Here is a 113,928-nt window from a genome sequence, read left to right as displayed (position 1 = left end):
ATGGCGACCCTGGGCTATGTCCGGGGCAGCAATCTGTCCCCTGGGCATCACTTTTACCGCCGGGATGTCGAGGGCGTGCGCACCCATAAAGTGCATGTCTGCATCTGTGGTCATGAGCAGATCGGGCGCATGCTGGTTTTTCGCGATCTGCTGCGGCAAGACAGCGATCTGCGCCAGCAATACCAGGATCTGAAGCTGGCGCTTGAAGCCGACAATCGCGGGGGGATTGGCGAGTATCTGGCGCAGAAGGCTCCCTTCATCGATGCCGTGATGGCGCGCCAGGGCTAGATCGCGGCTCGCAACTCTCGGGGCGAGAGCCCGTAGTGCTTGCGAAAGCGCACGGCAAAGCGTGAGGCCGAGGCGTAGCCGCTGGCGGCGGCGATTTCGCCGATCGGGCGTGGTGTGGTTTGCAGCCATTGCAGGGCCATGCCCAGCCTGACGTTTTCGAGGATGTTGCTGAAGCTGTCGTTCTCGTTCGCCAGCTGGCGGCGCAATGTCGAAGCCCCGAGGTTCAGGCGCTCGGCGACGCAGGCGACGGTCCAGTCCCGCGCCGGATTGCTCATGAGGATCTGCTGCACCCGTTCGCACAGCGGGTCGTGACGATCCAGCAACAAAGGGCCGGCCCAGCCGCCAAGGGCCAGGGCCAGCAGCACCGCCTCGCCGTAGTGGTTGCGCAGGGCATCCGGCGCATCGCTGGCGATGCATTGCAGGAGGTGGTCCCAGGCCAGGGCCGTGTGTCGCTCCAGGGGGATGCACAGGTCTGCGCCGCTGCGTCCGGGGCGGGCGACGATCTGCGGCTGGTAGCGCAGGCTGAACGCGCGCAAGGCCGGGGCGGGGAAGGTCACGACATCGGCGATGTAGTGGCCTTGCGCCCCTGGTGCGTTGCTGATGCCCACTTCGCGCCCGGCCGGCAGTAGGATCAGGTGCTGGCCGCCCACGCGCATTTCGCGATCGTCCCAGGCCATGCGTTTTTCGCCCTGACGCACCCGGCACAGGGCGCTGACGAAAATCGGTACTCGTTGCAGGGCGTGGGCCTGCCTGGCACGGATGACGCAGGCGTCGATACGGCTTTGGTGGTGCTGCAGGCCAGCCGGTGCGTTCATCGTCAGCGTCCGTAGGTAGCGGTCAGTGTGGTCTTGGCCAGGGCGTTGGCGTTGAGCATGTAGCCCACCATCGCTCCGCTGGCCTGGGCGTCGAGGGGCAGTTTATCCACCTTCAGTGCCCAGACGGTGAACTGGTAGCGATGAGGTTTGTCGCCCGTGGGCGGGCAAGCGCCGCCAAAGCCGGGTTGGCCGTAATCGGTGCGTCCCTGCGCGGCTCCCGGCGGCAGCTGTTCGCCACTGGGGCTGCCCGCGCCCCTGGGCAGGCCCTGGGTGGTGCTGGGGAGGTTGAACAGGGTCCAGTGCCACCAGCCGCTGCCGGTGGGAGCGTCCGGATCGTAGACGGTGACGGCGAAGCTGCGGGTGCCCGGCGGGGCATTTTTCCAGGACAGTTGAGGAGAGGTGTTGTCGCCTTCGCAGCCGAAGCCGCGGAAGACTTCCCGCTGACTCAAGGGCTGGCCATCGCGGATGTCGTCACTGCTGACGCTGAACTCGGCGGCGTGGGCGCCAAGGCTCAGGCCTAGGGAAAGTGCGCCAAGAAGAAATCGGTTGTTCATGGTGGGCTCGTCCGGCGGGTGGGGATGAGAGGCCAGTCTATGGGCGGACGGAGCCGGGTACTGTGCCGTGGCGCTCGTGAATTGTGCCGAAACGCTCGCTGGCTCGACGAGGCGGTCGTCATGCCCTCAGATGCTCCTGCAGCAGTCGGGCAAACGCATCCCGCGCGTTGTGTCGCTGTACGTCCTGATGCCAGACGAAGCGGTTGTCCACGGGGAGCAGGTCACTGAAACGTTGGATGTTCAGGGTCGCCGACTGTGCATAGCGTTCCAGCACGCCTTCCGGAATCAGCGACACGCCGGCCCCGACACTGACACAGCCGATGATCGTGCCCCAACTGGCGTACCCGGTAATGGGCAGGTTCAGGCCGTGCCTGGCCAGCCAGTTTTCCAGGGCGTGGCGATAGGGGCAGCCCTGCGGCCACATGAACAGGTGCTGCCCCTGCAGATCGCTGGCGCTGTGGATCGGAGCGCTGCCGGCGCTGGAGATCAGCACCAGGGGCTCATGGTAGAGCACCGTCTGCTTGAGCCTGGGTGGCAAGGTGTCGACGGCCACCAAGGCGCCGTCGATGCGCTGCTGTTGCAGCTGCGTAAAGAGCTGCGACCAGGTGCCGGTCACCAGTTCCACGCTCACTTTGGGGTAGCGTCGATGATATTGCGCCAGCAGCGGTGGCAGGCGCCCGCCCGCGCAGGACTCGATGGCGCCCAGGCGCAGCAGGCCGCTGGGTTCCGCCTGGTCGTCCAGCGCACGCTTGGCCTCATCGACCAGCGCCAGAATGCGTTCGCTGTAGCCGAGGAATATTTCTCCAGCAGCGCTGATCTTCAGGCCGCGCCCGACCCGGGTGAACAGCGGGGTGCCGAGTTCGCACTCCAGCTGCTTGAGGCGGTTGGTGATGTTGGAGGGCACGCAATGCAGTTGTTCGGCGGCGCGGGCGATGCTGCCGGTGCGGGCCACGGCGTTCACCATTTTCAGTTGGCTCAGCTCCATTGCTCGGTTCCATTGCTCATTTTCAGTGATGAATGGCCTCAGTATCGGTTAGTTGTGGTGAGTTGTGGAGGGCGAGAGACTGGGTTTCCTCTCTCTCTGTCTGGGCGCCTGTGCCGTGAAACATTCACCAGGATTCAAGCTGTTGCTGGCTACCGCTGCGGTGATTCTGTGCTGGGCCTATTCGCCGGTGGGCATTCACATTGGCCTTGAGGGCTACAGTCCCGGGCATCTGGCGTTGTTGCGTTTCCTGGTTGCCTCGCTGTTGATGGCCGCGATGGCTGTGGTGCTGAAAATATCCCTGCCGCGTTGGCGCGATTTGCCCGGGCTGCTGGTGCTGGGGTTCTTTGCCATCGCCCTGCATCACGTCAGTCTCAATTATGGTCAGCAGGGCTTGAGTGCCGGTGCTTCCAGCGTGCTGGCACAGACGGCGCCGCTATTTGGCACGCTGATCGCCTTCTTCTGGCTCAGGGAGGCGGTCAGTGCCTGGCGCTGGGGCTGTGTGGTACTGGGGGTGTTTGGTGCGGTGCTGGTGGTTGTGGCCGACAAGGGGGTGGGAACGATCGAGCCTCGCGGGTTGCTGGTGTTGCTGGCGGCTTTTTCCTGGGGGCTGTACTTCGTCTTGCAGCGGCGTCTGTCCGGACGTTACGGGGTGCTGACCACCGTTTGCTACATGGTCTGGGGCGGCACCTTGCTGTTGTCGGTTTATGCACCGGGATTGGCGCGGGAGGTCGTCCAGGCGCCGTGGCGGGTGAATCTGGCGGTGCTGCTGTTGGGGTTGTTCCCCAGTGCGCTGGCGTATCTGGCCTGGGCCTATGTGTTGGCGCGGGTGGAAGTCAGTCGGGCGTCGATGGCCATGTACCTGATACCGCCAGTGGCGATGCTGCTGGCGGCAACTGTGTTGGGTGAGGAGGTGCAATCTGCCGTGCTGCTGGGGGCGACGGTGGTGCTGGGTAGCGTGATGGCGATGCAGTTGGAGGGGCGCTGGCGGCAATGGCGTCTCGGGCGACCGAGGATCCTGCCTGGGCTGAAGCGGGGTGGGCGGGTGAAGCTGGGTGATTCGTGAGGTGCAACGCCCCGTCAGGCAGGGGCGTTGCGCTTGGGAATCAGCCTTTTTTCTTGAACAGCCGGCCGACAAATGCGGCCAGGGCGAGGACGCCGATGACAATGAACTTCTTGCCGGCCAGCAGCAGTACCCCCAGCTTGGCAAACAACCCGGCCTTGCTGGCCAGGCCGCCGGCTACCAGCGCGGCCAGCCCGTAGGAAGCCAGCTTGTCGGTGCTTGGGTTGTAGTCGGCGTAGCGGTTGCCGTCGGTGAAGTTGGTGAAGGCCAGCACCTTGGGGATCTCGCGCTTGATGGTGGCCAGGTCGTCCATGGAGGCGACCGCGTTGAGCTCCAGCACACCTTCGCGACCCAGCACGCGGATGCTGTAGTTCAGGGTGTTGCTTTCGGCGCCTTCGGCCTTGAGTTCGCGGGCCCAGTACATTTTGTGGGTCTGTGCGTCGTAGCTGGGCTGCTCGGCCCAGCCCAGCAGGTGGATGGCGCCATAGCCCTGTTCCTTGCGCTGCTTGTTGTCTTGCTCGTCGGCTTCCTGCATTTGCTTGAGCAGGTCCTGATAGTCGATCTTCGCCGCGTCGTCGTCGGAGATGTGCCCATCATTCTTGTAGCTGATGATCACGCCCCAGCCTTCGGCGGACAGCGGGCTGACGGCGCTGGGCACGATCATGCCCAGGGTGGTGAAGCCGGGCGGGTTGCCCCAGCCTTCGGTGAGCAGCTTCTCGGTGTCCTTGGGGTTGAGGTAGTAAAACTCCTGGCTCAGGTCGAGGCTGGCGATATCCCCGGGCAGCTTGACCTGGCCATGGCGTGGCGAGAGCGAGGCGAGAAACTGTTCGGCGGTCTGGGGTTCGCTGTCCTTGCCTTGGCTCGGTGTGGCGGCGCAGGCAAAGAGTGGCGTGGCACAGAGGATGGCCATCGCCAGTAATAGACGCAGGTACTTCATCGTATTCCCTTACAAATTGTGACAAGTCGGCGGGGAGGATAGCGATGAGTGTCCGGGGGCTCAATGAGACGTTTCTATTTATTTCAATGCAGGAGCGAGGAGGGCGCTGGTGGCAGCGCCTCTCTCTCTGTGGAGTGGTGCCGGAGGTAGCTCAGTCGACGCTGAGATAGAGCACGCGCAGGCGGTGTCCGTCCGGATCGAGAGCGAGCAGGGTGTAGCCGAAATCCATCTGGGTGGGTGGCTGGGCGATGGTCAAGCCCAGGCTCTGCCAGTGGCGGTGCAGGTCGTCCACGGCTTCGCGGCTGTCCAGGGCCCAGCCCAGTTCACCGCCACCGCCGGTTGCCTGGGCGCTGGGCTCGACCGTGTGGCGTGACCACAGGCCGAGTTTGATCCCCGAATCGAGGATGAACAGTGCGAAGGTGGGGGAGGATTCTACCGGTTGCTTGTCCAGCAGGCGGCTGTAGAACTGCGCGCTGATAGCCGGGCTGTCTACATAAAGCAGGAAGTAGGTGTTGCTGGTCATGACGACTCCAAGGGGCTGTGTGCTGTGGGGCACAAGCTTATGTGCCGGGTCTGTCAGATCCTGTCAGGAGTCGTTAATGGACGAAGAAGCCTGTTTGTCGGATTCGATAGACAGGCCTCTTTCGATTGATTTGTTGCGGGGCTCAAGGCTTGGACAAGGCCTGGTCTACCGCTGCTATCAGCTTTCCCAGATCCTTAGGGGTGGCTTTGTGAATGACACCGAACAAATAAGCCCGCTGTTCCTCTTCATCGCCCAGATCGGCGAAGAAGGCTTTCAGCTTCACTCCCAGTACTTCGGCTAGCAGAAATAGAGCTTCAACGCTGGGGGTGTAGGTGCCGGTTTCGAAGCGGCTGATGGTTTTTGGGTCAAAACCGGTTTTTTCACCTAGTTCAGCCTGAGTAAGCCCCGCTACCTTTCGATAACGCTTGATGGCTGCACCCAAACTTGAAATTTGCATCGCTCAATTCCCATTTAGAATCAAGAACTTAACGATAAATATTGGCATTAGACAACACCATGGTTCATCACCTTGCTTTGCAAAATGTGATGCATTTCGTAGAATCGGCGCTTCGGACAGGTATTTGGTGATCTAGTTTCAGCAGGCAGGTTTATGAAACAAGAAATCATTGCATTTCCCTTGTTCACCTAAACCGAGGGCTTGGCAGAGGCTCGAACGTCTCGTAAATCCCGCCAACGCTCCGTCCGCCGTCCCCACCTGACGCCTTATCTGATCCTAGTTGATCCTCGTCGAATCGACGGTCATCTGCCGCGCAAACCGCTGTACGGCTGCAATCAGGGCGAACCTTCCGATTGAGTCGTACCGCCAGGAAAGTACATCGCGAATCAGCCTGCAGCCGGCCTCCCGGTATGGTTGATCGCAGGCTGTCTATGGAGTTCTAAAGTGCGTCTCAATTTGCCGGTCAACTCTGTTGAGCAGACCTTTCCCGACCAGCAGCGGCTCATATCCGCCACCGATACCAGCAGCCATATCACCTATTGCAATGCCGAGTTCGCTGCAATGAGCGGTTTCAGCCAGGCCGAACTGATTGGCAGCACCCACAACCTGGTGCGCCACCCGGACATGCCTGCGGCGGTGTTCGAGTCGATGTGGAGGTATCTGAAGGCCGGTCAGAGCTGGATGGGGGTGGTGAAAAACCGCTGCAAGAACGGCAATTTCTATTGGGTCAGCGCCTATGTCACGCCGATTCTAGAGGACGGGCGACTGGTGGGCTACGAGTCGGTCCGGGTCAAGCCGACCCGGGAGCAGGTCAATCGTGCCGAAGCCTTGTATGCCCGTATGCGCGCCAACAAGTCACCGGTCAGCGCTTGGCGTCGACTGGAGGCTGGAGCCCGGCCATTGCTGTTGCCGGCGGCCCTGGCCGTGGCGTGCCTGGGGGCGTTCAGCTGGTTGCCGACTTTGGCGGCCCAGGGTCTGACCGTTGCCGGTTTCATTGCCGTCGGACTGTCCGCCCAGCGCCGTTTGCGACAGCAGCTCAAGCACATCCTCAGCAGCACCCCGAATACCTTCGCCGATCCGATCTGTGCCCTGGCCTACAGCGAAGCGCTGGGGCCGGCAGGGCAATTGCAGATGATCCTGATCAGCGAGGAGGCGCGGCTGAAAACTGCCCTGACGCGCCTCAGCGATCTGGCCCGGCAGATGGCCACGGCTGCCGCCGACTCCAGCCAACTGTCCAGCCACACCGAGACGGCACTGCTGGAGCAAAGGGCCGAGACCGACATGACGGCAGCCGCCATGACCCAGATGGCCGCCTCGATCACCGAGGTTGCCGAGCACGTGCAGCACACCGCCAGCGAGGCTCACACCGCCAATCTCCTGGCTCGGGAGGGCAGCCAGGTGGCGGGCTCTTCCCGTGACGCCATCCAGTTGCTGGCCCGCACGGTCACCCAGATCAACCAGGCGGTGGGCGACCTGGCCGGGCAGACCCAGGACATCATGGTGGCGGCGAGCATGATCCAGGCGATTGCCGACCAGACCAACCTGCTGGCCCTGAACGCTGCCATCGAAGCCGCCCGAGCCGGTGAGCAGGGGCGCGGGTTCGCCGTGGTTGCCGATGAAGTGCGGGCCCTGGCGGGCAAGACCCGGCAATCGACCCAGCAGATCCAGGGCATCATCCAGAGCCTGCGGGCCGGTGCCGATGAGGCGGTGCAGATCGCCAACCTCGGTATCGAAGAGGCGGAGCAGGGGGTGCAGCAGGTATTGCAGGCGCAACAGGCTCTGCATGGCATCGGCGCCGCGGTGGAGCGCATCACCGATATGAGCCAGCAAATGGCCGCGGCCTCCCAGGAGCAATCCCATGTGGCCGAGTCGGTGTCCGAACAGATCAATCGTGTCGCCGCCACGGTACAGCGCACCGCCAGTAACGCCAGCGCCGGGGTGGTCCGCGGCACCGAGCTGGAAAACATCTCTTCCGGGCTGCGTGCCCTGGTCGAGCGGTTCAACCGCTAGCGACAGTGATCTCGACTCATGGATGAGAAATACCGCAGGGCCGTCGATGCCGCCGCCATCTTCTCCGAGACTGATCTCGGCGGCTGTATCACCTATGTCAACGACCTGTTTTGCCAGATTTCGGGCTACAGCCGGGATGAGCTGATCGGGGCCAACCACCGGATGCTCAGCTCGGGGCTGCACCCGCCGGAATTCTTCAGCGAGCTGTGGCAGACCATTTCCCAGGGCCGGGTGTGGAAGGGCGAGATCTGTAACCGGACCAAGGATGGCAGCCTGTACTGGGTCGACAGCACCATGGTGCCCCTGATCGACCAGCGTTCCGGCAAGGTGATGCGCTACGTGTCGATTCGCTTCGATGTCAGCGAAAAGCGCCAGTTGCTGCATTCGCTGCAATGGCGGGTCGGGCATGACGTGCTCACCGGTCTGCCCAACCGGGCCTTTCTTTCCGACTTGCTGCATCAGGCCCTGGAGTTCTCCCGCCGAGAGGACATCCCCCTGGCGGTGTGCATGCTCGACCTCGACGGCTTCAAGGCCGTCAACGATGGCTACGGCCACGCCTGTGGCGACTTGCTGCTGGTGGAAGTGGCGGCGCGGCTGCGTTCGATCATTCGCGGTGAGGATGTGGTGGCGCGCCTGGCCGGCGACGAGTTCGTGCTGATCCTGCGCTATGTGCGCGACATGCTGGAGCTGCGTGCAGCGCTGCAACGGGTGCTGGCCACCATCTCCCAGCCCTATTCGATCCAGGGCAAGGACATCAATGTCTTTGCCAGCATCGGCGTGACCCTGTTCCCCACCGATAACCACGACGCCGACACCCTGCTGCGCCATGCCGATCAGGCCATGTACGTGGCCAAGCAGAGCGGGCGCAACCGTTTCCATCTGTTCGATGTGTTGCGTGATCGTGAGGTCATGGTCACCTACCAGACCGTGGAACAGGTGCGTCAGGCGCTGAACGCCGGTGAGTTGCAGCTGTACTTCCAGCCCAAGGTCAACCTGCGCAGCGGTGCGGTGCTGGGCTTCGAGGCGATGCTGCGCTGGCAGCACCCGCAACGGGGCATGCTCGGCTCCCAGGAGTTTCTGCCGCAGGTGGAGGAAACCGACCTGATCGTCGACATCGGCGAATGGGTCATGGACCAGGTGATGATGCGCCTGCAGGACTGGCAGGCGGCGGGCCATGGCTGGTCGGTGAGCCTGAACGTCGCGGCCCGGCATTTCCAGCGCCCGGATTTTGTCGAGCGGCTCAAGGAGATGCTCGAACGCTACCCGCAGGTTTCGCCGGCGTTGCTGGAGCTGGAGATCGTCGAGTCGGCGGCAATCGAGAACATCCAGCGGGTCAGCGATTGCCTCGATGCCTGCCAGGCGCTGGGCGTGCAGTTCTCCCTGGGGCACTTCGGCACCGGGCATTCGTCCCTCAGTTACCTCAAGCGCCTGCGCACCCAGACCATCAAGATCGATCGGCTGTTTGTCCGCGACATGCTGCATGACCAGGATGATCAGGCGCTGATCCAGGCCCTGATAGGGCTGGCCCGGGCCTTTGGTCGGCAAGTGGTGGCCGAGGGCCTGGAAAGCCTGGCCCACGCCGAGCGCTTGATGGCTCTGGGCTGCGAGGTGGCTCAGGGTGACTTCATCGCCGTGCCCATGCCGGCTGACGCGGTGCTGCAGTGGGGATGCGCTTTCCAGCCACCGCAGGCATGGCGCCACGGCGAAATTCAGGGGCCGGCGGCGTCGGAGGTGCTGGCACTGGACATCGGTTCGACGTAGCGCTGGACGATGGCATCGATTTCGCCGGACATTTTCATCTGCAGCAGGGCGCGCAGGATGCGCCGGGCCGGCACTGCCGGGTCGTTACGCACGTAGCAGCTCACGGCCTGCTCCTGCAGCAGCGCGACGCGGTGCAGCGGTTTGCCGGAGGCCTGGGTCTTGTTGAACCAGTCCAGGGTCCATTGGCTGGCGATTGCGTAGTGATAGCGCCCGACCTGGAGTTTTTGCAGGACCTGCTCCTCGTTGCGCGCATCGTCACGAATCAGCCGGGCACTGTCGAACAGCGGTTGCAGGGCGGTGTAGGTGTAGCTCAGCACGGTGCCGATGTGCTGCGTCGGCAAGTCCTGGGGATTGAGCGGAGCCTGATGCGGGTGGTCGCTTACCAGCAGGTTGCGTTGCACGAACAGCGGCACGCTCCACAGATAGTCCCCGGACAGGTTCGGCAGCCAGGCCTGGGCGGCGAAGCAGCGTATGTCGACCTCGCCCTGGGCCATGGCGTTCTGCACCCGGGCCCGGGCCAGGACGTGAAACTCGGGGCGGGTGCCCAGGTGGCGGGCCAGGCTGTTCATGGTGTCGTAAAGGATGCCTGAGGTGGGTTGCTCGCCTTCGATCTCGATGCTCGGCATGGCCCAGCTGTCGGCAATCACAAAGCGTAAAGGCGCCTCGGCGGCTTCCAGGCTGGCGCTCAACAGCAGCAGGGCGCTCCAGGTCAAACGCATAGGGTCTCCCACGGTTAAAACGGCCGAGCCATCCTTGGCAAAATGCAGCTTAGACAGATTAGACAAGCGCGCCGGATGCAATTTCGCCCTTGCTCCGCTAGCATTACCGGCTTCCGCTTTCCAGTTGCGACGGTTTTCGATGAGTTATCAGGTTCTTGCACGTAAATGGCGTCCGCGCTCGTTCCGCGAAATGGTCGGCCAGACCCATGTGCTCAAGGCTCTGATCAATGCCTTGGACAGCCAGCGGCTGCACCACGCCTACCTGTTTACCGGCACCCGCGGGGTGGGCAAGACCACCATCGCGCGGATCATTGCCAAATGCCTGAACTGTGAAACAGGCATCACTTCCACGCCGTGCGGCACCTGCTCGGTGTGCTGCGAGATCGATGAGGGGCGTTTCGTCGACCTGATCGAGATCGACGCCGCGAGCCGGACCAAGGTCGAGGACACCCGTGAACTGCTGGACAACGTGCAGTACGCACCGAGCCGCGGGCGCTTCAAGGTCTATCTGATCGACGAAGTGCACATGCTTTCCAGTCACTCGTTCAACGCATTGCTCAAGACCCTTGAAGAGCCGCCGCCCTACGTCAAGTTCATCCTGGCGACCACCGATCCACAGAAGCTGCCGGCGACCATCCTGTCGCGTTGCCTGCAGTTTTCCCTGAAAAACATGACCCCCGAGCGCGTGGTGGAGCACCTCAGCCATGTGCTGGGCGTGGAGAACGTGCCGTTCGAGGACGATGCGCTGTGGCTGCTGGGCCGCGCCGCCGACGGCTCGATGCGCGATGCCATGAGCCTGACCGACCAGGCCATCGCCTTCGGTGAGGGCAAGGTCATGGCCGCCGATGTGCGGGCCATGCTCGGCACCCTCGATCATGGCCAGGTCTACGACGTGCTGCATGCTTTGATCAATGGCGACGCCAAGGCGCTGCTGGAAGCGGTGCGTCATCTGGCGGAGCAAGGCCCGGACTGGAACGGCGTACTCTCGGAAATTCTCAACGTGCTGCATCGGGTAGCGATCGCCCAGGCCCTGCCGGAAGGGGTCGACAACGGTCATGGCGACCGTGATCGGGTGCTGGCCCTGGCCCAGGCGCTGCCGGCCGAAGACGTACAGTTCTATTACCAGATGGGCCTGATCGGCCGCCGCGACCTGCCCTTGGCGCCGGACCCGCGAGGGGGCTTCGAGATGGTCCTGCTGCGGATGCTGGCCTTCCGCCCGGCGGATACCGCGGATGCGCCGAGACAGCCGCTAAAGCCAGTGGGGATCAGCCAGGCCACAGTTGATTCCGCCCAAGCCGTGGCGGCACCCGCTCCTGCGGTGCCTGTGGCTGCCGTTGCTCCGATTGCCAGCGCGCCGGTCGCGGCTGCCGCGTCCATTCCAGTGCCAGTGCCAGTGGCCGCTCCCGTGCCTGTCGTGCCGGAGGTGACTCAAGCGCTGGTCGTTGAACCAGAGCCGGCGGTCGCTGAAGAAGTGATCGACCTGCCTTGGAATGATCCGGTAGAACCGCCGGCCGAGCAGCAGGCTGCTGTGGAGCCGCTGCTGGATGTGGTGGCCGAACAGCCCGAGCTGACGCCGATGCCGACTCCTGCACCGGACAGCGTGGTGCCGGACGCGCCGGAGTGGGTCAGTGCGCCGGTGCCCGAGCCGAGCGTGGCCGAAGTCGATGCCGCCACACCGGGAATCGACCTGGACGACGAACCGCCCCTGGACGAGGACTACATCGAGCCGGACATGGATTCGGCCTACAGCTACCTCGACGAGCTGGCCAGTGAGCACGCCGCCGAACCGGCCCCGGAACCCGAGCCGGAGCCCGCCGCCAAGCCGGCCACCGGCCTGGCCCTGGAGTGGCTGGAACTGTTTCCGAAGCTGCCGATTTCCGGCATGACCGGTAGCATCGCTGCCAACTGCACCTTGATGGCTGTGGATGGCGACAATTGGCTGCTGCACCTGGACCCGGCCCATAGCGCGCTGTTCAACGCCACTCAGCAGCGGCGCCTCAACGATGCGTTGAACCAGTACCATGGCCGCACCCTGAACTTGGCCATCGAGCTGATCAAGCCCGAGCAGGAAACCCCGGCCCAGGCGGCTTCACGGCGCCGCGCCGACCGTCAGCGCGAGGCGGAGGATTCGATCCACGGCGATCCGTTCATCCAGCAGATGGTCCAGGAGTTCGGCGCCTTGGTGCGCCACGATACTATTGAACCTGTCGAGGCCCCGGCCGCGCAGGGTTGATTGCTTAAAGGGCGTCGGGCCGCGAGCCGGGCGCTGTTTCCATCCCCGTACTTTGAGGTAATTCCCATGATGAAAGGTGGCATGGCCGGCCTGATGAAGCAGGCACAGCAGATGCAGGAAAAAATGGCCAAGATGCAGGAAGAACTGGCCAACGCTGAAGTCACCGGCAAGGCCGGCGGCGACATGGTCACTGTGGTCATGACCGGTCGTCACGACATCAAGCGCGTAAGCATCGACCCGAGCCTGCTCGAAGGCGTCAGCGAAGATGACCGTGAAGTGCTGGAAGACCTGTTTGCTGCGGCGGTCAACGATGCCGTGCGCAAGATCGAGTCCAACAGCCAGGAAAAAATGTCCGGCATGACCGCCGGCATGCAACTGCCTCCAGGCATGAAGCTGCCGTTCTGATTCGCCCCGGCGCTTCGGATGGATGCACACAAGCCAGGCTTCGAGCCTGGCTTTTTTGTGCCGTCGAACAACCCCGCTTGGAAGGAGTGAACCTCATTGTCCCTTTGGGGAGGCTGCGCCCTATACCGTCCTCGCCAATCCTTGAAGCCAGATCGCCTGCCGCTGTTGCAGTGCGTCTTGTTGGCCAAGCGGGTACGGCGACCGTCATCCGCAATTCATCAGGGCCATGGCGCCCCGGGGGCGCGAAGCCTTCATCGGTCTGTTGGAGGGCGGCAACTTCGGCAAGCTGATGGTCAAGGTTGCGCCGGACGCGAGCATTTGACGCTATGCCGAGGCGCGGGTATAAACCGCGTCTCGTCGTTTTGTCGGACCTTTGCCCATGAGCTTCAGCCCCCTGATTCGCCAACTGATCGACGCCCTGCGCACTTTGCCAGGCGTGGGTCAGAAAACCGCCCAGCGCATGGCCTTGCAACTGCTTGAGCGTGATCGCAGCGGCGGCTTGCGTCTGGCCCAGGCCCTGAGCCAGGCCATGGAGGGGGTCGGGCACTGCCGTCAATGCCGGACCCTGACCGAAGACGAACTGTGCCCGCAATGTGCCGATCCGCGCCGTGATGACACGCTGCTGTGCGTGGTGGAAGGTCCTATGGATGTCTATGCGGTGGAGCAGACCGGCTATCGCGGTCGTTACTTCGTGCTCAAGGGCCATTTGTCGCCTCTGGATGGCCTGGGCCCGGAAGCCATCGGCATTCCGCAGTTGTTGGCGCGGATTGAGGAGCAGGGCAGCTTTACCGAGGTCATCCTGGCCACCAACCCGACGGTAGAGGGCGAAGCCACGGCCCACTACATTGCCCAACTGCTGACCAACAAAGGCCTGATCACCTCGCGCATCGCCCATGGCGTGCCGCTGGGTGGCGAGCTGGAGCTGGTGGACGGCGGCACCCTGGCCCACTCCTTTGCCGGTCGCAAACCCATAGCCCTGTAGCCTTCGTTGGCCAGAGCCGGCTTACCGGCTGGCGCGGAGATACGGATCGTCTTGAAAACCAAGCAAGCGCTTGGTAAGTTCCCTCGACCCTTCAGAGGAGCTTGCCGATGTCTGCCTGCCAGGAATACTTCGATCCCAGCCACCAGTTGGTCCGCGACAGCGTGCGACGTTTCGTCGAGCGCGAAATTCTCCCCGAGATCCAGCAGTGGGAGGAGGCCGAAAGCTTTCCCCGTGAGCTGTATCTCAAGGCCGGTGCCGCCGGGATTCTCGGTATCGGCTATCCCGAAGCCCTGGGCGGCAGTCACGAAGGTGATCTGTTCGCCAAGATCGCCGCCAGCGAAGAGTTGATGCGCTGCGGCTCCGGCGGCTTGGTGGCAGGACTGGGGTCACTGGATATCGGCCTGCCGCCCATCGTCAAATGGGCCCGTCCCGAAGTGCGCCAGCGGGTTGTGCCCCAGGTGCTGTCCGGAGAGAAGACCTGCGCGCTGGCGGTGACCGAGCCCAGTGGCGGATCGGATGTGGCCAACCTGCAGACCCGTGCCGTGCGCGACGGTGATCATTATCGGGTCAGCGGCAGCAAGACCTTCATTACCAGCGGCGTGCGCGCCGATTACTACACCGTCGCGGTGCGCACCGGAGAACCGGGCTATGGCGGCATCAGCCTGCTGCTGATCGAGAAGGGCAGTCCCGGCTTCACGGTGGGCCGGCAGCTGAAAAAGATGGGCTGGTGGGCCTCGGATACCGCCGAGCTGTTCTTCGACGATTGTCGGGTGCCGGTGGGCAACCTGATCGGTGCCCAGGACATGGGCTTTGCCTGCATCATGGGCAACTTTCAGAGCGAGCGCCTGGCCCTGGCGCTGATGGCCAACATGACCGCGCAGATGGCACTGGAGGAGAGCCTGAAGTGGGCCCGGGAGCGCGAGGCGTTCGGCAAGCCCATCGCCAAGTTCCAGGTGCTCAAGCATCGTCTGGCGGAGATGGCCACGGCCCTTGAGGTGTCCCGGGAATTCACCTATCGCCAGGCAGCGCAGATGGCTGCTGGCAAAAGCGTGATCAAGGAGATTTCCATGGCCAAGAACTTCGCCACCGACACCGCCGACCGTATCACCCACGATGCGGTGCAGATACTCGGCGGCATGGGCTACATGCGCGATAGTCTGGTGGAACGCCTGTATCGGGATAACCGCATCCTCTCCATTGGCGGCGGCACCCGCGAAGTGATGAACGAAATCATCAGCAAGCAGATGGGGCTCTAGTCGCACGCTGGAATCAGTAGCAGTTTGTCGTTCTTCTACTCAGACAAGCAGGTTGAGCAATCGGGCCGGCACCGGCAGGCAGCAGGGGGCGACTGTCGGTGTTGGCTTCAGCGTTCGCTCAGAGAGAACTGGGTCAGGCAAAAAGTCGGGATGCCCATGTCTTCCAGCTTCTGCGAGCCTCCCAGTTCCGGCAGGTCGATAATGGCGGCGGCCTCGTAGATCTTCGCGCCCATGCGGCGTACCAGGTTGGCGGCGGCGATCAGGGTGCCGCCGGTGGCGATCAGGTCATCGAACATCAACACCGAGTCGCCTTCGCACAGGCTGTCGGCATGCACCTCCAAGAAGGCTTCGCCGTACTCGGTCTGGTAACCCTCGGCCAGCACATCGGCCGGCAGCTTGCCCTGTTTGCGGAACAGAATCAGTGGTTTGTTCAACTGGTAGGCGATGATCGAGCCGATCAGGAAGCCTCGGGCATCCATGGCGCCGATGTGGCTGAAGTCTGCTTCGACATAACGCTGGGCGAAACTGTCGGCCACCAGGCGTAGGGCCCGGGGAGACTGGAACAAGGGAGTGATGTCACGGAAGATCACCCCGGGTTTCGGGAAGTCGACGACGGGGCGGATTAGGGATTTGATGTCAAAGGAATCGAAGGCCATCTGCAGGTGTCCTGGCGGGCAATTTGGGCCGCGCCAGTATAGCCGCGACCGAGCGGCTTGGCTCAGTCGCGAGTGCCGTGGATCAGCCTTCCACCGAGCCCCCGGCCAGGGCGCACAGCTGGATCGGATCGAGGATGTGCACTTCCTTGCCTTCGGCGGCAATCAGTTCGTTCTGCTGGAAGCGGGTGAACACCCGGGATACGGTTTCCACCGCCAGGCCCAGGTAGTTGCCGATTTCGTTGCGCGACATGCTCAGGCGGAACTGGTTGGCCGAGAAGCCGCGGGCGCGGAACCGGGCCGACAGGTTGACCAGGAAGGTGGCAATGCGTTCGTCGGCGGTCTTTTTCGACAGCAGCAGCATCATTTGCTGGTCATCGCGGATTTCCCGGCTCATGACACGCATCAGTTGGCGACGCAGTTGCGGCAGTTGCAGGGCCAGTTCGTCGAGACGTTCGAAGGGGATTTCACATACCGAAGTGGTTTCCAGGGCCTGGGCCGAAACCGGATGGCTTTCAGTGTCCATGCCGGACAGCCCCACCAGCTCGCTGGGCAGGTGGAAACCGGTGATCTGCTCTTCGCCGCCGTCGCTGAGGCTGAAGGTTTTCAGGGCGCCGGAACGCACGGCATACACCGAATCGAAGCCGTCACCCTGACGGAACAGAAATTCGCCTTTTTTCAATGGGCGGCCACGTTTGACGATTTCGTCCAGCGCGTCCATGTCTTCCAAATTCAAGGAAAGTGGCAGGCACAGAGGGGCCAGGCTGCAATCCTTGCAATGGGCCTGGTTATGAGCGCGCAGTTTAACTGGCTCGGACATTCTAGAATCCTTGTGGGAAAACACACATAAGCCGTAAGGGTAACTCACGGGAGGAGGTTCCGGCCAGTCCGTGCCGTATTGACTGTGAGTCGTAAAGCAATCCTTTTGTGGGTCGATAACCTGTTAACGAAAACAACTTGGAGCGCCGCAACTATGTCCTTTGTTGGCGGTATTACTAATGGCAGCAATAACTTGCAGCTACTTTCTGAATCTTCGAAAAGCAACGAGGCCGATGAACTAAGAGGTTCGTCATTAGTTGCAGAGCCGGTGCTCGGAGAGGGCGTCAAAGTGTCGCTGTCGGGGGCCGGACTGCAGAAATCCTCCCGTGCTGCGGGCGATGACAGTGACATCGAGGAAAGCGGCCTGCCCGAAAATATTCAAAAGCTCCTCAAAATGATCAGAAAATTGCAACAACAGATTGCTGAAAAGCTGGCCCAGCTTCAGGCCGTCATGGCCGACAAGCGCCTGAGCCCGGATGAGGTCAAGGCCAGGATCGGCAGCCTGCAAACGGCCCTGGCGGCCCTCAACAGCGGATTACTGACCGCCAACGCCTCATTGGCCAAGGCGATGAGGGATGCCGGCTTGAGCCCCGAGCAGGTGGTGAAGGCCTCTGCTTTGCTCATGAAATCCTAGATAACCCGAGAAAAACGCTGGCGATTCTGCTGCCCCAAGTAAGCATCGAAGATCATGCATACCGAACGCACCAACAGGCGTCCCGCCGGAAGTACGGTGATGGCCTCGGGGCTTAGTTGAATCAGCCCATCGTCGTCCATCTCCTGCAAGTCCGGCCATAGTTCATTGAAGTAGCCGCGAAAGTCGATATTGAAGGCTTTCTCTATATCTTCGAACTTAAGACTAAAGTTGCAGATCAGTTGTTGAATAACTTCACGGCGCAGACGGTCGTCGGCATTGCAGACCAGGCCGCGACTAGTGGCCAGTTGTGCGCCCGCCAAGGCATTTTGATAGTGCGTCAGATCGCTGCTGTTCTGGCAATAGAGATCACCGATCTGGCTGATCGCGGAAACGCCCAAGCCGATCAGGTCGCAATGGCCATGAGTGGTGTAGCCCTGGAAGTTGCGCTGTAGGGTCGATTCTTCTTGGGCGATCGCCAACTCGTCATCGGGAAGGGCGAAATGGTCCATGCCGATGTAGCGATAACCGGCAGCGGTCAGCTGTTCGATGGTGCGTTGCAGCATTTCCAGTTTCTCTGCCGGGGCCGGCAGTTCACTGCCGTTGATCCGTCGTTGCGGCATGAAGCGCTCGGGCAGGTGGGCGTAGTTGAACACCGAGAGCCGGTCGGGCTGCAGGCTGATGACTTCTTCCACGGTGCGGGCAAAGTGTTCCGCAGTCTGTTTGGGCAGGCCGTAGATCAGGTCGATGTTGATGGAGCGAAATTGCAGGGTGCGAGCCGCCTCGATCACCGCTCGGGTTTCCTCCAGGCTCTGCAGGCGGTTGACTGCGCGCTGCACGGCCGGGTCCAGGTCTTGTAGACCGATGCTGACCCGGTTGAAGCCCAGCTCTCGCAGCAGACCCATAGTCGACCAGTCGGCTTCGCGAGGGTCGATCTCGATACCGTAGTCGCCGGAGTCATCTTCGAGCAGGTTGAAATGCTTGCGCAGCAAGGCCATCAGCTGGCGCAACTCGTCGTGATTGAGAAAGGTCGGAGTGCCGCCGCCGAAGTGCAACTGCTCGACCCGCTGGTTGGGCGCCAGGTGGCAGGCGATCAGTTGCATCTCCTGTTCCAGGCGTTGCAGGTAGGGCAGGGCACGGCTGCGATCCTTGGTGATGACCTTGTTGCAGGCGCAGTAGTAGCAGATGTTGGCGCAGAACGGGATGTGCACGTACAGCGACAGCGGGCGCTGGGCCTTGCGGCTGTCACGCAGGGCGTGCAGCAGATCGAAGGCGCCGACCTGGCTGTTGAATTGCACGGCGGTCGGGTACGAGGTGTAGCGCGGTCCCGCCAGGTCATAGCGGCGGATCAGATCTGTGTCCCAACGAATGGCGTCGAGCATGCGGGAATTCCCCCGGATAGGCTGGCAGTGTTCGCGAGTCTAGGAGGTTAGGGGCGCGGCCATCTTGACTTGTATCAAGGGTGTTCGGGAGCTGCCGGGGTAGCGCCGGCGGGGCGTGCGAGCCCGGTTGCCGGGCTCGGTCCCGGGGTCAGTGGCCCATCAGCCAGTGCTGGTGAGGACCGGGCAGGGTCCAGAGGCCGAAGAGAATGACCAACAGGCCACCGGCCAGGCGCACGCTGCGCCGCCGCAACAGGGCCGTGACCCGCTCCGCCGCCAGGCCGGTGGCCAGCAGGACCGGCCAGGTGCCGAGGCCGAAGGCCAGCATCAACAGGGCGCTGTCGAGGGCATTGCCCTGGCTCGCCGACCACAGCAGGGTGCTGTACACCAGGCCGCAGGGCAGCCAGCCCCAGAGCGCCCCGAGGAGCAATGCGCGAGGCAGGCTGGACACCGGCAACAGACGATTGGCCACTGGCTGGATATGCCGCCACAGGCCCTTGCCCAACCCTTCGATGCGGGTCAGGCCGCTCCACCACCCGGCGAGGTACAGGCCCATGGCAATCAAAAGCAGTCCGGCCAGTATCCGCATGAACAGCGCGACCGGGCTGTTGGCCACCGCCCAGCCGGCCAGGCCCAGCAACAGGCCGGCCAGGGCATAGCTGAGGATGCGACCCAGGTTGTAGGCCAGCAACAGGCGAAACCGCCGGCTGCGCTGTTCCCGGGGGATCGCCAGGGTCAGGGCGCCCATCAGGCCGCCGCACATGCCCAGGCAGTGACCGCCGCCCAGCAGGCCGAGTATCACCGCAGAAACCAGCAGGGGCGCCAGTTCAAGCATGGGGTGGTTCCGTTTTGCGGGTGGCTTCGGTCGGGGCGTCGGGCTGGCCCTTGGCTTCGTCCACCGCGGCGGTGTGGCTTGGGTCCTGGTCGTCGAACAGGATGCTGTGGGCCGGACCGTCGAGGTCGTCGTACTGACCGCTGTCCACGGCCCAGAAGAAGATGTAGATGGCGATGGCCACGATCAGCAGAGCGGCCGGGATCATCACATAAAGAGCTGGCATCTGGACTCCAGGCCCGGCGGCTCAGGCCGGCAACGGGCGGGGTTCGGGGGTACTGGCACTGGCGGCCGGCCGCGGCATGCGGGTCAGGCGCAGGGCATTGAGCACCACGGTCAGGGAACTGATGGACATGCCGACCGCGGCCCACACCGGGGTGATCCAGCCGAGGGCGGCGAACGGCAGCATCAGGCCATTGTACAGTCCGGCCCAGAGCAGGTTCTCGATAATCACCCGACGGGTCCGGCGCGCCAGGCTGAAGGCCTGCACCAGTGCGTCCAGGCGATTGGACAGGAGCACCGCATCGGCGCTGGTCTTGGCCAGGTCGGTGGCTGAACCCATGGCGACACTGATATCGGCGGCGGCCAGCACCGGGACGTCGTTGACGCCATCGCCAAGCATCAACACTTTACGGCCCTGTTGATGCAGTTGTTGCAATACCTGCAGTTTGTCGTCCGGACGCAGGCCGCCCCGGGCCTCGTCGATCTGCAGCTCGGCCGCGACGCTGGCGACCATCGGCGAGCTGTCTCCGGACAGCAGCAGGGTATGCCAGCCGCGAGCCTTGCAGGCGGCCAGGAGCGCGGGGGCGTCGCTGCGCAGCCGGTCATCGAGCACCAGCCAGGCGAGGGCGCCCTGGCTATCCCCCAGCAACAGCCACTGCCCGGCTTCGTCGGGCATGCTCGGTACCGGGCAGCCGCTGAGTTCGCAGACGAACGTTGGCTGGCCGATGCGCAGGCGCTGTTCACCCACCAGGCCTTCCAGGCCCAGGCCTGGGCTGCTGGTGACGTCTTGCGCGGCTACCGGGGCCCGGCCGAAGGCTCGTGCGATCGGGTGTTCGGAGCGGTTCTCCAGGGCGGCGGCGAGACTCAGGCAGGCATCGCTGGACAAGCTCCCCAGGGGGCGGATGGCGCGCAAAGCCAGGCGCCCTTCGGTCAGGGTGCCGGTCTTGTCGAAAATCACTGTGTCGATCTGGTTCAAGCCTTCCAACACATGGCCACGGGTCAGCAGCAGACCAAGCTTGTGCAAGGTGCCGGTGGCGGCGGTCAGGGCGGTGGGGGTGGCCAGGGACAGCGCGCAAGGGCAGGTGGCGACCAGCATGGCCAGGACGATCCAGAAGGCTCGCGAAGCGTCCAGTTGCCACCACAGCAGGCCGATGGCTGCAGCTGCGATCAGCGAGAACAACAGGAACCACTGGGCCGCACGGTCGGCCACTTCGGCCAGTCGGGGTTTTTCCGCCTGGGCACGGTCCAGCAGGCGGACGATGGCGGACAGTCGGGTGTCCTGGCCCAGGGCCTGAACTTCCACCGTCAGCGCGCCTTCGACGTTCAGGGTGCCGGCAGTGACGCTGTCTCCCAGGCTGCGTGGCTGTGGCAGGTACTCGCCGGTGAGCAGGGATTCGTCGATGCTCGACTGGCCATCGAGGATCTTGCCATCGGCCGGCAGCACCGCGCCGGGGTGTACCAGCACCCGGTCGCCCAGGCGCAGTTCGGTGAGCAGGATACGTTCACTCTGACCGTCCTGGCCCAGGCGCAGGCAGGAGGCAGGCAACAGGTTGACCAACTGCGCGGTGGCTGCTGCGGTGCGTTCCCGGGCCCGACGTTCCAGGTAACGGCCGGCGAGGAGGAACAGGGCGAACATGCCTACAGCGTCGAAGTACAGTTCGCCGACACCGCTGATGGCGGTCCAGATGCCCGCCAGGTAGGCCCCGCCTATGGCCAGGGATACCGAGACATCCATGGTCAGGTGACGGGTACGCAAGTCACGCATGGCGCCTTTGAAGAAGGGCGCGCAGCTGTAGAAGACGATCGGGGTGGTGAGGAACAGCGCGACCCAGCGCAGGATGGTGTGCAGTTCCGGGCTCAGGTCGATATTGAATTCCGGCCAGGTGGCCATGGTTGCCATCATTGCCTGGAACCACAGCAGTCCGGCGACCCCCAGCTGGCGCAGGGCCAGGCGGTTCTCGCTGGCCAGTTGCTCGGAGGCACGGTCCGGCTGGTAGGGGTGGGCCGCGTAGCCGATGTGGCGCAGTTCGCTGAGCACCTGGCTCAGCGGCAGTTGGCTGTCGGCCCAGCGTACGTGCAGGCGGTGGTTGGACAGGTTGAGTCGGGCCTCGGCCACTGCCGGCAGGCTGCGCAGGTGTTTTTCGATCAGCCAGCCGCAAGCGGCGCAACTGATGCCCTCCATGAGCAGGGTGGTTTCCGCCAGTTCGCCCTGGTGACGGACGAAAGGCTGCTGCACGTCGGCACGGTCATACAGTGCCAGCTCGTCGACCAACTGCACGGGCAGGGCTTCGGGATTGGCCGAGGCTTCGCTGCGATGGCTGTAGTAGTGCTCCAGACCGCCGGCGACTATGGCCTCGGCCACTGCCTGGCAACCCGGACAGCAGAACTCCCGGGATTGGCCGAGCACGACGGCGGTGAACCGGCTGCCGGCGGGAACCGGCAGGGCGCAGTGGTAGCAGGGCAGTGGCGTGGTCATCGGCGATCTTTGTGGTCGGGGAAAAACTCATCGCCGGCCGCTCGACTCCAGTCCCGAAAGGGAGGTAGGCGGCGGACCGGCGATGGATGACGGGGGTGGATCAGTTCAGGTCTTCCGCTCCTTGCAGCGGCTCGTCACCCAGCAGCAGGTCCTTGTCGTGGCTGACCTGTTCCTCTTCGAACATGCGCCAGGTCTTGTCGCCTTCGACGCCCAGCAACTCGACGAAGCGTCGGCCTTCGACCTGATCGTTCAGCTGGCCGATGTAGCGGCCGTGTTCGGTTTCGCTGCGGGCCAGGGTGATCTTGCGGTCTTTTTCCGGCTGGGTCGGCGAAATCAGGTTCAGCTCCAGGGTCTTGGGCTGGCTGTCGCCGCTCAGGCGCAGCTCCACTTCGCCGGTCAGCTCGTCCAGATGCACGCTGGCGCGCATCTTCAGGGTCTGGGCCAGCAGTTCGCGATCCAGGGAGCGGTTGATGCCCTTGCCGGCCTCGTAGTAGTTGTCATTGACCAGGTTGTCCGGGTTGTTCACGGCAATGGTCACCATGGACAGGGTCAGGGTCACCGAACAGGCGAGAATGCCAATGATGATCCAGGGCCAGAGGTGTTTGTACCAGGGGCTGGTGGCGGTAGCTGCGGGCATGATCACTTCTCTTGGCTCTTAACGGATTTGTGGGCCGATGAATCGGCTCTTGGCTTCAACGTGGACGCTGCTGTCGTCAGCATCCTCAAGGATGAACTTCACCTCGTTGGTGGTCGAGGGCAGGTGCTCAGGAGCAATCGACAGCTCCACCGGCATGCTGACGATATCGCCGGCCACCACGTGGATTTCGCGTTTGCCCTGCAGCTTCAGATCCGGCAGGCCCGCGGCGTCCAGCACATAAGTGTGATCGCGCTGGTCCTTGTTCATGATCTTCAGGCTGTAGACGTTCTCGATCCGCCCTTCGGCGTTTTCGCGGTACAGCACGCGGTCCTTGCTGACGTCGAAACCCACCAGCGAGCGCATGAAGAATGCGCTGATCAGCAGGCTGATCATGGCCAGCAGCACCAGCGCGTAGCCAATCAGGCGAGGGCGCAGTTTATGGGTTTTCTGTCCGGAGAGGTTGTGCTCGGTGGTGTAGCTGATGAGCCCGCGGGGGTAGTCCATCTTGTCCATGATGCTGTCGCAGGCGTCGATGCAGGCGGCGCAGCCGATGCATTCGATCTGCAGGCCGTCGCGGATGTCGATGCCGGTTGGGCAGACCTGGACGCACATGGTGCAGTCGATGCAGTCGCCCAGGCCCTGGGCCTTGTAGTCGGCGCCTTTCTTGCGTGGACCACGGCTTTCGCCACGGCGTGGGTCGTAGGAGACGATCAGCGTGTCCTTGTCGAACATCACGCTCTGGAAGCGCGCGTAGGGGCACATGTAGATGCACACTTGTTCGCGCAGCCAGCCGGCGTTGCCGTAGGTGGCCAGGGTGAAGAAACCGACCCAGAAATACGACCAGCCATCGGCCTGGCCGGTGAAGAAGTCGATGACCAGTTCGCGGATCGGCGAGAAGTAGCCGACGAAGGTCATGCCGGTGACGAAACCGATCAGCAGCCAGAGGCTGTGCTTGCTCAGCTTGCGCAGGAACTTGTTGGCGCTCATGGGCGCCTTGTCCAGCTTGATACGCTGGTTGCGGTCGCCTTCGGTGACCTTTTCGCACCACATGAAGATCCAGGTCCAGACGCTCTGTGGGCAGGTGTAGCCGCACCAGATACGTCCCGCATAGACGGTGATGAAGAACAGGCCGAAGGCGGCAATGATCAACAGGCCCGAGAGCAGAATGAAGTCCTGGGGCCAGAATGTTGCGCCGAAAATGAAGAACTTGCGCTCTGGCAGGTTCCACCAGACGGCCTGGTGGCCACCCCAGTTGAGCCAGACGGTGCCGAAGTACAGGAGGAACAAACCAGCGCCGCCGAGCATGCGCAGGTTGCGGAACAGGCCAGTGAAGGCGCGGGTGTAGATTTTTTCCCTGGAGGCGTAGAGATCGACGCTGTTGGTCGCGTTTTTGGCAGGCGGGGTAACGTCTTGTACGGGAATCTGGTTGCTCATCATTGCATCCCACGGCAGTGGAAAAATGCCTCGGTCAGTACGTGCCGACCGCGGTCAAAAGGGGTGTTGCAGTGGCGCAATGATACGCCTGTAGCTCTAGCGCAAGGGTGCGACCTTTGGTCGCGTTGGGAGAAATCAACTGATGGTGTAATGACTTGAATCAATTGACTTGTGGATTATGGACCCTTTTGCCCGTCGCGCCGTTCAATTCTTCCAGGGGGGCGGGCAGGTGAGCGCCGCAGGTTTTGAAGTCCGCCATATTTTAGAAACCTGGCTACCGGGGTGCCGGAAAGGTTGATCTGCCGTCGCGCATCAGCCGATGCCAGGCGCAAACAAAACGGCCCCGCCAATGTTGATTGGCGGGGCCGTCGGGTGTTGCTTTCAGGCGTCGGTCTTACTCGGCGTCGGCCTGCTTGTCACCGTGGGACAGGCTGTAGACATAAGCCGCCAGCAGGTGAACCTTGTCGTTGCCTTGCAGTTGTTCCTGCGCAGGCATCACGCCCTGGCGGCCGTAACGAATGGTCTGCTGCAGTTGCGCAAAGCTCGAACCGTAGATGAAGGCTGCCGGGTGAGTCAGGTTGGGCGCGCCCATGGCTGGGGTGCCTTTGCCTTCCGGACCGTGGCAGACCGCGCAGTTGGCGGCGAACAGCTTCTGGCCATTGACCGGATCGGCCTTGATGCCTTCCGGCAGCTTGCGGCCGTCGAGGTTGGTCAGGACATAAGCGGCAACGTCGCTGACGCCTTGTTCCTTGATCACGTCCAGCCAGGCCGGCATCACCGCGTGGCGACCGCCCATGATGGTGGCCTTGATGGTTTCCGGCTCGCCGCCCCAGCGCCAGTCGGCGTCGGTCAGGTTGGGGAAGCCGTAGGCGCCCTTGGCGTCGGAGCCGTGGCAGACCGAGCAGTTGGAAGCGAACAGGCGACCGCCCATTTTCAGGGCTTGCGGGTCCTTGGCGACTTCCTCGATCGGCATGGCAGCGTACTTGGCGAAGATCGGACCGAACTTGGCGTCCGACTTGGCCATTTCCTTTTCCCACTCGTGCACGCCGGTCCAGCCGGACTGGCCATTGGCGAATGGGGTCTGCTTCTCGTTATCGAGGTAGTTGTAGCCCGGCAGTACGCCTTTCCAGTTGCCCAGGCCGGGATACAGCACCAGGTAGCCCAAGGCGAAGACGATGGTGCCGACGAACAGCATGAACCACCATTTCGGCAGCGGGTTGTCGTACTCCTCGATCCCGTCGAAGGAGTGGCCGACCGTCTCGTCGGTCTGCTCGGCGCGCTGGCCCTTGCGGGTCGACAGCAGCAGCCAGGTCAGGGCGAAGATGGTACCCAGACTGAGGACTGTGACGTACAGACTCCAGAACGTAGTCATTCTTTGTTACTCCTAGAAGCTTGCTCGACGTGCTTGATGGCGTCGGGATCATCCGCGAACGGCAGCAAGGTTGCGTCTTCAAACTCGGACTTGCGCTTGGGGCTGAACACCCAGAGTGCCAAACCGATGAAGGCCACCATCACAACAAGGGTGCCCAGGCCACGAATCATCCCGATATCCATCTAGATCACCGTTTGCTTTTGATGATGGTGCCCAGGCCTTGCAGATAGGCCACCAGCGCGTCCATTTCGGTTTTGCCCTTCACAGCATCCTTGGCGCCGGCGATGTCTTCGTCGGTGTAAGGGACGCCGAGCGTGCGCAAGACTTCCATTTTCTTCGCGGTGTCTTTGCCGTCGAGCTTGTTTTCTACGAGGAACGGATAAGCCGGCATCTTCGACTCGGGGACGACGTTGCGCGGGTTGTACAGGTGCGCACGCTGCCAGTCATCGGAGTAACGGCCGCCCACTCGGGCCAGGTCCGGACCGGTACGCTTGGAACCCCACAGGAACGGGTGGTCCCAGACGCTTTCGCCGGCCACCGAGTAGTGGCCATAACGTTCGGTTTCGGCGCGGAACGGACGGATCATCTGCGAATGGCAGCCGACACAGCCGTTGGCGATGTACACGTCGCGGCCTTCCAGTTCCAGCGCGGTGCGCGGCTTCATGCCTTCCACCGGCTTGTTGGTGACGTCCTGGAAGAACAGCGGGACGATCTGGGTCAGGCCGCCGATGCTGACGGCGATGACCATGAAGAAGGCCAGCAGGCCAATGTTCTTCTCGACTACTTCGTGCTTCATCAGTGAGCTCCAACTACAGCGATCTGAGCGGCGGCTTCAGCTTCAGCCGGGTTCGAGGCGCGAACGGTGCGGAACACGTTGTACGCCATGATCAGCATGCCGGCGGCGAAGAACGCACCGCCCAGAGCGCGGACGATGAAGCCCGGGTGACTGGCTTGCAGCGCTTCGACGAAGGAGTAGGTGAGGGTGCCGTCGTCGTTGATGGCGCGCCACATCAGGCCCTGGGTGATGCCGTTGACCCACATCGAGGCGATGTACAGCACGGTACCGATGGTAGCCAGCCAGAAGTGGGTGTTGATCAGGCCGATGCTGTGCATCTGCTGACGGCCGAAGACTTTCGGGATCAGGTGGTACAGGGCGCCGATGGAGATCATCGCTACCCAGCCCAGAGCGCCGGCGTGTACGTGGCCGATGGTCCAGTCGGTGTAGTGGGACAGCGAGTTGACGGTCTTGATCGCCATCATCGGACCTTCGAAGGTCGACATGCCGTAGAACGCCAGGGACACCACCAGGAACCGCAGGATCGGGTCGGTGCGCAGCTTATGCCAGGCGCCCGACAGGGTCATCATGCCGTTGATCATGCCGCCCCAGCTCGGAGCCAGCAGGATGATCGACATGGCCATGCCCAGGGACTGGGCCCAGTCCGGCAGCGCGGTGTAGTGCAGGTGGTGCGGACCGGCCCAGATGTACAGGGTGATCAGCGCCCAGAAGTGCACGATGGACAGGCGATACGAGTAGATCGGACGCTCGGCCTGCTTGGGTACGAAGTAGTACATCATCCCCAGGAAACCGGTGGTCAGGAAGAAGCCCACGGCGTTGTGCCCGTACCACCACTGGATCATCGCGTCAGTCGCACCGGCGTAGGCCGAGTAGGACTTGAAGAAGCTGACCGGCAGGGAGGCGTGGTTGACGATGTGCAGCATCGCGGTCACCACGATGAAGGCACCGTAGAACCAGTTGCCGACATAGATGTGCTTGGTCTTGCGCTTGGTGATGGTGCCAAAGAACACCAGGCCGTAGGTGACCCAGACGATCGCCAGCAGGATAGCCAGGGGCCATTCCAGTTCGGCGTATTCCTTGGTGGTGGTGTAACCCAGTGGCAGGGTCACGATCGCGCCGACGATCACCGCTTGCCAACCCCAGAAGGTGAAGGCCGCGAGGCTGTCGGAAATCAGTCGCGTCTGGCAGGTTCGCTGCACGACATAGTAAGAGGTGGCAAACAATGCACATCCACCGAAGGCGAAGATCACCAGGTTGGTGTGCAGCGGGCGCAAGCGTCCAAAGGTCGTCCATGGCAGACCGAAGTTCAACTCCGGCCAGACCAGTTGCGACGCGATGAAGACACCGAGCCCCATGCCAAGGATCCCCCAGACCACCGTCATGATGGCGAACTGGCGGACTACCTTATAGTTATAAGCAGTCGGACTGATTGCTGTGCTCATTCTAAGGTTCCACGGTTTGGGTGTTTTATTAGGGATAAAAATCGGCCGCAAGTATGGAGAAAGCAGGGGGTCATTGCAACGCGCCATGACCTGGGTCAATGCGTTCCATGCCTGATTCTGCGGCCTTTCCCTATGCCGAGTAGGGACAAAAAAATGCCCTCGGACAGACTGTCGCAGTGGACAGGATTCGGGGGGTGTCAGGTTGGTTGTAACCGGGTGTGTGGAAGCTGATGGATCAGCTGACAGGCGGTAAGCGAGTCGACAGCCGGTATAAACCAGCCTTTGCGGCCTGTCATCGAGCGGAAGCTTCGAACGTCACGGATACCGTTGGCCTGTGACCAGCCCTTGCCAGTCCCCATCGGGGCAAGCTTAGACCTGAATCGGATGAGTGCAAACGAAGGGGGGAGAGAGGGTGCGACACTTGGTCGCAAAGAGGCAGGAGGGAAAGCTTCAAGCGGCAAGCTGCAAGTGAAATCTCGCAGCTTGCCGTTGATCCCTTACTTGGCGCTTTCAGCTTGTGGCTTGTTGCTGCTGTTGTGGGACAGGCTGTACACGTAGGCGGCCAGCAGTTGCACCTTGTCATTGCCGAGCAGTTCGCTCTGCGCTGGCATGTGGCCCTGGCGACCATGACGGATGGTCTGTTGCAGTTGCGCCAGGCTGGTGCCGTAGATGAAGCCGGCCGGCTGGGTCAGGTCGGGCGCGCCCATGATCTGGGTGCCCTTGCCGTTGGCGCCGTGGCAGGCTACGCAGGTGGTGCTGAACGCTTGCTGTCCGGCCACCAGGTCGGCGTCGCTGTCGGCAGGCAGGGGCAGGCCGGCCAGTTCGTGACGGACATAAGCCGCTACGTTCTTCACGCCTGCTTCCTTGAGCACTTCACCCCAGGCCGGCATGGCCGCCATGCGGCCGCCCATGATGGTGGCCTTGATGGTGTCGGCACTGCCACCCCAGCGCCAGTTGTCGTCCGCCAGGTTGGGGAAGCCGAAGGCACCCTTGGCGTCAGAGCCGTGGCACACCGAGCAGTTGGAGGCGAACAGGCGTCCGCCCATCTTCAGTGCCTGCGGGTCCTTGGCTACCTCTTCCACGGGCATGGCTGCGAATTTGGCGAAGATCGGCCCAAATTTCACGTCGGCCTTGGCCATTTCCTTTTCCCATTCCTTGGTCTGGGTCCAACCGTCTTCATAGCCCGGCAGGACGCCTTTCCAGTTGCCCAGGCCCGGGTAGAGGATCAGGTAGCCCACGGAAAACACCAGGGTCCCGGCGAACAGCAGGAACCACCATTGCGGCAGGGGGTTGTCGTACTCCTCGATGCCATCGAAGGCGTGGCCCATGGTCTGGTCCACGCTGCCCTTGGTTTCACCCTTGCGGGTGCCGACCAGTAGCCAGGTCAGGCCGATCAGGCTGCCGATGGTCAGTACGCAGATCCACGTACTCCAGAAGGTGGTCATGGCCGAATGCTCCTTGTTGCAGGCTCTTGAGGTTGAGCGTCATCAGTTGTGTTGCCGGCCGGTGCCGCACCCGGCATCGGGTCGTCGGCGAAGGGCAGCAGGCGTGCCTGGGCAAACTCGGGATTGCGTTTTGAGTTGAACACCCAGATCGACAGGCCGACGAAGGCGATCATCACCACCAGGGTCCCGAGCCCGCGGATCATGCCGCTATCGAGTTCAAAACCCATGGCTCACCTCTTGCTCTTGATCGCAGTGCCAAGCACTTGCAGGTAGGACACCAGGGCGTCCATCTCGGTCTTGCCCTTGAGCGTGGCGGTAGCGCCGGCGATGTCTTCGTCGGTGTACGGCACACCCAGGGTGCGCATGACCTTGAGCTTGGTTTCGGTATGGCTGCTATCCACCGGTGCGTTCACCAGCCACGGATAGGCCGGCATCTTCGACTCGGGCACGACGTTGCGCGGGTTGTACAAGTGCGCGCGGTGCCAGTCATCGGAGTAGCGGCCGCCAACCCGGGCCAGGTCCGGACCGGTACGCTTGGAGCCCCACAGGAACGGATGGTCCCAGACGCTCTCACCGGCTACCGAGTAGTGGCCATAGCGTTCGGTTTCGGCGCGGAACGGACGGATCATCTGCGAGTGGCACTGTACGCAGCCTTCGCGGATGTAGATGTCGCGGCCTTCCAGTTGCAGCGCGGTGTAGGGCTTCATGCCTTCCACCGGCTTGTTGGTGACGTCCTGGAAGAACAGCGGGACGATCTGGGTCAGACCGCCGATGCTCACCGCGAAGACCATCAGCAGCATCAGCAGGCCGACGTTTTTTTCAATCGTTTCGTGTTTCATGGCGGACTCCTCAGGCCATCTGCGCAGCGGCGTTGACTTCGGCTGGCACTGCGGCACGCACGGTGCGCCAGGTGTTGTATGCCATCAGGAACATGCCGCTGAGGAAGATCGCACCACCGACCAGTCGCACGATGAAGCCTGGGTGGCTGGCCACCAGGGTTTCGACGAAGGAGTAGGTGAGGGTGCCGTCTTCGTTGACCGCGCGCCACATCAGGCCCTGAGCGATACCGTTGACCCACATCGAGGCGATGTAGAGCACGGTGCCGATGGTGGCGAGCCAGAAGTGGGTGTTGATCAGGCCAGTGCTGTACATCTGCTCGCGGCCGAAGACTTTCGGGATGAGGTGGTACAGGGCGCCGATGGAGATCATCGCTACCCAGCCCAGAGCGCCGGCGTGTACGTGGCCGATGGTCCAGTCGGTGTAGTGCGAGAGAGCGTTGACGGTCTTGATCGCCATCATCGGACCTTCGAAGGTCGACATGCCGTAGAACGCCAGGGACACCACCAAGAAGCGCAGGATCGGGTCGCTGCGCAGCTTATGCCAGGCACCCGAGAGGGTCATCATGCCGTTGATCATGCCGCCCCAGCTTGGCGCCAGCAGTACCAGCGACATCACCATCCCTAAGGACTGAGCCCAGTCCGGCAGCGCGGTGTAGTGCAAGTGGTGAGGACCGGCCCAGATGTACAGGGTGATCAGTGCCCAGAAATGCACGATGGACAAGCGGTAGGAGTACACCGGACGCTCGGCCTGCTTGGGTACGAAGTAGTACATCATCCCCAGGAAGCCCGCGGTCAGGAAGAAGCCCACGGCGTTGTGGCCGTACCACCATTGCACCATCGCATCGGTTGCACCGGCATACACCGAGTAGGACTTGGTGAAGCTGACCGGCAGTTCCAGGTTGTTGACGATGTGCAGGATGGCCACGGTGATGATGAAGGCGCCGAAGAACCAGTTGCCCACATAGATGTGCTTGGTCTTGCGCTGCATCAGGGTGCCGAAGAACACGATGGCGTAGGCCACCCAGACAATGGTGATCAGGATATCGATCGGCCATTCCAGTTCGGCGTATTCCTTGGAGCTGGTGTAGCCCAATGGCAGGCTGATGGCCGCCAGGAGGATCACCAGTTGCCAGCCCCAGAAGCAGAACGCGGCGATTTTCGGCGCGAACAGCTGAGTCTGGCAGGTGCGTTGCACCGAGTAGAACGAGCTGGCAAACAGCGCGCAGCCACCAAAGGCGAAGATCACGGCGTTGGTGTGCAAAGGACGTAGACGGCCGAAGCTGGTCCACGGTAGGTCGAAGTTGAGTTCAGGCCAGACCAACTGGGCAGCGAGAAAAACCCCGAGCCCCATGCCGACGATGCCCCACACCACCGTCATAATGGCGAATTGGCGGACCACCTTGTAGTTGTAGGCGGTACTGATAGAAGTGTTCATGGTTCCCCATCCACGGTTCAGCTGAAGTGAAAGCGACTGCGCACGGCAAGGCGCGCTCACTTCGTCTGGAGTTATAGGCAGACTAAAAGCGAGGCAAGCATGAGCAATGAGCACAAGGCCAGTATTGACGGGGATCAATGGGCGCAGTGCGTGCAGGAACGCGGCTGGTTATGGGAGGTCGCCGCTGTTGCCGACCCGTTGCAGGCACCAACGCTGATCCTGGCCCACGGTGCCGGCGCGCCGATGGACAGCGGGTTCATGAACGACATCGCTGTACGCCTTGCCGGGCATGGGGTGAACGTCTTGCGCTTCGAGTTTCCCTACATGGCCCAGCGGCGCCTGGACGGCGGCAAGCGGCCGCCCAACCCGGCTCCCAAGCTCCTGGAATGCTGGCGTGAGGTGCATGCTCTGGTGCGACCTTATGTCACTGGGGTCCTGGCGCTGGGTGGCAAATCCATGGGCGGGCGCATGGCCAGCCTGCTGGTCGACGAGCTGGCGGCCGATGCCCTGGTGTGCCTGGGTTATCCCTTCTATGCGGCGGGCAAGCCGGAGAAGCCGCGGGTGGCGCACCTGGCCGAACTGGCGACGCCGAGCCTGATCGTGCAGGGCGAGCGTGACGCCCTGGGCAACCGCCAGGCGGTCGAGGCCTACTCACTGGCACCGAGTATCGAGCTGTATTGGCTGGTGGCCGCTGATCACGATCTCAAGCCGCTGAAGGCCTCCGGCTGCACCCATGAGCAGCACCTGGAGTCTGCGGCGGCCAAGGTCGCGGCGTTCCTGCAAACACTGGCCTGATCCTGTAGGAGCGAGCTTGCTCGCGAAGCGTTCACTCGGCCCTCGAATGTGTATCGCGGTGAAGATTTTTCGCGAGCGAGCTCGCTCCTACAGTTGTTCGGCGGGTTTGCGGGCATAAAAAAACCGTAAGCCGATGCTTGCGGTTTTTTATCGCCAGCCCGAGGGCTTAGCGGTTGAAGCGCTCCACCAGCGAGTACTGGGTGTGCGCGGTGCGGGTCAGGGCTTCGCTGAGCTCGGCCGAGTGCTGGGCCTGCTCCGAGGTCTGGTCCGCCAGTTGCGCGATGGTGCTGATGTTGCGGCTGATCTCTTCGGCCACCGAGCTTTGCTCTTCGGTAGCAGCAGCGATCTGGGTGGTCATGTCGGTGATATTGGCTACCGCTTCGCTGATGCCCACCAGCGCCTGGTCGGCTTCCAGTACCCGCGCGACGCCTTCTTCGGCCTGGCGATGACCGGCGTCCATGGTCTGCACGGCCGTGGCGGCGGTTTGCTGCAGCTTGGCGATCAGGGTGTGGATCTGCCCGGTGGACTCGCTGGTGCGTTGCGCCAACTGGCGCACTTCATCGGCGACCACGGCAAAGCCGCGACCCATTTCTCCGGCGCGGGCCGCTTCGATGGCCGCGTTCAAGGCCAGCAGGTTGGTCTGGTCGGCGATGCCCTTGATCACATCGACCACGCCGCCGATCTCGTCGCTGTCCTTGGCCAGCTGGGTCACGGTCAGGCCGGTTTCGCCCACCACCACCGACAGGCGCTGGATGGCTTCGCGGGTTTCCCCGGCGATGTCCCGGCCACGGCCGGTGAGGCGATTGGCTTCCTGGGTGGCGTCGGCGGTGCGTTGTACGTGGCTGGCCACTTCCTGGGTGGTGGCGGCCATCTGGTTGACCGCGGTGGCCACCTGCTCGGTCTCGACCCGCTGACGCTCCAGGCCGCTGGAGCTGTTGTGGGCCAGGGTGTCGGACTGGCGGGCCTGCTCGTTGAGGTGCTCGGCGGTGTCCTGCAGGCGAGTCAGACAGGTCTTCAGGCGCGCTTCCTGGCTCAGGATCGACATTTCCAGACGTGCCTGGGCGCCGCGGCTGTCGGTATACATCTGGGCGATCAGCGGGTCGGAGGTGGTCTGCTCGGCCAGGCGCAACAGGCGCTTGAGGCCTCGTTGCTGCCAGCCCAGGCCCAGCAGGCCCAGCGGCACCGAGAGCGCCGCCGCCAGGGCAAAGCCCCAATGGGAGTTGAGCCAGGCACCGATCATGAAGCTCAGTTGGCTGACCAGGATGAACGGCAGCCAGTCCTGCAACACCGGTAACCACTTGTCACGCTTGGGAATGGCCGACTTGCCGGTGTTGATGCGTTGGTAGAGGGCTTCGGCGCGGCGCACCTGCTCGGCGGTAGGCTTGACCCGTACCGATTCGTAGCCCACCACCTGGTTGCCTTCGAACACCGGCGTCACATAGGCGTTGACCCAGTAGTGGTCGCCGGTCTTGCAGCGGTTCTTGACGATGCCCATCCATGGCAAGCCTTGTTTCAAGGTGCCCCACATGTGCGCGAACACTGCCGCCGGCACATCGGGGTGACGGACCAGGTTGTGCGGTGCGCGAACCAGTTCTTCACGGGAGAACCCACTGATCTCGACGAAGGCGTCGTTGCAGTAGGTGATCACGCCTTTGGCGTCGGTGGTGGAAATCAACCGTTGTTGAGCCGGGAAGGTACGTTCGCGCTGAGTGACAGGCTGGTTATTACGCATGGTTTTTCAATCCGCAAGGCTTTGATGGGTTGTCGGCCGCTTCAAACGATTATTGAAATTATTTTTCAATAATCGGCGCTGGGTCTTATTGGCAGAATGTGTCGCTTGCAAAAAACGCCTGCGGGTTTCAGCAGGCGTTGGCGAGGGGTAATCATTGACCTTCTTCCTTGGCAGTCAATACGTCTGAAGTACTGGTTTGGCTAAATGACTGGCCGCTTATCCGGCCAGCATCGGATAGGTGAACAAGCCGAAATGCAGCAGGTTAAGACCGAAGTGAGTGGCAATCGCCGCGCTCAGGCCGCCAAAACGATAGGCCAGACCGTAGCCGACCCCGGCGATGCCCGCCAGTAGGGTCCATTGCCACCCTGCGCCCAGGTGCACCAGGCCGAACAGCAGGGCCGCGCACAGCAGCGCCAGGTTCTCACCGTAGGGCAGCGCCTTGAAGCGTCGGCTCAGGCCACCCTGGATGTAGCCTCGGAACAGCGCTTCCTCCACCAGGGTCACTAGCAGCAGGTTGTTGAGCACCCACAGCCAGGCTTGATCCGGCCACTTCGGGGCCCAGCTGATGATCCCCAGCAACAGAGCACCGCCCAATGCGGCCACCGCGCACAGCGTCAGGGCCAGGACCGTCGCGTAGAGCGACAGGCGCAACGAGCGCCGGCCAACGATCCATGGGCACGCCAGCAGCAACCAGAAACCGATCAGCGGCTTGTCCTGGTTCAGGTACATGGAAAACGGCACGGCATCATCGGTAAAACGTTGCGGGTCGATTGCCCGGCCGTTGTAGAAGCCAGGCAGCCAGTGCATGGCCAGGGCCAGGGCGAGCACCACGAACAGGCCGTGCCCCAGATACTGACCGACCCGACTGCGTTGCTGGCGCACGGCCAGGCCGGCACACAGCAGGAGGAGGATCGAAAGGGCGGCCAGCAGGCCCAGTTGGCCATAGCTCAGGGCCAGTGCGTAGCCAATAGAAAGGAGTGCCAGATACATCCATGGCAGAGCGGTCATGTGGAATCCTTGTTGCGAAGAATGGGTATTGCAGAGACGTGGTACAGCGCCGGATCTGTAGTCGTTTTTGCGACCGGTCGGTCAGTTCCGGCGGGCGGCAAGTATAACCAGCTGAGTTTTGTTCGACAGCCCGACGAAAAACACCGCCCGCAGGCGGTGTCTGTTTTCGTGGCGGATCAGGATGCAATCAATTGCCGCAGCACGTAGTGCAGGATCCCGCCGGACTTGAAGTACTCCACTTCATTCAAGGTATCGATGCGGCACAACACCTCGATTCTTTCCTGGCTGCCATCTTCGCGGGTGATGACCAGGGGCAGGTTCATTCGCGGTGTCAGTTCCACATCGCTCAGGCCGAGGATGTCCAGGGTTTCCTTGCCGGTGAGCGTCAGGCTCTTGCGGTTCTGGTCGAGCTTGAACTGCAAGGGCAAGACCCCCATGCCCACCAGGTTGGAGCGGTGTATCCGTTCGAAACTTTCGGCGATCACCGCCTTGACCCCCAGCAGGTTGGTGCCCTTGGCGGCCCAGTCGCGGCTGGAGCCGGTGCCGTACTCCTGGCCGGCAATCACCACCAGCGGCGTGCCGTCGGCCTGGTAGCGCATGGCCGCGTCATAGATCGCCAGCTTCTCGCCGGTGGGGATGTACAGCGTGTTGCCACCTTCCTCGCCGCCGAGCATTTCGTTGCGGATGCGGATATTGGCGAAGGTGCCGCGCATCATCACCTGGTGGTTGCCACGCCTTGAGCCGTAGGAGTTGAAGTCCCGTGGCTCCACACCCTTGTCCCGCAGGTAGCGGCCGGCCGGGCTGTCGGCCTTGATATTGCCGGCGGGGGAGATGTGGTCGGTGGTCACCGAGTCTCCCAGCAGGGCCAGTATCCGCGCGCCGCTGACATCCTTGATGGACGGCAGCGGGCCGGCGATGTCCTCGAAGAACGGCGGGTGCTGGATATAGGTCGAGTCGTCCTGCCAGACGTAGGTGGCGGCCTGGGGCACTTCGATGGCTTGCCACTGGGCATCACCGGCAAACACTTCGGCGTATTCCTTGTGGAACATCCGGGTGTTGACCTGGGCCACGGCGTCGGCGATTTCCTGGCTGCTGGGCCAGATGTCCCGCAGGTATACCGGCTGGCCGTCCTTGCCGTGCCCCAGGGGTTCGCTGCTGAGGTCGATGCGCACCGTACCGGCCAGGGCATAGGCCACCACCAGCGGTGGCGAGGCCAGCCAGTTGGTTTTTACCAGAGGATGTACCCGGCCCTCGAAGTTGCGGTTGCCCGACAGCACCGAAGCCACGGTGAGATCGGCCTGCTGAATGGCTTTTTCGATCGGCTCCTGCAGCGGTCCGGAGTTGCCGATACAGGTGGTGCAGCCATAACCCACCAGGTCGAAGCCCAACTGATCCAGGTAGTGCGTCAGGCCCGCGGCCTTGTAGTAGTCGGTCACCACTTTGGAGCCGGGAGCCAGTGAACTCTTGACCCAGGGCTTGCGTTGCAGGCCCTTTTCCACGGCTTTCTTGGCCACCAGTCCGGCGGCCATCATCACGCTGGGGTTGGAGGTGTTGGTGCAGGAGGTGATGGCGGCAATCACCACCGCACCGTTTTTCAGGCGATAGGTCTGGCCTGCATCCAGGTAGTCGGCTTCGCCCACCAGATCGGCATTGCCCACCGCCACACCGCCGCCACCCTCGCTTTCCAGGCGGCCTTCTTCCTTGCTGGCGGGTTTGAACTGCAGGTCGAGAAAGTCGCTGAAAGCCTGGGCCACGTTGGGCAGCGCCACCCGGTCCTGTGGCCGTTTCGGTCCGGCGAGGCTGGCTTCGACGCTGCCCATGTCCAGGGCCAGGCTGTCGGTGAATACCGGCTCCTTGCCCGGCAGGCGCCACAGGCCCTGGGCCTTGCTGTAGGCCTCCACCAGCTTGACCAGTTCGCTCGGGCGCCCGGACAGGCGCAGGTAATCCAGGGTGATGTCGTCCACCGGGAAGAAACCGCAGGTGGCGCCGTATTCCGGTGCCATGTTGGCGATGGTGGCGCGGTCCGCCAGGGGCAGGTCGGCCAGGCCATCGCCATAGAACTCAACGAATTTGCCCACTACACCCTTCTTGCGCAGCATCTGGGTCACCGTCAGCACCAGGTCGGTGGCGGTGATGCCTTCCTTGAGCTTGCCGGTGAGCTTGAAGCCGATGACTTCCGGAATCAGCATCGACACCGGCTGGCCGAGCATCGCCGCTTCCGCCTCGATGCCGCCGACGCCCCAGCCCAGTATCCCGAGGCCATTGATCATGGTGGTGTGCGAGTCGGTACCCACCAGGGTGTCGGGGAAGGCGTAGGTGCGGCCGTCCTCGTCCTTGGTCCAGACCGTGCGCCCCAGGTATTCCAGATTGACCTGGTGGCAGATGCCGGTGCCCGGCGGTACCACGCTGAAATTGTCGAAGGCGTTCTGGCCCCAGCGCAGGAAGGCATAGCGTTCTCCGTTGCGCTGCATCTCGATATCGACGTTCTGTTCGAAGGCGCTGCTGCTGGCGAACTTGTCCACCATCACCGAGTGGTCGATCACCAGGTCCACCGGCGACAGCGGATTGATCCGCTGCGGATCGCCGCCGGCCTTGGCCATGGCGGCACGCATGGCCGCCAGGTCGACCACGGCGGGCACGCCGGTAAAGTCCTGCATCAGCACCCGGGCCGGGCGGTACTGGATCTCGCGGTCGGAGCGGCGCTCCTTGAGCCAGGCGGCGAGGGCCTTGAGGTCGGCGCCGGTGACGGTCTTGTCGTCTTCCCAGCGCAGCAGGTTTTCCAGCAGGACTTTCAGCGACATGGGCAGGGCATCGATATCGCCCAGGCTTTTGGCGGCGTCCGGCAGGCTGAAATAGTGGTAGGTCTTGTCGTCGACCTTCAGGGTTTTAAGGGTTTTCAGGCTATCGAGGGATGGCATTGAATGACTCCTTTTGGCCCGCACGGCTACGGGCCTGTGATACGGACAGAGAGTTAACCTAGCTCTGTTTGCGGCTTATGGCTAATCACTGGACTGCTGGCGCAAGTCCAAGGTTCCGAACTCGGTTATGATGCGCCGGTTTTCGTGACAGGCTTTGCTACAGGGCAGGTTTGCGCATCGATTCGTCGCCATTTGCCCAGGAGATTCAATGAACACCCTGTTTATCCATTGCCGGCCCGGTTTCGAGGGCGAAGTCTGCTCCGAGATCGCCGATCACGCTGCCCGCTTGAATGTCGCCGGCTACGCCAAGGCCAAACCCAGCAGCGCCTGCGCCGAGTTCATCTGCACCGAGGACGACGGCGCCCAGCGCCTGATGCAGGGCTTGCGCTTCTCGCAGCTGATCTTTCCCCGGCAGTGGGCCCGTGGCGGCTTCATCGAGTTGCCGGAAACCGATCGCATCAGCGTGATCCTGGCCTATCTGGCCGATTTCCCCCAGTGCGGCAGCCTGTGGCTGGAGGTGGTCGATACCAATGACGGCAAGGAATTGTCGAACTTCTGCAAGAAGTTCGAAGCTCCGCTGCGCAAGGCCTTGAGCGCCGCTGGCAAGCTGGTGGAGGATGCCGCCAAGCCGCGCTTGCTACTGACCTTCAAGAGCGGCCGTGAGGTCTTTGTCGGTCTGGCGGAGGCCGGCAATTCGGCCATGTGGCCGATGGGCATTCCGCGGCTGAAATTCCCCCGGGAAGCGCCGAGCCGCTCGACCCTGAAACTGGAAGAGGCCTGGCACCACTTCATCCCCCGTGATCAATGGGACGAGCGCCTGCACAGCGACATGACCGGGGTTGACCTGGGGGCGGCGCCGGGAGGCTGGACCTGGCAACTGGTCAATCGCGGCATGCTGGTGACCGCCGTCGACAATGGCCCGATGGCCGAAAGCCTGATGGATACCGGCCTGGTGCAGCACTTGATGGCGGACGGCTTCACCTTCAAGCCACGGCAGCCGGTGGACTGGATGGTCTGCGACATCGTCGAGAAGCCGGCACGCAACGCGGCGCTGCTGGAAACCTGGATCGGCGAGGGCCATTGCCGCGAAGCGGTGGTCAACCTGAAGCTGCCGATGAAGCAGCGTTACGCCGAAGTGAAGCGTTTGCTGGAACGCATCGAAGAAGGCTTCAAGGCCCGGGGGATTCGTGTGGCGATTGGCTGCAAGCAGCTGTATCACGACCGTGAGGAAGTGACCTGCCACCTGCGGCGCCTGGATGTGAAAAAGCCCAAGTCGGCGTAGTACCCGCAACACCGCCCGCTTCCTGGCAGGAGCCGGCTTGCCGGCGAAAAAAGGCCCCACACCTGTACAAGGCTGGAGGGCGCTTTCGCTGGCAAGCCAGCTCCTACGGGAGGGCGGGGGGCGTGGAGCGACGGCAACAGATGACCCGATGGCGCCATTGCGTGACAATGCCCGCCTGTTTCAGGAGTGAACCATGAGTCAAATCATCGATACGCCGGTCGACGGCACCCTTGACGCCACCGGCCTCAACTGCCCCGAGCCGGTGATGATGCTGCACCAGCACATCCGTGACCTGCCGGCAGGCGGGCTGTTGAAAGTGATCGCCACCGACCCGTCCACCCGCCGCGACATTCCCAAGTTCTGTGTGTTTCTCGACCACGAACTGGTGGCGCAGCAGGAAGAGGCCGGGACCTATCTCTACTGGATTCGCAAGAAGCTCGATTAACCGGCCGAACGGTTGATGCGGATCTGCTTGCGCGCGCTGCGGGTCAGGCGGATCAGCAGCATCAGCGCGGCGCAGGTCAAGCCGGCAATCAAGCCTTCCCACAGGCCGCTCGGGCCACGCGCCGGGCCGAACCAGTCGGTCAGGCCCAGGGCGTAGCCGACCGGCAAGCCGATGCCCCAATAAGCGAACAGGGTCAGGATCATGGTCACCCGGGTGTCCTGATAACCCCGTAGCGCGCCGGCGGCGGTGACCTGGATGCCGTCGGAGAACTGGAACAATGCCGAGTAGACGATGAGCATCGAGGCGACCTGGATCACCAGCGGGTCGTTGGTGTAGATCGAGGCGATGGGTTCGCGCAGCAGGTACATCAGGCTTGCCGACAGGCAGGCGTAGGCCAGTGCCGCGCCCATGCCGACCCCGGCGCTGAAGCGTGCGTCGCGCGGTTGCTGACGGCCCAGAGACTGGCCGACCCGCACCGTTACGGCCATGGCCAGGGAGTAGGGGATCATGAACATCAGGGCGCTGACGTTGAGGGCGATCTGGTGTCCGGCCACTACCGTGGCACCCAGGCTGCCGATCAACAGGGCGATCACCGCGAAGATGCTCGACTCGGCGAATACCGCAATACCGATGGGCAGGCCGACGCTGAGCAGGCGACCGATCACTGCCCCTTGCGGCCAGTCGAACTGGCTGAACAGCTGGATCTTGCGATAGGCCTTCGCCCAGCCAATCCAGCCGGCCATGCCCAGCATCATGGCCCACATGACGATGGCCGTGGCCCAGCCACAGCCCACGCCACCCATGGCCGGCACGCCGAAGTGGCCATAGATGAAGATGTAGTTGATGGGGATGTTCAGGGCCAGGCCACCCAGGCCGATGACCATGCTCGGCACCGTGCGTCCCAGGCCGTCGCTCAGGCAGCGCAGCACGTAGTACAGCGCCACCGCCGGCAGGCCGCTGGCGATGCCGTGCAGATAGCCCATGCAGGGCTTGATCAGTTCGGGGTCGACGTTCATCAGGTGCAGGATCGGTTCGGCGCTGACCAGCATCAGTGTCGCCGAGATCCCGGCCACCACGGCCAGCCACAGGGCCTGGCGCACCACCGGGCCGATCTCGTGCAGCTTGCCGGCGCCAAAGCGCTGGGCCACCTTGGGCGTGGTGGCCAGCAGGGTGCCGGTCATCAGCAGGAACACCGGAATCCAGATCGAGTTGCCTAGGGCCACGGCCGCCAGGTCCCGCGAGCTGACCCGGCCGGCCATCACCGCGTCGACAAAGCCCATGGCAGTGGTGGCCACCTGGGCAATCATGATGGGCAGGGCCAGGACCAGCAGGTCGTGCAGTTCGCGACCAACCCGTGCAGGGCGGCTGATGGTAGTGGCGGTGGGAGTGTCGGTCACGGAATTCACGGGGCGTTGCGTCCATAGGTGGTGTTGCGCAGGACGCAGCATTCTACGCGCTGGCACCGTGGTCAGGAAAAAATCCAGTGTTGTGGATTTGTAAGGGTGCCAGCGCTGCAAACGGGCGCTGGACTTCAAGCGGTGCTGGCTCGCCCTGGCATCTGCGCCTAAACTGCGGCTCCGCACGAGGAGCCTGCCATGTTGATTGTTGCCGATGAAAATATTCCCCTGATCGAAGAGTTCTTTGCCGAATTTGGCGAGATTCGGCGTTTTCCCGGGCGCGCCATCGATCGGGCTGCCGTGGAGCAGGCTGACGTGCTGCTGGTGCGCTCGGTGACCCAGGTCGATCGTCAACTGCTGGAAGGCACTCCGGTGCGGTTTGTCGGCACCTGCACCATTGGCACCGATCACCTGGACCTGGATTACTTCCAACAGGCCGGTATCACCTGGTCCAGTGCCCCGGGCTGCAATGCCCGGGGCGTGGTGGACTATGTGCTGGGCAGCCTGTTGACCCTGGCCGAGATCGAAGGCGCGGACCTGGCGCAACGCTGTTATGGCGTAGTGGGGGCCGGTGAAGTTGGCGGGCGCCTGATCAAGGTCCTGCGCGGCCTGGGTTGGCAGGTGCTGGTCTGTGATCCGCAACGTCAGGCGGCAGAAGGCGGTGACTATGTCAGCCTGGAGCAACTGATCGAACGATGCGACGTCATCAGCTTGCATACCCCGCTGACCCGCCACGGCGAGCATGCCACCTGGCACCTGCTGGATCGGCAACGCCTCGACCGGCTCAAGCAGGGCACCTGGCTGATCAATGCCGCCCGCGGTCCGGTGGTGGATAACCGGGCGCTGCGTGAAGTACTGCTGCAGCGTGAGGATTTGCAGGCGGTGCTGGATGTCTGGGAGGAGGAGCCGACCGTGGATCGCGAACTGGCGGACCTGTGCGTGCTGGCCACGCCGCACATCGCCGGTTACAGCCTGGACGGCAAGCAGCGTGGCACGGCGCAGATCTACCAGGCCTATTGCCGTTTCCTGGGGCAGGCCGAGCAGGTCAGCCTGGCCAGCTTGCTGCCGGCGCCCTGGGTGCCGCAAGTGAGCCTCAATACCAATGCTGACCCGGCCTGGGCCCTGGCGATGATCTGCCGGGCGGTGTACGACCCGCGCCGTGATGATGCGGATTTTCGCCGCAGCCTGGTGGACGATGTCGCCCGGCAGCGCACTGCCTTCGATGGCCTGCGCAAGCATTACCCGGAGCGCCGCGAAATTGATGGCCTGCAAGTGCGGATTCAAGGGGAGTCGCCGATGCTGAGCCGGATCGTCCGGGCCCTGGGCGCCGATCCGGTCTGAGCCCGTTCGCAGCCTGAAGCGCGGGCATAAAAAACCCGGCCACAAGGCCGGGTCAAGAGGACGTGAGGCTATGTGTCAATCTTGCCGAGCAGGCTTGACCAGTCGCTTTTCCAGTTCGCGGCAGGCGTTCTGGATCATGTCTTCAGTAATAGGTACTTCGCGACCCTGAGCGTCGATGATGGCACACCCTAGAGACTGGTTTGGCTGGGTACGGATCACTTGAATCTTGTCATTGCTGCTGTGTTGCAAGGACATGGCCTGTCTCCTCATCAGGTTGTGTGCTTACTTTAGAATCGCCGGGTGACCAAGCTGTTACAGACCGCCACGAGGACTGACCCGGCCACTTCACTCCACCAGAAATGCCCAGGGAGTGCCAGCCACAGATTAGACCGATAATCTCTAGGCTCTAGTGTCAGCGGTCATAATCAACCTGACTCATTGTGATTTAGCAAAGTTCCTGCGAATTCATCTCGTTGCCGCCGCTGCAGCGGATCAGTCGCCGGTGCGTCAATGGATGAACTGCATGCTCTCTTCTCGTCACCGCCGGGCGCTGCATCTGGCCAGCCGCTTTATCGCTCCCTACCGTTGGCAGGCGCTGGGCGCCTTGCTGGCCTTGATTGTCACTGCCGGCATCACCCTGTCCATGGGGCAGGGCATCCGTCTGCTGGTGGACCAGGGCTTCATGACCCAGTCGCCGCATTTGCTGAATCAATCCATTGGCTTGTTCCTGCTGCTGGTCCTGGCCCTGGCGGTAGGCACCTTTGTGCGTTTCTACCTGGTGTCGTGGATCGGCGAGCGCTGTGTGGCGGACATCCGGCGCCAGGTGTTCAATCACCTGATCTACCTGCACCCCGGGTTTTACGAGAACAATCGCAGCTCGGAGATCCAGTCGCGACTGACGGCTGACACCACCTTGCTGCAGTCGGTGATCGGCTCCTCGCTGTCGTTGTTCCTGCGCAATGCGCTGATGGTGCTGGGGGGCATTGTCTTGCTGTTTGTCACCAACCCCAAGCTCACCAGTATCGTGGTGGTGGCCTTGCCGCTGGTGCTGGCGCCGATTCTGATTTTCGGTCGCCGGGTCCGCAGTCTGTCGCGCCTGAGCCAGGACCGGATCGCCGATGTTGGCAGCTACGTCTCGGAAACCCTGGGCCAGATCAAGACGGTCCAGGCCTATAACCACCAGATCCAGGACGAACAGCGTTTCGCCGTGACGGTGGAGGAGGCCTTCGATACGGCGCGCAAGCGCATCGTCCAGCGCGCCTGGCTGATTACCCTGGTGATTGTCCTGGTCCTGGGGGCGGTGGGAGTGATGCTCTGGGTCGGTGGCATGGATGTCATTGCCGGGCGCATTTCCGGCGGTGAACTGGCGGCGTTCGTCTTCTACAGCCTGATCGTCGGCAGTGCCTTCGGCACCTTGAGTGAAGTGATTGGCGAGTTGCAGCGGGCCGCGGGGGCGGCGGAACGCATTGCCGAATTGCTGCGCGCGGACAGCAGCATCCAGCCGCCCGACAGCGGACTGGTGAGCCTGCCGGCGCAGGTGCGCGGTGATCTGCAACTGGAGGACCTGGGGTTCGCCTACCCGTCGCGGCCTGATCGCTATGCTGTCGACGGTTTGACGCTGACGGTGCGCGCCGGGGAAACCCTGGCACTGGTAGGACCTTCGGGAGCGGGCAAATCCACGCTCTATGACCTGTTGCTGCGTTTCTACGATCCACAGCGGGGGCGGATACTGCTGGACGGCGTCCCCCTGACCCAGCTCGACCCGCAGGATCTGCGCCGCTGTTTTGCCCTGGTGTCGCAGAACCCGGCGCTGTTCTACGGCAGCATCGAAGAGAACATCCGCTACGGCATGCCTGGCGCGACCCTGGCTGAGGTTCAGGAGGCGGCGAGGATCGCCTATGCCCACGAGTTCATCGAGCAGATGCCCGATGGTTACCGAACCCATCTGGGAGATGGCGGCATGGGGCTCTCCGGCGGCCAGCGGCAACGCCTGGCCATAGCCCGGGCGCTGTTGGTGGACGCGCCGATCCTGTTGCTGGATGAGGCCACCAGCGCCCTGGATGCGCAGAGCGAGCATCTGATCCAGCAGGCTTTGCCCAGCCTGATGAAGGACCGCACCACTCTGGTGATCGCCCATCGCCTGGCCACGGTGAAGAATGCCGACCGCATTGCAGTGATGGAACAGGGCAAGCTGGTGGCGGTGGGGACTCATCAGCAACTGATCGCCAACAGTCCGCTGTATGCGCGACTGGCGGCCCTGCAATTCAGCGATGGCCCGCCGGTCTCTGTGTAGGAGCCGGCTTGCCGGCGAAAGTGCCCATCAGCCTGGCGCCGAGCGCGAAGGCTTCGTCGCTGGCAAGCCAGCTGCTGCGGTAGGTGAGGGCCCAATAAAAAGCCCGCATCGCTGCGGGCTTGTGGAGTGCCGGGTTTCACTGGTCGTCGAAGTAGCGCTCATGCCAGTCCACCAGCGGCTGCGGTGAGTTGAGCTTCTGGCCATAGATCACCGAGTACGACAGCACGTTCTGGACGTACTGGCGGGTTTCGTCGAAGGGGATGCTTTCCACCCACACATCGAAACTCAGGTGATCGGCGCCCTTGAGCCATTGGCGTACCCGCCCGGGACCGGCGTTGTAGGCCGCCGAGGCCAGCACCCGGTTGCCGTTGAACTGGCTGTGCACCTGGCTCAGGTAGGCGGCGCCCAGTTGGATGTTCTTGTCCGGGTCGAGCACCTGCTGGGGCGAGGCCAGGGGGATGCTGAACTTGCGCGCGGTTTCCTTGGCGGTGCCGGGCATCAGTTGCATCAGGCCGCTGGCGCCGACGTGGGAGCGGGCGTCGTCCATGAAGGCGCTTTCCTGGCGGGTGATGGCGAACACCCAGCTGGAATGCAGGCCGCGGACCTTGGCTTCGCGCACCAGGGTGTCGCGGTGGGCCATTGGGAAACGGATGTCCAGGTCATCCCAGTATTGGGCCTGGCTGATGGTGCGGATGGCCGGGAAGTACCATTTCAGGTCGTAGGCTAGTCTGGCCTGGGCCACCATCTCGTCGCGGTTGAAGTGCCGACTGACGTGGTACCACTCGCGGCGTCCGTCGACGATCTGGCCTCGGGCATGAAACTCCAGGGCGCGGCGCACGCCCGGGGTATTGCGGACTTTGTTGATGATCGCCTGGCTCAGCATCAGCGGTTGGTTGTTCAACTGATAGGGAGCCTTGGCGTGATCGGCGGCAAGGAAGCCATAGAAGTCCCGCTCCCGGGCCAGCCCCTTGAACAGCACCTGGGCCTGAGGGTTTTGCGGTTGGGCCAGTTCCAGGCTGCGAGCCTGCCAGTAGCGCCAGCGGTTGGTGGTGGCCAGGTCCTGAGGCAGCTTGCGGGTCAACTGATAGGCATCCTCCCAGCGTGCCAGGCGCAACAGCAGGCGCAGGCGCCATTCGGACACGGTGTTGTCGCGCAGCTCCGGGTCGTACTTGGTCATCACGTCCAGGGCGCGGCTGTCGAAGCGCCGGGCCAGGGTCAGGCCGATTTCACGGGCAATCGCCACTTTTTCGTCACGGGAGAAGTGCATGCTGCTGGCATAGCCGTCCAGCAGGGCCATGGCCTTGTCCGGGTCCTGGCGTGCCAGCCGGCGCAGGCCTAGGCCGACCACATCGGACATGGCCTCATCGGTCGGCTGGAAGCGCGAGGGCTGGCTCAGCAGTTCGGGTTTTTGCGCCACATCGACCAGCAGGCGACCCTGAGGCGCAAGTGTGGTCATGCTTTTCACCAGGCTGTTGGCCAGTGGATAGTTGCGCGCCTCGGCGGCCAGTTTGGCCCGTTGCCAGCGTTTTTGTTCGGTCAGTTGGCCTTCGGCGGCCCATTGCGCGAACAAGGCGTCACAAGCGGCCGGTTGGGATTTGCCGGTCAGCCAGAGCTTTTCGGTGGCGGCGTAGCCTTCTGCCTTGAGATTGTGGCCCAGCTGGTACTGGCCGTTGAGGCAGTCCAGCTCGGTGAAATTCAGTTTAGGGTCGTAGTACTTGGTGAAGGTCGCCCAATCGCCGCGTTCGGCCAGCCAGCGCAACCAGCGCAGTTTCATCCAGTTGGCCTGGGGCAGGTCGCCATGTTCGGCGAGGAACTTCTCGATCTCGGCGTTGCTGGCGGATTTCAGCCGGGCGGTCAGCTCGTCATAGGCCAGGTAGGGTTCCAGCGGGTAGTCGCGCAGCGCATCGGCGTAACGGAAGTAGGGGCCGGAATCACCCTTGGCCAGGGCGCGCTTGGCTTCATCGTAATACTGGCGTTGTAGAGTCAGGTCTGCCGCCTGGGCGGATTGGACGGCTGCGGCGGTGAGAAGCAGGCAAGATAAAACACTGAAAAGGCGACTGCGCATGAGACATCCGGGCAGAGAAATCATGACAAGTGCCGACAAGGCCAACACTGATTGCTCACTAGCTTAGCCTTTTGCCAGCAACCGGTGAAAGCTTTGCCGAACCCTCGGCATCAGTTGGCAACAAAAGTGTCTCGGCGGTGGCCGGCGGCGAAATAGCCGGCCTTATGCGGGCTCAAGTCAGGTAGAATGCGCGCCCGGTTTTTGGAGAAGAACATGACCCTGCTCAAATTCAGCGATGTGTCCCTTGCTTTCGGCGCCATGCCGTTGTTGGACAAGGTGTCCTGGCAGATCGCCCGTGGTGAGCGGGTGTGCATCATCGGCCGTAACGGTACTGGCAAATCCAGCATGATGAAGCTGGTCAAGGGCGATCAGAAGCCCGACGACGGCTCCGTATGGCGCACACCCGGTCTGAAGATCGGCGAGTTGCCCCAGGAATTGCCGGTGGCCGACGAGCGGACCGTATTCGACGTGGTTGCCCAGGGCCTGGACGGTGTCGGCGAGCTGCTGGCCCAGTACCACCACCTGAGCCAGAACATCGTCACCGACGCTGATCTGGAAAAACTGATGCACGTCCAGCACGACCTCGAAGCCCGTGACGGCTGGCGCCTGCAGCAATTGGTGGATAGCACCCTGAGCCGTTTGCAGTTGCCGGCCGACAAGACCCTCGCCGAGTTGTCCGGTGGCTGGCGTCGTCGCGTGCTGCTGGCCCAGGCCCTGGTGTCCGAGCCGGACCTGCTGCTGCTCGACGAGCCGACCAACCACCTGGACATCGGCGCCATTGCCTGGCTGGAAGAGGCGCTGAAGGATTTCCAGGGCGCCGTCCTCTTTATTACCCACGACCGTTCCTTCCTGCAGAACCTGGCCACCCGCATCCTCGAACTGGATCGTGGCGGCCTGATCGACTGGAACGGCGACTACGCCAGCTTCCTGGTGCACAAGGAAGCCATGCTGGCGGCGGAAGAAACCGCCAACGCGCTGTTCGACAAGCGTCTGGCCCAGGAAGAAGTGTGGATTCGCCAGGGCATCAAGGCCCGGCGTACCCGTAACGAAGGCCGCGTGCGTGCGCTCAAGGCGCTGCGCGTGGAGCGCAGTGAGCGCCGCGAGCGTACCGGCAAGGCCAATATCCAGCTGGAAACCGCAGACAAATCCGGTAAGCAGGTGATGGTGCTGGAGAACGTCAGCTTCGCTCACCCGGATGGTCCGTTCCTGGTCAAGGACTTCTCCATGGTCCTGCAGCGCGGCGACCGAATCGGTCTTCTGGGCGCCAACGGCACCGGCAAGACCACCTTGCTCAAGCTGATGCTTGGTGGCCTGGTGCCCAGCAGCGGCAAGGTGGAAGAGGGGACGCGGATCGACGTGGCCTACTTCGACCAGTTGCGCCACCAGTTGGACCTGGAAAAGACCGTGATCGACAACGTTGCCGAAGGTCGCGACTTCATCGAGATCGATGGCCAGAGCCGTCACGTGCTGAGCTATCTCGGTGATTTCCTGTTCAGTCCGCAACGTGCTCGTACGCCAGTCAAGGCCCTGTCCGGTGGTGAGCGTGCCCGCCTGTTGCTGGCCAAGTTGTTCAGCAAGCCGGCCAACCTGCTGGTGCTCGACGAACCGACCAACGACCTGGATGTGGAAACCCTCGAACTGCTGGAGGAAGTGCTGCTGACCTTCCAGGGCACGGTGCTGATGGTCAGCCACGACCGGGCATTCCTCGATAACGTGGTGACCAGCACCCTGGTCTTTGAAGGCGAAGGCAAGGTTCGCGAGTACGTGGGCGGTTATCAGGATTGGCTGCGTCAGGGCGGTTCGCCACGGTTGCTGGGCGTGACCGAGAACAAGTCCGGCAAGGCCGAGCTGAATTCTGCCGTGGTTGCGCCGGTGCAAGCCGCGGCGCCGGCCCCTGCTCAGGAGGCTCCGGCGGCGAAGAAGAAGCTCAGCTACAAGCTGCAGCGCGAGCTTGAGGCGTTGCCGGGGCAGATCGAAGCGATGGAGCAGCAGATTGCCGGGGTCGAGGCGGAAATGGCCGATGCCGGTTTCTATCAGCGCCCGGTGGCGGAAACCGCTGCGGTCATCGCCCGGTTGGAGCAGTTGAATGCCGAGCTGGAGCAGATGGTCGAGCGCTGGGCCGAGCTGGATGCCTGAATGACCGCTGAGTAACAAAAAAGCCCGACTTCAGAGTCGGGCTTTTTGTCGAGGCTGCAGGCGTGTCGGCGGTGGTGTTCAGCGCTTGGCCAGGTGCACTGCCAGCACGTCACAAGGCGCGCCGTGGAGAACGTCATTGGCGGTGGAACCCAGTAACAGCGCCAGGCCGTGGCGGCCATGGCTGCCGACCACGATCAGGTCGCATGCCTGTTCCTTGGCCAGATGGTGAATCTCCTGGCGCGGCTGTCCATAAGTCAGGTGGCTGTATTCCTTGGTCAGCTCCGGGTACTTGTGGATCAGCCGGTCCAGGCGCTCCCTGGCCTGGTCGAACTGTTGCTGCTGCAGCTGCGAGAGGTCCATGGGCACATCGCCGCCGAAGGCCATGGCCATGGGTTCGACGATATGCACCAGGGACAGCTTGGCACCACTGCTCACCGACAGCTCGCGAGCGCGGTGGATAACAGGATCGCACTCTTCGGTTAGATCTACGGCGACCAGAATATGGTGGTAGGACATGAGGTGCTCCTCCTGAGGATTGCAATAGCTTCAAGTATGGCTGCTTTCAAGCGGGTTGGTTTCGCCCAGGCCCCGCTCATCAAAAAATCGAGAGTACTGATATGACGGTCTGGATAGTGGTGTCAATCCTTGCGGTGGTTCTGAGTCCGCTGGCGTGGTTGCGTCCCTCGCGTCGCCAGAGCGGCCTGATCGCCTTGCGCATGGAGGCGCGGCGTATGGGCCTGGCCATGCAGCTGGCGCCTCAGGAGTGGCCGCACTGGCTGGGGCAGGAGCCCCCCAATCCGTGCCCGCAGTACCACCGCCCGCGGCGCAGCGCGCAATCGGCCTGCTGGAGTTACTGGCAGACAGCCCCCGGTTGCTGGGTCAATCAATGGCGTGAGCCTTGTGTCGACGAGTTGTTGCTCCAGCACCTGCAAGCGTTGCCATCCGGAGTGTTCAAGGTTGAAGCGGACAAGCAACTGATTGCCCTGTACTGGAACGAGCGTGGCGAGGTCAGTGTGCTGGAGAGCATCGCCTCGGTGCTCAAGGCCTTGGCCTGAGGCCTTCGAGGAGCGCGTCCAGTGCTGGGCGCCGGGCAATAAAAAGCCCGACTCAACATCGGGCGGGATGGCCAGGCAGGCCGGTAATCGAGTTGGAGCCACCTTCGGGTGGCTTTTTGCTGTCTGGGCAGTGGCTTTATTCGATAAATGTTTTCTGGTCATTTCTTCAGATATATCCCCAGCTTAGTCGCACTTGCTCCTGGAGGCCGGGGGATTTAGGGAGATTTTTCTAAATATTGATCCTATGAATGGCCTTGAATGCGGGGCCGTGTTGAAGGTCCGGGGAACGATGAAGTGACCGCAAAGTCGCGTTTCAAACAGTGTTTTGTACGATTGACAATTGTCGGATTTTCCCTGAATGTGGCGTACCCAAATCAAACGGGCGTATGAAATGAGCGTTTGCATCGCAGGCAGCTCTGTACAGAATCCCGACTATCGCGTTGGCGGGTGTGCCTGGCGGAATGGCGTTAGCATCGACGGTGACGTTAGTGCCAAGCCAGAAGTCAGCGTCCGACGTGTACTGTTCAGCTTCCATATCGTGGAGATCAGTTGATGATTTACGAAGGTAAAGCCATCACGGTTAAGGCTCTTGAAAGTGGCATCGTCGAATTGAATTTCGACCTCAAGGGTGAGTCCGTCAACAAGTTCAACCGTCTAACCCTGAACGAACTGCGTCAGGCTGTTGACACCATCAAGGCAGATGCTTCGATCAAAGGCGTGATCGTCAGCAGTGGCAAGGACGTGTTCATCGTCGGCGCCGACATCACCGAGTTTGTCGATAACTTCAAGCTGCCGGATGCCGAGCTGGTGGCTGGCAACCTCGAAGCCAACAAGATCTTCAGCGATTTCGAAGACCTCAACGTGCCAACCGTTGCCGCGATCAATGGCATCGCCCTGGGCGGTGGCCTGGAAATGTGCCTGGCAGCGGATTACCGCGTCATGGCCGCCAGCGCCAAGATCGGCCTGCCGGAAGTCAAGCTGGGCATCTACCCGGGCTTCGGCGGCACTGTGCGCCTGCCGCGCCTGATCGGTGCCGACAACGCCATCGAGTGGATCGCCGCCGGCAAGGAAAACCGTGCCGAAGACGCGCTGAAAGTCGGTGCCGTTGACGCTGTGGTTGCCCCCGAGAAACTCAAGGATGCCGCTCTGGCCCTGGTCAAGCGCGCCATTTCCGGCGAGTTCGACTACAAGGCCAAGCGTCAGCCGAAGCTGGAAAAACTCAAGCTCAACGCCATTGAGCAGATGATGGCGTTCGAAACCGCCAAGGGTTTCGTGGCTGGCCAGGCCGGCCCGAACTACCCGGCACCGGTCGAAGCGATCAAGACCATCCAGAAAGCGGCCAACTTCGGTCGCGACAAAGCCCTGGAAGTGGAAGCTGCCGGTTTCGTCAAGCTGGCCAAGACTTCGGCCGCACAAAGCCTGATCGGCTTGTTCCTGAACGATCAGGAACTGAAGAGAAAGGCCAAGGCCTACGACGAGATCGCCAAGGACGTGAAGCAGGCCGCCGTACTCGGCGCCGGCATCATGGGTGGCGGTATCGCCTACCAATCGGCGTCCAAAGGCACGCCGATCCTGATGAAGGACATCAACGAGCACGGTATCGAGCAGGGGCTGGCGGAAGCCGCGAAACTGCTGGTAGGCCGCGTTGATAAAGGTCGCATGACCGCCGCGAAGATGGCTGAAGTGCTCAACGGCATTCGTCCGACCCTGTCCTACGGTGATTTCGGCAACGTCGACCTGGTGGTCGAAGCCGTGGTCGAGAACCCCAAGGTCAAGCAGATCGTGCTGGCCGAAGTGGAAGCTCAGGTCAAGGAAGACACCATCTTGGCGTCCAACACTTCGACCATCTCCATCAGCCTGCTGGCCAAGGCCCTCAAGCGTCCGGAAAACTTCGTCGGCATGCACTTCTTCAACCCGGTACACATGATGCCGCTGGTGGAAGTGATCCGTGGCGAGAAGTCCAGCGAGCTGGCCGTTGCCACCACCGTTGCCTACGCCAAGAAAATGGGCAAGAACCCGATCGTGGTCAACGACTGCCCGGGCTTCTTGGTCAACCGCGTGCTGTTCCCGTATTTCGGCGGCTTCGCCAAGCTGGTCAGTGCCGGTGTGGATTTCGTGCGCATCGACAAGATCATGGAAAAGTTCGGCTGGCCAATGGGCCCGGCGTACCTGATGGACGTGGTCGGCATCGACACCGGCCACCACGGTCGTGACGTCATGGCCGAAGGTTTCCCGGATCGTATGAAGGACGACCGTCGTTCGGCGGTGGACGTGCTTTACGAAGCCAAGCGCCTGGGCCAGAAGAACGGCAAGGGCTTCTACGCCTACGAAACCGACAAGAAGGGCAAGCAGAAGAAGGTCGCCGATCCATCGGTGCTGGAAGTGCTCAAGCCGATCGTCTACGAGCAGCGTGAAGTCACCGACGAAGACATCATCAACTGGATGATGGTCCCGCTGTGCCTGGAAACCGTTCGTTGCCTGGAAGACGGCATCGTCGAAACCGCTGCCGAAGCTGACATGGGCCTGGTCTACGGTATTGGTTTCCCTCCATTCCGTGGCGGTGCGCTGCGCTACATCGATTCCATCGGTGTTGCCGAGTTCGTTGCCCTGGCCGACCAGTACGCCGATCTGGGCGCGCTGTACCACCCCACCGCGAAGCTGCGTGAAATGGCCAAGAACGGCCAGAGCTTCTTCGGTTAAGCGCCCACACTAGAGCGAGAGTGAACATATGAGCTTGAATCCTAGAGACGTCGTGATTGTCGACTTCGGTCGTACTCCGATGGGCCGCTCCAAGGGCGGCATGCACCGCAACACCCGCGCCGAAGACATGTCGGCGCACCTGATCAGCAAACTGCTGGAGCGCAACACCAAGGTCGACCCGGCGGAAGTCGAGGACGTGATCTGGGGCTGCGTCAACCAGACCCTGGAACAAGGTTGGAACATCGCGCGCATGGCGTCGCTGATGACCCAGATCCCCCACACTTCGGCCGGCCAGACCGTCAGCCGTCTGTGCGGTTCGTCCATGAGTGCGCTGCACACCGCAGCGCAGGCGATCATGACCGGCAACGGTGACGTATTCGTTGTGGGCGGCGTCGAGCACATGGGTCACGTGAGCATGATGCACGGTGTCGATCCGAACCCGCACATGTCCCTGTACGCGGCGAAAGCCTCGGGCATGATGGGCCTGACTGCCGAAATGCTGGGCAAGATGCATGGCATCACCCGCGAACAGCAGGACGCCTTTGGCTTGCGTTCCCATCAGCTCGCCCACAAGGCGACCGTGGAAGGCAAGTTCAAGGATGAAATCATCCCGATGCAGGGCTATGACGAGAACGGTTTCCTGAAACTGTTCGACTACGACGAAACCATTCGTCCCGAAACCACCCTGGAAAGCCTGGCGGCCTTGAAGCCGGCGTTCAACCCCAAGGGCGGCACCGTGACGGCCGGTACTTCGTCGCAGATCACCGACGGTGCCTCGTGCATGATCGTGATGTCGGCCCAGCGGGCCCAGGACCTGGGCATTCAGCCGATGGCGGTGATCCGTTCCATGGCCGTGGCGGGTGTGGATCCGGCGATCATGGGCTATGGTCCAGTACCGGCCACGCAGAAAGCCCTGAAGCGCGCTGGCCTGGGCATTAACGACATCGACTTCTTCGAGCTCAACGAAGCTTTCGCCGCACAGGCCCTGCCAGTGCTGAAAGATCTGAAAGTGCTCGACAAGATGAACGAGAAGGTTAACCTGCACGGCGGCGCGATCGCCCTGGGTCATCCGTTCGGTTGCTCCGGCGCGCGTATCTCCGGGACCCTGCTCAACGTCATGAAGCAGAATGGCGGCACCTTCGGTGTGTCCACCATGTGCATCGGCCTTGGCCAGGGCATCTCGACCGTCTTCGAACGCGTTTAAGCGTTGGGTGGATGGAAGCCGGGGCCCTGTGCCCCGGTTTTTGTTTTTCTGCGGGTTTATTTGTTTTTATTTTGCAAAGAATTGCACGAGGGCCAGAGCATGCAGTTACAACCCGGGCTCTATCAGCATTACAAGGGGCCGCAGTATCGCGTTTTCAGCGTGGCGCGGCACTCGGAAACGGAAGAAGAAGTGGTGTTCTATCAAGCCCTGTATGGGGATTACGGTTTTTGGGTGCGACCCTTGAGCATGTTCCTGGAGTCGGTCGAAGTTGACGGCGAGCAGGTCCCACGCTTTGCTTTGGTGCAGGCCGAACCCAGTCTTTTTTCACCGGCATAAGTGCCGGTCGCGCAGCACCCTGCGCTTGACCTCACCTTGTTGCCACTATATATAGCGGGGCCGCGTCAGGCGCCAACCGCCTTTCTCTTCTCGAATTCAGGAATTTTCCGATCCATGGGCAAATCGCTGGTCATTGTGGAATCCCCGGCTAAGGCCAAGACCATCAACAAGTACTTGGGCAACCAATACGTGGTGAAGTCGAGTATCGGCCATATCCGAGACCTGCCCACCAGCGGTTCGGCCAGTGCCGCCAAGGAACCTGCCGCCAAGCGTGGCAAGGCCGCTGCGGGCGAAGCCCCGGCCCTGTCGCCGAAGGAAAAAGCGCGCAAGCAGCTGGTGTCGCGCATGGGCGTGGACCCCGAGCACGGCTGGAAAGCCAAGTACGAAATCCTTCCTGGCAAGGAAAAGGTCATCGAAGAGCTGCGCCGCCTTGCCAAGGATGCCGACACCATCTATCTCGCAACGGACTTGGACCGCGAAGGGGAAGCCATCGCCTGGCACCTGCGGGAAGCCATCGGCGGTGATGACAGCCGCTACAAGCGCGTGGTGTTCAACGAAATCACCAAGAAGGCCATCCAGGAAGCCTTCTCCCAGCCGGGCGAGCTGGACATTCATCGGGTCAACGCTCAGCAGGCCCGTCGCTTTCTTGACCGTGTGGTGGGCTACATGGTCTCGCCGCTGCTGTGGGCGAAGATTGCCCGAGGCCTGTCCGCCGGTCGTGTGCAGTCGGTAGCCGTGAAGCTGGTGGTGGAGCGCGAGCGTGAGATTCGCGCCTTCATTCCGGAAGAGTACTGGGAAGTTCACGCCGACCTGGGCACCGCCAAGGGCTCGAAGGTGCGCTTTGAGGTGGCTCGCGAGAACGGTGAAGCCTTCAAGCCGCTCAACGAAACCCAGGCCATGGCTGCTCTGGAGAAGCTCAAGGCCTCGGCCTACAGCGTCGCCAAGCGTGAAGACAAGCCCACCAGCAGCAAGCCGTCGGCGCCGTTCATCACTTCCACCCTGCAGCAGGCCGCGAGCAACCGCCTGGGCTTCGGGGTGAAGAAGACCATGATGATGGCCCAGCGTCTGTATGAAGCCGGCTACATCACCTACATGCGTACCGACTCCACCAACCTCTCGGCTGATGCCGTGGCGATGGCGCGGACCTATATCGAAGACGAGTTCGGCAACAAGTACCTGCCGGCCTCGCCCAACGTCTACAGCAGCAAGGAAGGGGCCCAGGAGGCGCACGAAGCGATTCGTCCGTCCGACGTCAACACCCATCCGAGCAAGCTGTCGGGCATGGAACGTGATGCCGAGCGGCTCTACGAGCTGATCTGGCGCCAGTTCGTCGCCTGCCAGATGTTGCCGGCGCAATACCTCTCCACCACCGTCAGTGTTGCCGCTGGCGACTTCGAGCTGCGTGCCAAGGGCCGTATCCTCAAGTTCGACGGTTACACCCGTGTGATGCCGCAAATGGCCAAGCCGGGCGACGACGATGTACTGCCGGAAATGGCCCAGGGCGAAGTACTGAAGCTGATCAAGCTCGATCCGAGCCAGCACTTCACCAAGCCGCCGGCGCGTTACTCCGAAGCCAGCCTGGTGAAGGAAATGGAAAAACGCGGCATCGGTCGTCCTTCGACCTATGCGGCGATCATTTCGACCATTCAGGACCGTGGCTACGTCACCCTGCACAACCGTCGGTTCTATTCGGAAAAGATGGGTGACATCGTCACCGAGCGTCTCTCTGAAAGTTTCTCCAACCTGATGGACTACGGCTTCACCGCCGGCATGGAAGAGAACCTCGATGACGTGGCCCAGGGCGAGCGCGACTGGAAGAACGTCCTTGACGAGTTCTACGGCGACTTCAAGAAGAAACTCGAAGTGGCCGAGGGCGCCGAAAGCGGCATGCGCGCCAACCAGCCGGTAATGACCGATATTCCCTGCCAGACCTGTGGCCGGCCGATGCAGATTCGTACCGCGTCCACCGGTGTGTTCCTCGGTTGCTCGGGCTACAGCCTGCCGCCCAAGGAGCGTTGCAAGGCCACCGTCAACCTGGTGCCGGGTGACGAGATTGCCGCCGACGACGAGGGTGAATCGGAATCCCTGGTTTTGCGCGGCAAGCACCGTTGCCCGATCTGCAGCACGGCGATGGACGCTTACCTGCTGGATGAAAAGCGCAAGCTGCACATCTGCGGCAACAACCCGGATTGCGCCGGCTACGAGATCGAAGAGGGCAGCTACCGGATCAAGGGCTATGAAGGCCCGAGCCTGGAATGCGACAAGTGCGGCAGCGAGATGCAGCTCAAGACCGGTCGTTTCGGCAAGTTCTTCGGTTGCACCAACGCCACTTGCAAGAACACCCGCAAGCTGCTGAAAAGCGGTGACGCGGCGCCGCCGAAGATGGATCCGGTGAAGATGCCTGAGCTGAAATGCGAGAAGGTCAACGACACCTACATCCTGCGCGACGGTGCTTCGGGGTTGTTCCTGGCTGCCAGCCAGTTCCCGAAAAACCGTGAAACCCGAGCGCCGTTGGTGCTGGAGTTGATCCCGCACAAGGACGAAATTGATCCGAAGTACCACTTCCTCTGCGAAGCACCGAAGAAGGATCCCGAGGGACGCCCTGCGGTGGTGCGCTATAGCCGCAAGACCAAGGAGCAGTACGTGCAGACCGAGGTTGATGGCAAGCCTACCGGCTGGCGCGCGTTCTACGACGGTGGCACCTGGAAGGTCGAAGACAAGCGCTAAGCGCAGTTTGTGTCGAGGGGCTTGCCCCTCGATGCAGTGTCGTACAGGGCCGCATGATTCCGTTGGGAGTCATGCGGCCTTTCTTTTGCCTTGCGGTGCGCGGGAGTGTTCCTTGAAACTGTACCGTCCGCATCCGGTTCTCTTCTTGTAGTGGAGGCTGCCTACATGGCCCACGAGCTCTATACCCGTACCAATCAGAAAATCTACTTTGCCGGCCTGGCGCTCGAAGCCCTGGCCCGGGTTGAAGAGGGGCGGGCGATGAATGCCCAGGCGCTGCTCCAGGCGGGGCGCGAGTCGGTGCTGTTCCATCTCTACGGTGCTTTGTTGGGGCTGTGCCACGAGATCGCCGGGTTCTACCGGCTGCCACAGGCCGGTGCTGCCCGGGTCGAGCAGATCCTTAATCGTGAAGTGCTGCAAAGCATTGCCATTCCCGAACTGGCTGAACTGCTGGAGCTGGCGCAGAGTCCACAGACCTGGCTGGCGCAACTCTTGTGCGCTTACAACGAACTGTTTCAACCGCCGAGAGCGCCGCACAAGCCCAAGGGTGACGTGACCCAGCCGCTGATTGTGGCGGTCAATCTGGACGAGCAAGAGCCGGAGCCGGAACTGAGTCGGGAAGAATTGGAGAGCTGGCGGCAGAATCTCAAGGCCCTGGCCATTCGTTTTCGAGATGGCTTGAACGAGTGTTGAGCCTGAGCGTCGCTTGATGGGCGGCGCGTTCAATTGATCAAGGAAGATGGATGTTGTTCTTCTTGCGTGACCAGGCGCTGGTGCGCCTGCTGAGCGATTGCCAGAGGCGAGTCATCAATGCTCAGTCCAGGGCGGACCTGCTTGAGGTGCTCGATCGGCTGGAGGTATTCCCTGGCGGCCTGGAGTTCGATCATGTGCAGTCAATAACGCTTCTGGTGCTGGCTTTTGCTTCGCTCGCGGCGGCGTTGTTGATGGATGGCATGGGCGGGATGTTCTGGGTGTTTGTGGCTCTGTGCTTCTTCAGCTATCGGGTCAGCAAAGGTATCTCTGGGGTATCGACTGATCTGGCGGCGAGCATTGCCCGCAAGTGCATGATGCTTGGCAACGGCTTGAGCGAATTCGACAGTAGCGCCGACTGGCGCCTGAAGAGACTGGACAATGAGTTCACCGATTATCGGCGGGGCAGCGAGCGTGAGCGGCGCCGTATCCTGGACTCGCTCCAGGGGGTGTATCGAGGAGAGCGACATTCGCTGGCATTCGAGTATCACCAGTTGCGATATGTGATCTCCAGTTGCGAGCGCGGGGCCGGCGGGGATCTCAAGACGGTTTACACGAACTACCAGCGCTACAGTCTGGTGGTGGATTTTCCCTGGGTGAGAGAGATTGCGCTTCGATCCAGCCCCTTGGAAATACAGCTGTCGGGACAGCCCTTCAAGACCGATCGCGAGGATTTCAATCAGGCCTTTGTGCTGCGCGGCAATGACCCAGCCTCTTGTGAACACTTCGCCACGCCTGCAACGCTGGATCTGCTGCTAGAGCTTTCGCGTCAGCTTCATGGGGCCAATCTGGAGTTCTCTGGCCAGGGACGGCTCTGCCTGAGCTTCAACAATGAAGACATCATGGTCCATGCCGATCCGGGGCCGCTGAGTGATCTGGCGGTCTTTCGTGAGCGGATCGAGGCGGGCATCGAGTTGCCGAAGCTGTATCCGCTGTTGGGGTTGATAGAGCAGTTGGCCCGGCTGCACGACGGTCATGTTGCTCCTGCTGTCGCTCCACAGGCGCCTGAATCCCTCGAATTGATCAAGGAAGCGTGATGCAGTTTTTCAAGCATGATGCCGAGCTGGTGCGGTTGTTGGCCACTTGCGACGCCGAGGTGGCGCGGGCCAGGACCAACGACGACCTATTGCAGGTCATCGGCAGGCTCCAATCCTTCAAGGGTGGATTGAAGTTCGATCATGCCCAGCCCCTAGTGCTGGTGATGCTGGCGATTGTTTCAGCGATCCCGGCCATGGCAGGCGTGGTGGTGATGTGGTTCATTGCGGCGTGCTTCGGCGTTGCCAGTCTGATCATCTGGATGAGTCGTAAAGCCGCTTTCGATGAGTTGCCTGAGAGAATCGCTCGTAAATGTTCATTCCTCAGTAATGGCCTTTGGGATCCGGGTGGAACGGCCGAAGAGCGTTTCACCCAACTGAGCGGTGAGTTCGAGGACTATGAGCGCGGTAACGATAGCCGTCGCATCGTGGACTCCGCCGGGGGAACCTACCAGGGCTCGCGGCATCAGTTGCCCTTTGTTTTTCACCACTTGCGTTATGTGAACGCCCACTACAAATCCAAATCCGATGGCGAAAGTGAACGGGTTTACGAGAGCTTTGATCGTTTCAGTCTGGTGGTGGATTTTCCTTGGGTCACTGGTGTGATGGTGTGCAGTGATCTGCCGAGGAAAAAGCGTACAAGACCTAGAGTCTTCGAGACCACCTCTGATGACTTCAACAGAAACTTCATTTTCACCGGTGATGACCTGGCCTGTGCCAAGTTTGCGACCCCCACCACCCTGGCTTTTCTGCTCAGGCTTTGCCGGCAGTTGAAGAAGGTGAACCTGGAATTTTCCAGCGAGGGGCGTCTGTGCCTGAGTTTCGACGACGCAGAGGTCATGGCCTACAAGGATCCGGGAACCTTTGAGGACTTAGCGGGCTTCTACGCCAATATCAAACGTGGACTGGAGTTGCCTGGCCTGTTTCCGGTGCTGGCCCTGGTGCATGAACTGGCGGAGTTGCATGACAACAATTTCGACCTTCCGATGAAGGTCGCTGATGAAATGGAGCAATAGGGTATGGAGTTGTTGTTGGTCATTGCGATTGCCTTGGGCGTTCTGGCTTATGTGCACTACAACAAGATTGTCAGTGCATACAACCGCGCCCAGCGAGCCTGGTCGGACGTGCTGACCTACCAGCGGCAGCGAATCAAGGTGCTGGATCTGCTGGAACCGCAAGTGGCGGGTTTTCAGGCTTATGAGAGCCAACTGCTGGAAAAGATCGTTGGCTTGCGTAGCGCCATTGACAGCTTGCCATCTGCCGCCGATGGCGATGCCCTGAAATCGGTCGACGAGGGTGGCAAAGCCCTGTTGGGGGGCTTGAACCTGGCGTTTGAGGCCTATCCGGACCTCAAGTCCGTCACGCTGTTGAGCAACCTGATGCGTGAGGTTGCAGAGCAGGAAGGCAATATCGGCGGAGCCATTACCCTGTTCAACCTGAATGTGGAGCATTTCAACAACTCCATTCAGATGTTTCCCGGTTCCTTGGTTAATCGGTTGAGCTTGAACAAGTCGCCGATCACACCATTTTCCGACAGCCAGGCTTCGGCGGGTTTTGAATACAAGCCGAATTTTTGAGGTGGACTGGCATGGTGCGGATTTCGGTGAACGTGACCGAGCGTTTCGCTAATACGTGACCGGTGCTTCCACCCCGGTTGCGCGGGTTCTGGATTGTAATCGCATCGGTCACGATGCGGCTTGTTCCTCGGCTTTTTTTCGGCGCAGCGACTCGCCTTTCATCGTCAGTCGGTAGGCGTTGTGCACCAGGCGGTCGAGGATGGCATCGGCCAGGGTCGGGTCGTTGATCCAGCCGTGCCAGTGCTCGATGGGCAGTTGGCTCGTCAGGATGGTGGAGCGGCTGCCAGCGCGGTCGTCGATCACCTCCAGCAGGTCATGCCGGGCTCCTTCCTCCAGCGGGGCTAGCGCCCAGTCGTCCAGCACCAGGACGTCGACCTTTGCCAGCTGTTGCAGGGTACGGCCGAAGCTGCCGTCGCCATGAGCGATGCGCAGTTGTTCCAGCAGGCGCGGGGTGCGCAGGTACAGGGTGCTATAGCCCTGGCGGCAGGCCTGGTTGCCCAGGGCGCAGGCCAGCCAGGTTTTGCCGGCACCGGTCGGGCCGGTCAGCAGCAGGTTGTGCTGCTGGCGGATCCAGTCGCCACTGGCCAGGGTGGCGATCAGACGCTCGTCCAGGGCGCGTCCGGTGCGGCGGTCGAGATCTTCCAGGCAGGCGTTGGCGTACTTGAGCTTGGCCTTCTTGCGCAGCCGTACCAGGCGCTGGTTGTCACGCCAGGCCAGTTCGCGGTCGAGCAGTAGGCCGAGGCGTTCATCGAAGCTCAGGCTGTGGCTGGCCGGCAGCGTCCATTGCTCTTCCAGGGCGCGGGCCATGCCGTCCAGGCGTAGCTGGTGCAGTTGATTCAGGGTGTGTTGCGGCATCATCGAACAGCTCCTGTTGCGGGGGTTGGTAGTAGTCGGCGCCACGGACGTTCTCGTGGTCGCCGGGTAAGGTCGTTTCGGCGGCACGCTGGGGCAGCGGCTGTTGATCCAGGCCTTGCTGGAGCAGGTTGCGCACGCTGCGCCCGGTGAAGGCGCGCAGGTGTACGGCACGTTCGGCAGCGGCTTCCAGGCGTGCATTGCCATAGCGCCGGGCCAGCGAGAGCAGGCCGAGGCAGGCGCGGTAGCCCATCTCCGGGTGCGGCTTGTGGGTCAGTTGGTGATCGATCAGTTGGCGCGTGTAGGGGCCGATCCGCGCGCCCCAGTCGAGCAGGCGTTGTGGCGTCCATTCGCGATGCGCCTGGTGCGCCGCGGGCATGTGCTCGCGCTGGGTACTGTAAGCGCCGCGTCGCCCCAGCAGCAGGTGGCTGGCCACCCGCCGGTTGCCATGCAGCACTTCCAGGGTGTGTGCCGTCAGTCGCACGTCCACGTTCTGCCGGGCCAGGGCGGAGGGCACGCTGTAGAAGCTGCCATTGACCTCGATGTGGTAGTCGATGCTGACCTTGCAGCGCTTGAAGGTGGCGACCTCGTAGGGATGCACCGGCAGCGCTCGCAAGGCCGGGCGATCCAGGCGCTCGAACCAGTCGCGCCGGCAGCCATCGAGCCGCTTGAACGGGCGCCGATTCAGATCCTCCAGCAGCTCGGCGATGGCCTGGTTAAGCGCATGCAGGCTGAAGAACTGCCGATGGCGCAGCCGCGCCATGATCCAGCGCTCGACCACCTGCACCGCCACCTCGGCCTTGGCCTTGTCCTGAGGCTTGCGTGGCCGTGCCGGCAGGATCACCGTCTGGTAATGACGCGCGCACTCCAGCGTGGCCCGGTTCAGGCCCGGCTCGTAGCGATCCGGCTGGGCGACCAGGGCGCGCGGATTGTCCGGCACAACCATTTCCGGCACGCCGCCAAAGTAGGTCAGAGCCTGGCCCAGCGAGGTCAGCCAGTCCACCTGGGTTTCGCCTGGCGTCGCGCAGGCATAGGTGTAATTCGAGGCGCCCAGGGCGGCGACGAAGATGTGCGCCCGGCGCACTTCGCCGGTGGCCGGGTCGACCACCGGCAGCGTCGGCCCGGCATAGTCGATGAATAGCTTCTCGCCCGCACGGTGCAGCTGACGCATCGAACGTTTGAGCGTCTGGGCGTAGCGCCGGTAGTGCTCGACGAACTGGGTGTAGCGGTAGGTCGGCTGGCCCGCATGCGCGGCGAGATATTCCTCCCACAGCAGCTGCAAGGTCACGCCCTTGCGTCGCAACTCGCGGTGGATGCTCAGCACATCGGGCAGCACTCGCTCACCGCGCGGCTTGTTCGTCGACGTCGGTGCAAACAAGGCGGCCGCCAGCGCGGCCTCGTCCATGGCCACCAGCGCCGGCCAGTCCAGCCCGGCCACCCGCGCCGCCGCGATGTACTTGCTAACCACGCCCTTGGACAGCTGCAAGGCACGGGCAATCTTCTCGTGGGACAAGCCGGCCTCAAACTTGAGGCGCAGACATTCTTTGATGTTTCGCATGGCTACTCGCGGCGCCGCCATCTTCCTCTCCCGAAATCGGTCGAGGATGGCGGCGCATCAGGTCATGCGCAACGAAGGGGAAGGCTTTCGCTAAGTCGTGACCGGCGATTTCGGTAAGCCGTGACCACCTGTTTCGGAACAGGCGGAAAATCGGTCACGTTGCTACCGAAATGAGCGGTCACGCGTTAGCGAAATGACCGGTCACGATCAACCGAAACGGCCGGTCACGGTGCTCCGAAATCCGCAGGCATGGAGTTTCGAGAGCTGGAGCGCCGCATTTCTTGAGCGGGGCAGGGGCTCACATCTGTTGAGGGGTACTACGTCTGGTGCAAGATCCTGAGCGAGGCGGGGGCGATGACTGATATAATCCCCGCCTTTCGTGGAGACCAGACCTTTATGCCAACGTCCTTTCTAGAAATTGTCGAGTTGCCAGACGGCCGTATTGAGCTGCGCAGAGCTGAGGACGAGGGTTCTCTGGTTACTTTGGATTTCTCCGAGGATGCCAAAGCCTTTTTGCAAGGTCAGCATGTTGAGGTGGCCAAGGCCATGTTGAGCGTCGGTGTGCAGATGGCCGGACGCCTGGTAGAGGGTGAAATCGACAAGGAAGACGGTCCGAGGGTTCTTCACTAAGCCCGTTTATCGGTTTTCTTCCGGTTGTTCGTCATATTTATCTCGGCTTCTCAATCCTGGAGAAGCCTCGTGCTTTTCAAGCGCATTGTGTAGTGGCTTCCCGGTGTTTATCCCAGGCGAATATTCAGGCTTTGCGCATCTCCCGTGCGTGCGGCGCCGATCAGCTGTTGCCGTGCGCTGGCACTCAGTGGATTCAGCCAACTGACCACCGTGTGGCTACGCCCCAGGCGCAGGGCTTCGCACGCCAGTTGCTGTGGGCTTTGAGAGCCCCGGGGGTGAAGCAGCAGGATGCGTTCGCGATTCAGGCCGGCATCCCGCAGCCAGCTTTGGGTCAGGCTTGAGGGCGGGGCGATCAGGGTCAGCCATCGTGCGTCCTGCTCCTGGCTCAACTCCCTGAGAATGGGGGCCAGGAGGTTCAGGCAGTTCCCGGCGGCGCCGCGTAACGACAGTTCGCTGAAAGCCTCTGGATCTTTATTCCAGGGCGACTCGACCACTTCTTTGAGTGCAGGCGCCAAGGGCTGGGCCAGGAACGCTTCAAACAGCGGCAGTTGGGCTTGCTGTGGTGTATGGGGGAACTGCATGGAGCCTCCTTTAGCGGCGAATGACGCCGACACTCAAGCCTTCGATCACCAGTTCCTGATCTTTCAGGTTGACTTCGATAGGGGCGAAATCAGGGTTTTCGGCAATCAGCCAGACTTTGCTGCCTTCGCGCTTGAAGCGCTTGACCGTGACTTCATCGCCGATGCGTGCCACCACCACCTGGCCGTTACGGGCCTCGCGGGTGGTATGCACTGCCAGCAGGTCGCCGTCGAAGATGCCGATGTCCTTCATGCTCATGCCGTTGACCCGAAGCAGATAGTCGGCACGAGGATGGAAGAAGGTCGGGTTGATGTTGCAGGACTCTTCAATGTGCTGCTGGGCCAGGATGGGGGCGCCAGCGGCAACGCGGCCGATGATGGGCAGCGAGTCGTCGGTCTTGGCCTCGAAGCCAGGGATGCGGATGCCGCGAGAGGCCCCTGGGGTCATCTCGATGGCGCCTTTGCGGGCCAGGGCCTTGAGGTGTTCTTCGGCGGCGTTGGGCGACTTGAAACCCAGCTCCTGGGCGATCTCGGCGCGTGTTGGCGGATAGCCGTTGTCTTCAAGGCAGCGTTTGATAAAAGCCAGAATCTCAGCTTGGCGTGGCGTCAGTTTTAGCATGTCGATCGCTCTGTCTTTTTATACAGTGACTGGGATTATATACAGTGAACGTTGCTTGGCAATCCTCCATTTGCCGTGGTCGGCCGGGTGGTTGTCATTCCGGGGTAGCCATCCACTGCTCAAGGCTGGCTACAGACCGCGGCAGGTATGATTAAATAGCGCCCCGGACGGCCTTCGCAGAGGCTGGCAGGCTTGACATTGATAAGCCTGAAACGTATGTTTCAAACAAGTGTTTGTCAGGCGGAGTAGCCATGGCCCAGTCGGAAACCGTTGAACGCATTCTCGATGCTGCCGAGCAGTTGTTCGCGGAAAAAGGTTTTGCCGAAACCTCGTTGCGGCTGATTACCAGCAAGGCCGGGGTCAACCTGGCAGCGGTCAACTATCATTTCGGTTCCAAAAAGGCCCTGATCCAGGCGGTGTTCTCGCGCTTCCTCGGGCCTTTCTGCATCAGTCTCGATCGTGAGCTGGAGCGGCGTCAGGCTAGGCCGGACAGTAAGCCGAGCCTGGAAGAACTACTGGAAATCCTTGTCGAGCAGGCGCTGGTGGTGCAGCCACGCAGTGGCAACGACCTGTCAATCTTCATGCGCCTGCTGGGGCTTGCCTTCAGCCAGAGTCAGGGGCATTTGCGGCGTTATCTGGAAGACATGTACGGCAAGGTGTTCCGCCGTTACATGCTGCTGGTCAATGAGGCGGCGCCACGTATTCCACCCATCGAGCTGTTCTGGCGCGTGCATTTCATGCTCGGTGCAGCGGCGTTCAGCATGTCCGGAATCAAGGCGTTGCGGGCTATCGCCGAAACCGATTTCGGGGTCAACACCTCCATTGAGCAAGTGATGCGACTGATGGTGCCGTTCCTCGCTGCCGGCATGCGTGCCGAAACCGGGGTCACCGATGAAGTCATGGCCAGCGCCCAGCTCAAGCCGCGCAGCAAATCAGCCCCGGCAGTCGCCAAGGCTTGACCTCACGGGTGGGCGTGACAGCTTGCATCCGCTAAGCTAGCCGCCCATGCCGACTCTGTTTTTTTACCCCTGTGCCTTCCCCTTATCGATGTTGATTGGCCCGCTTGCGTCCGTCGCGGATGAGGCTTGGTCCTGCGTCATGCGGGAGCCATCGTCGATGGCGTGCGCATTCGTATCTAAGGAAATGTTATGACCGCTGGCCTGCAAGGCTCCTTGATGGTGGACGTCGCCGGTACCTGGCTGACGGCTGAAGATCGCCAACTCCTGCGTCAGCCGCAGGTGGGCGGGCTGATCATTTTTGCGCGGAATATCGAGCACCCACGCCAGGTGCGCGAGCTGAGCGCGGCGATCCGGGCGATCCGCCCGGACCTGCTGCTGGCGGTGGATCAGGAAGGTGGCCGGGTGCAGCGATTGCGTCAGGGCTTTGTCCGTCTGCCGGCGATGCGCGCCTTGGCCGACAACCCGAATGCCGAGTACCTGGCCGAGCAGTGCGGCTGGATCATGGCCACCGAGGTCCTGGCGGTGGGGCTGGACCTGAGCTTTGCCCCGGTCCTGGATCTCGATCACCAGCGCAGTGCGGTGGTGGGCAGCCGGTCTTTCGAGGGCGATCCGCAGCGCGCGGCACTGTTGGCCGGTGCCTTTATCCGCGGCATGAACAGCGCCGGGATGGCGGCCACCGGCAAGCATTTCCCCGGACATGGCTGGGCCGAGGCCGACTCCCATGTAGCGATTCCCAATGACGAGCGCAGCCTGGACGAAATCCGCGCCAAGGACCTGCTGCCGTTCGCCCGCTTGAGCAAGCAGTTGGCGGCAGTGATGCCGGCCCATGTCATCTATCCGCAGGTCGACCCGCAGCCGGCCGGTTTCTCCCGACGCTGGCTGCAGGACATTCTGCGTGGCGAGTTGCAGTTCGACGGGGTCATCTTCAGTGACGACCTGTCCATGGCCGGCGCCCATGTCGTCGGCGATGCGGCAAGCCGGATCGAGGCGGCCCTGACGGCCGGTTGTGACATGGGGCTGGTGTGCAACGATCGCGCCGCAGCCGAGTTGGCCCTGAGCGCCGCCCAGCGCTTGAAGGTGCAGCCGTCGCCACGTCTTGCCCGAATGCGCGGTCAGGCGTTCGCCCATCTGGAATACAAGCAGGACCCGCGCTGGCTTGCGGCTCTTGAGGCTCTAAAGGCCGCGCAGTTGATCGATTGAGGTGGTTCGGCGCGGCACCGCGAATCGCCCGGTGCCCGCAGATTGACCGGCCTCAGCGGCCGGTTTTCTTGTCCGGCAACGGAGCGAACAGGGCTTCGATGTCTTCGCTCTGCAGCTTCCAGTCGCCGGCCTTGCGCCCGTCCAGCACACCTGCCGCCAGGTCCGATTTCTCCTGTTGCAGGTGCTGGATCTTCTCTTCCACAGTGCCGCGGGCGATCAGCTTGTAGACGAATACCGGCTTTTCCTGGCCAATACGGTAGGCGCGGTCGGTGGCCTGGCTCTCGGTTGCCGGGTTCCACCACGGATCGTAGTGGATCACGGTGTCGGCCTCGGTCAGATTCAGGCCTACGCCGCCGGCCTTGAGGCTGATCAGGAAGATCTGCAGCTTGCCGCTCTGGAAATCCCGTACCGGCGTGCGCCGATCCCGGGTCTGGCCGGTGAGCAGGGCATAGGCAATGTTGCGTCGTTTCAGCTCGGCCTCGATCAGGCTCAGCATCGAGGTGAACTGGGAAAACAGCAGAATGCGTCGGCCTTCCTCAAACAGCTCCTCAAGCATCTCCATCAGGCTGTCCAGCTTGCCCGAGGAGCTGCCGCGCGCCGGGGGCGAGTCATTGACCAGGCGCAGGTCGCAGCACACCTGGCGCAGTTTGAGCAGGGCTTCAAGGATGATGATCTGGCTGCGGGCCACGCCCTTGCGGGTGATTTCGTCGCGGACTTTCTTGTCCATGGCCAGGCGCATGGTTTCGTAGACGTCCCGTTGCGCCTCGTTGAGTTCGACCCAGTGGATGATCTCGGTCTTGGGCGGCAGCTCTGTGGCCACTTGCTCCTTGGTGCGGCGCAGCAGGAAGGGTTTGATCCGGCCGTTGAGGTGTTGCAGGCGCACTTCGCTGGCGTGCTTTTCGATCGGCACCCGGTAGTCGCGGTTGAAGCTCTTGGCATCGCCAAGCCAGCCCGGCAACAGGAAGTGGAACAGTGACCAGAGCTCCCCCAGATGGTTTTCCAAAGGCGTGCCGGACAGGCACAGGCGCTGTCGGGCGTTGAGTTCGCGTGCGGCCTGGGCGGCCTTGCTCGACGGGTTCTTGATGTACTGCGCCTCATCGAGAATCAGCACATGCAAGGGTTGCGCGGCCAGCTGTTCGACATCCTTGGGCAACAGCGCGTAGGTGGTCAGCAGCAGGTCGTAGTCGGCCAGTTGCGCGAAGTGTTTCTTGCGTCCCGCGCCATACAGCGCCAGAACCTTGAGTTGCGGGGTAAAGTGCGCCGCCTCGTCCAGCCAGTTGGGAATCAGGCTGGTGGGCATCACCACCATGCACGGCCGGTCCAGGCGCCCGGCATTCTTCTCGCTGAGGATGTGCGCCAGGGTCTGCAGGGTCTTGCCCAGGCCCATGTCGTCGGCCAGGATGCCGCCCACTTCCAGCTGGCGCAGGGACTGCATCCAGCTCAGGCCCTCCAGCTGGTAGGGGCGCAGGGTGGCATTCAGGCCTTGCGGCGCTGGCGCTGAGTAGTCGCGGATGTCCCGCAGGCGTTGGGCGAAGGTGCGAATGTGTTCGCCGCCTTCCCACAGCAGCGGCAGGTCCTGCAGCGGGTTGAGGCGGGTAGCGTCGGCGCTGCTCAGGCGCAGGGTGGTTTCGCCGGGCTCCTGCAGGTAGAACTCCCCCAGAGTGGCCAGCACCGGCTTCAGGCGCCCATAGGGCAGGGCCACTTGCAGCGGGCCGTGCAAGGAGTTGGGGCGGTGGGGAATGTTCACCAGGATCAGTTCGTCGTCGCGGCGCTTGGCCAGGCGTTCCGGGTTGAGGATCTCGGTGTGGGAGCGCATCAGGTTGAGCAGGATCGGTAGCAGGCTCAGGCGCTCGCCGTTGACGATGATCCCCAGTTCCAGATCGAACCAGTCGCGGCCCGGAGCCTCGTCGACGCTGGCATACCAATCGTCCACCGCGGTCAGGTCGAAGCCGAAGCCTTCATCGATCTGCAGTTCCCACCCCAGGCTGCGCAGTTTGGGCAGCTCATTGAGGGTGAAGGTCAGCCAGGCGCTGTCATTGACCATCTCGAACAGTTCGCCGGCGCTTTCCGGCAGGGCCTTGCTCTGCCGGGTGGCGATCTTGAAACCCAGGTTGCGCAATTGTTCGCGCCAGCCTTGCTCCAGCTCTGGCTGGCGCTTGATGCGCAGGCTCTGATGTTCCTGGCGGATGATCACATCGGCATTCTTCTGGCCGCTGACGTACTCGCCCTTGTAGTTGAACGACAGCGCGGCGCGGTGCTGGATGTAGCGCTGCATCTTGCCGTTGCGCGGCTCGAAGGCGCTGAACTCGATGCTGGCCAGCCACAGGCGCGGCACGGGGCGCACATCCTCCAGCAGCACCTGGGGCAGGGCGGCAGGGCGGCGACTGTCGAGCACGGCAGAGAGTTTCTCCAGCAGTTCGGCGTCCTTGGCCGCCGCCGGGAAGGCCAGGGTTTCTTCCACTTGCAGCAGGACGGCGACCACATGTTTGCAGTTGCTGCGTACCGGGCAGCTGCAATGGGTGTCGATCAGCAACAGGCTGCCCTTGCTCGACTCGCGCAGGTTGATGCTCTGCCGGTAGACATTGCCATTGGAGCCTTCGCAACTGGCGGTGATAGCGCTGTCTGCGGCGCTGACGATGCGCACGCGTTTTTCCAGGGCATAACGCCGGCCGCGTTCCAGGGTTTGTTCCTTGAAGCGGTTGACCCAGGACGGGGCCAGGGGTTTGGTCAGGGGCGGGTTCATAGGGACTTCGATCAGTCCGGTATTTCAGTTGGAGCGGGGCGCGGCGCCGGTGCGGTGAGCGAGGTGATCTTGATCAGCAGGGCCAGATGGCCGTTGTCCAGGTAGTTGAGCTGACCGTTCTTGGTGTGGCTTTGCTGTTTCAGGCGTTCGCTGCGGGTGACCAGGCCATTGCTGTCGATCTGATTGATCCAGAAGTCCGCGTCGACATCGGTGAAACGCCCGAGCTTGAGGTTCAGGGTGCCTTCGATGGGGAACTGGCCGAACTGTTCCGGCCCGTCGCTGAGGGCGACCTTGACTGGGGTTTCCCCCAGGGTCTGCTGCCAGGCCTTGTGCAGCAGCACGCTGTAGTTGCCGCTGGCGTTGAGCTTCTCGACGATTGCACCCAGAGAGGGGGTGCGCTGGCTGTCCGGGCTCAGGTGTTGAGCGCCGGCGGCCCAGTCTTCCGGGGCGGCACGGCTGAGGATCTGCGGCTCGGCATTCTGCCGGACGAGGATCATTTCCACCTGGTACAGGTCGTCGGCAAACGCCATGGGCGCGACCAGGGTCAGGAGCAGGGTCAGGGAGCGGAACAGGCGCATGGGGCGTCCTTCAAGCAGTTTTCGGGGTGAGGCGTTCAAACAGTGCCTCCAATGTATTAAAGCGCTCTTCCGGGCGCTCCATCGGCACCATGAACTTGAACAGGGTTGCGCCTTCGAATTTGTAGCGTTTGGGCTGGCCCTGGATCAGTTTGATCAGTGCCAGCGGGTCCACCGGAGTGTCCGCGGCGAACTCGATACGCCCGCCTTGCGGGCCGCCATCGACCTTCTTGATCCCCAGGGTTTCGGCCTGGAGTTTGAGCAGGGTCAGGCGGATCAGGTTCTTGGTCGGCTCGGGCAGCAGGCCGAAGCGGTCGATCATTTCCACCTGCAGGTCCTTCAGGCCGTCTTCGTCGGCGGCCGAGGCGATGCGCTTGTAGAGAATCAGGCGTGCATGCACATCCGGCAGGTAGTCCTCGGGAATCAGTGCCGGCAGGCGCAGGTTGATTTCCGGGCCGCCACCCAGGGGCTGGTCGAGGTTCGGCTGTTCGCCCTTGCGGATGGCTTTCACCGCGCGCTCGAGCATCTCCATATAAAGGGTGAAGCCTACCGCCTGGATCTGCCCGCTCTGGCCGTCGCCCAGCAGTTCGCCGGCGCCACGGATCTCCAGGTCGTTGGTGGCCAGGACGAAACCGGCCCCCAGGTCCTGGGTGTTGGCGATGGCCTCCAGGCGCTTCTCCGCGTCTGGGGTGATCTGCTGGCGCGGTGGCGTCAACAGATACGCATAGGCCTGGTGGTGGCTACGGCCGACCCGGCCGCGCAACTGGTGCAACTGGGCCAGGCCGAACTTGTCGGCGCGCTCGATGATGATGGTGTTGGCGCTGGGCACGTCGATACCGGTCTCGATGATGGTCGAGGCGATCAGCACGTTGAAGCGCTTGTGGTAGAAGTCGCTCATCACCTGTTCGAGTTCGCGTTCGCGCATCTGCCCGTGGCCGATGCCGATCCGGGCTTCGGGCACCAGTTCGGCCAGCTCGGCGGCGCATTTCTCGATGGTCTTCACGTCGTTGTGCAGGTAGTACACCTGGCCGCCGCGCAGCAGTTCGCGCAGCAGGGCTTCTTTGACCGTGCTCTTGTTCTGCTCCATGACGAAGGTTCGCACCGACAGGCGGCGGGCCGGCGGGGTAGCGATGATCGACAGGTCACGCATGCCTGAGACGGCCATGTTCAGGGTCCGCGGGATCGGCGTGGCGGTCAGGGTGAGGATGTCGACTTCGCTGCGCAGGGCCTTGAGCTGTTCCTTCTGGCGCACGCCGAAACGGTGTTCTTCGTCGATGATCACCAGCCCCAGGTTCTTGATCTTCACATCGTCCTGCAACAGCTTGTGAGTGCCGATGACGATGTCGATCTTGCCTTCGGCCAGGTCCGCCACTGCGGCGTTCACTTCCTTGGCCGACTTGAAGCGGCTCATCACTTCCACGGTTACCGGCCAGTCGGCGAAACGGTCGCGGAAGCTGTTGTAGTGCTGTTGGGCGAGCAGGGTGGTGGGCACCAGGATCGCCACTTGCTTGCCGCCGTGGACCGCAATGAAAGCGGCGCGCATGGCCACTTCGGTCTTGCCGAAGCCGACGTCGCCGCACACCAGGCGGTCCATCGGTTTGCCCGAGAGCATGTCCTCGCGCACCGCTTCGATGGTGCTCTGCTGGTCCGGGGTTTCCTCGAACGGAAAGCCGGCGCTGAAGGTGGCGTAGTCGGCCTTCGGATCGGCGAAGGCGTAACCTTCGCGGGCGGCGCGGCGGGCGTAGATGTCCAGCAGCTCGGCGGCCACGTCGCGGACTTGTTCGGCGGCCTTGCGCTTGGCTTTCTGCCAGGCTTCCGAGCCCAGGCGGTGCAACGGTGCCAGGGCGTCGTCGCTGCCGGTGTAGCGGGCGATCAGGTGCAGGTTGGCCACGGGCACGTAGAGCTTGGCGCCCTCGGCGTATTCCAGGGTCAGGAACTCGGCGGCCTGGTTGTCGATCTCCAGGGTCGCCAGACCCAGGTAGCGGCCGACACCGTGATCGATGTGCACCACCGGCGCGCCTTCGCGCAGCTCGGTGAGGTTCTTGATTACCGCGTCGTTGTTGGCGTCGGCACGTTTTTCCCGGCGCCGGCGCTGCATCACGCGTTGGCCGAACAATGGGCTTTCGGCCACCAGGGCCAGGGCCGGATCATCCAGCACCAGGCCTTCGTCCAGGGGCGCGATGGTGATCGCCAGGCGTTCCTTGCTGGCGACGAAGTCCGGCCAGCTGTCGACGGTCTTGGGGCGTAGCTTGAGGCGTTCCAGCAACTCCAGCAGCACTTCCCGGCGCCCGGCGGATTCAGCGGTGAACAGCACTCGGCCGGGGAATTCGTCGAGGAAGCCCGAGAGCGCCGCCAGTGGCTGGTTGGCCTTGGCCTCGATGGCCAGGTTGGGCAGTTCGTGGGCCGGGAAACGTTCGCGACCGACGCCGGTTTCGATGTCCTGCTGGCTGGCCACCACCCGTGGCCAGTTTTTCAGGCGGGCGAAGCAGTCTTCCACCGGCAGGAACAGTTCGGCCGGTGGCAGGAGCGGACGCGAAGGGTCGACGCGGCGCTCTTCGTAACGGTTGCGGACATCGTTCCAGAAGTTTTCCGCGGCCTGTTCGATGCCCGGCAGGGAGAACACCTGGGTGTCCTGGGGCAGGTAGTCGAACAGGGTCGACGTCTCTTCGAAGAACAGCGGCAGGTAGTACTCGATACCGGCAGGGGTAATCCCGCTGCTCAGGTCCTGGAAGATCGGGCAGCGGCGGAAGTCCACGTCGAAGCGTTCGCGAAAGCGCGCCTTGAAACGGGTCACCGCTTCCTTCTGCAGGGGGAATTCCTTGGCCGGCAGCAGGCGCACCGAGTCGACCTTGTCGATGGAGCGCTGATTCTCCGGGTCGAAGGTACGCAGGGTCTCGATTTCGTCGTCGAACAGATCGATGCGGTACGGCAGTTTGCTGCCCATGGGGAACAGGTCGATCAGCGCGCCGCGCACGGTGAATTCGCCGTGCTCGTAGACCGTGTCGACGTAGCGGTAGCCGCTGGCCTCCAGGCGCGTGCGCATCTGCTCCACATCGAGCTTCTGGCCGACATCCAGCACCAGGCTGCTGCCCAGCAGGAACTGGGTTGGTGCCAGGCGATGCAGGGCGGTGGTGATCGGCACCACCAGCACTCCGTGTTCCAGCTCTGGCAGCCGGTAGAGGCTGGCGATGCGCTGGGAAATGATGTCCTGGTGCGGCGAGAACAGGTCGTAGGGCAGGGTTTCCCAATCGGGAAAATGCAGCACCGGCAGGTCCGGGGCGAAGAAGCCCAGCTCCTGTTCCAGCCGGTCGGCGCTTTGGCTGTCGGCGGTCAGCAGGAGGGTAAAGCGCTTGGCAGCGCTGGCGGCTTCGGCGATGGCCAGGCTCAGGGCGGCACCGGGCAGGTTGCCCCAATGCTGTTTACCGGCGGCGGCAGGGAGTAGCGGTAGACGCAGGACGGGCACGGACGGTCAAGCTCCAAGCGTTGCGACGAAAGTCAGTAATTGTAACGGCCCCGGGTGGCCACTGTCAGTGGCTGATGCGTCTATTACGCCGGTCAGGGCAAATGTAGTGGCTATGACAACAAAATGTGCTTTTTGGACGCAAATGTAGTGCCGAATCCGGCCGGTGTTACGGAGGGTTACAGACAGGCAGGTAAGCTGTCCAAAAAATTGACGCCGCTGGAAGCCGCGGTTTTACTGGCCTCCAGCGCAGTGGTGTTTTTTTGCAAGGGCTTTTTGTTACGTTCCGCACGACAGGCGCGCATTGCTACGGCAAGAGCGGGGCGGCATAATGTAGCCCCTTTTTTCTGCCCCTACATGTGGAAGGTTCCCGTGACTCAGAAGCCCGACCAGTGTCTTGGTGAATGGATCGACCGTGAAGCACTCGCAGAAGCGATGATTCCGCTTATCGGTCAGCTCTACCGCAATAACAATGTGGTGAGCTCGATCTATGGCCGCAGCCTGATCAACCAGTCTGTCATCGCGATTCTCAAGGCTCATCGCTTTGCTCGCCATCGCTCCTCCGACGACAGCGAACTCTCCGTCCACGAAACATTCCCACTGCTCAAGGCCATGAGCGAGCTCAAGCTCGGCGCGGCTTCGGTAGACCTGGGCAAGTTGGCGTTCAAATTCCGCAACGAAGGCAATGGCCGCAGCGCCGAGCAGTTCGTGCGTGAAGAAATGGCTGACGTGGTTGGCCAGCAAAACGCTTCGGCCCGCAAAGGCACCGACGTTGTCCTGTACGGCTTCGGTCGTATCGGCCGTCTGCTGGCGCGCATCCTGATCGAGAAAACCGGTGGCGGCGACGGCCTGCGTCTGCGCGCCATCGTGGTGCGCAAAGGCGCCGAAAACGACCTGACCAAGCGCGCCAGCCTGCTGCGTCGCGATTCGGTGCACGGTTCGTTCAACGGCACCATCACCATCGATGAAGAAAACAACACCATCACCGCCAACGGCAACCTGATCCAGGTCATCTACGCGAAGAACCCGACCGAGGTGGACTACACCCAGTACGGGATCAAGAACGCGCTGCTGGTGGACAACACCGGTGTATGGCGTGACGCCGACGGCCTGGGCCAGCACCTGGCCTGCCCGGGTATCGACCGCGTGGTTCTGACCGCTCCTGGCAAAGGCAAGCTGAAGAACATCGTTCACGGTATCAACCACAACGAAATCACCGCTGAAGACAAGATCGTCTCCGCTGCTTCCTGCACCACCAACGCCATCGTGCCGGTGCTCAAGGCTGTGAATGACAAGTTCGGCATCATCAACGGTCACGTCGAAACCGTTCACTCGTACACCAACGACCAGAACCTGATCGACAACTTCCACAAGGGTGATCGTCGTGGCCGTAGCGCCGCGCTGAACATGGTGATCACCGAAACCGGTGCCGCCACTGCTGCTGCCAAGGCCCTGCCTGAGCTGGCCGGCAAGCTGACCGGTAACGCGATCCGCGTTCCAACACCAAACGTGTCGATGGCCATTCTCAACCTGAACCTCGAGAAAGCCGCCACCCGTGAAGAGATGAACGAGTACCTGCGCTACATGGCGCTGCACTCGGATCTGCACAAGCAGATCGACTTCGTCAACTCGCAGGAAGTGGTGTCCACCGACTTCGTTGGTTCGCGTCACGCCGGTGTGGTCGATGCCGAAGCCACCATCGTTCAGGACAACCGCGTTGTTCTGTACGTCTGGTACGACAACGAGTTCGGCTACAGCTGCCAGGTCGTGCGCGTGATGGAAGACATGGCCGGGGTCAACCCGCCAGCGTTCCCACGCTAAGCGACAGCTGAAATGAAAACGCCCCGACTTGTCGGGGCGTTTTTGTTTGTGGCTTGCGCCAGCAAGCTAAGCCAGCGCAATCCCGTAGGAGCTGGCTTGCCAGCGGAGCTTTTGTCTCAGGCGCCGCGCGCGGTTGCCGCTTGTGCGGTACGCAGTGCGTGGCGGTTGCCACGGAACAGCACCAGGGTGGCAATCAGCCCCAGTACCGCCGCGCCACTGAGCCAGATGCCCGGTGCCGCCTGGTTGCCCAGGACGTGGATCAGGTAGGTGCAGGCCGCCGGAGTGAAGCCGCCGAAGGTTGCGGTCGCCAGGCTATAGGCCAGGGAGAAGCCCGTGGTGCGCACTTCCACCGGCATGATCTCGGTCAGGGCCACCACCATGGCGCCGTTGTACGAGCCATAGAGGAAGGACAACCACAGTTCGACGATCAGCAGATGACTGAAGCTGGGGTTGGCCACCAGCCAGGACAGCGCCGGGTAAGCGGTGAAGATCGCCAGGATGGTTGCGCCCAGCAGCAGCGGCTTGCGGCCGATCTTGTCCGACAGCGAACCCATCACCGGCAGCCAGAAGAAGTTCGACAGGCCGATGCACACGGTCACCAGCAGCGCGTCGAAGTCCGACAGGTGCAGCTCGGCCTTGCCGAAAGTCGGGGTATAGGCGGTGATCAGGTAGAAGGACACGGTGGTCATCACCACCAAGGCCATGCCGGCGATGACGATGCCAAAGTTCTGACCGATGGAACGGACGATTTCCTGCAATGTAGGGCGATGCTTGCGGGCCTGGAATTCCGGGGTTTCCTCCAGCGAGCGGCGGATGATGAAGATCGCCGGAACGATCATGCAGCCCACCAGGAACGGCACGCGCCAGCCCCATTCGCCCATTTGCTCGGGGCTCAGCCAGTGGTTCAGGCCCACGCCCAGCAAGCCGGCGAACACCACCGCGGCCTGTTGACTGGCCGACTGCCAGCTGACGAAAAAGCCCTTGCGGCCCGGGGTCGAGATTTCGGCCAGGTACACCGATACGCCACCCAGTTCGACGCCTGCGGAGAAGCCCTGCAGCAGCCGTCCCAGCAATACCAGCAGGGGCGCGGCGACACCGAGGGTGGCGTAGCCTGGCACGCAGGCAATCAGTACCGTGCCTGCGGCCATCAGCGCCAGGGTGATGATCAGGCCCTGGCGACGACCGTGGCGGTCAATGTAGGCGCCGAGGAAGATCGCCCCCAGGGGGCGCATCAGGAAGCCGGCGCCGAAGGTCGCCAGGGACAGCATCAACGAGGCGAAGGCACTGTCGGCAGGAAAGAAGGTCTTGGCGATTGCCGTGGCATAGAAGCCGTAGACCATGAAGTCGAACATCTCGAGAAAGTTGCCGCTGACAACGCGAAAGATCGCCTTGCCTTTGCCCGTGGTCGTGGACATTTTTTTCACTCACTTTGGCTGTCTTATTAGCAATCCCTGGTCGTTAGGCGTCCCTTACTGCAAAGTCGGGGCACAGGCCTGCACGCTGAACAGTTTTGTAACGATATGTGTATGAGGGCCATCCGGCAACAAAAACTCTTGGGTGTGATGAAGTGGCTCTAGATCAAGGCTCTGCGTACAGGCTAGGGGCTGGGCGCGCGCGCCGTCAGGCTCCGTCTGTCGCATAATGGCCATTTGTAATGTCAGTCGACCCTGTTGCGCGGCTGATCGGGAGGAAAACCTTGGCGGATAACGAAAGATCACGATGGGGCGTCTTGTGTGTCGTGCTGGCGCTGACAGCGGGGTGTGGTGGCGATCGTTTGCAAAACCTCTCCGGGCCAACCATGGGCAGCACCTGGTCCGTGCAGTATGTGCAGCACGCCGATGGCCCGGCCGCGTCCCAGGTTCAGGCCGAGGTCGAGGGGATTCTGGCCGAGGTCGACCGGCAGATGTCCACTTACCGCAGTGACTCGGATATCGAGCGTTTCAATGGTCTGCCCGCTAACAGCTGCCAGCCGATGCCTGGGCCGGTTTTGCAGCTGGTGCAGGTGGGCGAGCAGTTGTCCCGGGACAGTGATGGCGCTTTCGACCTGACGGTGGAGCCGCTGCTCGATCTTTGGGGATTTGGGCCCCAGGGGCGTGAGGAAAAGGTTCCCAGTGCGTCAGCCCTGGCCGAAGTTCTGCAGCGTGTAGGGCACGGGCATTTGCGTATCGAAGGCCAGGACCTGTGCAAGGATGCGCCGGTGGAGGTGGATTTCAACAGCATCGCGGCCGGTTATGCGGTGGATCGCATCGCTGCGCGGCTGGCGCAGATGGGGATCGACAGCTTTCTGGCCGAGGCCACCGGCGAGCTCAAGGCGGTGGGGCGCAAACCCGACGGCACGCCCTGGCGCATAGCCCTGGAGGAGCCCCGTGACGACCAGCAGGTGGCCCAGCGGGTGATTGCCCTGGACGGTTATGGCGTATCCACCTCTGGCGACTACCGTAATTACTTCGAGCAGGACGGCCAGCGCTATTCCCACACCTTCGATGCCCGGTTCGGCAAGCCGATTACCCATCAGTTGGCCTCGGTCACGGTGATTCATCCTTCGACGCTGATGGCCGATGGCCTGTCGACGCTGTTGCTGATACTCGGCCCGCAAGCGGGTTGGGATTACGCGGAAAAACACGCCATCGCCGGATTTTTTGTGATGCGTGCCGATAAAGGTTTCGTCACACGCAGCACCCCGGCCTTCGATGCGCTGCTGGCCGGGCAAAAACAATAACCCCGTGCACGCTTACGGGCCCTGTAGTGCAGGCAAAAGTAGCCTACGACGCGACCAAGGGTTAATGTGCGCGGCGTTGACGCTTCTATAGACTGTGCCCGGGTTCGTAACCGAGCCAAATTGATCCTTCATGCCGCTGGCCGCGGCATGATTTAGCCGGAGATGCCAGAAGGGCATCTCGGCCTGTTCTGAGGAGTACGCATGGCTGTCTACAACTACGACGTAGTGGTGCTGGGCTCGGGCCCCGCTGGAGAAGGTGCGGCGATGAACGCCGCTAAAGCAGGACGCAAAGTGGCGATGGTCGATAGCCGTCGCCAGGTCGGCGGCAACTGCACCCACCTGGGTACCATTCCGTCCAAGGCCCTGCGTCACTCGGTCCGGCAGATCATGCAGTTCAACACCAACCCGATGTTCCGGGCCATTGGCGAACCGCGCTGGTTCTCCTTCCCGGACGTGCTCAAGAGCGCCGAGAAGGTCATCTCCAAGCAAGTGGCTTCGCGCACTGGCTACTACGCCCGCAACCGGGTCGACGTATTCTTCGGCACGGGCAGCTTCGCCGACGAGCAGACCGTGGAAGTGGTCTGCGCCAATGGCGTGGTGGAAAAGCTGGTCGCCAAGCACATCATCATCGCCACCGGCTCACGCCCTTATCGCCCGGCGGACATCGATTTCAGCCACCCGCGTATCTACGATAGCGACACCATCCTCAGCCTCGGCCACACCCCGCGCAAACTCATCGTCTACGGCGCCGGGGTCATCGGTTGCGAATACGCCTCGATCTTCAGTGGCCTTGGGGTGCTGGTGGAGCTGGTGGACAACCGTGGCCAGTTGCTGAGCTTCCTGGACTCGGAGATTTCCCAGGCCCTGAGCTACCACTTCAGCAACAACAACATCACCGTGCGCCACAACGAGGAATACGACCGCGTCGAGGGCGTCGACAATGGGGTGATCCTGCACTTGAAATCCGGCAAGAAGATCAAGGCCGACGCCTTGCTCTGGTGCAACGGCCGGACCGGCAACACCGACAAGCTGGGCATGGAGAACATCGGGGTCAAGGTCAACAGCCGCGGCCAGATCGAGGTCGACGAGAACTACCGCACCTGCGTGCCGAACATCTACGGCGCCGGTGACGTGATCGGCTGGCCAAGCCTGGCCAGTGCCGCCCATGACCAGGGTCGCTCCGCTGCCGGCAGCATTGTCGACAACGGCAGCTGGCGCTTCGTCAACGACGTGCCGACCGGGATCTACACCATTCCGGAGATCAGCTCGATCGGCAAAAACGAGCAGGAGCTGACCCAGGCCAAGGTGCCGTATGAAGTGGGCAAGGCGTTCTTCAAGGGCATGGCCCGCGCGCAGATCGCCGGTGAACCGCAAGGCATGCTGAAGATTCTGTTCCACCGGGAAACCCTGGAAGTTCTCGGCGTGCACTGCTTCGGCTACCAGGCTTCGGAAATCGTCCACATCGGTCAGGCGATCATGAACCAGCCGGGTGAACACAACACCCTGAAGTACTTCGTCAACACCACCTTCAACTACCCGACCATGGCCGAAGCCTATCGGGTAGCGGCATACGACGGCCTCAACCGGCTTTTTTGAGCGGCTCCGGCCGGTGGCCTGAGCCGGCCGGGGAGACCGATTTCAGTAATTCTCGAGGGTGGCGCTGGCCAAACCGGGAAAGTCTGTAATCAGGCTATCTACGCCGAAGTCGGCGAGCCTGCGCATCAGCGCGGGCTCGTTGACCGTCCACACCGACACATGCAAGCCCTGACGCTGCGCCCGCTGCAGACGCTCCGGGGTGCACAGGGTCCAGTTCAGCGCCAGAATCTCGCAGCCGTAGCTCTGGGCGACCTTCAACGGGTCGAGCCAGGCGTATTCGGCGACCAGTCCGCGAGACAGGTCCGGGGTCAGCTCGACCGCCGCTTTCAGCACTTCCCGCGAGCTTGAGGTCACGGTGACCCTGTCCAGCAGGCCGAAGCGCTGGGCCATTTCCCGAATCGCCAGTACGGTGGTGGCGGCGCGAGTGCGCGAGGCGCTCTTGACCTCCAGCTGCCAGTGCTCGAAGTCGCACTTCTCGAACAGCTCTTCCAGGCGCGGAATAGGGCAGGGGCTGACCCAGCCCGGGCCGCCCTTGCGCGCGTCGTAGGTCACCAGTTCCGCGGCGGAATGCTCCACCACCTTGCCGCGCCGGTCGGTGGTGCGCTTGAGGGTCGGGTCGTGAATCACCATCAACTCGCCGTCCATTGACAGGTGCAGGTCGAGCTCGCAACGGCGCACGCCGTGCTTGAGACATTCCTGAAAACTGGTCAGGGTGTTTTCCGGTGCTTCGCCTTTAGCGCCGCGATGGCCATAGATCAGGGTCACAATTGCTCCTTCACGGATGTTGTTTCACAAGAGGTGGGGCGGGCGTACTGCTCAGCCGGCGGCGGGGTCGCTCTGCTCCCGGGCCAGGCGGCGTTGCTGGGCCTGTTTTTGCAGGATATAGCGTGCCAGCAGCTGGCGTTGGGCATCGGTCAATGCTTCGAACTCGGTGCCGATCTCGAAGGTGCCGAAGCTTTGTGGCTCGCAGTGAATGACCTTGGCCCGCAGCAGCAGGCCCAGGGCCTGGGGCATCAACAGCAGCTTCACGGCCAGATGGCTGCCCTTGGCGTAGCTCAAGTGGTGGTTGAACTCGATGCCACCTTCGGAAAGGATCACCCGCTGCGGTTCGCCGAACTTGCCGAACACGGTCTGCGCCACCACTTGGCTGAGCAGGTCGATGCGCTTGTTCATGGCCTTGAGGTAGCTGGCCAGGGTGCGATCGCGCTCGCTGACCTGGCGCAGCAGGTGCTGGGATTCGAATTCGCTCAGGTGCAGCTCGCTGAGCAGATTGAACAGCGGAGACTCATCCTGCAACACTTCCTTGCTCGCCGCGTCGTGGGCGGACAAGGGGCTAATTTCCAGTGCGATCGCGTCCTCGATACGGTAGTATTCGCGGCGATCTTCTTCATCTAATGTCGACATGGCGAACCCATGGTAGAGGCAGTGGTCTGAGTGTAAAGCTGCTTACCAGGCCCCGCCACAAGGACGTCTTCTTTTCCTCTGCACAAGCCCCGACATGTTCAGACCTCTGTTTGCTTTTATCGGCACGCGTTATACCCGTGCAAAGCGTCGCAATCATTTTGTGTCATTCATTTCCCTGACCTCGATGATCGGACTCGCCCTCGGCGTGATCGTGATGATCGTGGTGCTGTCGGTGATGAACGGCTTCGATCATGAGATGCGCACCCGCGTGCTGGGCATGGTGCCCCACGCCACCATCGAATCCGGCGAGCCCATCAGCGACTGGCAAAGCCTGGCCGACAAGGTCAGGCAGAATCCGAAAGTGCTGGCGGTGGCGCCGTTCACCCAGATGCAGGGCCTGCTGACCAACAATGGTCAGGTGCAGAAGGTGTTGCTCAACGCCATCGATCCGCAGCAGGAACGGCAGGTGTCGATCATCGACCACTTCATGCAGCAGGGGCAGTTGGACGCGCTGGCGCCCGGCAGCTTCGGCATCGTCATCGGTGACAAGGCGGCCGCCAAGCTGGGCGTCGGCCTGGGCGACAAGCTGACCTTCGTCGCGCCGGAAGTCACGGTGACCCCGGCCGGCATGTTTCCGCGCATGAAGCGCTTTACCGTGGTCGGCATCTTCCATGTCGGCGCCGGCGAGATCGACGGCTACCTGGGCCTGACCAATCTGGAAGACCTGGGCCGCCTGCATCGCTGGAAGCCGGATCAGGTCCAGGGCCTGCGGCTGAAGTTCGACGACCTGTTCCAGGCCCCGCGCACCGCTTGGGAAATTGCCCAGCAGTTGGGCGAGAACCATTTCTACGCCCGTGACTGGACCCGTACCCACGGCAACCTGTACCAGGCCATCCGCATGGAAAAAGCCATGATCGGCCTGCTGTTGCTGCTGATCGTCGCGGTGGCTGCGTTCAACATCATCTCGACCCTGGTGATGGTGGTGAACGACAAGAAAGGCGACATCGCCATTCTCCGTACCCTGGGCGCTACACCGGGCACCATCATGGCGATCTTCATGGTCCAGGGCACCGTCATTGGTGTGGTTGGCACCCTGATCGGCGCGGTGCTGGGGATGCTGGCGGCGTTGAATGTCAGTGCCGCGATCTCCGCCCTCGAAGGCCTGATCGGCCATAAATTCCTGAATGCCGACGTGTACTTCATCGACTACCTGCCGTCGCAACTGATGGCCGAGGACGTGTTGATGGTCTGCGGCGCGGCATTGGTCCTGAGTTTCCTCGCCACCCTGTATCCAGCCTGGCGTGCGGCGCGCACCCAGCCTGCGGAGGCGCTACGTTATGAGTGAGTTGGGCATGAGTGAAAAAGCAATCCTGAGCTGCCGTGACCTGGGCAAGTCCTACGAGGAAGGCCCGGAATCGGTGGTGGTCCTGTCCGGCCTGCAACTGGAACTGCATCCGGGGGAGCGAGTGGCCATCGTCGGTACCTCCGGCTCCGGCAAGAGCACCTTGCTCAACTTGCTGGGCGGCCTGGATACGCCGTCCAAGGGCAGCGTCTGGCTGGCCGGCGAGGAGCTCTCGGCGCTGGGCGAGAAGGCTCGCGGTCAGTTGCGCAATCGCGCCCTGGGCTTCGTCTACCAGTTCCACCACCTGCTGCCGGAGTTCACCGCGCTGGAGAACGTCTGCATGCCGCTGCTGATCGGTCGCACGCCGATCCCGGAAGCCCGCCAGCGTGCCACCGCGCTGCTGGAGCGGGTCGGCCTTGGCCATCGCCTGGAACACAAGCCGGCCGAACTGTCCGGCGGCGAGCGCCAGCGGGTGGCCATTGCCCGGGCCCTGGTGAACAAGCCGGGGTTGGTGATGCTTGACGAGCCCACCGGCAACCTTGATTCGCACACCGCCCAGGGCATTCAGGACCTGATGCTGGAGCTCAGCACGTCGATGCGCACCGCCTTCCTGGTGGTGACCCACGACATGAACCTGGCCCGGCAGATGGATCGCGTACTGCACCTGCAAGAAGGTCACCTGGTCGCCATCTGATGCGGCCGCACGCGGCGTTGGCGGCTGGCCCGCCGACGCCGGGTCATTAATTTTTCCAGGGTGCCTTGCCCATGTTCAGACCCTTATCGATCTTTATCGGCACGCGCTACACCCGCGCCAAACGGCGCAATCGCTTTGTCTCGTTCATTTCCATGACCTCGATGATCGGCCTCGCCCTGGGCGTGCTGGCGATGATCGTGGTGCTGTCGGTGATGAACGGTTTCCAGCGGGAGATGAGTTCGCGGATCCTCGGCATGGTGCCGCACGCCACCATTGTTGGAGTCAAGCCCATCGATGACTGGCAGCCGGTCGCCGCGGCGGCCCTGAAGAACCCGCAAGTCACTGCCGCGGTGCCCTTCACCGAGATGGAAGGCATGCTCTCCTACAAGGGTGCGATGCAGCCGATCCAGATCAGCGGCATCGACCCGGCTCAGGAAGGCAAGGTCTCCATCGTCACCCAGCACATTGTCCAGGGCAGCCTGCAGGACCTGAAGCCTGGTGAGTTCGGTGTGGTCATTGGCGAGATTACCGCCCGGCGCTTTCGCTTGAATGTCGGCGACAAGCTGACCCTGATCGTGCCCGAGGTGAGCAGCGCGCCAGGAGGCATCACCCCGCGCATGCAGCGTCTCAACGTTGTCGGTGTGTTCAAGGTCGGTGCTGAACTGGACGGTTCCATGGGCCTGATCCACGTGGCCGATGCCGCCGAGATGCAGCACTGGCAGCCGAACCAGGTGCAGAGCGTGCGCCTGGCGGTCAAGGATCTGTATGCCGCGCCGCAGGTTTCGGCGGATATCGCCAAGGGCCTGGGGGCGGACTTCCGCGCCGACGACTGGACCCACACCCAGGGCAGCCTGTTCAGCGCCATGAAGATGGAAAAGACCATGATCGGCCTGCTGTTGCTGATGATCGTCGCGGTGGCGGCGTTCAACATCATCGCCACCCTGATCATGGTGGTGAACGACAAGGGCGCGGATATCGCGATCCTGCGTACCATCGGCGCCACGCCGCGGCAGGTGATGGCGATCTTCATGGTCCAGGGCACGGTGATCGGGATTGTCGGCACCCTGATCGGCGGGGTGCTGGGGGTGATTGCGGCGTTGAACGTCAGCGAACTGGTGGGCTGGCTGGAGCGGATCAGCGGTCAGCAGATCTTCAGCTCCGATGTGTATTTCGTCAGCAACCTGCCTTCCGAGTTGCAGGGCGGCGATGTTGCCTTGATCTGCGGCGCAGGTTTTGTCCTGAGCTTCCTGGCCACCGTGTATCCGGCCTGGCGCGCATCCAAGGTCGAGCCGGCCCACGCCTTGCGCTACTCCTGATATCCGCGCCGGCTCCTGCCTGATCAGTGTAGGAGCCGGCTTGCCGGCGAACACAGCCTCAATCTCATTTCGGCAACTCGATCACAAAGCGGGTCCAGCCCGTCGCCGATTCGCAACGGATCTGCCCGCCATGGGCGCGAATGATCGACTGAGTGATTGCCAGCCCCAGCCCCGCATGTTCGCTACTGCCTTCGCGCCGCGCCGGGTCGGCCCGGTAGAAGCGATCGAACAGTCGTGGCAGCGCCTCCTGGGCAATGCCTTCGCCGCTGTTCTCGATGTTCAGGCTCAAGTGCTGGGCACTGTCGTTGATCCGCACCTTGATCGAACCTCCGGCCGGGGTGAAGCGCAGGGCGTTGTCCAGCAGATTGGACAGCGCGCGGCGCAGCATGCTGCGGTCGCCGGCAAAGCCGGCGTGGCCTTCGCGGGTCAGTTCGACCTGGGCGTCTTCGGCCAGCGGCGCATAGAACTCCAGCAGCATGTCGATTTCCTGAGCCAGCTCCAGCGCTTCGCGCTTGGGGTTCAGCAGGCCGTGGTCGGCCTTGGCTAGATAGAGCATGTCGTTGACCAATTGCGCCATCCACTGCAGCTCTTCGAGGTTGCTGTGCAGGGCTTCGCGGTAATCTTCAAGCGTCCTGGGCCGGGTCAGGGTGACCTGGGTGTGGGTTAGCAGGTTTGACAGCGGCGTGCGCAGTTCATGGGCAATGTCGGCGGAAAACGCCGAGAGGCGTTGGAACGACTCTTCAAGGCGCGCGAGCATGGCGTTGAAGGTGCTGGCCAGTTCCGCCAGTTCGGCGGGCATTTGCTCCTGGGGCAGGCGTTGGGTCAGGGAGTTGGCGGATACGCCGGCAGCCACCGCGCTCATGCGCCGCAACGGGCGCAAGCCGCTGCGGGCGGCCCAGGCGCCGAGCAAGGCGGTAGCCAGGGCCGACAGGCCCACGGTCAGCCAGATCAGATGCTGCATGCGTTGCAGAAAGTGCTGGTGATGGGTGATGTCGAGGATCAGGGTCAACTGCGCCGAATCGGGCTGGCCGGGATTCAGCGCGGCGCTGTAGATCCGGTAGGCGCTACCGGCCTGGTTCAGGCTGTGCAAGCTGGTGCTGTCGGGCAGCGAGGCGGGCAGGCTCGGGGCGCTGTCGAACCACAGCCGGCCGTTGGCGTCGCTGACGCGTAGCTGCAGGTCCGGCTGATGGCTCAGCTCGTCCTGCAACCTGGCCTGGTGCCGGGAGAAGTCCGCGGCCTCGCTGACATCCTGCAGGACGCTGCGCAGGGCCAGCAGCTTGCCGTCCAGCAGTTGCTGATCCAGTTCGATGAAGTGGGCTTCGCTGGCACGGCTGAACAACACGCCTGCCAGCAGTGAGACGACCGCGGTGCATGCGGCGAACAGCAGCGCCAGGCGCCGGCTCAGGGACAGGCGGCGCATCAGGCCTGGCGCTCTTCGAGCACATAGCCCATGCCGCGCACGGTATGGATCAGCTTGTTCGGGTACTCGTCATCGATCTTCAGGCGCAGGCGGCGGATCGCCACTTCGATGACGTTGGTGTCGCTGTCGAAATTCATGTCCCAGACCTGGGAGGCGATCAGCGATTTGGGCAGGACTTCGCCCTGGCGCCGCAGGAGCATTTCCAGCAGGGCGAACTCCTTGGCGGTGAGATCGATGCGCTGGCCGCTGCGCTCCACCCGACGGCGGATCAGGTCCAGGCGCAGGTCAGCCAGTTGCAGGCTGGTTTCCTGGGCGACGCTGCTGCCGCGGCGCAGCAGGCTGCGCACCCGCGCCAGCAGTTCGGAGAAGGCGAAGGGCTTGACCAGGTAGTCGTCGGCCCCCAGCTCCAGACCATGCACCCGGTCTTCCACGGCATCTCGGGCGGTCAGGAACAGCACCGGGATTTCCAGGCCGGCACCGCGTACCGCCTGGAGAATCTGCCAGCCGTCGCGCCCCGGGAGCATCACGTCGAGAATCAGCAGGGCGTAGTCCCCGGTCAGCGCGAGGTGTTGGCCAGTATTGCCATCAGCCACCAGTTCGGCATTGAAGCCGGCTTCGCTGAGGCCCTGGCGCAGGTAGTGGCCGGTTTTCGGTTGGTCTTCGACGATCAGCAGTTTCATGGTGCGACTCATGGCTTATGGAACCCGGGCTTTATACCGTGCAGGGAGGCAGGGCAGGTCAAGCTGACAAAGTTGTAATCTGGCTGTCAGCTGGCTGGCAGCGGTAGCTCGCTAGAGTGTGGCATATGCTCAAAACGGTTTTTGGAGCCTGATAATGAATGTGCAAAATCTGCTGTTGCGCAGCCGCTCGATGCTTGGCGGCTGTTTGATGTTATTGAGTGCGCCGCTTTGGGCCTCGCCGGCGGGGTCCTATGATTTTGGTCGGCCGGCCCCGGCAGCCACGGCCACCCGTACTGTCGAGGTGGTGATGGGCGACATGTCGTTCAGCCCCAAGGCTCTGGCGGTCAAGGCGGGCGAAACCGTGCGTTTCGTGTTGATCAACAAGGGCCAGTTGCTGCACGAGTTCAACTTGGGCGATGCGGCAATGCATGCCGAGCACCAGCAGGAAATGCTCAAGATGCAGCAAGGCGGGATGCTCACGCCCACCGCGATGAAGTCGATGGATCACGCTGCCATGGGGCACGGCTCGATGGCGGGCATGGAGCATGGCATGCAGCATGACGATCCCAACAGCGTGCTGGTGGAGCCGGGCAAGCAGGCCGAGCTGACCTGGACCTTCACCAAGAGCGGCAGCCTGGAGTTCGCCTGCAACATTCCCGGGCACTATCAAGCCGGGATGGTGGGCAAGCTGACGGTCACTCCCTGAGGTTCGGGGCTCAAAGGCGGGAGCAAAGGCTGGTAGAATCCGCTGATTCTTCAGTCAGGTTTCCGCCATGCATCCCGCAGCCGAACATTCGCCGCTGGGCAAGTCCAGTGAATACATCTCCACATACACCCCGTCCCTGCTGTTCCCGATTCCTCGGGCGGCGAAATGGGCCGAGCTGGGCTTGAGCGCCGATACCCTGCCTTATAAAGGTGTGGATTTTTGGAATTGCTTCGAGTTGTCCTGGCTGCTGCCGTCGGGCAAACCGGTGGTGGCCATTGGTGAGTTCAGTATTCCTGCGGATTCGCCGAATATCATCGAGTCCAAGTCCTTCAAGCTCTACCTCAATTCGCTGAACCAGACGCCGTTCGTCGATCGGGCGGCGCTTGAAGCGACCTTGCGCGAGGACCTTTCCGCCGCAGCAGGCAAGCCGGTGGCTGTGCGTATCCGCAGCCTGGGCGAGGTCGAGGCGGAAGGTGTGGTGGCTCTGCCAGGGGTGTGCATCGACGACTTGGATATCAGCGTCGACAGCTATGCGCATCCGCGCCCGGAGCTGCTGCGTTGTGATGCCTCGCGAGTGGTGGAGGAGAGCGTGCACAGCCATCTGCTCAAGTCCAACTGCCCGGTGACCAGCCAGCCGGACTGGGGCAGCGTCGTGGTGGAGTACCGAGGGGCGGCGCTGGATCACGCCAGCCTGCTGGCCTATCTGGTGAGCTTCCGTCAGCACTCGGATTTCCATGAGCAGTGCGTGGAGCGGATTTTCCTGGACCTGCAACGTCTGCTCAAGCCGGAAAAGCTTACTGTCTACGCGCGTTACGTGCGTCGTGGCGGGCTGGATATCAACCCGTACCGCAGCACTGAAACGGCGGATTTCGCCAATCAGCGACTGGTTCGTCAGTAAACAGAAGCCCCGCACACAGTGCGGGGCTTTGGTTTCAAGGGGAGGGTGTTATCGGGCGCTGCTCAGATGCCGATATTGCCCAGGGTCTGAACGATGTTGCGCAGGGTTCCGGCGATGGCCGGGTGTTCCAGTTCGAAGCGTTCCACCGCCAGATTGACGCCGTCAGCGAGGCTGGCGTCATGGGTGTTGGTTTCCAGCTTGAGTTGCAGCTCGATCTGCTGCATCAGGTCATGCAGGTTGGCGCGCTCGGCTTCCGAAAGCGGTGGGTTCTGCTCCAATTGCTCGCGCAGGGTGTCGAGTTGTTCTTGCAGTTCGCGGGCAGGCATGGCGTTCTCCCTTCAATGATAGGCACAGGGATGGACCGCGCGATTACAGCAAAGATCCATGCCCACGGCTTAGAGTAATCCACTACCAGGCACTGTGCATGATCCTGATCAACAGGCTTATGTCAGGGCTTTTCACCCTTGAGTCGACGTTGTTCGATGTCCGCCAGGCAGGTCTGCAATTCCCCCAGGTGGTCAATCACCGAGTGCACGCCCAGGCCGAACAGTTGCACGGTGGCCTTGCCCCGTTTGAGCTCGCGCTCCTGTTGGCTCAGCGCCTGCCATTCGCTGGGTGTCATGCCGCACAGCGAGCCGCAGGAGGCCAGGCCTATGGTCCAGAGGCCGGCGTTGAGCCCCGACTGCAGAAGCTGGGGTTCGCCGCTGACCAGCACGCAGCCATCAAGGCGCGACACCTTGAGCGACATCAGCGCCTGCCAGCAGGCATCGGGTGCGGGCCATTGAGCGGGGACGACAGGGCTGGGCTTGATCCATTCTGGCAGCGTTGCGGCTAGATGGTGGGCGCTGGCAGGCGGTAGTTGCTCCAGCCATGCGCAGGGAATGCCTTGCTGTTGCAGGTGCTGCAGGGTTGCCAGGGCGCCCGGTGTGGCTTGGGCCTGTTCCGGGCCGGGCCTGGTGGAACCGTGCAGGCGCGTACGTGCACCAAAATCCACCAGGCAGCCGCTGAGACCGAAGAGTACGGCGGTCAAGGGCATGGCAATCTGGGGTGAGGCGTCGGCTTGGGGCATATCAACGTCCTTGAAATACCCGGCGAGGCTAGCGGGAAAAGGTGACATGCAGGTGACAGTCGGGTGAAGGTGAGCTGCACTGGCGGTCCGGCGCGTTCAGCCTGATTGCAGTGATGCTGCCTAAACCGGCGTATCCGTTTTATACTCCCGAGCCTAACCTCAGGGCATAGCCCCAAGAGAGAACAACCCAAGGAGTTTCCTGCTATGCGCTGGAGCCGTTATCTAGTTCCGCTATGTATGAGTGCCGGTGTGACGCTGGCTCCCCTGGTCGTCCAGGCGGCTGAAGAGGATCCGTGGGAGAGCATCAACCGTCCCATCTTCACCTTCAACGATACCCTCGACACTTATGCCCTGAAGCCATTGGCCCAAGGCTACCAGGCGGTCACGCCTAAGTTTCTTGAAGATGGCATCCACAACATGTTTCGCAACCTCGGTGACGTCGGCAACCTGGCCAACGACATCCTTCAGGCCAAGCCGCGTGCAGCCGGTGTGGATACGGCGCGCCTGCTGATGAACACCACCCTGGGGGTCGCGGGTTTTTTTGACGTCGGCACCAAGATGGGCCTGCAGCGCAACGATGAAGATTTTGGCCAGACCCTCGGTTACTGGGGCTTGGGTAGCGGCCCTTACGTGATGCTGCCGTTTCTGGGCCCAAGCACCTTGCGTGACGCGCCGGCCAAGTATGTCGACAGCTACACCGAACCCTATCGCTACATGAATGATATTCCTGCGCGTAACACCACTATTGGCGTAGACATCATCGATACCCGTGCCAGCCTGTTGTCTGCGGACAAGCTGATACGGGGCGACAAGTACACCTTCATTCGTAATGCCTACCTGCAGAATCGTGAATTCAAGGTCAAGGACGGTAAGGTCGAAGACGATTTCTGATCGAACAGCTGTCCTGCAGCAACTAAAAAAGGCGGCCATTGGGCCGCCTTTTTCATGGGGGGATTTTTACTTCATCTTAAGGATTGTAAGACCAAGTTTCTGACCGCCTCCGTCCAGCCCATTGACCCAGACCACTTCGGTCTCTGCTTCCAGCCCTTTCAAGGCTGCATGTTCGGAGTCGATACGCACGCTCAAGTGATCGCCGACCTGGAATGAGCGGGGTGCCTGAACCTGCATGCCGCTGCTGGAAAGGTCGATACAGACCGCTTCAATCACCTGTCCTTGGTGGATCAGCGTGACCTCGGCATCCACCCGCATGCGGATGTAATCGCGCTTTTCGCTGTAGTCACGCTGGTTTTGATTCATGGGTTCCATCCTGCGATTGAGTTGCGGTTTTGGCGGTTTTTATAACTCCCGGTGATTTGCGATGTAAAGACGTCAGGCGACCATCGGCATGAGCTTGAAACGCCCCGCGGATGGGAGTACCGTCTGCGCCTTAGAAGGGCACCTCTGATAGGCGGGCGTGCAGGGCTGAAGGTCCTGGCTCCACCTCCAGAGTGGCTAGAAAGCGAATCCAGTAGCGTGCGCCAGGCCCCCGGCCAAGCCAGCTACGCCAACCTAATTCTGGCGCCGTTTGCCCACATGCAAAAAACCAGTGCCACGCTGCTGATAATCGATGACGACGAAGTAGTACGCGCAAGTCTCGCGGCCTATTTGGAAGACAGTGGCTTCAGCGTACTGCAGGCTGCTAACGGCCAGCAGGGTCTTCAGGTATTCCAGCACGACCATCCCGATCTGGTGATCTGCGATCTGCGCATGCCGCAGATGGGCGGTCTAGAATTGATCCGTCAAGTAACCGAACAGTCGCCGCAAACTCCGGTGATTGTGGTTTCGGGTGCGGGCGTGATGAACGATGCGGTCGAAGCCCTTCGGCTGGGGGCGGCTGACTACTTGATCAAGCCGCTGGAAGATCTGGCCGTGCTCGAGCACTCCGTGCGCCGAGCCCTCGATCGAGCGCGCCTGCTCCTGGAAAACCAGCGTTATCGGGAAAAGCTCGAAGCCGCTAATCGCGAACTTGAAGCCAGCCTCAATTTGCTTCAGGAAGACCAGAATGCCGGTCGCCAAGTGCAGATGAACATGCTGCCCAGCAGTCCCTGGTCGATCGACGAATTCAATTTTGCGCACCAGATCATCCCGTCGTTATACCTGTCGGGTGATTTCGTCGATTACTTCCGCGTCGATGAGCGTCGTGTCGCCTTCTACCTGGCGGATGTTTCTGGCCATGGCGCCTCATCAGCCTTTGTCACCGTGCTGTTGAAGTTCATGACCACGCGACTGTTGTTCGAATCCAAGCGCAACGGCACCTTGCCGGAATTCAAGCCTTCGGAAGTGCTAGGCCATATCAACCGTGGCCTGATCAGCTGTAAGCTGGGCAAACACGTCACGATGGTCGGTGGAGTCATCGACGAGGAGACTGGTTTGTTGACCTATAGCATTGGCGGGCATTTGCCGTTGCCGGTGTTGTACACCCCGGACAGTGTGCGTTACCTAGAAGGGCGTGGTTTGCCGGTGGGTCTGTTCAACGAGGCGACCTATGAGGACCATGTTCTGGAGTTGCCACCGGTGTTCAGCCTGACGCTGATGTCCGACGGGATTCTGGACCTTTTGTCCGAACCTACACTCAAAGAAAAAGAAGCGGCCTTGCCCGAGCGGGTGAGAGCGGCGGGCGGCAGCCTGGATGGCCTGCGGCAAGTTTTTGGATTGGCCACGCTAGGGGAGATGCCGGATGATATCGCCCTGTTAGTGTTGAGCAGGAACCTTTAATGAGTACCGGTAGAATCCAGTTCGCCGAGCAGGATGGCACCTTCGTCCTGAAGTTCATCGGTGAAGTGCGCCTGACCTTGTGTTCGGCGCTGGATGCGACTATTGAGCGTATTTTCACTGCGCTGAATTTTTCGGCGATCGTCATCGATCTCACCGAAACCCGTAGCATCGACAGCACCACCCTGGGCCTGTTGGCCAAGTTGTCGATCCTGTCACGGCAAAAAGTCGGTCTGTTGCCCACTGTCGTCACCACCCACGAAGACATTACCCGGCTATTGCAGTCCATGGGCTTCGATCAGGTGTTCAACATCGTCGATCGTCCAATACCTTGCCCGGAATGCCTGACCGACTTGCCGTCCCAGGATCAATCCGAGGAAGTGGTGCGGATCAAGGTCTTGGAGGCGCACAAGATCCTCATGGGCCTCAATGATTCCAATCGCGAAGCGTTCCATGATCTGGTGAACGCTCTGGAGCGTCATTGATCGACTGAGGCGCTCGCGCATGAAAAAGGGCGAACCTGTGAGGGTTCGCCCTTTTTGCATTGCTGCAAAGCTATCAGAACTTGGCGGCCAGCAGGGCTTCGAGCTTCTCCTGGTCGCGGGCGAACTGGCGAATGCCCTCGGCCAGTTTTTCGGTGGCCATGGCGTCTTCGTTGGAAGCCCAGCGGAACTGCGCTTCGTTCAGGCTCTGACGGGGCTCACCGGTCTTGCCAGGACTCAATTTGCGTTCCAGCTTGCCGGTGTCGGCGGCCAGCTTCTCGATCAAGTCCGGACTGATGGTCAGGCGATCGCAGCCAGCCAGTTGCTCGATCTGGTTCAGGTTGCGGAAGCTGGCGCCCATGACCACGGTCTTGTAGTCATTGGCCTTGTAGTAGTTGTAGATGCGGGTTACCGACTGCACGCCAGGATCGTCGGCGCCGACGTAATCGTTGCCGGTGGCTTTCTTGTACCAGTCGTAGATCCGTCCCACGAATGGCGAGATCAGGAACACACCGGCTTCAGCGCAGGCGATGGCCTGGGCGAAGGAGAACAGCAAGGTCAGGTTGGTCTGGATACCTTCGCGCTCCAGTTGCTCGGCGGCGCGGATGCCCTCCCAGGTGGAGGCGATCTTGATCAGTACCCGGTCGCGACCCACGCCGGCCTTCTCATAGAGTTCGATCAGGCGATGGGCGCGCTTGAGCATGGCCTCGGTGTCGAACGACAGGCGGGCATCCACTTCGGTGGAAATGCGGCCGGGAATGACTTTGAGGATCTCTTGGCCAACCGCTACGCCAAAACGATCACTGGCCAGGCCGACATCGCCTTTGCAATTGCTGACGCAAGCGTTCAGCAGATCGGCATAACCGGGAATGGCCGCGGCCTTGAGCAGCAGCGAGGGGTTGGTAGTGGCGTCCACCGGCTTGACCCGGGCGATGGCCTCGAAGTCGCCGGTATCGGCCACCACGGTGGTGATGTTCTTCAGTTGTTCCAGCTTGGAAGTCATGAGCGTGCTCTGTCCTATGGGTCTGATGACATTACCCGAGCGCCGGCAGGCGCTCAAGGGCGCGAAAGGCTTACGGCGCCGCTGGGGGCGGCGACCTGAAAACAGCTGTCTGAATGCGGGACAGATTTCAGGTTATTCAGATATCAAAAGCCGCATCAGGTTCAATCCGCTTGACGGTTAACGTCCTTCAAGCAGTTGCCCGGCCTGATCCAGCAATCCCAATGGGTCTTGGGTCTTATGGATATCCACCGACAACAACTGGCGGAACTTGCGTGCTCCGGGGAAGCCGGTCCCCAGTCCCAGTACATGGCGAGTGATGTGGTGCATGGCGCCGCCGCTTGCCAGATGCTCGGCGATATAGGGCCGCAGTTGCGCCAGCGCCTCGGCACGGGAAATCACCGGCGCATCGCTGCCGAACAACTGCTGGTCCACCTGGGCCAGCAGGTAGGGATTGTGATAGGCCTCACGCCCCAGCATCACCCCGTCAAAGGTCTGTAGATGCTCATGGCAGGCCTCCAGGGTCTTGATGCCCCCGTTGAGGATCACCTCCAACTGCGGGAAGTCCGCTTTCAATTGCGCAGCCACGTCGTAGCGCAGCGGCGGAATATCCCGATTCTCCTTGGGCGACAGCCCCTCAAGGATCGCAATGCGCGCATGCACGGTAAAACTGGTGCAACCCGCCTCATGCACCTGGCCGACGAAATCACACAGCTCGGCATAACTGTCGCGGCCATTGATGCCGATCCGATGCTTGACCGTCACTGGAATCGACACGGCATCGCGCATGGCCTTCACGCAATCGGCCACCAGTTCCGGGTGCCCCATCAGGCAGGCGCCGATCATATTGTTCTGCACCCGATCGCTAGGGCAGCCGACATTCAGGTTGACCTCGTCATAGCCATGTTCCTGAGCCATTCGTGCACAGGCCGCGAGATCCCCCGGAGTACTGCCGCCCAATTGCAGCGCCAACGGATGCTCGCTCTGGTGGTAGCGCAGAAATCGCTCATGATCACCGTTGAGCAACGCACCGGTGGTGACCATTTCGGTATAGAGCAGGGTGTGTTTGGACAACAGACGCAAGAAGTAGCGGCAGTGGCGGTCCGTCCAATCCATCATCGGTGCAACGCTAAACCGCCGGGACAGCGTAGGGCTTGAGTTTACTGGGGTTGTAGCTGAATTCTGGACCATTTTGCTCTACGTGTTTAAGGCGTGTTCTAGGGGGTAAGTGGGCGTTTTCTGAAGGGCGTTGGCTCAAGCTGCAATCGCTTTGCGCTTGTATCACAAGGCGCTTGTCATGATCAGGGGCGCCAACGCACCGATCGCCGCATCGGCTATTCGGCACGGACAAGTGTGATTTGCAATGGGCGCGAGTTTACCAAGAGACTCAAACCTTCGCCCGAAAACCGGCCGTTGAGGTTTTTTGTATCGGAGGCGTGCGATTGAAGTTGCTTGCTATCTCATCCCGGAGCGCCATGTCACCAGGTCATGGCTGGACTCCAGGCATTTGCGCATGCCTTGAGTCGCCACCTTTTCTTCACGCGGGCCTGTAACGACATAGAGGGCTTCGTCGGTCGATCAGCGCTAGTGGTTCAGCCACAGGCATCGCGGAGTGGGTTCATTGCCAACGAGTTTGCCCAAACACCCGGCCCAATTGCCTCCCCCAGTGATACACCACGACAACGCCAAACCGCACCCAGACCGCTGCTGAAAGACCCCAGGACAGCACTTTCGGGTAGTCATTTCGAAAGAACTTGCCATAGAAACGAATCATTCCCCGGTGTTTGTGCCATTCGACAAACACCGGGCGTGTGCGACTGCAGGCGCCCCAGGTATGAAAGATCCTTGCCTGTGGTACGAAGCAGACCTTCCAGCCTGCGAGACGAAAACGCATGCACAGGTCCAGGTCTTCGCAGTGCAGGAAATAGCCTTCGTCCCAACCGCCAACGCTGTCCAGGGCTTTGCGCTTGACCAGCATGCAGGCGCCGGAAATGGCTTCCACCAGTGTCGGATGTAGAGGCAGGGGCTCGCGGTGCAGCAGATAGTCGGAAAACAGCCGCGGCGACAGCCTGGCCAGACCCGATAGCTTGAGGGCGCGAACCACCGCTCGCCGTGGCGTGGGAAAGACCCGGCGCCCCCCGGGTTGTTCGCTGCCGTCGACATTGCACAGCAGACCACCGGCCATGCCCAGATCAGTGGTTTGACGCAGGGCGTCGATCATTCCTTGCAGCGCCCCTGGTTGCAATACGGTGTCGGGGTTCAGGAACAGGATATGCGTCTGCTCGCAGTGCCTGGCGCCCAGATTGCAGGCGGCGGCAAAGCCGGTGTTGGTTGGATTGCGCAGGATGATCAGGCGTTCATCAGCACTGAACCGGGTCGCGATCCGTTCCAGGCTGTCGTCGTGGGAGGCGTTGTCCACAAGCACCAGTCGATTGACGCCCTGGGCCAGCACCGACAGCACGCAGTCTTGCAGCAGAAGGCCAGCGTTGTAGTTGACCACTACCACGTCACAGGATTGCGGCATGGGCCACCTCGAAGCGTTTTGCCCAGGAGTTGGCCTCGCGGAACTTCAGGGTTTCGGCCAGCGGTTCGGTGAACGCCAACGCTTGGTGGATGACCTGGGGAATGTCGGCAAGGCCTTCGCTAAGGAACACGCCTTGAATACCGCGCCTGGTGCTCATTTCGCCGAATGCCGTGCTCACCACCGGCAAACCCAGGGCCCGGTACTCGTAGTACTTGATCGGGTCAACGTAACGGGTGATGTCATCGCGTTTGAACGGAATCAGACCAACGTCGAACTCGGTCATGGCGTGTAGGGCCGCCTCGTGGGGAAGTGCCGGAAAGCGCTGGATATTGCTGGGTAGTGTTGCGGGACAAGGGCCGTGCTGGGGACCGATCAGGCGTATCTCGGCCTCGGGAAAGACCTGGGCCAGGGTAAGCACAAAATCCCAATCGAACCATTTGGCGAGGGTGCCGATATAGCCGAATACAGGGCGTGCGGATTTGCTCGTTGGGCGAGACAGTGGCAGGCCGGGCAGTCGTTCGCTGGCACAGCCATTGAGCAGCAGTCGTGTATTGACTTGCTGCTGTAGCCAGTAGTGCTGCAGGGTCGAGCAGGAAGTCAGAGTCGAGGTCACGGCTCTGGCGGTTTCGTGTTGGCGCTGTTGCATGGCGCGCCGCGACCAGCCGTTGTAGAACGCCGGAATGTTGTCCATGGCGTCATAGAAACTACCGGCAAATAGCGGCTCTTGCAGCAGTAGCAGGGCCAGTCGCGAGGGTTTGCCAATTCCTAGTTGGGTGGGGCCCTGGGCGAATTGTCTGACTTGTTGTATCAGGCCCTGCCAGAGCAGGCGGTTCAACCATCCCGAGCCGAGTAGGGGTTCTATTGGCAAGGCTCGGGGACGGATCAGGGTCAGCCAGTCGGGCAGAGGTTCATGGTCGGTGCTGAGCGGGCGTCGTCGCAACAGATCTTCCAGCACCGGCAGGCGAGTGGGGTAGGGATCGATCCACAACACTGGTGCCCGGGTCGCGATATGGAATTGCCGGACCAGCTCATGCGGTCGCTGCGTGAAACTGTGCCAACTGACGGGTGACAGATAGACCAGCCTCATGGTTTCTCCCGGGCAACGTGAGGAGTCCAGGGACGGCCCCATTTGGCTTCATAGAGGGCCTTGTTGCGCTCGAAAAGCAGTTGGCGCTGTTTGCCGGGCATCTGTGCGAAGGATGCTGAAAGGTGGTGATGAATGAACACATCTTCGGCGAAGGCGCAGGATAACCCCGCCTGCTCGACGCGGCGGCAATAGTCATCATCCTCGAAGAAGCCCAGGCCGAAGGCTTCGTCCAGGGGACCGACACGCTCATAGGTCGACCTGGGCATCATCACTGCAAAGAAGCCGAGAGTGGCACAGGGCACGATCAGCCCGGCGTGGCGCCAGGTGTATTGGCGGGCGCGGACGGCCATCTCCTGCGAGTTCTGATAGTGGATGTCGATCTTCGCTTCGTTGCCAATGTTGTTGGTCACCGCTCCAATCAGTCCGAGCCCGGGGTTGCGTTGCAAATGGCGGCGCAAGGTCCGTGCCCAGCCGGCAGTGACCTGCGTGTCATTGTTGAGCAGAGCCAGGAACTCGCCCCTGGCCAGAGCCAGGCCCTGGTTGTTGGCGGCGGCGAAACCTCGATTGCTATCGTTGAGGATCAACGTCTGCCCATAGCTCGTGGCCCATTGTTGGAGGAACTCGACGCTGCCGTCGCTGGAGCCGTTGTCCACGACAATGATTTCCAGCGGCTGTCCCTGAGGATCGGCGGTCAGGCTCGCCAGGCAGTCCCGGGTAAAGGCCAGGTTGTTGTAGGTCACCACGATCACGCTCACCCGTGGCTGTTGTTGAGTGCCTTCGGTCAGGGCTAGCAGGGCCTGCACCCGGTGTTGCCAGGTCTGCTGCGCTGCGAAAGCCTGGCGCTGTCGAGACTCTGCGCTGCTTGCGGGGGCCTGCAACGCCCGAGCGATGGCGTCGATGAAGGCCTGCTGGTCTTTGGCGATGGTGACTTGTTGCTGGAACTCGTGCAGTTCGGGGAGATCCACCGTCACCACCGGTTTGCCGGCACTCAGGTATTCGTACACCTTGACCGGATTGGTGGCCATGGTCAGTGACTCGATCCGGAACGGCAGGATGCACACGTCGAACGCGTGCAGGTACGCCGAAAGTTGTCGATACGGCACTTCGCCGGTGAGCCTGACGTTGGTGTGGTGTCGCAGGCGTGCGCCGATGCGTGCGGTATCCGCGCCAATCAGTAGGATGGTGCAGTGGGGGAAGGCCTCGGCGATGGCGGCTAGAAGCTCCACGTCGAACCAATGGGCCAGCGCCCCGTAGTAGCCAATGACCGGACCTTGATCCGGAGCCTGACAAGGGTGTTGCGCTGGCTTGGAAAAATAGTCGAAGTCAGCGGCATTGCGCAGTACCGCCCATTGCTGGGCGGGCGTTCTCGGGATCTGTTGGTGCCAATGCTGTTCAAGCCATGCCGAGGCAAACAAGGTGAGATCGGCCGCGCCGATAAGGTTGCGCTCCAGGTCCTGCAACTCAACGGCATTGTTGCCAAACCCTTGATGCAGATCCATGCAGTCATAGACCACCCGGCTGTTGGGTAACACCCCGGCCACAGGTGTCCAGAAGGGGTGCTGGATCAGCGATACCACTTGGTGGGTGTTCGCCCAGCTCAGGAGTTCACCAATGCTGCGCCGCAATTGGCAGGCCAGTGTTGCATCCGGTGCTATGTGGTAAATGATCGGAGCGGTTCGGGCAAAGAGTCGTACTTCGAACAGACGCCCGGTCTGATCAAGAGGGCGCAGTGCAAAGCCGGCGCGAGGGTCGTCCTGCAGAGTGCTCGAAATGTAGAACACCCGACGCCCGCCAAGACTCAATTGCTCGGCCAGGTGCTGTGGGCGCTGGTGGCGGAAGTCCCAGTCGATGACGCCCCAGAATAGATAGTCCGGCAGACTGTCCAGCGACTCCTGCAAGTGGCAATGGGGAGGCCGGAACAGGCTGTTGGCCAGTATTCGCTGTTGTATGGCTCGGTTTACCGGCGACCCTATCCGGCGATAGATTCGGCCCAGCAAGACTCGCAGAGCATAAGGCAGTGGCAATCTCCGATAGAGCTTGCGCAGTGGCCTGAACAGCAACGAAGGATCAGGGAGTGGCATTCCAGGCTTCCTGTCGGGTGATGTTGCAGTGAGTTGTGCCTGCGTAAGGTTCAGTCATGAGGCCCTTCATAGTCATGCAGCGGGGCCTGGTCCGCGGCTGGCCACATCGAACTCAGAGAGCCTGCACGGTAGAAGGTCACGGTCATGCTGCGGCGTGAAGTCCGGCAGTTGTCCACTACCTTCGATACGGCGTGCCATGAATGGTCGGCGCGCACCAGGACTGCTGAGTGACCTACCAGGGGCGGGATCACCGCCACCACGTCCATGGGGTCCGCGGAGCCGAGGATGTTCAGGCAGCCGCCATCGCTGATGTTCCAGGATTCGTTGAAATACAGGATGTGGGTGACCAGCTTGTCGCTCAGGTCGGGGTGAGGGCCCAGGCAAGCCTGTGGGCCATAGTGAAATACATTGATCTCCATCGGAGCTGTCCGTAGGTCCATATCGGTCAGTCCCGACATTGCCAGGCGATAGGCTTCTGAGCTCAGTTCGGCGGCGAGTTCGCGCCATGCGGGACTCAGGCCCTCCAGGTGGACGATGCGTCCGGTGCCCATTTCCACCAATTGGCGCGCCTGGTACTCATAGTCTTTTTCGCCGCCATACCCATACACCCGCTTGAAGGCATCATGAGGGTAGGTCGCTGCCAGGGCGGCGGCGTCTTGCGCCGAGTACAGATCATTGATCTGCCCCCAGCGAAAAGGCTGGCTGTGCAATGGCTGTTTGGTGAGCATGGTCAGATCTAGCATTCTGTTCATCTTCCCAATAATTGATTGACGTGACGTCGCAAGAACCGCAGTGACGCGGTGATGCGAAAGGAACTCGAGCGATACATTCGGTCGAGTTCGCCACAGGTCTGTTTCATGAGTTGCGCTTGCTGCTGTTGTTGCTGTTTCAATCGCTCAAACTGCATGCGCAGTTCATCCAGTTCCGCTTGTTTATCTAGGCACTCTTGCCGCCAGTCCTGGTGGGTTTCCTCCAGGAGCCCTGGCAACGTCTGACAGAATTGGTCCAGCGCCTGGCGGGTTGGGCGGCGGCCCTGGCTGATGAGTTGGGCCACTCGATCCCAATGGCGATGCAACTGTTCGCGGGCCTCGATGAGGCGAGGGCAGGGCATGCGTCGGACCAGGCGTTCCAGAAACCATTGGGGCTCTATCTCTCGAACAGCGTGCAGAGGGTAGATTCCCTGATAGTCCTGCAGGGCGGTGTACTTGCCTTGATCCAAGTTGGCCGAACTGAAAATCGGCACCCCGAAGGACAGCGCGGTAATCGCCAGGTGATAGCTGTGGCCGATCACGCCTTGGGCATGGCCGAGAATCTCGGCCAGTAGCAGCGGCGTCGGCCAGGTAGACAGGCTCACGGCTCTTGGCAGGTCTTCGCCGAGAATCGATTCGTGATCTCCCAGCACCGGGCCTATGGGCAACAGCAGCAGTTGCCACTGGGCGAACAGGGCTGAATGGGTCTTCCACAGTTGCAGAAAACTCTCCAGACCGGCAATCGCATGCACCACCAGATAGGCTCCGTTCAAGCCGGCCTGTTCGCACAACTGGCGGTATTCGGGACTGGGCTGCTGCAGGTCGATGATGTTGTGCAAGCCGAACGCGGTGTCTGGCAGCACCTCGATCCTGGCCTGCTCGCTCAAGGCTAACAGGGTGGTTTGGGATGGGGTGTCACGCACTTGCACATGGGGACTGAGCTCCAGGGTCAGCTTGACCAGAGGCACTGCCCAGGACGGAACCCCGTTGCAATGCATGCCCGGGGCATTCCAGATCAATGGCACCTCATGTTGCAGGGCGAGCAACGCCGGTGTCAGCCAATAGCCCGTGGGATGGTGGATCTGTGGGGTCGGTGGGTAGTACCCGGGGGCGACCATCTTGTCGAAACGAATAATGAAGCCGCCGCCTATCAGCACCCCGTCGAGAGTCTCGATCAGTCGGGGCAACTCGCTGACCGAGGTGACGTCGTAGGGCCATTGCGGTGTGGTGCGCGGGTGATAGGAGAAGGCGTGCAGGTGCACGGAGCCCAGGCGCTTGCGCAACTCCGCCTCGGCAATGAGGGGAAACAGCAGGTCTCCGTAGTTGGCCACGTCAAAGGTGCCGAAAATCGCTACTTGCCACGTCTTGTCACTCATGAGCGTTCCTCGGTCAGCGGGGTCGTTTGCCGCTTCGCCGTGACGTCTTCGATGTGCATGTCGACGATCCCCAAAAAATGCTTGTTGCCCGGCAAGGTGTCGAAGGCCAATAGGGCCACCTGTTTTTCAATCAGTTGGGAGGTCTCCTCGGTCTCGCCATCCATCAGCTTTAGCGTGATGTGATAGCGCCCGGGCGCGAGGTTGGCGGCGAAGCGCAAGCGGATCGAGGCGTGTCGCCAACCAGCCTCGGATGCATCGCTGTGCAGGGGGGTATTGACCCCGCTGACCACCAGCAGCCGGGCTTCCTGAATGGTCAGGCTGATGTTGGGGCGGGTGACGCTGTCGCTGACCAGAGTGTCGATGGCGATTTCAATCACGTCGCCATGGACGAAGCTCGAATACAACGTCCCGGTGCTGCTGAATACCGCTGAGGTGATCTGCCCTTCTGCAGTGCCGAAGGCCACGCCGCGTTCCGGGTTGAGCGGGGTCTTGGCGTGGACCCGGATCGCCCCGGTGCTGGCCCGGCGGCGCTGCTCGTCGCGCATGTCCAGCAAATAGAGTTCAGCGATGGTTTCCGGCGCTCCGCTGGCGCGGACTTCACCGTCGCGCAGGTACAGGACGCGGGTGCAGAAGCGCTTGACCATGCTCATGTCATGGGACACGAACAGCAGCGTCATGCCTTGCCGAGTCAGGCGGTCAAGTCGTTCCAGGCATTTGAACTGGAACGAGGCGTCGCCCACGGCCAGGGCCTCATCGACAATCAGGATGTCCGGTTCCACGCACACCGAGACAGCGAACGCCAGGCGCACCAGCATGCCGCTGGAATAGGTCTTGGTGGGCCGGTCGATGAACTCGCCGATTCCGGCAAAGGCGGTGATTTCGTCGAAGCGTGCGTCGATTTCCGCGCGTTTCAGGCCCAGTACCGCGCCATTGAGGTAGACGTTCTCGCGGCCGCTGAACTCCGGATTGAAGCCTGAACCCAGCTCCAGCAGGGCGGCGATACGGCCGTGGCTCGACAGGGTGCCGGTGGTGGCGCCAAGGGTGCCGCAAATCAGTTGCAACAAGGTCGATTTGCCACTGCCGTTGCGCCCGATGATGCCCAGGGCCTCGCCTTTGCGAATCTCCAGCGACACGTCCTTTAATGCGGATTTCGGAGCACCGTGACCGGCCGTTTCGGTTGATCGTGACCGGTCATTTCGCTAACGCGTGACCGCTCATTTCGGTAGCAACGTGACCGATTTTCCGCCTGTTCCGAAACAGGTGGTCACGGCTTACCGAAATCGCCGGTCACGACTTAGCGAAAGCCTTCCCCTTCGTTGCGCATGACCTGATGCGCCGCCATCCTCGACCGATTTCGGGAGAGGAAGATGGCGGCGCCGCGAGTAGCCATGCGAAACATCAAAGAATGTCTGCGCCTCAAGTTTGAGGCCGGCTTGTCCCACGAGAAGATTGCCCGTGCCTTGCAGCTGTCCAAGGGCGTGGTTAGCAAGTACATCGCGGCGGCGCGGGTGGCCGGGCTGGACTGGCCGGCGCTGGTGGCCATGGACGAGGCCGCGCTGGCGGCCGCCTTGTTTGCACCGACGTCGACGAACAAGCCGCGCGGTGAGCGAGTGCTGCCCGATGTGCTGAGCATCCACCGCGAGTTGCGACGCAAGGGCGTGACCTTGCAGCTGCTGTGGGAGGAATATCTCGCCGCGCATGCGGGCCAGCCGACCTACCGCTACACCCAGTTCGTCGAGCACTACCGGCGCTACGCCCAGACGCTCAAACGTTCGATGCGTCAGCTGCACCGTGCGGGCGAGAAGCTATTCATCGACTATGCCGGGCCGACGCTGCCGGTGGTCGACCCGGCCACCGGCGAAGTGCGCCGGGCGCACATCTTCGTCGCCGCCCTGGGCGCCTCGAATTACACCTATGCCTGCGCGACGCCAGGCGAAACCCAGGTGGACTGGCTGACCTCGCTGGGCCAGGCTCTGACCTACTTTGGCGGCGTGCCGGAAATGGTTGTGCCGGACAATCCGCGCGCCCTGGTCGCCCAGCCGGATCGCTACGAGCCGGGCCTGAACCGGGCCACGCTGGAGTGCGCGCGTCATTACCAGACGGTGATCCTGCCGGCACGGCCACGCAAGCCTCAGGACAAGGCCAAGGCCGAGGTGGCGGTGCAGGTGGTCGAGCGCTGGATCATGGCGCGGCTGCGCCATCGGCAGTTCTTCAGCCTGCATGCGCTTAACCAGGCCATCGCCGAGCTGCTGGAGGATCTGAATCGGCGCCCGTTCAAGCGGCTCGATGGCTGCCGGCGCGACTGGTTCGAGCGCCTGGATCGCCCGGCCTTGCGAGCGCTGCCGGTGCATCCCTACGAGGTCGCCACCTTCAAGCGCTGCAAGGTCAGCATCGACTACCACATCGAGGTCAATGGCAGCTTCTACAGCGTGCCCTCCGCCCTGGCCCGGCAGAACGTGGACGTGCGACTGACGGCACACACCCTGGAAGTGCTGCATGGCAACCGGCGGGTGGCCAGCCACCTGCTGCTGGGGCGACGCGGCGCTTACAGTACCCAGCGCGAGCACATGCCCGCGGCGCACCAGGCGCATCGCGAATGGACGCCACAACGCCTGCTCGACTGGGGCGCGCGGATCGGCCCCTACACGCGCCAACTGATCGATCACCAACTGACCCACAAGCCGCACCCGGAGATGGGCTACCGCGCCTGCCTCGGCCTGCTCTCGCTGGCCCGGCGCTATGGCAATGCACGCCTGGAAGCCGCTGCCGAACGTGCCGTACACCTGCGCGCCTTCACCGGGCGCAGCGTGCGCAACCTGCTCCAGCAAGGCCTGGATCAACAGCCGCTGCCCCAGCGTGCCGCCGAAACGACCTTACCCGGCGACCACGAGAACGTCCGTGGCGCCGACTACTACCAACCCCCGCAACAGGAGCTGTTCGATGATGCCGCAACACACCCTGAATCAACTGCACCAGCTACGCCTGGACGGCATGGCCCGCGCCCTGGAAGAGCAATGGACGCTGCCGGCCAGCCACAGCCTGAGCTTCGATGAACGCCTCGGCCTACTGCTCGACCGCGAACTGGCCTGGCGTGACAACCAGCGCCTGGTACGGCTGCGCAAGAAGGCCAAGCTCAAGTACGCCAACGCCTGCCTGGAAGATCTCGACCGCCGCACCGGACGCGCCCTGGACGAGCGTCTGATCGCCACCCTGGCCAGTGGCGACTGGATCCGCCAGCAGCACAACCTGCTGCTGACCGGCCCGACCGGTGCCGGCAAAACCTGGCTGGCCTGCGCCCTGGGCAACCAGGCCTGCCGCCAGGGCTATAGCACCCTGTACCTGCGCACCCCGCGCCTGCTGGAACAACTGCGCATCGCTCATGGCGACGGCAGCTTCGGCCGTACCCTGCAACAGCTGGCAAAGGTCGACGTCCTGGTGCTGGACGACTGGGCGCTAGCCCCGCTGGAGGAAGGAGCCCGGCATGACCTGCTGGAGGTGATCGACGACCGCGCTGGCAGCCGCTCCACCATCCTGACGAGCCAACTGCCCATCGAGCACTGGCACGGCTGGATCAACGACCCGACCCTGGCCGATGCCATCCTCGACCGCCTGGTGCACAACGCCTACCGACTGACGATGAAAGGCGAGTCGCTGCGCCGAAAAAAAGCCGAGGAACAAGCCGCATCGTGACCGATGCGATTACAATCCAGAACCCGCGCAACCGGGGTGGAAGCACCGGTCACGTATTAGCGAAACGCTCGGTCACGTTCACCGAAATCCGCACTTTAATGCCCAGAACTCGCGATAGCGCTGTTTGCTGCGAGGCCGGAACAATTGCAGCAAGCGATCTCGTGGCTGGTCGTAGATCTGATAGCACTTGCCCAGGCCCTGAGTCCTGATCGCCAGCTCAGAGCACATCGGCAAACCCTTGGCGGCTCTTCTCGAACCACGCTCGACCTAGAACAGCCACGATGCCAGCCACCGTCAGTTGCCCCAGCCATGGGCCGAAATCGGGCACCACCCCCCAGATCAGAACGTCGCGGGAGGACTCGATCACCAGGGTCAGCGGGTTCATGTAGAGCCAGTGCTGGTAGATGGCCGGCAGGGCATTCACCGGGTAGAAGACCCCGGACAGGAGCATCAGGGCCGACATCAGTACGCCGATGACTTGACCGATATCCCGCAGGTAGACCCCGAGGGCCGACAGCAGCCATGACAATCCCAGGGTAAACAACACCAGCGGCAGCAGGACCAGAGGAAACAGCAGGGTGGTGAGTGGCGGCAGGCCGAAGACCAGCAGGTGAAAGACCAGCCAGACAATAAAACCCACCAGGGTCTGGAACAGCGCTGCTCCGAGCATCACGCAGGGCAGGATCTGCAGGGGAAACACCACCTTCTTCACGTAATTGGCGTGGTTCAGGATCAGCCCCGGAGCTTGGACCAGGCATTCGGAAAACAGGTTGAAGACCAGCATGCCGGTAAACACCAGCAGGGCGAACTGGGGTTTCGAATCGCTGGCGGATTCCCAGCGCACCTTGAACAGCACGCTGAAAACGAAGGTGTAGACCAGCAACATCAGCAAGGGATTGAGGAAGGACCACAGGATGCCGACGATCGAGCCGCGATAGCGGCCTGCGACTTCACGCTCGATCAGGGTCAACAGCAGTTCTCGATGGCGCCAGGGCCTGAACATGAAGCGACTCAGCGTGTGACTACCAATCAACTTCCACTCCTTGGTAACTCGATGTCCAGCGCTGCCTGTGTATGACCAAGAGGTTCTGATGAATGGGAGAGCGGACTGCTTTTATGAGTTGTGTATAGACCAGGAATGCATGAAGCGATGGATTTTTTGCGACTTTTTTTGCTCGATGGTGCTGGAGTGGCAGAGATGCTGGGACAGTGGGCTGCTGGAGGTTGTCAGGGGCTCGATTTGTTGGAATCGCCAGCAGGTCGGGCTTGGTGCTCTGTACACTGTTGCCCGAATACCGTTGCCACAGTTCCCCGATGCTCGGTTTTGCGTGTTCAGTGGGGCTTGGGGCGGATCAGGCGCTGGTGGCAGCGCGGTGTCGGCGGATTGTCAAATGTGCTTGTAGTCGACGTTGCGCGCTTCAGGCATCGCCCTTTGCGGCCGATAACCCTGGCGTGGGGCAGGCCATGTGCAGGTGCGTGAGAGCCTTGCCTGTGTTCAAACGTCACGCAAATGATGCTTCGCAGGGCGCTGGTCGTTGCGCCAGTCATGAAAACAACCAGGAATGTGCCTTGTTGCCCAGGCCTTTCCCGTCAGGAAGACCCTATTGCCTGTCCCCATCTACGATCCTCAGCATGCCCCCGGCGGCAACCTCAAGCGCCTGCCGCTGCTCAAGGCCGCGGTAGCCTTCATTGCCACGGTGTTCCTGTGCCTGTGCGGTTTGCTGTTCCTGCAGTTGGAGCAGTCCTGGCGACATGACCTGGCTCAGGCTGAGGTCAACTCCACCAACCTGACCCGGGCGATTGCCCAGCAGGCCGAGGACACCTTCATGGAGGCCGATCTGGTGTTGATGAGCCTGTCCGAGTGGATCCAGGCCCTGGGGGATGAGCCCCGGCAGCGCCCGCGCCTGCAGCAGATCTTTGCCCGACGGGTGCAGGCCCTGACCCAATTGAGCGGGGTCTTTCTCTACGACAAGCAAGGCCAGTGGCTGGTCAGTTCGTTCAACGAATCGCCCCACGGCAAGGATGTCGCCGATCGCGACTACTTCCGCTTTCACCAGCAGAACGCCTCGCTGCAGGTCCATATCAGCCCGGCGATTCGCAGTCGCGCCAACGGTGAATGGATTATCCCCATCTCGCGCCGGATCAATGATCGGGACGGCAATTTCCAGGGCGTGCTGATGGCCGGTATCAAGCTGGCGTATTTCGATCAGTTCTTCAAAAGCTTCAATATCGATGAACAGGGCGCGATGTTCCTGGCCCTGTCCGATGGCACCCTGATTGCGCGGCGGCCATTCGAGGAGCGGCAGATCGGCGCTTCCCTGTCCCGCGGCGAGATCTTCAGCAAGTACCTGCCCGAGGCCACTTCCGGCAATGCCATGATCACCTCGATTGTGGATGGGGTGACGCGCCTGTATGGCTATCGCCAGTTGCAGGCCTACCCGCTGGTGGTGGCCGCGGCAAACTCCAAGGATTCGATTCTCAAGGGCTGGTACGCCTCGGCTTATCAATCCTCGGCCATCGTCGCTCTGGTGCTGTTGGGGGTAGGGCTGTTCGGTTGGGTGTTCGTCAGTCAGGTGCGCAATAACGAGCGGATCGAGATGGACCTGCGCAATGCTCAGGAGGCGCTGGAGGTGATTGCCACCCATGACAGCCTCACCGGCCTGGCCAATCGACGTTTGTTCGAGCGTTCCCTGATGATCGAGTTTGGCCGTGGTGCCCGGCAACACAGCCCGTTGAGCCTGATCATGGTCGATATCGATTATTTCAAGCGCTACAACGATACCTATGGCCATGTGGCGGGCGATCACTGCCTGACGGAAGTGGCCCAGGCCCTGAAGAGCTGTTGCCAGCGCAAGGCCGATCTGGCTGTGCGCTACGGCGGCGAAGAGTTTGCGGTGTTGCTGCCCGATACCGATATCCACGGCGCGCTGGCCATGGCCGAGCAGATTCGCTGCAGTGTCATGCAGCGCGACATTGCCCACTCCGGCTCCCCGGTGGGGTGCGTGACGGTCAGCCTGGGCTGCTATTCCTTCGTGCCCAGCGGACGCGACAGTATCGAGATGTTTATCGAGCGTGCGGACGAGGCGCTCTACCAGGCCAAGGCCATGGGGCGTAACCGAGTCATGGCCTTGCCAGCGGAGCGCACCGGAGAACCCTTGCAGCGTTCCGATCGTTGAGGTGCTAGCAACGCTTGCAGAACACCTGATTGGCATAGGCGTTGCCCCCAAATTCATACGCCGTGCGGCCGACGCAGGCATACCCCAGGGCTTGATAAAAGGCCTGTGCCCGGTGGTTCTCTGACCAGACGGCGAGCCACAGGCATGGGGTATCGCTGTTTTTCACCAGGCTTTCCACCTGTTGCAGAAGCGCCTGGCCAACGCCTTGCCGGTGAGCATGACGCTGCACGTACAGGCGCACCAGTTCCACGGCATCGGATAACCCTGGCAGCGGCGCTCGGGCCTGGCGGGCGAATTCCGCGAACCCCAGCAGGTGCCCGTTGCGTTCAGCCAGCAGGAGGGTTCTGGCGGGGTCTTTAAGGCGCTGGCGGAACTGCTCCGGGGCGTAGACGCTCAGGGCCTCCTCGGCCAGGTCGCTGCGCATGCCATCGGTGGCGTAGGTGTCGAGAAAGACCTGGGTGGCCAGGCCACTGATGCACAGCGCATCCCCGTGCTCAGCGTGGCGTAGAGTGAAATCGACCGGCATGGCTACATCCTTGTAAAGGGGTTGGATTGAAGGTTCAGGATCGGCTGGGGCGTTGTTGCAGGTACTGGTGGATCGTTGTCGATGAAGCGCGCCCGCCCCCGGGTCCTGTGTTCCGGGGCATGGCGCCGCATCAGGTATCTGGCCTCGGTGTTGACGAAGCTGTGCGGCCACACGGAGGGAGGGCTATTACAGGGTCGTCCCCGGCGCTTGGCAAGGGTCAATCCAGAGCCACCGCAATAAAAAATATCAACCGAATTCATTGTCTGGATTTCCCGTTTCTGGCTTATACATAAGCCCGACCTGCCAGGGTCGGTTGTGACCCTGTGCGACCCTCATTTCAAGGATTTGTGCATGAGCCAGCCGCACCTGATGGACTTCGACCTGTACCTGCAGCAACTCGGCTACTCACGCCCCCCAGCGCCGACCCTGGAAAACCTGCGGGAGCTGCAATGGCGTCATGTCTGTCGTTTTGCCTTCGAAAGCCTTTCGACCCTGTTACAGGTGCCAGTGCCCATCGATCTGGCGTCCGTGGAGCGCAAGATTCTCCACGAGGGTCGCGGCGGCTACTGCTACGAGCTCAACCAGAGCTTCCTGGCATTGCTGCAGCACCTGGGCTACGAGGCCCGGGGCATCACCGGGCGGGTAGTGATGGGAGGGCCGGAGGATGCGCTCACCGCTCGCAGCCATCGGCTGACCCTGTTGCATCTGGACGGCCAACGCTACATCGCCGACGTCGGCTTTGGCGGCATGGTACCCACCGCGCCTTTGCGGCTGGACACCGAAGAAGAGCAGGCCACGCCCCATGAGCCCTATCGCATCACCCGGCGCGAGGGCAGCTACACCCTGCGCGCCAAGGTCGCGGAGCAATGGCGGGCTCTCTATGTCTTCGATCTGCAGGTGCAGGGCGATGTGGATTACGAGATGGGCAACTGGTACGTCTCCACTCACCCGGATTCACCTTTCCTTGGCCAGCTGAAGGTGGCGCTGATAGGGCCGGGAGTGCGCCGCACGCTGAACAACGGCAGCTACGCCCTGCATCGGGTGGGGCAACCCAGCGAGCGACGGGAGATCACCGAGGCCGGGGAGCTGATGCGCCTGCTGCAGGATGAGTTCGCCTTGCGCCTGCCCAATCATCCCGAGCTGCGGCGGGTGATCGGACAATTGCTTGAGTCCTGATTCTTTGGGCTTTGCAGTGCGCGCCAGGGCGGGGGCGGAATCGATTCCCGGTTAAATCTGCAGGCTCCTGCTCCTTAGACTTCACCGGCAAGCCGGTCATTTCTCAAGGAGAGAATCATGCACAAAACACCCCGTTCAAACCTGCTCGACAGCGCTGGTGCATCACTGAGGCGCTTCCGGGCAGTGCTGCTCGCAGCCCTGCTGGTCGTGCTCGGCCTGTGTTCCAGCGCCAGCTACGCAGTGCCCAATCCCGACGGCAGCTACAACCTGAGCATGGACGCCCGTGCCGGCTCACCCTATCCGCCGTCGAACAACTACAACGCCGATCTCACGGCTTCCGGTGTCGGAGCGGCGTACACCGTCCCGGTCAGTCGCCATCACATCATTGCCTACAACCAACTGCGGGATTTCTACATGTCCGTGGTGCAGCGTGGGCATCTCAAGGAGCTGAAAGGGTTCTGGGACGGCTTCGGCGGGCGCTTCCTCAGCTATGGACGGGACAACCAGGTCAACGTCACCCCGGCGGTGCAGGCCGACTACGACCAGGCCAAGACCCTGCTCGAAGAGATCGGTCGGGGCGTGGTGCGGGCCAACGCCGGCGTGCCGCCACGGCCGCTGGGCTGGGACACCTTCCATGGCTTCTACACCTGGATGCCGTGGAACCTGTTCCTCGGGCCAAACGGTCGCAATGACGACCCGGGTGAGGAGTTCGAGCGCAACGCCCAGTACATCGTCAACAACACGGACACCTGGAACACCATCGTCAATCTGCGGGACAACATGCTGAGCTATACCCGTGATGGCAACGTCAAGACCCTGGCCACCATCAACTCGCAACTGCTGCGTCTGTCGGCGCGGACCAAGGTCTATCCATTGGTCAGTGATCAGTGGGTTCGTGTCGCGCCCAATGTGTACAAGATCCGGGTTCCGGCCCAGTAATTGTTCCTCGGGTGCGAGGTGTGAGCCGATCCGGCAAGCGGATCGGCTTTTTTAATCCTGTTTTTCAATTCCTGGAACAGCGTGGAAAAACTCGCGCGAGGGCGCCGTTCCTGCCTGGTGCTGAGTTGAGCGACGGCTCTGGGACGGCTTTTCAGGCTGGGTCGGGGGCGATAGTCGAGGGCTTTGCACGGGTTGTCCGCACGCGGGGACCGCAGAAATCCCGAGTGGCAAACTGTATACAATCCTATGGACAGTTGTCTTTGATGTTGCATACAGTGTGCGCATAACAAAAACAGGGAACCCCACACCATGAATACGCCCCAGGTTTCACAGCAACGGCCCGAAGATGAAAATTTGGGTATTGGCGCGAATATGGCTTATGGCCTGCAACACGTGCTGACCATGTACGGCGGCATCGTTGCAGTGCCCTTGATCATCGGCCAGGCGGCCGGCCTGTCGCCGGCGGAGATCGGTCTGTTGATTGCGGCCTCGCTGTTCGCGGGAGGGCTGGCGACCTTGCTGCAAACCCTCGGTGTGCCGTTTTTCGGCTGCAAGCTGCCGCTGGTGCAAGGGGTGTCCTTTGCGGGGGTTTCAACCATGGTGGCGATTGTCACCAGTACCGGGGAGGGGGGCTTCCAGTCGGTGCTCGGGGCCGTGATCGCCGCCTCGCTGATCGGCCTGCTGATCACCCCGGTGTTCTCCCGGATCACCAAGTTCTTTCCTCCCCTGGTCACCGGCATTGTCATCACCACCATCGGCTTGACACTGATGCCGGTCGCGGCGCGCTGGGCCATGGGCGGCAACAGTCGCGCGGCGGACTTTGGCAGCATGTCGAACATCGGCCTGGCGGCCTTGACGCTGGCCCTGGTGCTACTGCTGAGCAAGATCGGCAGTGCGGCGATTTCCCGGCTGTCGATTCTCCTGGCCATGATCATCGGCACCGTGGTCGCGGTGTTCCTGGGCATGGCGGACTTTTCCGGCGTCAGCCAGGGGCCGATGTTCGGTCTGCCCACGCCTTTCCATTTCGGCATGCCGACCTTCCATGTCGCGGCGATCCTGTCGATGTGCATCGTGGTCATGGTGACGCTGGTGGAAACCTCGGCGGACATCCTTGCGGTGGGTGAGATCATCCACACCAAAGTCGACTCCAAGCGATTGGGCGACGGCCTGCGTGCCGACATGCTGTCGAGCATGATCGCGCCGATCTTCGGCTCCTTCACCCAGAGCGCCTTTGCCCAGAACGTCGGGCTGGTGGCGGTCACCGGGATCAAGAGTCGGTTCGTGGTCGCCACCGGCGGGCTGTTCCTGGTGATTCTCGGTCTGCTGCCATTCATGGGGCGGGTGATTGCCGCGGTGCCGACCTCGGTGCTCGGCGGGGCCGGTATCGTCCTGTTCGGCACCGTGGCTGCCAGTGGCATCCGCACCTTGTCCAAGGTCGACTACCGCAACAACATGAACCTGATCATCGTTGCCACCTCAATCGGCTTCGGCATGATCCCGATTGCCGCGCCGAGCTTCTACGACCATTTCCCCAGCTGGTTCGCGACGATCTTCCATTCGGGCATCAGTTCCTCGGCGATCATGGCGATCGTGCTGAACCTTGCGTTCAACCACTTCACTGCAGGCAACTCCGACCAGCAGTCGGTGTTCGTCGCCGGCACCGAACGCAGCCTGCGTTTCCAGGACATTGCTGCGCTGCGTGAAGGGGACTATTTCAGCGGTGGCAAGCTGCACGATGCCGAAGGCAATGAGGTGCCGCTGGTGGCTGAGGTTTCGGGTCAATCGTCGCCGCAGTCCGGGGACGGTGCTGCGCCAAGCCATGCCCGCGGCAGTGCCGAAGCCACGCATTGAGTGCAAGTGTCACGGCATGAAAAAACGGCGCCCTGAAGGCGCCGTTTTTTATCGAGCCGTGATTATTCGAGGTTTTCCAGGGGTTCCAGGGCCTGCAGGACCTCGGGGTTGTCCTGGTACTGGCTGCGCAGGGCGGCGAGCTGGCGATCGTGGCCGACACAGGTTTGATTGACGGCTTTCTCCAGTTCGGCCCGGCGCTCTTCGTCGTAGGCCTCCTCGCCGGCAAAGTGCAGGCAATCCTCGTGGCGCTGGATAAAGGTCGTGACCTCGCCGGGAAGTTGTGGGCCGCCGTAATGACTGCCCAACTGCAGGCGCTTTTCCTCGACCCAGCCGCTGTAGTCCTCGCCGTCCTTGGCGATGTACATGACCTGGGCCCAGCCACTGTCGCTGGAGGCGTACACCGTCAGGCCGTCGCCAGGGATCACATAGAGTTTCTTGTCGATGCAGGCGGCGTCTGGTCCGCTGTGGAAGTGCAACCGTCCTTCGCCGATGACCTTGGCCTCCAGGGGCGGACGGTATTGGCCGGCCTCCAGGGAGGCGTTGTCACTCAGGGCGGCGCAGTCCACCGGTGGGCTGGCCAGGGCCGGCAGGGGCAGCAGTGACAGCAGTCCACACAGAGGCAGGAGGCGCAGAGCTCGGTCCATTGCAGGGTTATCCGTTGGGGGGCTTCGAAGGGCGCGATGGTAATGACAAAAACGCGGCCTGTGAATGACCTGCGGCCGCGTCGGCAGGGGACGATCCTGCTATTGCGCAACGTTGTCCAGTTGCTCCTGGCGCACCAGGGACAAGGCAAACCCTACGACCACCGCGGCGGCCACCGCCAGGGTCAGTGGCAGGCCATAGCTGCCACCGCTCATGGCGGCGCCACTGAGTAGAGGGCCCAGCAGGCTACCAATACCCCAGAGCAGGCCGGCACTGGCATTGGCGGTGACCAGGTCCGCTCCGCTGAAGGATTGTCCGATCAGCACGATGGCCAGGGTGTAGATACCACCAGCCGCCGCCCCCAGGATGACCAGGCTTGGCCAGAGCAGGGTGGGAGCGGTCATCAGCAGCGGCAGGCACAGGCCGATCAGCAGGGCGATGCAACCGCAACCCAGGTAGATGCCGGGGCGTCCCAGCTTGTCCGAGAGCCAGCCCAGGGGAAACTGGAATGCCGTATCCCCCAGGAGAATGATGGTCACCATCAGTGCCGCCAGCTTGATGCTGTAGCCGTGGCCGGCTGCATACACAGGAAACAGCGACAGCACCACGCTGTCGAAAAAGGCGAAAAACAGAATGCCCACGCACAAGGCCGGAGCGATGCGGATAAAGCCCAGAACCGAGAAGCTCCGGCTTTCCTCATGGAGGTTCGAGGCGTCTGCCTGGGGCAGGGTCAGCCAGACCACGGCAATCGCGATGGCGTAGCCGACGCTGACGATCGCCAGTACCGCCGGCCCCTCGGTGCCCAGCAAGGACACCAGCCCTGGGCCCAGCAGCTGGAAGAAAGTGAAGCAGGTGGTGTAGACCGCCACCAGTCGTCCGCGGCTGGCGT

101 protein-coding genes and 2 pseudogenes (2 of these 103 cut by a window edge) are annotated in these 113,928 nt (G+C 62.1%); 46 read left to right on the top strand and 57 right to left on the bottom strand.

Going from position 1 to position 113,928, the window contains the following annotated elements; genetic code table 11:
* Positions 1-288, top strand: partial view of a GrpB family protein gene (locus BLV47_RS20765; protein WP_092316650.1) — the 3' portion only. Its footprint begins 213 nt before the window's first position; 288 of the gene's 501 nt are visible here — the last part of the coding sequence; its start codon lies off the left edge, out of view; it ends in the stop codon at positions 286-288.
* Here BLV47_RS20765 and BLV47_RS20760 read toward each other — a convergent pair.
* From BLV47_RS20760 to BLV47_RS20750, 3 genes are all read right to left on the bottom strand, one after another.
* Entirely contained in the window at positions 285-1,103 is an 819-nt protein-coding gene (locus BLV47_RS20760; RefSeq protein ID WP_092316648.1) for a helix-turn-helix transcriptional regulator, read from the bottom strand. The genes BLV47_RS20765 and BLV47_RS20760 overlap by 4 nt on opposite strands.
* 2 nt (positions 1,104-1,105) lie before the next feature.
* The gene (locus BLV47_RS20755; protein ID WP_092316646.1) at positions 1,106-1,657 is read right to left on the bottom strand and encodes a kinase inhibitor; all 552 of its coding nucleotides are present in this window, start codon (positions 1,655-1,657) and stop codon (positions 1,106-1,108) included.
* A gap of 118 nt (positions 1,658-1,775) precedes the next feature.
* Positions 1,776-2,642: a LysR family transcriptional regulator gene (locus BLV47_RS20750; protein WP_092316644.1), complete on the bottom strand. Its 867-nt coding sequence runs from the start codon at positions 2,640-2,642 to the stop codon at positions 1,776-1,778.
* 115 nt (positions 2,643-2,757) lie between these two features.
* On the opposite strand from BLV47_RS20750, the gene BLV47_RS20745 reads away from it, so the two are divergent.
* Complete coding sequence (locus BLV47_RS20745; RefSeq protein ID WP_092316642.1) at positions 2,758-3,705, top strand: DMT family transporter; 948 nt, start codon at positions 2,758-2,760, stop codon at positions 3,703-3,705.
* Positions 3,706-3,745: 40 nt separating this feature from the next.
* Here the strand turns inward: BLV47_RS20745 and BLV47_RS20740 are convergent, their stop codons facing one another.
* The 3 genes from BLV47_RS20740 to BLV47_RS20730 all read right to left on the bottom strand — a co-directional run bounded on the left by BLV47_RS20740 (position 3,746) and on the right by BLV47_RS20730 (position 5,619).
* The gene (locus BLV47_RS20740) at positions 3,746-4,639 is read right to left on the bottom strand and encodes a DUF2167 domain-containing protein (RefSeq protein WP_092316640.1); all 894 of its coding nucleotides are present in this window, start codon (positions 4,637-4,639) and stop codon (positions 3,746-3,748) included.
* Positions 4,640-4,790: 151 nt separating this feature from the next.
* Positions 4,791-5,162, bottom strand: a complete 372-nt coding sequence (locus tag BLV47_RS20735) for a VOC family protein (RefSeq protein ID WP_060842959.1) — start codon at positions 5,160-5,162, stop codon at positions 4,791-4,793.
* Positions 5,163-5,304: 142 nt separating this feature from the next.
* On the bottom strand, positions 5,305-5,619 hold the full coding sequence (locus BLV47_RS20730; protein ID WP_011060220.1) for a helix-turn-helix domain-containing protein: 315 nt from the start codon (positions 5,617-5,619) through the stop codon (positions 5,305-5,307).
* Between the two features lie 444 nt (positions 5,620-6,063).
* On the opposite strand from BLV47_RS20730, the pseudogene BLV47_RS37105 reads away from it, so the two are divergent.
* From BLV47_RS37105 to BLV47_RS20720, 3 genes and pseudogenes are all read left to right on the top strand, one after another.
* A pseudogene (locus BLV47_RS37105) lies at positions 6,064-6,345 on the top strand (PAS domain-containing protein); the annotation flags it as partial.
* A gap of 198 nt (positions 6,346-6,543) precedes the next feature.
* Entirely contained in the window at positions 6,544-7,629 is a 1,086-nt protein-coding gene (locus BLV47_RS20725) for a methyl-accepting chemotaxis protein (protein WP_371920273.1), read from the top strand.
* 18 nt (positions 7,630-7,647) lie between these two features.
* On the top strand, positions 7,648-9,390 hold the full coding sequence (locus BLV47_RS20720; RefSeq protein ID WP_092316636.1) for a putative bifunctional diguanylate cyclase/phosphodiesterase: 1,743 nt from the start codon (positions 7,648-7,650) through the stop codon (positions 9,388-9,390).
* On the opposite strand, the gene BLV47_RS20715 is transcribed toward BLV47_RS20720, so the two are convergent.
* Positions 9,339-10,109 (bottom strand): substrate-binding periplasmic protein, encoded by a 771-nt coding sequence (locus BLV47_RS20715; protein WP_092316634.1) that lies wholly within the window; start codon positions 10,107-10,109, stop codon positions 9,339-9,341. The two genes, BLV47_RS20720 and BLV47_RS20715, sit on opposite strands and share 52 nt — an antisense overlap.
* 139 nt (positions 10,110-10,248) lie before the next feature.
* Between BLV47_RS20715 and dnaX the strand changes: the two genes are divergently transcribed.
* From dnaX to BLV47_RS20690, 5 genes and pseudogenes are all read left to right on the top strand, one after another.
* Complete coding sequence (dnaX, locus tag BLV47_RS20710; RefSeq protein ID WP_092316632.1) at positions 10,249-12,342, top strand: DNA polymerase III subunit gamma/tau; 2,094 nt, start codon at positions 10,249-10,251, stop codon at positions 12,340-12,342.
* Positions 12,343-12,408: 66 nt separating this feature from the next.
* Complete coding sequence (locus BLV47_RS20705; protein ID WP_015634779.1) at positions 12,409-12,747, top strand: YbaB/EbfC family nucleoid-associated protein; 339 nt, start codon at positions 12,409-12,411, stop codon at positions 12,745-12,747.
* Positions 12,748-12,894: 147 nt separating this feature from the next.
* A pseudogene (locus BLV47_RS20700) lies at positions 12,895-13,069 on the top strand (NADP-dependent oxidoreductase); the annotation flags it as partial.
* 57 nt (positions 13,070-13,126) lie between these two features.
* Positions 13,127-13,729 (top strand): recombination mediator RecR, encoded by a 603-nt coding sequence (recR, locus tag BLV47_RS20695; protein WP_016966588.1) that lies wholly within the window; start codon positions 13,127-13,129, stop codon positions 13,727-13,729.
* Positions 13,730-13,836: 107 nt separating this feature from the next.
* The gene (locus tag BLV47_RS20690; RefSeq protein WP_092316630.1) at positions 13,837-14,985 is read left to right on the top strand and encodes an acyl-CoA dehydrogenase family protein; all 1,149 of its coding nucleotides are present in this window, start codon (positions 13,837-13,839) and stop codon (positions 14,983-14,985) included.
* Positions 14,986-15,092: 107 nt separating this feature from the next.
* On the opposite strand, the gene BLV47_RS20685 is transcribed toward BLV47_RS20690, so the two are convergent.
* Positions 15,093-15,641 (bottom strand): adenine phosphoribosyltransferase, encoded by a 549-nt coding sequence (locus BLV47_RS20685; protein ID WP_092316628.1) that lies wholly within the window; start codon positions 15,639-15,641, stop codon positions 15,093-15,095.
* An 82-nt stretch (positions 15,642-15,723) separates the two neighbouring features.
* On the bottom strand, positions 15,724-16,458 hold the full coding sequence (gene fnr / locus BLV47_RS20680; RefSeq protein WP_092316626.1) for a fumarate/nitrate reduction transcriptional regulator Fnr: 735 nt from the start codon (positions 16,456-16,458) through the stop codon (positions 15,724-15,726).
* 153 nt (positions 16,459-16,611) lie between these two features.
* On the opposite strand from fnr, the gene BLV47_RS20675 reads away from it, so the two are divergent.
* Positions 16,612-17,091, top strand: a complete 480-nt coding sequence (locus BLV47_RS20675; RefSeq protein WP_092316624.1) for a hypothetical protein — start codon at positions 16,612-16,614, stop codon at positions 17,089-17,091.
* Here the strand turns inward: BLV47_RS20675 and hemN are convergent.
* The 14 genes from hemN to ccoN (BLV47_RS20605) form a co-directional block, all read right to left on the bottom strand.
* Positions 17,088-18,470, bottom strand: coding sequence for an oxygen-independent coproporphyrinogen III oxidase (hemN, locus tag BLV47_RS20670; RefSeq protein ID WP_092316622.1), 1,383 nt, complete (start codon positions 18,468-18,470; stop codon positions 17,088-17,090). The two genes, BLV47_RS20675 and hemN, sit on opposite strands and share 4 nt — an antisense overlap.
* Before the next feature lie 148 nt (positions 18,471-18,618).
* Entirely contained in the window at positions 18,619-19,302 is a 684-nt protein-coding gene (locus BLV47_RS20665; RefSeq protein WP_092316620.1) for a sulfite exporter TauE/SafE family protein, read from the bottom strand.
* Complete coding sequence (ccoS, locus tag BLV47_RS20660; protein WP_060838332.1) at positions 19,295-19,525, bottom strand: cbb3-type cytochrome oxidase assembly protein CcoS; 231 nt, start codon at positions 19,523-19,525, stop codon at positions 19,295-19,297. Before ccoS ends, BLV47_RS20665 begins: the two co-directional genes overlap by 8 nt.
* Positions 19,526-19,546: 21 nt before the next feature.
* Positions 19,547-21,997, bottom strand: coding sequence for a heavy metal translocating P-type ATPase (locus BLV47_RS20655; protein ID WP_092316618.1), 2,451 nt, complete (start codon positions 21,995-21,997; stop codon positions 19,547-19,549).
* Positions 21,998-22,097: 100 nt separating this feature from the next.
* Positions 22,098-22,634: a FixH family protein gene (locus BLV47_RS20650; RefSeq protein ID WP_092316616.1), complete on the bottom strand. Its 537-nt coding sequence runs from the start codon at positions 22,632-22,634 to the stop codon at positions 22,098-22,100.
* 18 nt (positions 22,635-22,652) lie between these two features.
* A complete protein-coding gene (gene ccoG, locus BLV47_RS20645; RefSeq protein ID WP_092316614.1) occupies positions 22,653-24,068 on the bottom strand; it encodes a cytochrome c oxidase accessory protein CcoG in 1,416 nt (471 codons plus the stop codon).
* A 394-nt stretch (positions 24,069-24,462) separates the two neighbouring features.
* Positions 24,463-25,440 carry a cytochrome-c oxidase, cbb3-type subunit III gene (gene ccoP / locus BLV47_RS20640; protein ID WP_016966607.1) on the bottom strand — a complete coding sequence of 326 codons (978 nt, stop codon included), beginning with the start codon at positions 25,438-25,440 and terminating at the stop codon, positions 24,463-24,465.
* Positions 25,437-25,622 carry a CcoQ/FixQ family Cbb3-type cytochrome c oxidase assembly chaperone gene (locus BLV47_RS20635; protein WP_011060239.1) on the bottom strand — a complete coding sequence of 62 codons (186 nt, stop codon included), beginning with the start codon at positions 25,620-25,622 and terminating at the stop codon, positions 25,437-25,439. The genes ccoP (BLV47_RS20640) and BLV47_RS20635 overlap by 4 nt, the downstream gene beginning before the upstream one ends.
* A 5-nt stretch (positions 25,623-25,627) precedes the next feature.
* Positions 25,628-26,236, bottom strand: a complete 609-nt coding sequence (gene ccoO, locus BLV47_RS20630) for a cytochrome-c oxidase, cbb3-type subunit II (RefSeq protein WP_011060240.1) — start codon at positions 26,234-26,236, stop codon at positions 25,628-25,630.
* Complete coding sequence (ccoN, locus tag BLV47_RS20625) at positions 26,236-27,678, bottom strand: cytochrome-c oxidase, cbb3-type subunit I (RefSeq protein WP_022643328.1); 1,443 nt, start codon at positions 27,676-27,678, stop codon at positions 26,236-26,238. Before ccoN (BLV47_RS20625) ends, ccoO (BLV47_RS20630) begins: the two co-directional genes overlap by 1 nt.
* Before the next feature lie 497 nt (positions 27,679-28,175).
* Positions 28,176-29,123 carry a cytochrome-c oxidase, cbb3-type subunit III gene (gene ccoP, locus BLV47_RS20620; RefSeq protein ID WP_092316612.1) on the bottom strand — a complete coding sequence of 316 codons (948 nt, stop codon included), beginning with the start codon at positions 29,121-29,123 and terminating at the stop codon, positions 28,176-28,178.
* Positions 29,120-29,350, bottom strand: coding sequence for a cbb3-type cytochrome oxidase subunit 3 (locus BLV47_RS20615; RefSeq protein ID WP_016967269.1), 231 nt, complete (start codon positions 29,348-29,350; stop codon positions 29,120-29,122). The genes ccoP (BLV47_RS20620) and BLV47_RS20615 overlap by 4 nt, the downstream gene beginning before the upstream one ends.
* A 3-nt stretch (positions 29,351-29,353) precedes the next feature.
* Positions 29,354-29,962 (bottom strand): cytochrome-c oxidase, cbb3-type subunit II, encoded by a 609-nt coding sequence (gene ccoO / locus BLV47_RS20610; protein ID WP_016967270.1) that lies wholly within the window; start codon positions 29,960-29,962, stop codon positions 29,354-29,356.
* 10 nt (positions 29,963-29,972) lie between these two features.
* Positions 29,973-31,397, bottom strand: coding sequence for a cytochrome-c oxidase, cbb3-type subunit I (ccoN, locus tag BLV47_RS20605; RefSeq protein WP_092316610.1), 1,425 nt, complete (start codon positions 31,395-31,397; stop codon positions 29,973-29,975).
* A 99-nt stretch (positions 31,398-31,496) separates the two neighbouring features.
* Here ccoN (BLV47_RS20605) and BLV47_RS20600 point away from each other — a divergent pair, with 99 nt between their 5' ends.
* On the top strand, positions 31,497-32,192 hold the full coding sequence (locus BLV47_RS20600) for an alpha/beta family hydrolase (RefSeq protein WP_092316608.1): 696 nt from the start codon (positions 31,497-31,499) through the stop codon (positions 32,190-32,192).
* 166 nt (positions 32,193-32,358) lie between these two features.
* Here the strand turns inward: BLV47_RS20600 and BLV47_RS20595 are convergent, their stop codons facing one another.
* From BLV47_RS20595 to acnA, 3 genes are all read right to left on the bottom strand, one after another.
* Positions 32,359-33,924: a methyl-accepting chemotaxis protein gene (locus BLV47_RS20595; RefSeq protein ID WP_092316606.1), complete on the bottom strand. Its 1,566-nt coding sequence runs from the start codon at positions 33,922-33,924 to the stop codon at positions 32,359-32,361.
* Positions 33,925-34,140: 216 nt separating this feature from the next.
* Positions 34,141-34,932 carry a CPBP family intramembrane glutamic endopeptidase gene (locus BLV47_RS20590; protein ID WP_092316604.1) on the bottom strand — a complete coding sequence of 264 codons (792 nt, stop codon included), beginning with the start codon at positions 34,930-34,932 and terminating at the stop codon, positions 34,141-34,143.
* 176 nt (positions 34,933-35,108) lie between these two features.
* On the bottom strand, positions 35,109-37,850 hold the full coding sequence (acnA, locus tag BLV47_RS20585; RefSeq protein ID WP_092316602.1) for an aconitate hydratase AcnA: 2,742 nt from the start codon (positions 37,848-37,850) through the stop codon (positions 35,109-35,111).
* Between the two features lie 208 nt (positions 37,851-38,058).
* Here acnA and rlmM point away from each other — a divergent pair, with 208 nt between their 5' ends.
* Together rlmM and tusA are read left to right on the top strand one after the other, a co-directional pair.
* Complete coding sequence (gene rlmM / locus BLV47_RS20580; RefSeq protein WP_092316600.1) at positions 38,059-39,132, top strand: 23S rRNA (cytidine(2498)-2'-O)-methyltransferase RlmM; 1,074 nt, start codon at positions 38,059-38,061, stop codon at positions 39,130-39,132.
* Between the two features lie 193 nt (positions 39,133-39,325).
* The gene (tusA, locus tag BLV47_RS20575) at positions 39,326-39,577 is read left to right on the top strand and encodes a sulfurtransferase TusA (protein ID WP_047302965.1); all 252 of its coding nucleotides are present in this window, start codon (positions 39,326-39,328) and stop codon (positions 39,575-39,577) included.
* Here the strand turns inward: tusA and BLV47_RS20570 are convergent.
* The gene (locus BLV47_RS20570; RefSeq protein WP_092316598.1) at positions 39,574-40,983 is read right to left on the bottom strand and encodes an MATE family efflux transporter; all 1,410 of its coding nucleotides are present in this window, start codon (positions 40,981-40,983) and stop codon (positions 39,574-39,576) included. The genes tusA and BLV47_RS20570 overlap by 4 nt on opposite strands.
* Before the next feature lie 189 nt (positions 40,984-41,172).
* Here BLV47_RS20570 and pdxB point away from each other — a divergent pair, with 189 nt between their 5' ends.
* Entirely contained in the window at positions 41,173-42,315 is a 1,143-nt protein-coding gene (pdxB, locus tag BLV47_RS20565; RefSeq protein ID WP_092316596.1) for a 4-phosphoerythronate dehydrogenase PdxB, read from the top strand.
* Between the two features lie 75 nt (positions 42,316-42,390).
* On the opposite strand, the gene BLV47_RS20560 is transcribed toward pdxB, so the two are convergent.
* Positions 42,391-42,570 carry a PA1571 family protein gene (locus tag BLV47_RS20560; protein WP_011060254.1) on the bottom strand — a complete coding sequence of 60 codons (180 nt, stop codon included), beginning with the start codon at positions 42,568-42,570 and terminating at the stop codon, positions 42,391-42,393.
* Between the two features lie 259 nt (positions 42,571-42,829).
* Between BLV47_RS20560 and BLV47_RS20555 the strand changes: the two genes are divergently transcribed.
* Complete coding sequence (locus BLV47_RS20555; protein ID WP_167365676.1) at positions 42,830-44,608, top strand: ABC transporter transmembrane domain-containing protein; 1,779 nt, start codon at positions 42,830-42,832, stop codon at positions 44,606-44,608.
* A 136-nt stretch (positions 44,609-44,744) separates the two neighbouring features.
* Here BLV47_RS20555 and BLV47_RS20550 read toward each other — a convergent pair whose 3' ends face one another.
* The gene (locus BLV47_RS20550; RefSeq protein ID WP_092316592.1) at positions 44,745-46,673 is read right to left on the bottom strand and encodes a transglycosylase SLT domain-containing protein; all 1,929 of its coding nucleotides are present in this window, start codon (positions 46,671-46,673) and stop codon (positions 44,745-44,747) included.
* A gap of 213 nt (positions 46,674-46,886) precedes the next feature.
* Here BLV47_RS20550 and BLV47_RS20545 point away from each other — a divergent pair, with 213 nt between their 5' ends.
* Complete coding sequence (locus BLV47_RS20545) at positions 46,887-48,809, top strand: ATP-binding cassette domain-containing protein (protein WP_092316590.1); 1,923 nt, start codon at positions 46,887-46,889, stop codon at positions 48,807-48,809.
* A 78-nt stretch (positions 48,810-48,887) separates the two neighbouring features.
* Here the strand turns inward: BLV47_RS20545 and BLV47_RS20540 are convergent, their stop codons facing one another.
* The gene (locus BLV47_RS20540; RefSeq protein ID WP_092316588.1) at positions 48,888-49,325 is read right to left on the bottom strand and encodes a universal stress protein; all 438 of its coding nucleotides are present in this window, start codon (positions 49,323-49,325) and stop codon (positions 48,888-48,890) included.
* 101 nt (positions 49,326-49,426) lie between these two features.
* On the opposite strand from BLV47_RS20540, the gene BLV47_RS20535 reads away from it, so the two are divergent.
* The 9 genes from BLV47_RS20535 (at position 49,427) to BLV47_RS20490 (ending at position 60,189) form a co-directional block, all read left to right on the top strand.
* Positions 49,427-49,864, top strand: coding sequence for a hypothetical protein (locus BLV47_RS20535; protein ID WP_092316586.1), 438 nt, complete (start codon positions 49,427-49,429; stop codon positions 49,862-49,864).
* Between the two features lie 552 nt (positions 49,865-50,416).
* A complete protein-coding gene (gene fadB, locus BLV47_RS20525) occupies positions 50,417-52,564 on the top strand; it encodes a fatty acid oxidation complex subunit alpha FadB (RefSeq protein ID WP_092316582.1) in 2,148 nt (715 codons plus the stop codon).
* Positions 52,565-52,592: 28 nt separating this feature from the next.
* Complete coding sequence (fadA, locus tag BLV47_RS20520; RefSeq protein WP_016964860.1) at positions 52,593-53,768, top strand: acetyl-CoA C-acyltransferase FadA; 1,176 nt, start codon at positions 52,593-52,595, stop codon at positions 53,766-53,768.
* A 99-nt stretch (positions 53,769-53,867) separates the two neighbouring features.
* Positions 53,868-54,104 carry a DUF1653 domain-containing protein gene (locus tag BLV47_RS20515; protein WP_019093731.1) on the top strand — a complete coding sequence of 79 codons (237 nt, stop codon included), beginning with the start codon at positions 53,868-53,870 and terminating at the stop codon, positions 54,102-54,104.
* Positions 54,105-54,218: 114 nt separating this feature from the next.
* Positions 54,219-56,831, top strand: coding sequence for a type I DNA topoisomerase (topA, locus tag BLV47_RS20510; protein ID WP_092316580.1), 2,613 nt, complete (start codon positions 54,219-54,221; stop codon positions 56,829-56,831).
* A 165-nt stretch (positions 56,832-56,996) separates the two neighbouring features.
* Entirely contained in the window at positions 56,997-57,521 is a 525-nt protein-coding gene (locus BLV47_RS20505) for a DUF6586 family protein (RefSeq protein WP_092316578.1), read from the top strand.
* Positions 57,522-57,571: 50 nt separating this feature from the next.
* Positions 57,572-58,615 (top strand): hypothetical protein, encoded by a 1,044-nt coding sequence (locus BLV47_RS20500; RefSeq protein ID WP_092316576.1) that lies wholly within the window; start codon positions 57,572-57,574, stop codon positions 58,613-58,615.
* Positions 58,615-59,628 carry a hypothetical protein gene (locus tag BLV47_RS20495; protein WP_092316574.1) on the top strand — a complete coding sequence of 338 codons (1,014 nt, stop codon included), beginning with the start codon at positions 58,615-58,617 and terminating at the stop codon, positions 59,626-59,628. Before BLV47_RS20500 ends, BLV47_RS20495 begins: the two co-directional genes overlap by 1 nt.
* Positions 59,629-59,631: 3 nt before the next feature.
* Entirely contained in the window at positions 59,632-60,189 is a 558-nt protein-coding gene (locus tag BLV47_RS20490; RefSeq protein ID WP_092316571.1) for a LemA family protein, read from the top strand.
* Positions 60,190-60,297: 108 nt separating this feature from the next.
* On the opposite strand, the gene istB (BLV47_RS20485) is transcribed toward BLV47_RS20490, so the two are convergent.
* Positions 60,298-61,047 carry an IS21-like element IS1474 family helper ATPase IstB gene (istB, locus tag BLV47_RS20485; RefSeq protein WP_062838242.1) on the bottom strand — a complete coding sequence of 250 codons (750 nt, stop codon included), beginning with the start codon at positions 61,045-61,047 and terminating at the stop codon, positions 60,298-60,300.
* Entirely contained in the window at positions 60,935-62,620 is a 1,686-nt protein-coding gene (istA, locus tag BLV47_RS20480; protein ID WP_062838241.1) for an IS21 family transposase, read from the bottom strand. The genes istB (BLV47_RS20485) and istA (BLV47_RS20480) overlap by 113 nt, the downstream gene beginning before the upstream one ends.
* Positions 62,621-62,995: 375 nt before the next feature.
* Here istA (BLV47_RS20480) and BLV47_RS20475 point away from each other — a divergent pair, with 375 nt between their 5' ends.
* A complete protein-coding gene (locus tag BLV47_RS20475) occupies positions 62,996-63,229 on the top strand; it encodes a hypothetical protein (RefSeq protein ID WP_011060267.1) in 234 nt (77 codons plus the stop codon).
* 107 nt (positions 63,230-63,336) lie between these two features.
* Here the strand turns inward: BLV47_RS20475 and sulA are convergent, their stop codons facing one another.
* Positions 63,337-63,810 carry an SOS-induced cell division inhibitor SulA gene (sulA, locus tag BLV47_RS20470; protein WP_092316569.1) on the bottom strand — a complete coding sequence of 158 codons (474 nt, stop codon included), beginning with the start codon at positions 63,808-63,810 and terminating at the stop codon, positions 63,337-63,339.
* Between the two features lie 10 nt (positions 63,811-63,820).
* Positions 63,821-64,426: a transcriptional repressor LexA gene (gene lexA, locus BLV47_RS20465; RefSeq protein ID WP_092316567.1), complete on the bottom strand. Its 606-nt coding sequence runs from the start codon at positions 64,424-64,426 to the stop codon at positions 63,821-63,823.
* A 251-nt stretch (positions 64,427-64,677) separates the two neighbouring features.
* On the opposite strand from lexA, the gene BLV47_RS20460 reads away from it, so the two are divergent.
* Positions 64,678-65,385: a TetR/AcrR family transcriptional regulator gene (locus tag BLV47_RS20460; RefSeq protein WP_092316565.1), complete on the top strand. Its 708-nt coding sequence runs from the start codon at positions 64,678-64,680 to the stop codon at positions 65,383-65,385.
* Between the two features lie 201 nt (positions 65,386-65,586).
* Positions 65,587-66,585, top strand: coding sequence for a beta-N-acetylhexosaminidase (nagZ, locus tag BLV47_RS20455; protein ID WP_208605308.1), 999 nt, complete (start codon positions 65,587-65,589; stop codon positions 66,583-66,585).
* A 52-nt stretch (positions 66,586-66,637) separates the two neighbouring features.
* On the opposite strand, the gene BLV47_RS20450 is transcribed toward nagZ, so the two are convergent.
* Genes BLV47_RS20450 through mfd form a run of 3 tightly spaced genes read right to left on the bottom strand, consistent with a single transcriptional unit; the run spans position 66,638 to position 73,366 of the window.
* Positions 66,638-69,328 (bottom strand): DEAD/DEAH box helicase, encoded by a 2,691-nt coding sequence (locus BLV47_RS20450; RefSeq protein WP_092316561.1) that lies wholly within the window; start codon positions 69,326-69,328, stop codon positions 66,638-66,640.
* Between the two features lie 11 nt (positions 69,329-69,339).
* On the bottom strand, positions 69,340-69,906 hold the full coding sequence (locus BLV47_RS20445) for a CsiV family protein (RefSeq protein WP_092316559.1): 567 nt from the start codon (positions 69,904-69,906) through the stop codon (positions 69,340-69,342).
* 10 nt (positions 69,907-69,916) lie between these two features.
* Complete coding sequence (mfd, locus tag BLV47_RS20440) at positions 69,917-73,366, bottom strand: transcription-repair coupling factor (protein ID WP_092316557.1); 3,450 nt, start codon at positions 73,364-73,366, stop codon at positions 69,917-69,919.
* A 354-nt stretch (positions 73,367-73,720) separates the two neighbouring features.
* Between mfd and BLV47_RS20435 the strand changes: the two genes are divergently transcribed.
* On the top strand, positions 73,721-75,184 hold the full coding sequence (locus BLV47_RS20435) for a glyceraldehyde-3-phosphate dehydrogenase (protein WP_016967095.1): 1,464 nt from the start codon (positions 73,721-73,723) through the stop codon (positions 75,182-75,184).
* Positions 75,185-75,300: 116 nt separating this feature from the next.
* On the opposite strand, the gene tcuC is transcribed toward BLV47_RS20435, so the two are convergent.
* Positions 75,301-76,599, bottom strand: coding sequence for an MFS transporter (tcuC, locus tag BLV47_RS20430; RefSeq protein WP_092316555.1), 1,299 nt, complete (start codon positions 76,597-76,599; stop codon positions 75,301-75,303).
* Positions 76,600-76,925: 326 nt separating this feature from the next.
* Here tcuC and BLV47_RS20425 point away from each other — a divergent pair, with 326 nt between their 5' ends.
* Positions 76,926-77,903 carry an FAD:protein FMN transferase gene (locus BLV47_RS20425; protein ID WP_092317339.1) on the top strand — a complete coding sequence of 326 codons (978 nt, stop codon included), beginning with the start codon at positions 76,926-76,928 and terminating at the stop codon, positions 77,901-77,903.
* 201 nt (positions 77,904-78,104) lie between these two features.
* Positions 78,105-79,499 (top strand): Si-specific NAD(P)(+) transhydrogenase, encoded by a 1,395-nt coding sequence (gene sthA / locus BLV47_RS20420; RefSeq protein WP_092316553.1) that lies wholly within the window; start codon positions 78,105-78,107, stop codon positions 79,497-79,499.
* A gap of 42 nt (positions 79,500-79,541) precedes the next feature.
* Here sthA and BLV47_RS20415 read toward each other — a convergent pair whose 3' ends face one another.
* Both BLV47_RS20415 and BLV47_RS20410 read right to left on the bottom strand, forming a co-directional pair.
* The gene (locus BLV47_RS20415) at positions 79,542-80,264 is read right to left on the bottom strand and encodes a glycerophosphodiester phosphodiesterase (protein ID WP_092316551.1); all 723 of its coding nucleotides are present in this window, start codon (positions 80,262-80,264) and stop codon (positions 79,542-79,544) included.
* Positions 80,265-80,315: 51 nt separating this feature from the next.
* Positions 80,316-80,903 carry a PilZ domain-containing protein gene (locus BLV47_RS20410; protein WP_016967734.1) on the bottom strand — a complete coding sequence of 196 codons (588 nt, stop codon included), beginning with the start codon at positions 80,901-80,903 and terminating at the stop codon, positions 80,316-80,318.
* A gap of 94 nt (positions 80,904-80,997) precedes the next feature.
* On the opposite strand from BLV47_RS20410, the gene BLV47_RS20405 reads away from it, so the two are divergent.
* From BLV47_RS20405 to BLV47_RS20395, 3 genes are all read left to right on the top strand, one after another.
* Positions 80,998-82,248, top strand: coding sequence for a lipoprotein-releasing ABC transporter permease subunit (locus tag BLV47_RS20405; protein WP_092316550.1), 1,251 nt, complete (start codon positions 80,998-81,000; stop codon positions 82,246-82,248).
* Positions 82,249-82,255: 7 nt separating this feature from the next.
* Positions 82,256-82,939 carry a lipoprotein-releasing ABC transporter ATP-binding protein LolD gene (lolD, locus tag BLV47_RS20400; RefSeq protein WP_015634822.1) on the top strand — a complete coding sequence of 228 codons (684 nt, stop codon included), beginning with the start codon at positions 82,256-82,258 and terminating at the stop codon, positions 82,937-82,939.
* 71 nt (positions 82,940-83,010) lie between these two features.
* On the top strand, positions 83,011-84,255 hold the full coding sequence (locus BLV47_RS20395) for a lipoprotein-releasing ABC transporter permease subunit (RefSeq protein WP_092316548.1): 1,245 nt from the start codon (positions 83,011-83,013) through the stop codon (positions 84,253-84,255).
* Positions 84,256-84,319: 64 nt separating this feature from the next.
* Here BLV47_RS20395 and BLV47_RS20390 read toward each other — a convergent pair whose 3' ends face one another.
* Both BLV47_RS20390 and BLV47_RS20385 read right to left on the bottom strand, forming a co-directional pair.
* On the bottom strand, positions 84,320-85,675 hold the full coding sequence (locus BLV47_RS20390; protein WP_092316546.1) for a heavy metal sensor histidine kinase: 1,356 nt from the start codon (positions 85,673-85,675) through the stop codon (positions 84,320-84,322).
* On the bottom strand, positions 85,675-86,355 hold the full coding sequence (locus tag BLV47_RS20385; RefSeq protein ID WP_092316544.1) for a heavy metal response regulator transcription factor: 681 nt from the start codon (positions 86,353-86,355) through the stop codon (positions 85,675-85,677). The genes BLV47_RS20390 and BLV47_RS20385 overlap by 1 nt, the downstream gene beginning before the upstream one ends.
* 154 nt (positions 86,356-86,509) lie before the next feature.
* Between BLV47_RS20385 and copI the strand changes: the two genes are divergently transcribed.
* Both copI and queF read left to right on the top strand, forming a co-directional pair.
* Positions 86,510-87,061: a copper-resistant cuproprotein CopI gene (copI, locus tag BLV47_RS20380; RefSeq protein WP_092316542.1), complete on the top strand. Its 552-nt coding sequence runs from the start codon at positions 86,510-86,512 to the stop codon at positions 87,059-87,061.
* Between the two features lie 67 nt (positions 87,062-87,128).
* The gene (queF, locus tag BLV47_RS20375; RefSeq protein ID WP_092316540.1) at positions 87,129-87,959 is read left to right on the top strand and encodes an NADPH-dependent 7-cyano-7-deazaguanine reductase QueF; all 831 of its coding nucleotides are present in this window, start codon (positions 87,129-87,131) and stop codon (positions 87,957-87,959) included.
* A 62-nt stretch (positions 87,960-88,021) separates the two neighbouring features.
* On the opposite strand, the gene BLV47_RS20370 is transcribed toward queF, so the two are convergent.
* Positions 88,022-88,285, bottom strand: coding sequence for a DUF4404 family protein (locus tag BLV47_RS20370; RefSeq protein WP_092316538.1), 264 nt, complete (start codon positions 88,283-88,285; stop codon positions 88,022-88,024).
* Positions 88,286-88,407: 122 nt separating this feature from the next.
* A complete protein-coding gene (gene pcrP / locus BLV47_RS20365; RefSeq protein ID WP_092316535.1) occupies positions 88,408-89,028 on the bottom strand; it encodes an HAD superfamily inactivated hydrolase PcrP in 621 nt (206 codons plus the stop codon).
* 204 nt (positions 89,029-89,232) lie between these two features.
* Here pcrP and BLV47_RS20360 point away from each other — a divergent pair, with 204 nt between their 5' ends.
* A complete protein-coding gene (locus tag BLV47_RS20360) occupies positions 89,233-89,919 on the top strand; it encodes an MlaA family lipoprotein (protein WP_092316533.1) in 687 nt (228 codons plus the stop codon).
* Positions 89,920-89,985: 66 nt separating this feature from the next.
* On the opposite strand, the gene BLV47_RS20355 is transcribed toward BLV47_RS20360, so the two are convergent.
* Positions 89,986-90,285 (bottom strand): PilZ domain-containing protein, encoded by a 300-nt coding sequence (locus BLV47_RS20355; RefSeq protein ID WP_092316531.1) that lies wholly within the window; start codon positions 90,283-90,285, stop codon positions 89,986-89,988.
* 276 nt (positions 90,286-90,561) lie between these two features.
* On the opposite strand from BLV47_RS20355, the gene rssB reads away from it, so the two are divergent.
* Both rssB and rssC read left to right on the top strand, forming a co-directional pair.
* Positions 90,562-91,743, top strand: coding sequence for a two-component system response regulator RssB (rssB, locus tag BLV47_RS20350; RefSeq protein ID WP_092317335.1), 1,182 nt, complete (start codon positions 90,562-90,564; stop codon positions 91,741-91,743).
* The gene (rssC, locus tag BLV47_RS20345; RefSeq protein WP_016968051.1) at positions 91,743-92,225 is read left to right on the top strand and encodes an anti-sigma factor antagonist RssC; all 483 of its coding nucleotides are present in this window, start codon (positions 91,743-91,745) and stop codon (positions 92,223-92,225) included. Before rssB ends, rssC begins: the two co-directional genes overlap by 1 nt.
* 73 nt (positions 92,226-92,298) lie before the next feature.
* Here the strand turns inward: rssC and tal are convergent, their stop codons facing one another.
* The 8 genes from tal to BLV47_RS20305 all read right to left on the bottom strand — a co-directional run bounded on the left by tal (position 92,299) and on the right by BLV47_RS20305 (position 102,172).
* Entirely contained in the window at positions 92,299-93,225 is a 927-nt protein-coding gene (tal, locus tag BLV47_RS20340) for a transaldolase (RefSeq protein ID WP_092316529.1), read from the bottom strand.
* A 177-nt stretch (positions 93,226-93,402) separates the two neighbouring features.
* The gene (gene dusA / locus BLV47_RS20335) at positions 93,403-94,413 is read right to left on the bottom strand and encodes a tRNA dihydrouridine(20/20a) synthase DusA (RefSeq protein WP_092316527.1); all 1,011 of its coding nucleotides are present in this window, start codon (positions 94,411-94,413) and stop codon (positions 93,403-93,405) included.
* 427 nt (positions 94,414-94,840) lie between these two features.
* Complete coding sequence (locus tag BLV47_RS20330; RefSeq protein WP_092316525.1) at positions 94,841-95,746, bottom strand: glycosyltransferase family 2 protein; 906 nt, start codon at positions 95,744-95,746, stop codon at positions 94,841-94,843.
* On the bottom strand, positions 95,730-96,833 hold the full coding sequence (locus tag BLV47_RS20325) for a glycosyltransferase family protein (RefSeq protein ID WP_092316523.1): 1,104 nt from the start codon (positions 96,831-96,833) through the stop codon (positions 95,730-95,732). Before BLV47_RS20325 ends, BLV47_RS20330 begins: the two co-directional genes overlap by 17 nt.
* A complete protein-coding gene (locus tag BLV47_RS20320) occupies positions 96,830-98,731 on the bottom strand; it encodes a glycosyltransferase (RefSeq protein WP_244168920.1) in 1,902 nt (633 codons plus the stop codon). Before BLV47_RS20320 ends, BLV47_RS20325 begins: the two co-directional genes overlap by 4 nt.
* A gap of 233 nt (positions 98,732-98,964) precedes the next feature.
* A complete protein-coding gene (locus tag BLV47_RS20315) occupies positions 98,965-99,657 on the bottom strand; it encodes a 2OG-Fe(II) oxygenase family protein (protein WP_092316519.1) in 693 nt (230 codons plus the stop codon).
* A gap of 5 nt (positions 99,658-99,662) precedes the next feature.
* Positions 99,663-101,039: a polysaccharide pyruvyl transferase family protein gene (locus BLV47_RS20310; protein WP_092316517.1), complete on the bottom strand. Its 1,377-nt coding sequence runs from the start codon at positions 101,037-101,039 to the stop codon at positions 99,663-99,665.
* On the bottom strand, positions 101,036-102,172 hold the full coding sequence (locus tag BLV47_RS20305; protein WP_092316515.1) for an ABC transporter ATP-binding protein: 1,137 nt from the start codon (positions 102,170-102,172) through the stop codon (positions 101,036-101,038). The genes BLV47_RS20310 and BLV47_RS20305 overlap by 4 nt, the downstream gene beginning before the upstream one ends.
* 234 nt (positions 102,173-102,406) lie before the next feature.
* On the opposite strand from BLV47_RS20305, the gene istA (BLV47_RS20300) reads away from it, so the two are divergent.
* Together istA (BLV47_RS20300) and istB (BLV47_RS20295) are read left to right on the top strand one after the other, a co-directional pair.
* Entirely contained in the window at positions 102,407-104,092 is a 1,686-nt protein-coding gene (gene istA / locus BLV47_RS20300; protein WP_062838241.1) for an IS21 family transposase, read from the top strand.
* Entirely contained in the window at positions 103,980-104,729 is a 750-nt protein-coding gene (istB, locus tag BLV47_RS20295; protein ID WP_062838242.1) for an IS21-like element IS1474 family helper ATPase IstB, read from the top strand. The genes istA (BLV47_RS20300) and istB (BLV47_RS20295) overlap by 113 nt, the downstream gene beginning before the upstream one ends.
* A gap of 217 nt (positions 104,730-104,946) precedes the next feature.
* Here the strand turns inward: istB (BLV47_RS20295) and BLV47_RS20290 are convergent, their stop codons facing one another.
* Positions 104,947-105,762: an ABC transporter permease gene (locus BLV47_RS20290; protein WP_092316513.1), complete on the bottom strand. Its 816-nt coding sequence runs from the start codon at positions 105,760-105,762 to the stop codon at positions 104,947-104,949.
* A gap of 571 nt (positions 105,763-106,333) precedes the next feature.
* Here BLV47_RS20290 and BLV47_RS20280 point away from each other — a divergent pair.
* Entirely contained in the window at positions 106,334-107,905 is a 1,572-nt protein-coding gene (locus BLV47_RS20280; protein ID WP_092316509.1) for a sensor domain-containing diguanylate cyclase, read from the top strand.
* A 4-nt stretch (positions 107,906-107,909) separates the two neighbouring features.
* Here BLV47_RS20280 and BLV47_RS20275 read toward each other — a convergent pair whose 3' ends face one another.
* Entirely contained in the window at positions 107,910-108,431 is a 522-nt protein-coding gene (locus BLV47_RS20275; RefSeq protein ID WP_092316507.1) for a GNAT family N-acetyltransferase, read from the bottom strand.
* Positions 108,432-108,782: 351 nt separating this feature from the next.
* On the opposite strand from BLV47_RS20275, the gene BLV47_RS20270 reads away from it, so the two are divergent.
* From BLV47_RS20270 to BLV47_RS20260, 3 genes are all read left to right on the top strand, one after another.
* Positions 108,783-109,607, top strand: a complete 825-nt coding sequence (locus BLV47_RS20270) for an arylamine N-acetyltransferase family protein (RefSeq protein WP_092316505.1) — start codon at positions 108,783-108,785, stop codon at positions 109,605-109,607.
* Positions 109,608-109,724: 117 nt separating this feature from the next.
* Positions 109,725-110,546 carry a hypothetical protein gene (locus tag BLV47_RS20265; protein WP_092316503.1) on the top strand — a complete coding sequence of 274 codons (822 nt, stop codon included), beginning with the start codon at positions 109,725-109,727 and terminating at the stop codon, positions 110,544-110,546.
* A 309-nt stretch (positions 110,547-110,855) separates the two neighbouring features.
* A complete protein-coding gene (locus BLV47_RS20260) occupies positions 110,856-112,397 on the top strand; it encodes a nucleobase:cation symporter-2 family protein (RefSeq protein ID WP_092316501.1) in 1,542 nt (513 codons plus the stop codon).
* A 62-nt stretch (positions 112,398-112,459) separates the two neighbouring features.
* On the opposite strand, the gene BLV47_RS20255 is transcribed toward BLV47_RS20260, so the two are convergent.
* Positions 112,460-113,041, bottom strand: a complete 582-nt coding sequence (locus tag BLV47_RS20255) for an SH3 domain-containing protein (protein WP_092316499.1) — start codon at positions 113,039-113,041, stop codon at positions 112,460-112,462.
* A gap of 99 nt (positions 113,042-113,140) precedes the next feature.
* Positions 113,141-113,928, bottom strand: partial view of an MFS transporter gene (locus tag BLV47_RS20250; protein WP_092316497.1) — the 3' portion only. It continues 370 nt past the right edge of the window; only the last 788 of its 1,158 coding nucleotides appear in the window; the start codon falls outside the window, past its right edge; its stop codon occupies positions 113,141-113,143.

Source organism: Pseudomonas saponiphila, assembly GCF_900105185.1.
GTDB lineage: Bacteria > Pseudomonadota > Gammaproteobacteria > Pseudomonadales > Pseudomonadaceae > Aquipseudomonas > Aquipseudomonas saponiphila.
The sequence above is the reverse complement of the archived record's forward strand: the minus strand, read 5'-3'. Positions and strand labels throughout refer to the sequence as shown.

Coding starts and splice junctions, on each gene's coding strand:
- BLV47_RS20270 (WP_092316505.1), top strand. CDS start 108,783: ATGAGCCAGCCGCACCTGATGGACTTCGACCTGTACCTGCAGCAACTC.
- BLV47_RS20260 (WP_092316501.1), top strand. CDS start 110,856: ATGAATACGCCCCAGGTTTCACAGCAACGGCCCGAAGATGAAAATTTG.
- topA (WP_092316580.1), top strand. CDS start 54,219: ATGGGCAAATCGCTGGTCATTGTGGAATCCCCGGCTAAGGCCAAGACC.
- BLV47_RS20665 (WP_092316620.1), bottom strand. CDS start 19,302: ATGCTTGAACTGGCGCCCCTGCTGGTTTCTGCGGTGATACTCGGCCTG.
- BLV47_RS20360 (WP_092316533.1), top strand. CDS start 89,233: ATGCGCTGGAGCCGTTATCTAGTTCCGCTATGTATGAGTGCCGGTGTG.
- BLV47_RS20545 (WP_092316590.1), top strand. CDS start 46,887: ATGACCCTGCTCAAATTCAGCGATGTGTCCCTTGCTTTCGGCGCCATG.
- BLV47_RS20540 (WP_092316588.1), bottom strand. CDS start 49,325: ATGTCCTACCACCATATTCTGGTCGCCGTAGATCTAACCGAAGAGTGC.
- fadA (WP_016964860.1), top strand. CDS start 52,593: ATGAGCTTGAATCCTAGAGACGTCGTGATTGTCGACTTCGGTCGTACT.
- istB (WP_062838242.1), bottom strand. CDS start 61,047: ATGATGCCGCAACACACCCTGAATCAACTGCACCAGCTACGCCTGGAC.
- BLV47_RS20600 (WP_092316608.1), top strand. CDS start 31,497: ATGAGCAATGAGCACAAGGCCAGTATTGACGGGGATCAATGGGCGCAG.
- BLV47_RS20330 (WP_092316525.1), bottom strand. CDS start 95,746: ATGCCGCAATCCTGTGACGTGGTAGTGGTCAACTACAACGCTGGCCTT.
- ccoS (WP_060838332.1), bottom strand. CDS start 19,525: ATGCCAGCTCTTTATGTGATGATCCCGGCCGCTCTGCTGATCGTGGCC.
- BLV47_RS20445 (WP_092316559.1), bottom strand. CDS start 69,906: ATGCGCCTGTTCCGCTCCCTGACCCTGCTCCTGACCCTGGTCGCGCCC.
- ccoN (WP_022643328.1), bottom strand. CDS start 27,678: ATGAGCACAGCAATCAGTCCGACTGCTTATAACTATAAGGTAGTCCGC.
- BLV47_RS20590 (WP_092316604.1), bottom strand. CDS start 34,932: ATGACCGCTCTGCCATGGATGTATCTGGCACTCCTTTCTATTGGCTAC.
- tusA (WP_047302965.1), top strand. CDS start 39,326: ATGAGTCAAATCATCGATACGCCGGTCGACGGCACCCTTGACGCCACC.
- sulA (WP_092316569.1), bottom strand. CDS start 63,810: ATGCAGTTCCCCCATACACCACAGCAAGCCCAACTGCCGCTGTTTGAA.
- tcuC (WP_092316555.1), bottom strand. CDS start 76,599: ATGTCCACGACCACGGGCAAAGGCAAGGCGATCTTTCGCGTTGTCAGC.
- BLV47_RS20655 (WP_092316618.1), bottom strand. CDS start 21,997: ATGACCACGCCACTGCCCTGCTACCACTGCGCCCTGCCGGTTCCCGCC.
- BLV47_RS20715 (WP_092316634.1), bottom strand. CDS start 10,109: ATGCGTTTGACCTGGAGCGCCCTGCTGCTGTTGAGCGCCAGCCTGGAA.
- hemN (WP_092316622.1), bottom strand. CDS start 18,470: ATGCTCGACGCCATTCGTTGGGACACAGATCTGATCCGCCGCTATGAC.
- BLV47_RS20450 (WP_092316561.1), bottom strand. CDS start 69,328: ATGAACCCGCCCCTGACCAAACCCCTGGCCCCGTCCTGGGTCAACCGC.
- BLV47_RS20690 (WP_092316630.1), top strand. CDS start 13,837: ATGTCTGCCTGCCAGGAATACTTCGATCCCAGCCACCAGTTGGTCCGC.
- BLV47_RS20265 (WP_092316503.1), top strand. CDS start 109,725: ATGCACAAAACACCCCGTTCAAACCTGCTCGACAGCGCTGGTGCATCA.
- BLV47_RS20355 (WP_092316531.1), bottom strand. CDS start 90,285: ATGAATCAAAACCAGCGTGACTACAGCGAAAAGCGCGATTACATCCGC.
- BLV47_RS20395 (WP_092316548.1), top strand. CDS start 83,011: ATGTTCAGACCCTTATCGATCTTTATCGGCACGCGCTACACCCGCGCC.
- rlmM (WP_092316600.1), top strand. CDS start 38,059: ATGAACACCCTGTTTATCCATTGCCGGCCCGGTTTCGAGGGCGAAGTC.
- BLV47_RS20550 (WP_092316592.1), bottom strand. CDS start 46,673: ATGCGCAGTCGCCTTTTCAGTGTTTTATCTTGCCTGCTTCTCACCGCC.
- BLV47_RS20475 (WP_011060267.1), top strand. CDS start 62,996: ATGCCAACGTCCTTTCTAGAAATTGTCGAGTTGCCAGACGGCCGTATT.
- BLV47_RS20740 (WP_092316640.1), bottom strand. CDS start 4,639: ATGAAGTACCTGCGTCTATTACTGGCGATGGCCATCCTCTGTGCCACG.
- BLV47_RS20705 (WP_015634779.1), top strand. CDS start 12,409: ATGATGAAAGGTGGCATGGCCGGCCTGATGAAGCAGGCACAGCAGATG.
- BLV47_RS20650 (WP_092316616.1), bottom strand. CDS start 22,634: ATGCCCGCAGCTACCGCCACCAGCCCCTGGTACAAACACCTCTGGCCC.
- BLV47_RS20460 (WP_092316565.1), top strand. CDS start 64,678: ATGGCCCAGTCGGAAACCGTTGAACGCATTCTCGATGCTGCCGAGCAG.
- BLV47_RS20560 (WP_011060254.1), bottom strand. CDS start 42,570: ATGTCCTTGCAACACAGCAGCAATGACAAGATTCAAGTGATCCGTACC.
- BLV47_RS20310 (WP_092316517.1), bottom strand. CDS start 101,039: ATGAGTGACAAGACGTGGCAAGTAGCGATTTTCGGCACCTTTGACGTG.
- BLV47_RS20555 (WP_167365676.1), top strand. CDS start 42,830: ATGAACTGCATGCTCTCTTCTCGTCACCGCCGGGCGCTGCATCTGGCC.
- BLV47_RS20615 (WP_016967269.1), bottom strand. CDS start 29,350: ATGGGTTTTGAACTCGATAGCGGCATGATCCGCGGGCTCGGGACCCTG.
- BLV47_RS20675 (WP_092316624.1), top strand. CDS start 16,612: ATGTCCTTTGTTGGCGGTATTACTAATGGCAGCAATAACTTGCAGCTA.
- ccoP (WP_092316612.1), bottom strand. CDS start 29,123: ATGACCACCTTCTGGAGTACGTGGATCTGCGTACTGACCATCGGCAGC.
- pdxB (WP_092316596.1), top strand. CDS start 41,173: ATGTTGATTGTTGCCGATGAAAATATTCCCCTGATCGAAGAGTTCTTT.
- BLV47_RS20750 (WP_092316644.1), bottom strand. CDS start 2,642: ATGGAGCTGAGCCAACTGAAAATGGTGAACGCCGTGGCCCGCACCGGC.
- BLV47_RS20755 (WP_092316646.1), bottom strand. CDS start 1,657: ATGAACAACCGATTTCTTCTTGGCGCACTTTCCCTAGGCCTGAGCCTT.
- istB (WP_062838242.1), top strand. CDS start 103,980: ATGATGCCGCAACACACCCTGAATCAACTGCACCAGCTACGCCTGGAC.
- BLV47_RS20515 (WP_019093731.1), top strand. CDS start 53,868: ATGCAGTTACAACCCGGGCTCTATCAGCATTACAAGGGGCCGCAGTAT.
- BLV47_RS20720 (WP_092316636.1), top strand. CDS start 7,648: ATGGATGAGAAATACCGCAGGGCCGTCGATGCCGCCGCCATCTTCTCC.
- lolD (WP_015634822.1), top strand. CDS start 82,256: ATGAGTGAAAAAGCAATCCTGAGCTGCCGTGACCTGGGCAAGTCCTAC.
- BLV47_RS20760 (WP_092316648.1), bottom strand. CDS start 1,103: ATGAACGCACCGGCTGGCCTGCAGCACCACCAAAGCCGTATCGACGCC.
- ccoN (WP_092316610.1), bottom strand. CDS start 31,397: ATGAACACTTCTATCAGTACCGCCTACAACTACAAGGTGGTCCGCCAA.
- BLV47_RS20685 (WP_092316628.1), bottom strand. CDS start 15,641: ATGGCCTTCGATTCCTTTGACATCAAATCCCTAATCCGCCCCGTCGTC.
- BLV47_RS20405 (WP_092316550.1), top strand. CDS start 80,998: ATGTTCAGACCTCTGTTTGCTTTTATCGGCACGCGTTATACCCGTGCA.
- BLV47_RS20490 (WP_092316571.1), top strand. CDS start 59,632: ATGGAGTTGTTGTTGGTCATTGCGATTGCCTTGGGCGTTCTGGCTTAT.
- tal (WP_092316529.1), bottom strand. CDS start 93,225: ATGACTTCCAAGCTGGAACAACTGAAGAACATCACCACCGTGGTGGCC.
- pcrP (WP_092316535.1), bottom strand. CDS start 89,028: ATGCCCCAAGCCGACGCCTCACCCCAGATTGCCATGCCCTTGACCGCC.
- BLV47_RS20595 (WP_092316606.1), bottom strand. CDS start 33,924: ATGCGTAATAACCAGCCTGTCACTCAGCGCGAACGTACCTTCCCGGCT.
- BLV47_RS20325 (WP_092316523.1), bottom strand. CDS start 96,833: ATGAGGCTGGTCTATCTGTCACCCGTCAGTTGGCACAGTTTCACGCAG.
- BLV47_RS20735 (WP_060842959.1), bottom strand. CDS start 5,162: ATGACCAGCAACACCTACTTCCTGCTTTATGTAGACAGCCCGGCTATC.
- istA (WP_062838241.1), bottom strand. CDS start 62,620: ATGGCGGCGCCGCGAGTAGCCATGCGAAACATCAAAGAATGTCTGCGC.
- ccoP (WP_016966607.1), bottom strand. CDS start 25,440: ATGACTACGTTCTGGAGTCTGTACGTCACAGTCCTCAGTCTGGGTACC.
- fadB (WP_092316582.1), top strand. CDS start 50,417: ATGATTTACGAAGGTAAAGCCATCACGGTTAAGGCTCTTGAAAGTGGC.
- ccoO (WP_016967270.1), bottom strand. CDS start 29,962: ATGAAACACGAAACGATTGAAAAAAACGTCGGCCTGCTGATGCTGCTG.
- rssB (WP_092317335.1), top strand. CDS start 90,562: ATGCAAAAAACCAGTGCCACGCTGCTGATAATCGATGACGACGAAGTA.
- rssC (WP_016968051.1), top strand. CDS start 91,743: ATGAGTACCGGTAGAATCCAGTTCGCCGAGCAGGATGGCACCTTCGTC.
- BLV47_RS20635 (WP_011060239.1), bottom strand. CDS start 25,622: ATGGATATCGGGATGATTCGTGGCCTGGGCACCCTTGTTGTGATGGTG.
- BLV47_RS20370 (WP_092316538.1), bottom strand. CDS start 88,285: ATGCCTGCCCGCGAACTGCAAGAACAACTCGACACCCTGCGCGAGCAA.
- istA (WP_062838241.1), top strand. CDS start 102,407: ATGGCGGCGCCGCGAGTAGCCATGCGAAACATCAAAGAATGTCTGCGC.
- sthA (WP_092316553.1), top strand. CDS start 78,105: ATGGCTGTCTACAACTACGACGTAGTGGTGCTGGGCTCGGGCCCCGCT.
- copI (WP_092316542.1), top strand. CDS start 86,510: ATGAATGTGCAAAATCTGCTGTTGCGCAGCCGCTCGATGCTTGGCGGC.
- BLV47_RS20275 (WP_092316507.1), bottom strand. CDS start 108,431: ATGCCGGTCGATTTCACTCTACGCCACGCTGAGCACGGGGATGCGCTG.
- ccoO (WP_011060240.1), bottom strand. CDS start 26,236: ATGAAGCACGAAGTAGTCGAGAAGAACATTGGCCTGCTGGCCTTCTTC.
- recR (WP_016966588.1), top strand. CDS start 13,127: ATGAGCTTCAGCCCCCTGATTCGCCAACTGATCGACGCCCTGCGCACT.
- BLV47_RS20435 (WP_016967095.1), top strand. CDS start 73,721: ATGTGGAAGGTTCCCGTGACTCAGAAGCCCGACCAGTGTCTTGGTGAA.
- BLV47_RS20535 (WP_092316586.1), top strand. CDS start 49,427: ATGACGGTCTGGATAGTGGTGTCAATCCTTGCGGTGGTTCTGAGTCCG.
- BLV47_RS20500 (WP_092316576.1), top strand. CDS start 57,572: ATGTTGTTCTTCTTGCGTGACCAGGCGCTGGTGCGCCTGCTGAGCGAT.
- acnA (WP_092316602.1), bottom strand. CDS start 37,850: ATGCCATCCCTCGATAGCCTGAAAACCCTTAAAACCCTGAAGGTCGAC.
- BLV47_RS20390 (WP_092316546.1), bottom strand. CDS start 85,675: ATGCGCCGCCTGTCCCTGAGCCGGCGCCTGGCGCTGCTGTTCGCCGCA.
- ccoG (WP_092316614.1), bottom strand. CDS start 24,068: ATGAGCAACCAGATTCCCGTACAAGACGTTACCCCGCCTGCCAAAAAC.
- BLV47_RS20385 (WP_092316544.1), bottom strand. CDS start 86,355: ATGAAACTGCTGATCGTCGAAGACCAACCGAAAACCGGCCACTACCTG.
- dusA (WP_092316527.1), bottom strand. CDS start 94,413: ATGGTCCAGAATTCAGCTACAACCCCAGTAAACTCAAGCCCTACGCTG.
- queF (WP_092316540.1), top strand. CDS start 87,129: ATGCATCCCGCAGCCGAACATTCGCCGCTGGGCAAGTCCAGTGAATAC.
- BLV47_RS20315 (WP_092316519.1), bottom strand. CDS start 99,657: ATGCTAGATCTGACCATGCTCACCAAACAGCCATTGCACAGCCAGCCT.
- lexA (WP_092316567.1), bottom strand. CDS start 64,426: ATGCTAAAACTGACGCCACGCCAAGCTGAGATTCTGGCTTTTATCAAA.
- BLV47_RS20505 (WP_092316578.1), top strand. CDS start 56,997: ATGGCCCACGAGCTCTATACCCGTACCAATCAGAAAATCTACTTTGCC.
- dnaX (WP_092316632.1), top strand. CDS start 10,249: ATGAGTTATCAGGTTCTTGCACGTAAATGGCGTCCGCGCTCGTTCCGC.
- BLV47_RS20410 (WP_016967734.1), bottom strand. CDS start 80,903: ATGTCGACATTAGATGAAGAAGATCGCCGCGAATACTACCGTATCGAG.
- BLV47_RS20255 (WP_092316499.1), bottom strand. CDS start 113,041: ATGGACCGAGCTCTGCGCCTCCTGCCTCTGTGTGGACTGCTGTCACTG.
- fnr (WP_092316626.1), bottom strand. CDS start 16,458: ATGTCCGAGCCAGTTAAACTGCGCGCTCATAACCAGGCCCATTGCAAG.
- BLV47_RS20495 (WP_092316574.1), top strand. CDS start 58,615: ATGCAGTTTTTCAAGCATGATGCCGAGCTGGTGCGGTTGTTGGCCACT.
- BLV47_RS20730 (WP_011060220.1), bottom strand. CDS start 5,619: ATGCAAATTTCAAGTTTGGGTGCAGCCATCAAGCGTTATCGAAAGGTA.